The sequence below is a fragment of the Alcaligenes sp. NLF5-7 genome (genome assembly GCF_024266725.1).
GTDB classification, from domain to species: Bacteria; Pseudomonadota; Gammaproteobacteria; order Burkholderiales; family Burkholderiaceae_B; genus Alcaligenes; species Alcaligenes phenolicus.
Window position 1 is genome coordinate 1,724,958 of record NZ_CP100755.1, and the last position, 115,343, is coordinate 1,840,300.

99 protein-coding genes, 4 tRNA genes and 1 pseudogene (2 of these 104 cut by a window edge) are annotated in these 115,343 nt (G+C 55.2%); 76 read left to right on the plus strand and 28 right to left on the minus strand.

All coding sequences use genetic code 11. The features are described from left to right. On the plus strand, positions 1–233 hold the final stretch of the coding sequence (locus MID00_RS08055; RefSeq protein WP_254500149.1) for an autotransporter domain-containing protein. The gene continues 3,070 nt to the left of window position 1, outside the view; only the last 233 of its 3,303 coding nucleotides appear in the window; its start codon lies beyond the left edge, outside the window; the stop codon is at positions 231–233. 27 nt (positions 234–260) lie between these two features. On the opposite strand, the gene MID00_RS08060 is transcribed toward MID00_RS08055, so the two are convergent. From MID00_RS08060 to MID00_RS08075, 4 genes are all read right to left on the minus strand, one after another. After that, entirely contained in the window at positions 261–1,013 is a 753-nt protein-coding gene (locus MID00_RS08060) for a DUF4880 domain-containing protein (protein WP_250756353.1), read from the minus strand. A 280-nt stretch (positions 1,014–1,293) separates the two neighbouring features. Then, complete coding sequence (locus tag MID00_RS08065; RefSeq protein ID WP_254500150.1) at positions 1,294–2,319, minus strand: hypothetical protein; 1,026 nt, start codon at positions 2,317–2,319, stop codon at positions 1,294–1,296. A gap of 157 nt (positions 2,320–2,476) precedes the next feature. Continuing rightward, the gene (locus MID00_RS08070; protein ID WP_254500151.1) at positions 2,477–3,265 is read right to left on the minus strand and encodes a PhzF family phenazine biosynthesis protein; all 789 of its coding nucleotides are present in this window, start codon (positions 3,263–3,265) and stop codon (positions 2,477–2,479) included. Positions 3,266–3,535: 270 nt separating this feature from the next. After that, a complete protein-coding gene (locus MID00_RS08075) occupies positions 3,536–3,889 on the minus strand; it encodes a MarR family transcriptional regulator (RefSeq protein ID WP_021447165.1) in 354 nt (117 codons plus the stop codon). A gap of 562 nt (positions 3,890–4,451) precedes the next feature. Here MID00_RS08075 and MID00_RS08080 point away from each other — a divergent pair. Next, positions 4,452–5,369: a pyridoxal-phosphate dependent enzyme gene (locus tag MID00_RS08080; RefSeq protein ID WP_009458318.1), complete on the plus strand. Its 918-nt coding sequence runs from the start codon at positions 4,452–4,454 to the stop codon at positions 5,367–5,369. 217 nt (positions 5,370–5,586) lie between these two features. Here the strand turns inward: MID00_RS08080 and MID00_RS08085 are convergent, their stop codons facing one another. From MID00_RS08085 to MID00_RS08095, 3 genes are all read right to left on the minus strand, one after another. Further along, positions 5,587–6,588 carry a DUF4105 domain-containing protein gene (locus MID00_RS08085; RefSeq protein WP_247966230.1) on the minus strand — a complete coding sequence of 334 codons (1,002 nt, stop codon included), beginning with the start codon at positions 6,586–6,588 and terminating at the stop codon, positions 5,587–5,589. A 200-nt stretch (positions 6,589–6,788) separates the two neighbouring features. After that, the gene (gene asd / locus MID00_RS08090; RefSeq protein WP_009458320.1) at positions 6,789–7,637 is read right to left on the minus strand and encodes an archaetidylserine decarboxylase; all 849 of its coding nucleotides are present in this window, start codon (positions 7,635–7,637) and stop codon (positions 6,789–6,791) included. 220 nt (positions 7,638–7,857) lie between these two features. Beyond that, a complete protein-coding gene (locus tag MID00_RS08095) occupies positions 7,858–9,225 on the minus strand; it encodes a diguanylate cyclase (RefSeq protein WP_009458322.1) in 1,368 nt (455 codons plus the stop codon). A 1,546-nt stretch (positions 9,226–10,771) separates the two neighbouring features. Between MID00_RS08095 and MID00_RS08100 the strand changes: the two genes are divergently transcribed. Then, positions 10,772–11,830, plus strand: a complete 1,059-nt coding sequence (locus MID00_RS08100; RefSeq protein ID WP_254500152.1) for a metallophosphoesterase — start codon at positions 10,772–10,774, stop codon at positions 11,828–11,830. A 601-nt stretch (positions 11,831–12,431) separates the two neighbouring features. On the opposite strand, the gene MID00_RS08105 is transcribed toward MID00_RS08100, so the two are convergent. Both MID00_RS08105 and MID00_RS08110 read right to left on the minus strand, forming a co-directional pair. After that, on the minus strand, positions 12,432–12,860 hold the full coding sequence (locus tag MID00_RS08105) for a hypothetical protein (protein WP_254500153.1): 429 nt from the start codon (positions 12,858–12,860) through the stop codon (positions 12,432–12,434). A 139-nt stretch (positions 12,861–12,999) separates the two neighbouring features. Next, on the minus strand, positions 13,000–14,172 hold the full coding sequence (locus MID00_RS08110; protein ID WP_254500154.1) for a methionine aminotransferase: 1,173 nt from the start codon (positions 14,170–14,172) through the stop codon (positions 13,000–13,002). An 888-nt stretch (positions 14,173–15,060) separates the two neighbouring features. On the opposite strand from MID00_RS08110, the gene mnmG reads away from it, so the two are divergent. From mnmG to rpoC, 18 genes are all read left to right on the plus strand, one after another. Further along, positions 15,061–16,977 (plus strand): tRNA uridine-5-carboxymethylaminomethyl(34) synthesis enzyme MnmG, encoded by a 1,917-nt coding sequence (mnmG, locus tag MID00_RS08115; protein ID WP_250756341.1) that lies wholly within the window; start codon positions 15,061–15,063, stop codon positions 16,975–16,977. Continuing rightward, complete coding sequence (gene rsmG, locus MID00_RS08120; RefSeq protein WP_137431130.1) at positions 16,974–17,645, plus strand: 16S rRNA (guanine(527)-N(7))-methyltransferase RsmG; 672 nt, start codon at positions 16,974–16,976, stop codon at positions 17,643–17,645. The genes mnmG and rsmG overlap by 4 nt, the downstream gene beginning before the upstream one ends. 2 nt (positions 17,646–17,647) lie before the next feature. Next, on the plus strand, positions 17,648–18,463 hold the full coding sequence (locus MID00_RS08125) for a ParA family protein (RefSeq protein ID WP_254500155.1): 816 nt from the start codon (positions 17,648–17,650) through the stop codon (positions 18,461–18,463). A 29-nt stretch (positions 18,464–18,492) separates the two neighbouring features. Next, positions 18,493–19,431 (plus strand): ParB/RepB/Spo0J family partition protein, encoded by a 939-nt coding sequence (locus MID00_RS08130; protein WP_009462421.1) that lies wholly within the window; start codon positions 18,493–18,495, stop codon positions 19,429–19,431. A 156-nt stretch (positions 19,432–19,587) separates the two neighbouring features. Further along, positions 19,588–19,890, plus strand: coding sequence for a hypothetical protein (locus tag MID00_RS08135; RefSeq protein WP_128831707.1), 303 nt, complete (start codon positions 19,588–19,590; stop codon positions 19,888–19,890). Between the two features lie 132 nt (positions 19,891–20,022). Next, a tRNA-Tyr gene (locus MID00_RS08140) sits at positions 20,023–20,109 on the plus strand. Positions 20,110–20,165: 56 nt separating this feature from the next. Then, a tRNA-Gly gene (locus tag MID00_RS08145) sits at positions 20,166–20,239 on the plus strand. Positions 20,240–20,276: 37 nt separating this feature from the next. Then, positions 20,277–20,351: transfer RNA gene (locus MID00_RS08150), tRNA-Thr, on the plus strand. A gap of 43 nt (positions 20,352–20,394) precedes the next feature. After that, a complete protein-coding gene (gene tuf, locus MID00_RS08155) occupies positions 20,395–21,585 on the plus strand; it encodes an elongation factor Tu (protein ID WP_009462422.1) in 1,191 nt (396 codons plus the stop codon). Between the two features lie 95 nt (positions 21,586–21,680). Continuing rightward, positions 21,681–21,756: transfer RNA gene (locus MID00_RS08160), tRNA-Trp, on the plus strand. Between the two features lie 45 nt (positions 21,757–21,801). Next, positions 21,802–22,182, plus strand: coding sequence for a preprotein translocase subunit SecE (gene secE, locus MID00_RS08165; protein ID WP_009464327.1), 381 nt, complete (start codon positions 21,802–21,804; stop codon positions 22,180–22,182). 9 nt (positions 22,183–22,191) lie between these two features. Further along, entirely contained in the window at positions 22,192–22,725 is a 534-nt protein-coding gene (gene nusG / locus MID00_RS08170) for a transcription termination/antitermination protein NusG (protein WP_009464325.1), read from the plus strand. A 67-nt stretch (positions 22,726–22,792) separates the two neighbouring features. Further along, complete coding sequence (rplK, locus tag MID00_RS08175; RefSeq protein WP_009464323.1) at positions 22,793–23,227, plus strand: 50S ribosomal protein L11; 435 nt, start codon at positions 22,793–22,795, stop codon at positions 23,225–23,227. A gap of 3 nt (positions 23,228–23,230) precedes the next feature. Then, positions 23,231–23,926 carry a 50S ribosomal protein L1 gene (gene rplA / locus MID00_RS08180; RefSeq protein ID WP_009464321.1) on the plus strand — a complete coding sequence of 232 codons (696 nt, stop codon included), beginning with the start codon at positions 23,231–23,233 and terminating at the stop codon, positions 23,924–23,926. Positions 23,927–24,159: 233 nt separating this feature from the next. Then, a complete protein-coding gene (rplJ, locus tag MID00_RS08185) occupies positions 24,160–24,684 on the plus strand; it encodes a 50S ribosomal protein L10 (protein WP_009464320.1) in 525 nt (174 codons plus the stop codon). A gap of 79 nt (positions 24,685–24,763) precedes the next feature. Then, the gene (gene rplL, locus MID00_RS08190) at positions 24,764–25,141 is read left to right on the plus strand and encodes a 50S ribosomal protein L7/L12 (RefSeq protein ID WP_003800851.1); all 378 of its coding nucleotides are present in this window, start codon (positions 24,764–24,766) and stop codon (positions 25,139–25,141) included. Between the two features lie 162 nt (positions 25,142–25,303). Continuing rightward, positions 25,304–29,416, plus strand: coding sequence for a DNA-directed RNA polymerase subunit beta (rpoB, locus tag MID00_RS08195; protein ID WP_022983337.1), 4,113 nt, complete (start codon positions 25,304–25,306; stop codon positions 29,414–29,416). After that, positions 29,416–33,678, plus strand: coding sequence for a DNA-directed RNA polymerase subunit beta' (gene rpoC, locus MID00_RS08200; protein ID WP_022983338.1), 4,263 nt, complete (start codon positions 29,416–29,418; stop codon positions 33,676–33,678). The genes rpoB and rpoC overlap by 1 nt, the downstream gene beginning before the upstream one ends. A gap of 156 nt (positions 33,679–33,834) precedes the next feature. Here the strand turns inward: rpoC and azu are convergent, their stop codons facing one another. From azu to MID00_RS08230, 6 genes are all read right to left on the minus strand, one after another. Continuing rightward, entirely contained in the window at positions 33,835–34,281 is a 447-nt protein-coding gene (gene azu, locus MID00_RS08205) for an azurin (protein WP_009464188.1), read from the minus strand. Positions 34,282–34,536: 255 nt separating this feature from the next. Further along, positions 34,537–35,172, minus strand: coding sequence for a LysE family translocator (locus MID00_RS08210; protein WP_250756338.1), 636 nt, complete (start codon positions 35,170–35,172; stop codon positions 34,537–34,539). Between the two features lie 74 nt (positions 35,173–35,246). Further along, positions 35,247–36,032 (minus strand): AraC family transcriptional regulator, encoded by a 786-nt coding sequence (locus MID00_RS08215; RefSeq protein WP_368044565.1) that lies wholly within the window; start codon positions 36,030–36,032, stop codon positions 35,247–35,249. Continuing rightward, positions 36,033–38,000 (minus strand): CHASE2 and HATPase_c domain-containing protein, encoded by a 1,968-nt coding sequence (locus tag MID00_RS08220; protein WP_250756336.1) that lies wholly within the window; start codon positions 37,998–38,000, stop codon positions 36,033–36,035. A gap of 16 nt (positions 38,001–38,016) precedes the next feature. After that, positions 38,017–39,111, minus strand: coding sequence for a FecR domain-containing protein (locus tag MID00_RS08225; RefSeq protein ID WP_009464197.1), 1,095 nt, complete (start codon positions 39,109–39,111; stop codon positions 38,017–38,019). 5 nt (positions 39,112–39,116) lie between these two features. Next, positions 39,117–39,821, minus strand: a complete 705-nt coding sequence (locus MID00_RS08230; RefSeq protein ID WP_009464199.1) for a response regulator transcription factor — start codon at positions 39,819–39,821, stop codon at positions 39,117–39,119. A 420-nt stretch (positions 39,822–40,241) separates the two neighbouring features. On the opposite strand from MID00_RS08230, the gene rpsL reads away from it, so the two are divergent. From rpsL to rpsQ, 18 genes and pseudogenes are all read left to right on the plus strand, one after another. Next, positions 40,242–40,613, plus strand: a complete 372-nt coding sequence (gene rpsL, locus MID00_RS08235; RefSeq protein ID WP_003800872.1) for a 30S ribosomal protein S12 — start codon at positions 40,242–40,244, stop codon at positions 40,611–40,613. A gap of 139 nt (positions 40,614–40,752) precedes the next feature. Further along, entirely contained in the window at positions 40,753–41,223 is a 471-nt protein-coding gene (gene rpsG, locus MID00_RS08240) for a 30S ribosomal protein S7 (RefSeq protein ID WP_003800875.1), read from the plus strand. 17 nt (positions 41,224–41,240) lie between these two features. Beyond that, complete coding sequence (gene fusA / locus MID00_RS08245) at positions 41,241–43,343, plus strand: elongation factor G (protein WP_009464203.1); 2,103 nt, start codon at positions 41,241–41,243, stop codon at positions 43,341–43,343. A 77-nt stretch (positions 43,344–43,420) separates the two neighbouring features. Then, positions 43,421–44,611, plus strand: coding sequence for an elongation factor Tu (tuf, locus tag MID00_RS08250; RefSeq protein WP_009462422.1), 1,191 nt, complete (start codon positions 43,421–43,423; stop codon positions 44,609–44,611). A 146-nt stretch (positions 44,612–44,757) separates the two neighbouring features. After that, complete coding sequence (rpsJ, locus tag MID00_RS08255; RefSeq protein WP_003803053.1) at positions 44,758–45,069, plus strand: 30S ribosomal protein S10; 312 nt, start codon at positions 44,758–44,760, stop codon at positions 45,067–45,069. Between the two features lie 272 nt (positions 45,070–45,341). Beyond that, positions 45,342–46,250: pseudogene (locus tag MID00_RS20680) on the plus strand (glycine betaine ABC transporter substrate-binding protein); the annotation flags it as partial. Positions 46,251–46,457: 207 nt separating this feature from the next. Then, positions 46,458–47,276, plus strand: coding sequence for a proline/glycine betaine ABC transporter permease (locus MID00_RS20685; RefSeq protein WP_306459884.1), 819 nt, complete (start codon positions 46,458–46,460; stop codon positions 47,274–47,276). Beyond that, complete coding sequence (locus MID00_RS08265; RefSeq protein ID WP_254500157.1) at positions 47,273–48,115, plus strand: ATP-binding cassette domain-containing protein; 843 nt, start codon at positions 47,273–47,275, stop codon at positions 48,113–48,115. The genes MID00_RS20685 and MID00_RS08265 overlap by 4 nt, the downstream gene beginning before the upstream one ends. 240 nt (positions 48,116–48,355) lie before the next feature. Further along, complete coding sequence (gene rplC, locus MID00_RS08270) at positions 48,356–49,030, plus strand: 50S ribosomal protein L3 (RefSeq protein ID WP_003803046.1); 675 nt, start codon at positions 48,356–48,358, stop codon at positions 49,028–49,030. A gap of 3 nt (positions 49,031–49,033) precedes the next feature. Then, complete coding sequence (gene rplD / locus MID00_RS08275; RefSeq protein ID WP_009462425.1) at positions 49,034–49,654, plus strand: 50S ribosomal protein L4; 621 nt, start codon at positions 49,034–49,036, stop codon at positions 49,652–49,654. Continuing rightward, positions 49,651–49,947: a 50S ribosomal protein L23 gene (gene rplW / locus MID00_RS08280; RefSeq protein WP_003803043.1), complete on the plus strand. Its 297-nt coding sequence runs from the start codon at positions 49,651–49,653 to the stop codon at positions 49,945–49,947. Before rplD ends, rplW begins: the two co-directional genes overlap by 4 nt. A 1-nt stretch (position 49,948) precedes the next feature. Next, positions 49,949–50,776, plus strand: a complete 828-nt coding sequence (rplB, locus tag MID00_RS08285) for a 50S ribosomal protein L2 (RefSeq protein WP_003803041.1) — start codon at positions 49,949–49,951, stop codon at positions 50,774–50,776. A gap of 12 nt (positions 50,777–50,788) precedes the next feature. After that, entirely contained in the window at positions 50,789–51,064 is a 276-nt protein-coding gene (rpsS, locus tag MID00_RS08290; protein ID WP_003803039.1) for a 30S ribosomal protein S19, read from the plus strand. A 3-nt stretch (positions 51,065–51,067) separates the two neighbouring features. Then, the gene (rplV, locus tag MID00_RS08295) at positions 51,068–51,397 is read left to right on the plus strand and encodes a 50S ribosomal protein L22 (protein WP_009462426.1); all 330 of its coding nucleotides are present in this window, start codon (positions 51,068–51,070) and stop codon (positions 51,395–51,397) included. 9 nt (positions 51,398–51,406) lie between these two features. Beyond that, a complete protein-coding gene (gene rpsC / locus MID00_RS08300; RefSeq protein ID WP_003803035.1) occupies positions 51,407–52,180 on the plus strand; it encodes a 30S ribosomal protein S3 in 774 nt (257 codons plus the stop codon). A 3-nt stretch (positions 52,181–52,183) separates the two neighbouring features. After that, complete coding sequence (gene rplP, locus MID00_RS08305) at positions 52,184–52,600, plus strand: 50S ribosomal protein L16 (protein ID WP_003803033.1); 417 nt, start codon at positions 52,184–52,186, stop codon at positions 52,598–52,600. A 9-nt stretch (positions 52,601–52,609) separates the two neighbouring features. After that, positions 52,610–52,801, plus strand: a complete 192-nt coding sequence (rpmC, locus tag MID00_RS08310; RefSeq protein ID WP_003803032.1) for a 50S ribosomal protein L29 — start codon at positions 52,610–52,612, stop codon at positions 52,799–52,801. A gap of 1 nt (position 52,802) precedes the next feature. After that, positions 52,803–53,078, plus strand: coding sequence for a 30S ribosomal protein S17 (gene rpsQ / locus MID00_RS08315; RefSeq protein WP_009462428.1), 276 nt, complete (start codon positions 52,803–52,805; stop codon positions 53,076–53,078). 361 nt (positions 53,079–53,439) lie between these two features. On the opposite strand, the gene MID00_RS08320 is transcribed toward rpsQ, so the two are convergent. Continuing rightward, entirely contained in the window at positions 53,440–54,408 is a 969-nt protein-coding gene (locus tag MID00_RS08320) for an AraC family transcriptional regulator (protein WP_254500158.1), read from the minus strand. A gap of 129 nt (positions 54,409–54,537) precedes the next feature. On the opposite strand from MID00_RS08320, the gene MID00_RS08325 reads away from it, so the two are divergent. The 5 genes from MID00_RS08325 to MID00_RS08345 all read left to right on the plus strand — a co-directional run bounded on the left by MID00_RS08325 (position 54,538) and on the right by MID00_RS08345 (position 59,014). Continuing rightward, positions 54,538–55,098: a carboxymuconolactone decarboxylase family protein gene (locus tag MID00_RS08325; protein WP_009462432.1), complete on the plus strand. Its 561-nt coding sequence runs from the start codon at positions 54,538–54,540 to the stop codon at positions 55,096–55,098. Then, complete coding sequence (locus MID00_RS08330) at positions 55,083–56,174, plus strand: acyl-CoA dehydrogenase family protein (protein WP_254500159.1); 1,092 nt, start codon at positions 55,083–55,085, stop codon at positions 56,172–56,174. Before MID00_RS08325 ends, MID00_RS08330 begins: the two co-directional genes overlap by 16 nt. Then, complete coding sequence (locus MID00_RS08335) at positions 56,171–56,980, plus strand: ABC transporter ATP-binding protein (protein WP_254500160.1); 810 nt, start codon at positions 56,171–56,173, stop codon at positions 56,978–56,980. The genes MID00_RS08330 and MID00_RS08335 overlap by 4 nt, the downstream gene beginning before the upstream one ends. Before the next feature lie 10 nt (positions 56,981–56,990). Next, on the plus strand, positions 56,991–58,187 hold the full coding sequence (locus MID00_RS08340; RefSeq protein WP_254500161.1) for an ABC transporter substrate-binding protein: 1,197 nt from the start codon (positions 56,991–56,993) through the stop codon (positions 58,185–58,187). Between the two features lie 77 nt (positions 58,188–58,264). Then, positions 58,265–59,014 carry an ABC transporter permease gene (locus tag MID00_RS08345; protein ID WP_203145820.1) on the plus strand — a complete coding sequence of 250 codons (750 nt, stop codon included), beginning with the start codon at positions 58,265–58,267 and terminating at the stop codon, positions 59,012–59,014. Positions 59,015–59,341: 327 nt separating this feature from the next. Here the strand turns inward: MID00_RS08345 and cysG are convergent, their stop codons facing one another. The 12 genes from cysG to MID00_RS08405 all read right to left on the minus strand — a co-directional run bounded on the left by cysG (position 59,342) and on the right by MID00_RS08405 (position 76,739). Beyond that, positions 59,342–60,796 (minus strand): siroheme synthase CysG, encoded by a 1,455-nt coding sequence (gene cysG, locus MID00_RS08350; RefSeq protein WP_254500162.1) that lies wholly within the window; start codon positions 60,794–60,796, stop codon positions 59,342–59,344. A gap of 1 nt (position 60,797) precedes the next feature. After that, the gene (cysI, locus tag MID00_RS08355; RefSeq protein ID WP_254500163.1) at positions 60,798–62,507 is read right to left on the minus strand and encodes an assimilatory sulfite reductase (NADPH) hemoprotein subunit; all 1,710 of its coding nucleotides are present in this window, start codon (positions 62,505–62,507) and stop codon (positions 60,798–60,800) included. Positions 62,508–62,518: 11 nt separating this feature from the next. After that, the gene (locus MID00_RS08360; RefSeq protein ID WP_254500164.1) at positions 62,519–64,351 is read right to left on the minus strand and encodes an assimilatory sulfite reductase (NADPH) flavoprotein subunit; all 1,833 of its coding nucleotides are present in this window, start codon (positions 64,349–64,351) and stop codon (positions 62,519–62,521) included. A 154-nt stretch (positions 64,352–64,505) separates the two neighbouring features. Then, entirely contained in the window at positions 64,506–66,170 is a 1,665-nt protein-coding gene (locus MID00_RS08365; RefSeq protein ID WP_254500165.1) for an AMP-binding protein, read from the minus strand. A 23-nt stretch (positions 66,171–66,193) separates the two neighbouring features. Beyond that, positions 66,194–66,766, minus strand: coding sequence for a chalcone isomerase family protein (locus MID00_RS08370; RefSeq protein ID WP_026484838.1), 573 nt, complete (start codon positions 66,764–66,766; stop codon positions 66,194–66,196). Positions 66,767–66,785: 19 nt separating this feature from the next. Beyond that, the gene (locus MID00_RS08375; RefSeq protein ID WP_026484839.1) at positions 66,786–67,304 is read right to left on the minus strand and encodes a DUF4442 domain-containing protein; all 519 of its coding nucleotides are present in this window, start codon (positions 67,302–67,304) and stop codon (positions 66,786–66,788) included. A 9-nt stretch (positions 67,305–67,313) separates the two neighbouring features. Further along, positions 67,314–68,639: an OmpP1/FadL family transporter gene (locus MID00_RS08380; protein WP_137431141.1), complete on the minus strand. Its 1,326-nt coding sequence runs from the start codon at positions 68,637–68,639 to the stop codon at positions 67,314–67,316. Positions 68,640–68,764: 125 nt separating this feature from the next. Further along, the gene (locus MID00_RS08385; RefSeq protein ID WP_254500166.1) at positions 68,765–70,708 is read right to left on the minus strand and encodes a 3-hydroxyacyl-CoA dehydrogenase NAD-binding domain-containing protein; all 1,944 of its coding nucleotides are present in this window, start codon (positions 70,706–70,708) and stop codon (positions 68,765–68,767) included. Next, entirely contained in the window at positions 70,705–72,000 is a 1,296-nt protein-coding gene (locus MID00_RS08390) for an acetyl-CoA C-acetyltransferase (RefSeq protein ID WP_022983329.1), read from the minus strand. The genes MID00_RS08385 and MID00_RS08390 overlap by 4 nt, the downstream gene beginning before the upstream one ends. After that, the gene (locus MID00_RS08395; protein ID WP_022983328.1) at positions 71,997–74,342 is read right to left on the minus strand and encodes an acyl-CoA dehydrogenase; all 2,346 of its coding nucleotides are present in this window, start codon (positions 74,340–74,342) and stop codon (positions 71,997–71,999) included. Before MID00_RS08395 ends, MID00_RS08390 begins: the two co-directional genes overlap by 4 nt. 209 nt (positions 74,343–74,551) lie before the next feature. After that, positions 74,552–75,211 carry a TetR/AcrR family transcriptional regulator gene (locus MID00_RS08400; protein ID WP_164837990.1) on the minus strand — a complete coding sequence of 220 codons (660 nt, stop codon included), beginning with the start codon at positions 75,209–75,211 and terminating at the stop codon, positions 74,552–74,554. A gap of 100 nt (positions 75,212–75,311) precedes the next feature. Next, complete coding sequence (locus MID00_RS08405) at positions 75,312–76,739, minus strand: NAD-dependent succinate-semialdehyde dehydrogenase (RefSeq protein WP_254500167.1); 1,428 nt, start codon at positions 76,737–76,739, stop codon at positions 75,312–75,314. Positions 76,740–77,633: 894 nt separating this feature from the next. On the opposite strand from MID00_RS08405, the gene MID00_RS08410 reads away from it, so the two are divergent. From MID00_RS08410 to dsbD, 32 genes are all read left to right on the plus strand, one after another. Continuing rightward, on the plus strand, positions 77,634–79,106 hold the full coding sequence (locus MID00_RS08410; protein ID WP_254500168.1) for a TolC family outer membrane protein: 1,473 nt from the start codon (positions 77,634–77,636) through the stop codon (positions 79,104–79,106). Positions 79,107–79,149: 43 nt separating this feature from the next. Next, a complete protein-coding gene (locus MID00_RS08415; protein ID WP_022983326.1) occupies positions 79,150–79,371 on the plus strand; it encodes a hypothetical protein in 222 nt (73 codons plus the stop codon). Continuing rightward, on the plus strand, positions 79,349–81,538 hold the full coding sequence (locus MID00_RS08420) for a type I secretion system permease/ATPase (protein WP_026484846.1): 2,190 nt from the start codon (positions 79,349–79,351) through the stop codon (positions 81,536–81,538). Before MID00_RS08415 ends, MID00_RS08420 begins: the two co-directional genes overlap by 23 nt. A 71-nt stretch (positions 81,539–81,609) precedes the next feature. Then, entirely contained in the window at positions 81,610–82,896 is a 1,287-nt protein-coding gene (locus MID00_RS08425) for an HlyD family type I secretion periplasmic adaptor subunit (RefSeq protein WP_230940577.1), read from the plus strand. A gap of 108 nt (positions 82,897–83,004) precedes the next feature. Next, on the plus strand, positions 83,005–83,619 hold the full coding sequence (locus MID00_RS08430) for a response regulator transcription factor (protein WP_026484848.1): 615 nt from the start codon (positions 83,005–83,007) through the stop codon (positions 83,617–83,619). Between the two features lie 175 nt (positions 83,620–83,794). Next, positions 83,795–91,843, plus strand: coding sequence for an Ig-like domain-containing protein (locus MID00_RS08435; RefSeq protein WP_254500169.1), 8,049 nt, complete (start codon positions 83,795–83,797; stop codon positions 91,841–91,843). Beyond that, positions 91,788–98,633 carry an Ig-like domain-containing protein gene (locus MID00_RS08440; protein WP_254500170.1) on the plus strand — a complete coding sequence of 2,282 codons (6,846 nt, stop codon included), beginning with the start codon at positions 91,788–91,790 and terminating at the stop codon, positions 98,631–98,633. The genes MID00_RS08435 and MID00_RS08440 overlap by 56 nt, the downstream gene beginning before the upstream one ends. 426 nt (positions 98,634–99,059) lie before the next feature. Then, positions 99,060–99,692 carry a transglutaminase-like cysteine peptidase gene (locus tag MID00_RS08445; protein ID WP_026484825.1) on the plus strand — a complete coding sequence of 211 codons (633 nt, stop codon included), beginning with the start codon at positions 99,060–99,062 and terminating at the stop codon, positions 99,690–99,692. Positions 99,693–99,793: 101 nt separating this feature from the next. After that, positions 99,794–101,734 (plus strand): LapD/MoxY N-terminal periplasmic domain-containing protein, encoded by a 1,941-nt coding sequence (locus MID00_RS08450; protein ID WP_254500171.1) that lies wholly within the window; start codon positions 99,794–99,796, stop codon positions 101,732–101,734. A 278-nt stretch (positions 101,735–102,012) separates the two neighbouring features. Next, complete coding sequence (rplN, locus tag MID00_RS08455; protein WP_003805375.1) at positions 102,013–102,381, plus strand: 50S ribosomal protein L14; 369 nt, start codon at positions 102,013–102,015, stop codon at positions 102,379–102,381. A 13-nt stretch (positions 102,382–102,394) separates the two neighbouring features. Continuing rightward, entirely contained in the window at positions 102,395–102,715 is a 321-nt protein-coding gene (rplX, locus tag MID00_RS08460; protein WP_003805373.1) for a 50S ribosomal protein L24, read from the plus strand. Between the two features lie 12 nt (positions 102,716–102,727). Then, entirely contained in the window at positions 102,728–103,267 is a 540-nt protein-coding gene (rplE, locus tag MID00_RS08465) for a 50S ribosomal protein L5 (protein ID WP_009459981.1), read from the plus strand. Positions 103,268–103,277: 10 nt separating this feature from the next. Then, entirely contained in the window at positions 103,278–103,583 is a 306-nt protein-coding gene (gene rpsN, locus MID00_RS08470; RefSeq protein ID WP_003805371.1) for a 30S ribosomal protein S14, read from the plus strand. A gap of 11 nt (positions 103,584–103,594) precedes the next feature. After that, positions 103,595–103,990: a 30S ribosomal protein S8 gene (rpsH, locus tag MID00_RS08475; protein WP_009459979.1), complete on the plus strand. Its 396-nt coding sequence runs from the start codon at positions 103,595–103,597 to the stop codon at positions 103,988–103,990. 12 nt (positions 103,991–104,002) lie between these two features. After that, positions 104,003–104,536 (plus strand): 50S ribosomal protein L6, encoded by a 534-nt coding sequence (gene rplF / locus MID00_RS08480; protein ID WP_009459978.1) that lies wholly within the window; start codon positions 104,003–104,005, stop codon positions 104,534–104,536. A 21-nt stretch (positions 104,537–104,557) separates the two neighbouring features. After that, complete coding sequence (gene rplR / locus MID00_RS08485) at positions 104,558–104,911, plus strand: 50S ribosomal protein L18 (protein WP_009459977.1); 354 nt, start codon at positions 104,558–104,560, stop codon at positions 104,909–104,911. Positions 104,912–104,923: 12 nt separating this feature from the next. Continuing rightward, positions 104,924–105,445, plus strand: coding sequence for a 30S ribosomal protein S5 (gene rpsE, locus MID00_RS08490; RefSeq protein WP_003805367.1), 522 nt, complete (start codon positions 104,924–104,926; stop codon positions 105,443–105,445). 3 nt (positions 105,446–105,448) lie between these two features. After that, positions 105,449–105,634 carry a 50S ribosomal protein L30 gene (gene rpmD, locus MID00_RS08495; protein WP_003805366.1) on the plus strand — a complete coding sequence of 62 codons (186 nt, stop codon included), beginning with the start codon at positions 105,449–105,451 and terminating at the stop codon, positions 105,632–105,634. A gap of 11 nt (positions 105,635–105,645) precedes the next feature. After that, on the plus strand, positions 105,646–106,086 hold the full coding sequence (gene rplO, locus MID00_RS08500) for a 50S ribosomal protein L15 (protein WP_022983333.1): 441 nt from the start codon (positions 105,646–105,648) through the stop codon (positions 106,084–106,086). A 12-nt stretch (positions 106,087–106,098) separates the two neighbouring features. Next, positions 106,099–107,424, plus strand: coding sequence for a preprotein translocase subunit SecY (gene secY, locus MID00_RS08505; protein ID WP_003805363.1), 1,326 nt, complete (start codon positions 106,099–106,101; stop codon positions 107,422–107,424). Between the two features lie 9 nt (positions 107,425–107,433). After that, positions 107,434–107,652 (plus strand): translation initiation factor IF-1, encoded by a 219-nt coding sequence (infA, locus tag MID00_RS08510; RefSeq protein ID WP_003805361.1) that lies wholly within the window; start codon positions 107,434–107,436, stop codon positions 107,650–107,652. A gap of 32 nt (positions 107,653–107,684) precedes the next feature. Next, entirely contained in the window at positions 107,685–107,798 is a 114-nt protein-coding gene (rpmJ, locus tag MID00_RS08515) for a 50S ribosomal protein L36 (RefSeq protein WP_003805360.1), read from the plus strand. A 36-nt stretch (positions 107,799–107,834) separates the two neighbouring features. After that, positions 107,835–108,200, plus strand: coding sequence for a 30S ribosomal protein S13 (gene rpsM / locus MID00_RS08520; protein ID WP_003805346.1), 366 nt, complete (start codon positions 107,835–107,837; stop codon positions 108,198–108,200). Between the two features lie 14 nt (positions 108,201–108,214). Then, positions 108,215–108,613: a 30S ribosomal protein S11 gene (gene rpsK, locus MID00_RS08525; protein WP_003805343.1), complete on the plus strand. Its 399-nt coding sequence runs from the start codon at positions 108,215–108,217 to the stop codon at positions 108,611–108,613. Positions 108,614–108,624: 11 nt separating this feature from the next. Then, positions 108,625–109,248 carry a 30S ribosomal protein S4 gene (gene rpsD / locus MID00_RS08530; protein WP_009459976.1) on the plus strand — a complete coding sequence of 208 codons (624 nt, stop codon included), beginning with the start codon at positions 108,625–108,627 and terminating at the stop codon, positions 109,246–109,248. 153 nt (positions 109,249–109,401) lie between these two features. Beyond that, entirely contained in the window at positions 109,402–110,385 is a 984-nt protein-coding gene (rpoA, locus tag MID00_RS08535; RefSeq protein ID WP_003805337.1) for a DNA-directed RNA polymerase subunit alpha, read from the plus strand. A 202-nt stretch (positions 110,386–110,587) separates the two neighbouring features. Then, a complete protein-coding gene (gene rplQ / locus MID00_RS08540; RefSeq protein ID WP_003805334.1) occupies positions 110,588–110,974 on the plus strand; it encodes a 50S ribosomal protein L17 in 387 nt (128 codons plus the stop codon). Positions 110,975–111,468: 494 nt separating this feature from the next. Then, positions 111,469–112,554, plus strand: a complete 1,086-nt coding sequence (locus tag MID00_RS08545) for an LLM class flavin-dependent oxidoreductase (RefSeq protein WP_254500172.1) — start codon at positions 111,469–111,471, stop codon at positions 112,552–112,554. 123 nt (positions 112,555–112,677) lie between these two features. Then, entirely contained in the window at positions 112,678–113,223 is a 546-nt protein-coding gene (locus MID00_RS08550; RefSeq protein ID WP_254500173.1) for a flavin reductase family protein, read from the plus strand. Between the two features lie 123 nt (positions 113,224–113,346). Then, positions 113,347–114,321 (plus strand): AraC family transcriptional regulator, encoded by a 975-nt coding sequence (locus MID00_RS08555; RefSeq protein WP_254500174.1) that lies wholly within the window; start codon positions 113,347–113,349, stop codon positions 114,319–114,321. A 148-nt stretch (positions 114,322–114,469) separates the two neighbouring features. Next, a complete protein-coding gene (gene cutA, locus MID00_RS08560) occupies positions 114,470–114,754 on the plus strand; it encodes a divalent-cation tolerance protein CutA (RefSeq protein WP_045929767.1) in 285 nt (94 codons plus the stop codon). Between the two features lie 37 nt (positions 114,755–114,791). Next, a protein-coding gene (dsbD, locus tag MID00_RS08565) for a protein-disulfide reductase DsbD (RefSeq protein WP_254500175.1) crosses the window boundary here: on the plus strand, positions 114,792–115,343 show its beginning. 1,374 nt of this gene lie beyond the right edge of the window; the window shows 552 of its 1,926 coding nt (coding positions 1–552); it begins with the start codon at positions 114,792–114,794; its stop codon lies off the right edge, out of view.

Consider the following 115,343-nt stretch of genomic DNA (forward strand, 5'->3'; position numbering starts at 1 on the left):
AGCAGGCTTTGCTAAGCCGTAACCAGACCCAGGAAGCGGCCTTTGCCAGTGCCCAATCCGTGAGTTTTGATGGTCGTTACGCGCGGGTAGATAGCCATGCTTTGGCGCTGGGCACCAGCATCAGCTTGCAGCAATCCGAGCGTCTGCGTTTAGGTCTGTCGGCCAGTACCCGTTTATTAGGGGATAGCCGTGCCGATATAAACGGTAAATTATTCCTGAACTGGATGTTCTAAACGCTCTGAAACGTAAGAGGCCGACTGTTAGTCGGCCTCATTCGGAGATACAGGAGCGGGTTGAACCCGTTTCATTCCAGACCATCGATCCACATCAATATGTTGACCGGGAATCAAGACCCGAGTCTGTCGACGCCACCATGTCCCGCTAGATACTTCGACCGATCCAGTATCCACAGCAAATTTCATTTGATCGCTGTCCAGAAAAGCCGAAAACTGCCCCTTGTTACTGCGAGCCTGCGCAAAGCTGGAAAAGACCGTCACACTCTTTGGTGTGGGATCAGCCAGCAACAGCGTGACCTGTCCACGTAAAAGCTGCAGATTCAATCTGTCCTCGTATTCACGGATTTCAAGGGCTGAATCCGGGCCCAAGCGCAGCACGGCCCCATCAACAAACCGTTGCTCCAGCATTTGAGCCCCCGATACCAGGTGCTCTTCTCGCAATATCGGCTCGGGCCAGGAGAAAAACACGGTCAGCGCCAAGGCCAACACCAGTAAACCCGCCAGCAAACCACGGTGATAGGGCTTGAGCAACGCTGGCTTTTCCCCCGAGCCAGCCAATAAACGGCGTATCTCATGCTCGGGCGCATCCAGGCTGGCGTCACAAAAATAGCAAATATATCGATATGAACGTTCGTTTTCAGGATTGTCACGGCGCCAATCCTCAAATTCCCGTAATTCAGCTGCGGTAGCCTCGCCCGAGTTCAAGCGAGTAAACCAGTAAGCAGCCTGTGCGTGGGCCTGCGTATGCTCCAGCAGTTCCCCTTGATATGTCGTCATAGCGGCATCTAACCTTGTTCAGTTAAGCCAGCAATAGGGCGGTTTCAGTCCGACGGATTGTCCCTTCCGCTCAAGGCCAAAACCTTAAAAAACGAAACCAGCAGCCACCAACCCTCTAAATTCCACCTTTGAAAACGATACGTTTTTATTTTATACATTCGCTTCAAATGCTTACATTAACTCAAATTGACCCATTCCAAACAAATTCGCCTTATTTAATTACACTCACCACAGAAAAACTGCAGATTACAGGTAAAAAAAGCCGGAATCAGGTCGTTAACTAGTGAAAACCGTCCAAAACTTGGCCACTAAGCAGGTCATGAACCTGTTCTTTTCTTTGATCCGATTCGTCATCCGCAGGCAATACCATTCTCAATAAAAGTGGCCACTGCGGGTAAAAGCGATAGTTGGGCGTCGACACACGCGTACCGGCTGGATAACTAAATCCGCCGAATTGAAATTCTCGAGCCAATTGAGCATGCGAGAGATAAAGTAGATCTTTATTTTTATCGACTGAGAAATAAGCACGCTCCAAAGGCAGATTCCATGCCTGAACCTGTAAACCCTCTTCCTCTACACGTACCATCCAACGGTCCTGATCCCGCTCACCGTTGACATACAAAGTCCCATCCGGCCTTGCCTGAACCAAAGTGCCGGCAGGTAGATCCAGAACAAAATCCGGGGCTGTGTTCATATTGGAAGCCGCCGCATAGGGACTCCAGCCCCTGATCTGATTCCCTTTAGCCAAAAAGCAGCTGACAAAACGAAAACCGTGCTCTGCCATGGGATCTTGTTCCATTTCAAGCACTTGGCTGCCATCACATTGCCAGCCCTCCAATTCCGTATCGCCTGCCAGATGCAGCTTCCAGCTGGAGTTCTGCAAATCGGGCCGGAGGCGCTTGAAAGACAGGACTGGAGCATTGCCTACCATGACCGCCTCCGGGAAACGAGCCCAGGACACGCTGTCCGGGTCGCCCCACACACTCAACTCCAGCTCTGTTCCGGCTGGCATATCAATTCCGGCAAAACGGCCAGGCTCTTTTAAAACATGCTGCCGACTAGCCAGCTCCTGTGCCTGACGTTTATCGAACTGATAGACCTCCCATTGGAAATAACTGTAATAGAGCGCCAATACAAGCAAAGGAAGCAAAACAAGTACGCGTGGCCAGGGTTTTTTCTTAAAGTTTGCCCGGCTCTGTGGCTGTACTAAAAGCAAAACCACCCAGACCAGCACAATAATCAAGGCAAGCGGCCCGAGCGTAATAATCAGCAGAAACAGCAAAGAAAATGGAGCGACAGGAATCATAAGAGATCAAAAACCCATAAAAAGTCGCAATAAAGAAGGCCAAAAAAATGTACAGCCTGTCTTGCTGACTACTGCGCTGATCGGCCAAAAACAAGGGAAAGGCGTTACCAATACAGGCACGGCACCGCCATGCCCGTTTAAACCGCTTGGCATCGTCTCAGACGATCTGGATGTGTCCTTCCATATACAGGACGGCCTGGCCTTTCAAGAACACGCGGTCACCCGTTAAGGTGCAATCCAATACACCACCACGGGCAGAAGCCTGATACGCCAGCAAATGAGTTTTGCCCAGGATAGGAGCCCAGTACGGCAGCAAAGCACAATGGGCCGAGCCCGTAACCGGATCTTCCTCAATACCGTGACCAGGAGCAAAAAAGCGGCTGACAATATCAAACTGGCCCGAGCCCGGCGCTGTCACAATGCATCCGTCACAGCCACTGGCCAGCATGGCTGCCGCATCCACCTGCAGCTGTCGCACTTGCTCTTGCGTTTCCAATACAGCCAGATGGGTGAAGTCATTACGCCACAGTTGCGTAATCTTGGTGCCCAAGGCTTGCTCCAGCAAAGGATTGTCATCCACACGGCGAACCGGGCGCACAGGCAAATCCATGACATAGCTATCTTGGTCACGCCGCACCGTCAAAGCACCACTTAGCGTATGGAACACCACCTGGCTGTCCTGGGGACGCACATGCTGCAGCACAACGGCGGCGCTGGCCAATGTTGCGTGTCCACACAAGGGCACTTCTACCGTAGGGGTGAACCAGCGCAGGCGAAAGTCCTGGCCTTGTGGCACCAGAAAGGCGGTTTCGGCAAGATTGTTCTCCTGCGCAATCGACTGCATCAAGGCATCGTCAGGGAACTCGGGCAACAACACCACGGCGGCAGGATTGCCTGCAAACAAGGTGTCGGTAAAGGCATCAAGCTGATAGATGGGTAAGCGCATTCTGCCTCCAGGCATGGTATTCAAGGTGAGTCCCCAGTATAGAAAAATAGACTCTTTGAAGGCAGGTAAATCCGCTAAACAGGGGCATTGTTTTAATGCCGCCTATCTTTTCCGTTTTTTAAGCACCAGACACGCGAGCGCTTTTTGCAAACGCCTGTTTGCATTCCATTAGTTGGACCCGAGCGCTTCCCGCTTATTTACCTGATGCCACACGCTTCTTTTTGCGGATTCAGCAATTACATCGGGTGCAAGGCCGCGCCATTTGATCAATCAAACATTTGCCGCCTCTAAAAGACAGGCGGAAAGACGATCAAAATGCAGCAGGGCAGCCTGGCTCAAGTCCACTTGTTTGCGGCGAGTGTCCTCCGTATCACTAAGGACGATCCAGCCTTTCTCGCGCATGGATTTGAGGCGGGTATGAATAGTCGCGGGCGATCCCAGCCGTTCTACGGCCATGACATCGCGCACCGACAAACGCAAACAGTCTTTCGATGCCTTGGCAACCAGCACCAGGATCCGCTCTTCAAGAGGGTCCAGGCAAGGTAAGCAAGGCAGGGTATGCAGCGAATCAGCGAGCTGCAAAAAACGCATATAAATATCAGCAGGTCTGGTGGCAGTTTTCATAACAAAATCTTTATTCCTTTAAGAACCGCTACCACAGCGTCCTTTCTAGAAATAAGTTCTGGTTATTATTGTTTTTATTCCGCCCAGGTAAAGCAAAAAACAACACTGCTTTATGGCCCGAGTGATTGGAATGAGTTTCGGTGCTTATCATGCACTTAAAATTAAACGCTTAAGACCGGGCCTGAATTCCGTACGGAAAGGGGTCTTGAGTCGGGCGATTTATCTGGAATTTTATCAGATAAGCCCTTGATTTAGCTTGAACACTACAGTCCAGACGAAGCAAAATTGTAAGTAGGTGCAGACACGTAGTTAGTTAGTAAGCTGCCTCACATTAAACGCTAATAAAGGGACTTAGCGCAGAGAACAAGAACAGTTACAAAATCCAGGCCCGATGATATAAGCATCCTTTCCAAACAATTTTCCGCCCGCTTGTCCTGGTCGTCACAAAACCGTGCCCAGGATCTTTAGCCACACGTGTTTCAGACCGATAAAATGTGGTGAACAGCGCTCGGAGCGCCTAACGCGCCCCCTCAGATCACTATAAAATCTGGAACGATAAGAAATGATTCTTCACCTTGAGACACCGCTCATTTTTTCACACGCCTTGAGCGAGCAGCTTGGCAAACAAATCTGGTTAAAAATGGATGCGCTGCAACCTAGCGGATCATTCAAAATTCGCGGTATTGGCCACTTGTGTCAGCACCATGCCCAGCAAGGAAAGAAGCGCTTTATCATTTCTTCGGGAGGCAATGCCGGAATTGCCGTTGCCTATGCCGGACGCCGCCTGACCATGCCCACCCTTGTTGTCGTCCCCGAAACCACTAGCGAACACGCCAGACGCTTGATTCAACGGGAAAAAGCCGAGCTGCACGTAATCGGCAAGAACTGGCAGGAAGCTCATGAGTATGCGCTGACCCTGGTGCAAGAAGACGACGCCCTGATTCACCCATTTGATGACCCCTTGCTTTGGGAAGGCCACGCCAGCCTGATCGCAGAAGTGGCCCAAATGGGCGTACAGCCGGATGCCGTCTTGCTGGCTGTAGGCGGAGGTGGCTTGCTATGCGGGATGGCCCAAGGCCTGCGGGAGCAGGGTTGGGACAAAACCCCGATTATTGCGGTAGAAACCCAGGGCACCGCCAGCCTGGGCGAGTCGGTAAGGCAGCGCCAGCACATCACACTTGGCGAAGTCAGTGGGGTTGCCACCTCCTTGGCTGCACCACGCGTCTGCGATCAGGCCTACGCCATTAGCCAATCTCATCCCACCACCTGCGTTCAGGTCAGCGATGCTCAGGCCGTCAGCGCATGCCTGCGCTTTCTGACCGATCATCGCGTTCTGGTGGAACCCGCATGTGGCGCGGCTTTGTCGACTCTCTACCTGGATCATGAGGCCCTGGCTCCGTACAGCAACATTCTGGTCGTTGTGTGTGGTGGCAACACCACGACGCTGGAGCAGTTGGTGCAGTGGCGGGCCACTCCTTAAGCTGTCCATGAACGGCCCTGACGCATTTGGCAAAAATAATTATTTTCTATCGCATCTGCAATCTGAAAAACAGGGTACAGGGATTAAAAAACCCCATCACATGATTTTCATATGATGGGGTTTTTATTTATTATTTTTATTCCTGATACGCTCTAATTTTCAGAGCGTATAAAGTAAAACATATGTTTCACGTGGAACAAAAGCGCCTAAAGCAGCCTTAAAAAGGCTTTACGAGAGGCAAATCCTGTCGAATCAAAGCAGAAAAATCCTGCCCCTCCTGCTGCGACAAGGCTCTCGGGTTGATGTAGCCCAGTTGCTTCAGTTCCTGGAAACTATGGCCTGGCGCCAAAGCATTCAGACCATACACATACTCGGCCAAATAGCCCGAAGCCAGCACACGCCAGTCCCACGGTATGCCGTCCACGATCCTGGAGACCATGTCGTAAACAATGGTGGTGCAATTAGCCGTCAAGGTGTTGTAGAAACGGGGAGTAGTCTGCAATTGCTGGCCCTGCTCCACATAAGACAAGAACAAGGCCTGCATGGCAGGTTTTGCCAATTCAACGCTGTACATATACACGTCTTCGCCGCGCGCATTGCTACGGGTACGCACAATGTCCTGCTCTGTTGCCGCAATCAAGCTCAACTCAAACTCTTTGAAAAAACCGCCTATCGCAGAAAATGCCTCGTGCTTTTCCTTGCGTATTTCTACCGAAAACACCACATGGCGGCCATCCTCAAACCCGAAAGACACCAGGGTATGAGCGATCACCGGGCCCATCCAGTACGAAAGGAACATATCTACCGATTTGAGCGTCTGCAGATCGTAGTCCTGGCTAATCCAATGCTCATCAAAATCGGTCTCGCTGCGCCAGTTAAAGTCACGCACATTGTGCAGAGTCACCACGGAACCATTTACCTCGCCGTAACTCATTCTGGCCACATCAGGCGCCCATTCCCGGTCGTTGCTGGGCGCAATACTGCTCCACCAGACTACCAGCACCAGAAAGCCCAACGCCTGGGGTGCAAAGAGCCAGTTCTTGCCCTTGCTCAAGGCATACAGGCTCAATCCAGCCACCGCTACCCAGCCAGCCAATGCCAGCCAGCGCCCCAGACCTGCTGACAACTGAAACTGTAGTGCCAGCGCGCCCCAGGCCGCTACCGCCAAGACCAATAACAGGACCAAAATCTTGATCACTATCGCCCCCCACCTTTTCATACTCACTCCACAGACCTCTTGAATACAGATTACTTTTAAGCGCTGAACCGTCAAAAAAAGCCCCACACAACGCCTTCGGCTTGCTGCCCCCCAAAAAAAGGGGGAATTTTTGCCGGAGGCGCCGAGCCTTTAGGCGACCCGACGACAAAAAAAAACCTGTGTCCACTTGAACACAGGTTTTATTCATTAGAAAACAGGGTTTAGCCCTGATAGCCCATCGCTTGACCTTGGCGGATTACGCCTTGCGGCTGCCAGCTCGGATCAAAACGATAGGCGCTTTCTTTGGGGAACAGCATCACCACCGTGGAACCCAGCAGAAATCGGCCCATTTCCTGCCCCTTTTGCAAGGCGATATTCTGACCTTCGTAGTTCCACTCGTGGATCTTGCCGTCACGCGAGGCATTTACCACACCATGCCAAACCGTGACCATACTGCCCACCACCGTCGCCCCCACCAGCACCAACACGAACGGGCCTTGCTCGGAGTCAAAAAAGCAGACCACACGTTCATTACGGGCAAACAGGCCGGGAACACCGCGCGCCGTCGTCGGATTGACCGAGAATAAATCGCCCGGTACATGAATCATGCGCTTGAGCACACCCGCACAAGGCATATGTACCCGGTGATAGTCGCTAGGACTCAAGTACAGGGTCGCAAACAGCCCATCCTGATAGCGGGCAGCCTCCTGAGCGTCTCCGCCTACCAAAGCCGTCGTCGAGTAGCTATGCCCCTTCGCCTGGAACACCTCGGCACCCTGGATAGGCCCCAACTGGCTGATGGCACCATCAACCGGGCTGACCAAGGCCGTCTCCGCGATAGGGCGGGCCCCCGGACGCAAAGCTCGACCAAAAAACTCGTTAAAGGTAGCGTAGCTGGCTGGGTCGGAGTTTTCTGCCTCGCTCATATCGACCTGATAACGGTCGATAAAACGCTTGATAGCCCAGGTCGTGCGCCCGCCCATGGGCTTGGAGGCCAAACCGCCTAGAAACTGGGTCAGAGCCTGTTTAGGGAGCAGGTACTGGGGAAGAACAGCCAAACGGGGATGCATAAAATCAGCTCGCAAACAAATCCTGCTTCAGCCTGGGGCCAAAGCGTTTATGCCATTCAATGTAATTGTGTTTCACGCGCCACATCCGGCCGGGGCCGCCACTTCAAAGGCCGCGCAACCGTCAGGAATCAGGCACCAAACACTGGCAGGAACAAAACAATACGCACTTGTAGCACAGGTTGCCGCCATACGACATAAAAGGGCGGGCAAGCCCGTCCCATCAGACGTAGACAACCCGGTCGCGGCCTTCTTCTTTGGCCTGATACAAGGCGCGGTCAACCCGGCGCAGCGTACGCTCGTAATCCGGGTGACCGTCGTACAAGGCCACACCAATACTGGCGGTGATACTCATGCTTTCGCCATCCACAACCCGGAAGGTCTCCGCATGAATACGTAGACGCAAATTACGGGCGGCACGCATCGCACCATCCGCATCCACGTCGACCAAGACCAGAAGGAACTCTTCGCCCCCAAGGCGGAACACATAGTCACCGGCACGCGCGCTATTGCTGAGCAGTTCAGCAAACTGACGCAGGATACGATCACCGGCATCATGGCCATGGGTATCATTAACCCGCTTGAAGAAGTCTATATCCACGGCCAGCAGCGCAAAACGCGATCCCCGCTGCTGGGCATAGCCCACTTCACGGCTAAGCACGACAGGCAGGTATTTACGGCTTAACAGGCGGGTCAGCACGTCCCGGCCCGACTCCAGCTCGTTTTGCTGCTCGAACAAGCGATCCAGGTGCAAACCAATGGCTCGGGTTCGATCACGCAGCTCATGCAAGCGTAGAACCTGTCCTTTCGCGTCCCCTTGCTCGAAAGCCGGCATCAGCTCGGTATCAATCAGGTTCATCAAGTCCAGGATCTCACGACTCTCTACCGTGCCCTGAAAGGCATGCGCGCCCTTGTGCTTGAACCAGATACCGAAGTCCGAATCTCCGATTCGCGGGGCAGGCGTCACACCATTGTTGACCGCCATCGCAAACATGAAGAGATTTTCCCAATCCAGCAGCGCGGCTCGCTGTCGACCACGCTCGGCCGCTACGTTCTGCACAATGGCAAACAGGCGATAGGACTCTTCAGCACGGGATTTACGCTCACGCGAATTGGCATAGGCATGGCTCATCAGCTCCATCGCCAGATCAATGAAGTTCTGAATGTAGCGATAGCACTCCCAGGCCTGCTCGGAACTAATAGTCGAAGATTCAAACAGGAAGCGGGCGTAACGCCCCTTGAGCAAGCGTGCACCACGCAGCACCAGGTGAACCGGCACCCCAACCCGAGCATGGACCTCGCCAACCTGATTTTGCAGCTTGACCTGATCTTGCATATCACTGTGCTCATCCACCGAAAACAGCTGTACCAACCAACTGCGCAAGGAGCGATGCAAGCGCTTGTGTACCTGATCATGCGAGAGATACACCTGTGCGGCAGGGTGCTTGAGCATATGCGTATAAAAGTGGGTCGCAAGCTCGTCCTGATTATCTTGAGTGATAGTCAGCACATGAGCACGGACCGCCAGGGGCACTTTCTGGAGCAAGCCGTGCCAGTCCTGAGCGGCTTCTTCGATATTCGGTTGAGACATGAAGTACAGGGAGAGTAGCGAGACGATACTTAAGGATTAAACAGCCTTGGCGGCAATTGTTACATGAGGGGAGATTTCGCGCTATTTCTTATAGCGATACAAGCCACGGGCTAGCAGGAGAATACCCTTGCTGCCCACAAGGAAAAAACATACCCCTTGAAGATAAGTGGGTGATTCCACGGGCCAAGGCAGAATTACGTTGTCCATGTACTGGAGCAAGTGCCGGTTTCGCCTCACTTTGACAGCAGTTTGCGATTCAAACCCATGGCTTTGTCGACCTAAACGCCCCGAAAGTTCCACGGTGAGCAGATTGTCCTATCAAAGTCGATAGCTGACAAAACGAATTGCCCACTATCGCCAAAAAGCCACGTTTGGCATACGGACAGAGAACGATCAATAAAGCGTGCTAGTGCTTGGGCAGGGGAGGGAGTGCCGGGAAACAGGCACATAGGACTGGGTTTATATCCAATACTGAGCAAATACCCAGACTTCCATAAGACAGCCTGGCCGCCGCAGTCGGGTCGGGTCGGGTCGGGTCGGGTCGGGTCGGGTCGGGTCGGGTCGGGTCGGGTCGGGTCGGGTCGGGTCGGGTCGGGTCGGGTCGGGTCGGGTCGGCAGATAGGTTCCACCGCTAAACCCGATCATTCAATACTTATTACTCTGCTTGAAGTCATTTTTTATTAAAAATAAGCAAACTTTATCTAAAAAAACTCGGGAAGGAATCAAGAAACACTTAAATAAAGCGACTGGAGAATAGAGATAAACAGACTCAAATGATTGATTAGTTTCTGTTTTTTATAAGGAAGCCCATTAATAAAAAAAGAGGCCATTCCAAATAAAAGATAGATAAATAAGGAGAAAGCAATCCAGACAAAAATTAAAAATTCGGATTGATAATTTTTTATTTTTTGAAAAAAGAAATAAAAACTGAAATAAAAACAAAACCACGATATTGAATTACAAAAACAGGGTTTTGTTTAGATCGAGAAAGCAAATAACAATCGTGATAATCGAACTTATCCACAGGGTTTGGATAACAAAGAAATCCACAATTTTATTAACAAAATAGATTAAACCAGAAATGGAAATATAAAATCTGGTGAAATCAGCGGTTAATAAGAAAGTGAATAATTTGTGGATATTATAAGGGCTTAATTCGCACTTCAACATGATGTTGGTGCAAACACCGACATCCGCTCATCCAGATGCTCCAGGCGGGCGAGATCCGGCCAGAAAATCGGTCAGGGACTGGGCAAAAAAGCTATATTTGAGGCAGCTACTGGCTCTGGGCCCCTGTGGATAAGCTCCAAGAAGGCCTGCTGTGGACCTGCTGTGGATGAAAGGGGGATAAGTTGCCTGTCTGGCCAGGCCTCAAATCTTGTCCAGTTTCGGTCCACCGACTCCATCGGGGTGGTGCACAGGCAGAAGTAATCAATAAGTTGCTGAAATTAAAGGTTAATTTCTATCTATGCCACTTATCCACAGACACCCATTATCCATTACCAGTTATATATATAGTTATTATTAAATAAAGATCTCTTCACCCATGCCCAACTTTCTTGTACAGCCTTTACCTGCTGGTTCTTTAGACATCATCGGTGATGTACACGGAGAGCTCCAGGCCTTGCAACAACTGATCCAAAATTTGGGTTACCAGGAAGATGGCTCTCATCCAGAGAAACGTAGCCTGATATTTGTGGGAGATTATTGTGACCGAGGTCCTGATAGCCCTGCTGTAATTGAATACCTTAAGTACTTGATAAATAATAATAAAGCAAAAGGAATATTAGGTAATCATGAAATCAATCTACTGATAGACGATGCAAAAGATGGATCAGGTTGGTATTTTGATCAGCGATATCAATCAGATTTAAAGAATTACTCTCCATTTACGCGTTCAAAACCTCAAAATAGAGACAAAATCCGGAAGTTTTTAAGCTCACTACCCATTGCATTGGAAAGAAATGATCTGAGAATTGTGCATGCAGCCTGGAATAATCCTGCTATTGATGCAATTAGATCGGTTAAAAGCGAAGATTTTCTTGATTTTTTCTTTGAATGTGAGCGTAAAGCTGATACGTATGCAGAAAAAAAAGGAATTCTGAATAAATATCTAGCGGCAAAACAAGAATGGAAAGAAAAAATTGAAGACCCAAAGGCCTTGATGCCTTTGTTGCAGGCCTACATTGACTACGATTTGGTCAAAAATGACTTCAACCCCATCCGTTTGCTGACTTCCGGCACTGAAGGACCCGCAGATCGTCCGTTTTTTGCTGGCAATCGTTGGCGTTTTTCCGACCGAACTCCTTGGTGGAACAGCTACCAGGACGATATTCCTGTCGTTTTTGGCCACTATTGGCGCCAGCTTTTCCCTCAACCAACAGCGAAAATGTCTAAATATTCCTTATTATTCAAGGATATAGATCCATTTTCCTGGCATGGAGCAAAGAAAAACACGTTTTGCGTGGATTTTTCCGTAGGGGCTCGTTGGCGCGATCGCCGCAAGGACCAGGCACCTGAAGGCTCCGCTTTTCACCTGGCCGCTTTGCGTTGGCCAGAGAAAATCATCATGACAGACACCGGATTTACCCAAGCAACCCGATAAATTCACTTTATATTCCGCTGTTACAATTTTCTTTGCTGTGGATAAGCTCTAGGAAGAGCATTGTGAACAGGGTGTGGATACATAAGGCATAAGTAGGTACTTCTTTGTGAAGTCTAAAAGTTGTACCTAAACCATCCACCGGTAAGCGTTAGATCTATCCCCGGAAAAAAAAGCGCTAAGCTCTTGTTTTAACGCTGCTAAAGACACTTGTTCGACTTATCAACAGGGCTCCATCCAATAATTCCAATAAAAGATTTAAGTGCTTGTTATATAAGATAAGTTCAACTCTCTGCAGGCCAGCTCCATGCCCTTTGCAAGCTAAAAGTTCTCGACTAAGATGCAGTCCATGAACAAAAATCACGATCTCGCTCAAAGCTGGCTTATGCGGCTTTTGCATACAGAAATATGAGCGGTAAAGGCTGAAAATTTATTTTCAGAACCATACAAGATCGACTTTGTCGTCTGTTCCCAGAGCTTTCTTTCAACATGAGAAAAACTCAAACAAAGGAACGGGGTGGCAAAAGAGGGGTGTTCTACCTGGACGACATGTTTGGCCAAGAGTTTGCTATGGCTGCAGGGATTGTTGCGCCTGGAGCTTGTACTAGGTCAATCTTGTTTGAATTTTTGACTTATCCACATTTTGTGGGTAAAGCGTTGGTTTGTGCTTGCTCGTATCTTGTGGTGCTCGAAGAGGCTTGGTGACCTGTGTATTTTCACAGTTGCAAAGTCTGTTCGAAGCTTGTGATATTGAAATAAGTCCTTGTTTTATATCTATATTTTTTGTGGTTTTAACTTTGAGGCCTGTTTTTTTGCAAGCCACATGAACTGAAACAGGAAGGCCTGCGAGCTGGCTGATTTTTACTTTTCTTAAAGGAAAAGAAGCGATAACTGGGCAAAAAATCAGGTTTACCCCCAAAGTTATCAACAGGACAGCGCTGGAAGGCTGTATTGCCTGTTTCACGTTTGGTGTTCTATGGGGCACAAGATGCGGGTTTTGTGGTTTGCGGCAGATGGTTTGTGCTTCGGGCAATGCTTGCTGTTTTACGTCGCCGTTGCAGGGCTTGTGTGACAGATTTAGGCAAGATTGCGACGACTGCACTTGTCCACAAAAATCAGGACACAAAAAAAACCGCCTGACGGCGGTTTGATGAAGGTAGGGAAAAAAGCCTTTAGACCTTTTTCAGGCGTTCAATAGCCTGGTCCAGGGTGTTGAGCTGCTTGGCAAAGCAAAAACGCAGCAAACGATGGTTAGCCTGCTCAGAATTGGGATTCAGGTAGAAGGCAGAGACGGGGATCGCGCCTACGCCATAGTTCTGGTTCAGATGCTTGGCAAAATCCAGCTCGGACAGCTCCGAAATGTGTTCGTAGCTGGCTAGCAAGAAGAAAGTCCCTTCACTGGGCATAGGAGTGAAACGGGTGTTCTGCAGACCTTGATGCAAATGATCGCGTTTTTCCTGGTAGAACGCGGGCAGACTCTCCCAGGTGGCTGGATCCTGCATATAGGTGGCTAAACCAGCCTGTAAGGGGCTAGGAACGGTAAAGACGGTGTATTGGTGGACCTTGCGAATTTCCGTGCTGAGACTGGCAGGAGCACAGCAGTAGCCTACTTTCCAACCTGTGGCGTGGAAGGTTTTGCCAAAGGAAGAAACGATTACTGCTCGTTCTGCCAGGAGAGGGCGGGTAGCAAGGCTCAGATGCTCTTTCTGATCGAAGGTCAGGTGTTCATAGACCTCATCGGACAAGATGATCAAGGAAGGATGTTTTTCTACAATCTGCTCCAACGCGTCCAGATCCTGGGGCTGCAAGATGGTGCAGGTTGGGTTGTGTGGGAAATTGATCACCAGCATACGGGTCTTGCTGGTGATGGCTTGTTCCACACGGTCCCAGTCGACGCGGTAGTAGGGTACAGCCTCGCTAGGTGCTGTCATGGGGACAGCAACAGGGGTACCTCCGGCCAGCTCGATGGCGGGGATATACAGATCGTAGAAGGGCTCGATTACGACGACCTCATCGCCTGTGTGCACAAAGGCCTGGAAACTGGCCATTAAGGCCTCAGTAGCGCCACTGGTGACGGTGATTTCCGTATCCACGTTGTAAAGGTGGCCATACCGAGCCTGCGTCTTGCTTGCAATGGCGGCTCGCAGGGCAGGGTAACCAGCCATGGCAGGGTATTGGTTGATGCCATCCAGCATGGCCTGGTGCACAGCCTCAATCAGGGCTGGATCCGGATTGAAGTCTGGAAAGCCCTGTCCCAGGTTAATGGCCTTATGCTCCAGAGCCAGCTGGCTCATGGTTGTAAAGATGGTGGTGCCCACAGAAGGGAGCTTGGATGTGATCTGCATGGGTCTACTGATATGAATAATAAAAATGCACCCGCGCTTCAGATTTGAGTAAAAAGTTGGGTGGCGAAGTATCAGACAAATTCTTGTCGAAAATACCATAGATTCTGCGCGTATCTGTTGATCGTGGAACTGAGCACTCAGGATCGGTTTCTTACATTGATATAGCTATTGCCTATATAGGTTCCGAGCCCGGCTTCTCCTGCTGTTTTCCTTCCTCAGCTCTCGCGCTGCAGGTTCGTGTTGTAGCTGCGGGAGTTTTCTGGCTAGACCTGTGTCTTAACTTCGGCCTCTCGATTAAGTCCCAGGTTTTAAGCTAGGCGTTAAAGGTGCTGCTGTTGTTTCTTCAAAGTATCTGTCGTCTCAAGTAAATCCTGTTCTATCTGGGTAGCTGTCTTTTTGCGCATAGGACACTTTTTTCTTGTAGCCAAGGTAGTCGGATTACATAATCGACACCTTATATTCTCCGCAGGCCAGCGGAAATTTCCTTATCGCCACACCGTAGAACGGTGGATGTGGTCCTCGGGCAGTATTTCTTTTTATTGCTCTGTTATCCACAATTTTGCTGCCTGCTTGGGCTGCTTTTATCCACCTGTTGTGAGGTACTGGCTTAGATAGCCCCTTTTAGGGGATTTAAGAGTGATAAGCGCGCCTTTTATGGCTTCGCTCCCTAGGGATTTCTGGCTGAAGAAAATCTTTGCAAGCGCTGCCTGTGCTTCCCAAGGTGGCCTGGGGATAAAAAAGCGTCCCTTTCTCCACAAAGTTATCCACAGTGGTATTTACGCAAAAAACTGTGTTCCACGTGGAACAGATATTGGTTCCATGTGTTTCACGTGGAACATACTCCGCTGGTAATCGTATAATTGATTTTTATTTTTTAGCTGTTCTGACATGATTTATCCCGAAGAGTTTGACGTTATTGTCATAGGCGGCGGACATGCTGGTACCGAAGCGGCTTTAGCGGCAGCTCGAACCGGCGTGTCTACCTTATTGTTAACCCATAATATGGATACCTTGGGGCAGATGTCCTGCAACCCTTCTATTGGGGGGATTGGGAAGGGGCATTTGGTCAAGGAGGTGGATGCGCTGGGCGGGGCAATGGCGTTGGCTACCGACCACGCCGGTATTCAATTCCGTACTCTGAATAGCTCCAAAGGCCCGGCCGTGCGCGCCACTCGTGCTCAGGCGGACCGTTCTTTGTACCGCAAGGCTATTCGCGAGGTTCTACAAAACCAAGCCAACCTGATGGTGTTCCAGCAATCAGTCGAAGACTTGATTGTGGAAGGTGATCGGGTTGTGGGTGCTGTGACCAAGATTGGCTTGGAATTCAAAGCCAAATCTGTGGTTCTGACAGCAGGAACTTTTTTGAATGGTCTGGTCCATGTAGGCCTGAATAATTATTCTGCGGGCCGGGCAGGGGATCCACCGTCCATCAGTTTGGCGCATCGTTTGCGGGAACTGCAGTTACCGCAAGGGCGGTTGAAGACAGGAACCCCTCCGCGCATTGATGCCAACACCATCGATTTCTCCCGCCTGGAAGTCCAACCTGGCGATAGCGACCCGATTCCGGTGTTCTCTTATATGGGCGATGTTTCCATGCATCCTCAGCAGATGCCGTGCTGGATTACGCATACCAACGAGCGTACCCACGACATCATCCGTTCCGGGCTGGATCGCTCGCCCATGTATAGCGACCAAGGCACTATCGAGGGCATTGGTCCGCGTTACTGCCCGTCTATCGAAGACAAGATTCATCGCTTTGCGGACAAGAGCAGCCATCAAGTGTTTTTGGAGCCTGAAGGCTTGAGCACGACCGAGATCTACCCTAATGGTGTCTCGACCAGCTTGCCTTTCGATATCCAGTTGGCTATGGTGCGCAGCCTGCCTGGTTTGGAAAATGCCCGCATCATGCGTCCAGGTTACGCGATTGAATACGATTATTTCGACCCTCGATCCCTGTACCCCACGCTGGAGACCAAACAGATTCGTGGCTTGTTCTTTGCCGGTCAGATCAATGGCACGACAGGTTATGAAGAAGCCGCCGCTCAGGGCTTGTTGGCCGGGGTGAACGCAGCGCGTTTGGCACAAGAGAAAGAGCAGTGGTATCCACGTCGCAACGAAGCCTATCTTGGTGTGTTGGTAGACGATTTGATTACCCGTGGGGTGACCGAGCCTTACCGTATGTTCACGTCTCGTGCCGAATACCGTTTGAGTCTGCGGGAGGATAATGCCGACCAGCGATTGACTGAAATTGGCCGGGAGTTGGGCCTGGTGGATGATGCCCGTTGGGATCATTTCAATCGCAAACGCGATGCGGTTGCACGTGAAATTGAACGCTTGAAGGGCACTTGGGTGAACCCCCGCAATTTGCCTGCCGAACAAGCAAATGCACTGTTAGGTAAAAGTATCGAACGGGAGTACTCCTTCTTCGATTTGCTCAAACGTCCCGAAGTGGACTATGCCAAGTTGATGGCCGTGCTGAATGATCAAGGCATGCCTGTAGCAGGCCCAGGTCTGGAAGATCCGGTGCATGTTGAGCAGGTGGAAATTCAGGTGAAGTATGCGGGCTATGTGGCGCGTCAGCAGGATGAGGTGACTCGTCAGGCAGCACTGGAAGAGCAAGCCATTCCAGAGGACCTGGATTACGACGACATCAAGGGATTGTCGATTGAGGTGCGCCAACGCTTGAAGGCTGCCAAGCCTTTAACCATTGGCCAGGCCGGGCGTGTTCAAGGTGTGACACCTGCGGCGGTTTCTTTATTGTTGGTACACCTGAAGCGCAAGCAAAAGAACAAACAAACGGCATGAGCGATATTTTTTCAAAACGCCTGAATCAGGCCCTGCTGGATTTGGGTCTGGATCAGGACCCTGTCCTGGTACGCAAGCTACTGGATTATATAAATCAGTTGCAGCGTTGGAACCGTACCTATAATCTGACCGCCCTGCGTGACCCAGATCAAATGCTGGTGCAACACATTTTTGATAGCCTGTCGATTGTCCGTCCTTTTCAGAACTATCTGGCCGGCAACAATACACAGACACAAGAATCGGTAAAGATTGTAGATGTAGGTTCAGGGGCAGGTTTGCCGGGAGTTGTTTTGGCAGCATCATGTTCCACGTGGAACATTAGCTGTATTGATGCTGTCGAGAAAAAAATGGCATTTGTTCGACAAATGGTTGGTGCTTTGGCCTTGCCCAATTTGTCGGCGATGCATGTGCGTGTAGAGCAGCTGGAACCCATGCAGGCAGATATTGTGGTTTCCCGAGCTTTTTCTTCGCTGCTTGATTTCGTAAATTTGGCAGGCAGGCATGTTCGTCCAGGTGGACGCATTGCGGCTATGAAGGGTAAAGAACCTGATCAAGAAATAGCGGCATTGCAATCTGAAAGTAACTGGCGGGTCGAACGAATAGAATCATTAACCGTACCGGAGCTAGAGGCACAGCGTTGTCTAGTGTGGTTGGTGCAGCAAGGATAATCATGAGTAAAAAAGACGATAAATCTCCCCGTGCCTATGTGTTTTGTATTGCGAACCAAAAGGGCGGGGTTGGCAAGACGACCACAGCAATTAATTTGGCAGCTGCTCTTGCTGTGCTGAAGAAAAAGGTTTTATTGATTGACCTGGATCCTCAGGGCAATGCCACCATGGGTAGTGGTATTGATAAAAACAGCCTGTCTGGTAATTTGTACCAAGTGCTGATTGGCGACGAAAGCATTGCTAACGTAAAGATATATTCAGAAACAGGTGGCTATGACGTCTTGCCTTCCAATAGGGAGCTGTCGGGCGCAGAAATCGACCTGATCCAGATGCAAGAGCGTGAGCAACAACTTAAACAGGCTCTGGCTCAGGTGTTGGACGATTACGATTTTGTGCTGATCGACTGCCCGCCTACCTTGTCCTTACTGACGTTAAATGGTTTGGCCAGTGCTCACGGGGTCATCATCCCCATGCAGTGCGAGTACTTTGCGCTGGAAGGGCTGTCGGATCTGGTCAACACGGTTAAACGGGTCTATCGCAATATCAACCCGGATTTGGAGTTGATTGGTTTGCTGCGGGTGATGTTTGATGGCCGCGTAACTTTGCAGCAGCAAGTCTCCAATCAGATCGAGACACACTTTGGCGATAAGGTGTTCAAGACGGTGGTGCCACGTAACGTACGTTTGGCTGAAGCGCCAAGCCACGGTATGCCAGGTATTGTGTATGACAAGAACTCCCGGGGTGCCAAGGCCTATATGGACTTTGGTAAAGAGCTGATCAAGCGCTTGAAGAAAGAATCCCGCAGCGACAAGGCATAAGGCACACAAGAATCAATAGGAATGTAAGCATGGCTACACGAAAACCAAAAGGTCTAGGTCGAGGCTTGGATGCCTTGCTCGGCGCAGACGCAGGCGCTATCGCAACCATCGGGAAAAAGGGCGAAGCGACGGTGAGCGATGGCCCACCTTCCAACCTGCCCGTCAAACTGCTCAAGGCTGGGGTGTATCAGCCGCGTACTCGCATGGACGAGGGCGCCTTGAACGAGCTGGCCGAGTCCATTCGCGCACAAGGCGTGATGCAGCCTATTCTGGTGCGTCCTCTGTCTGGTAAGGACAAGGGCAAATACGAAATCATCGCCGGTGAACGTCGTTTCCGTGCGTCGCAAATTGCTGGTCTGGAAGAAGTGCCCGTTCTGGTGCGCGAGGTAGGCGACGAGAACGCCGCCATCATGGCACTGATCGAGAACATCCAGCGTGAAGATCTGAATCCGCTGGAAGAGGCGCAAGGTGTGAAGCGTTTACTGGACGAGTTCGGTCTGACTCATGAGCAGGCGGCTCAGGCGATTGGCCGCTCGCGTTCGACTACCAGCAACCTGCTGCGTCTGATCAACCTGGCAGAGCCTGTGCAGATCATGCTGCTGGCCGGCGACATCGATATGGGTCACGCTCGTGCCTTGCTGGCTGTGGACGCTGCCCGTCAGATCATGTTGGCCAACGAGGTGATTGCCCGCCGTCTGTCGGTGCGTGAAACCGAGAAGCTGGTCGCCCGTGCTTTGCACGAGGATGACGAGCCTGCCAGCAAGCAGGCCCAGAGCAAGGCGAACCGCAATGGCGACGTACAGCGCTTTGAAAAGGTGCTGTCTGACCACCTGGGTACCAAGGTGACCTTGAAGGTCGGTGCCAAGGACAAGGGCCAGTTGCAGATTGCTTTCCATGGCTGGGAGCATTTGAATGCTTTGCTGGAAAAGCAGGGGCTGTCGTCTTTGTTGGAGCAAACGGACGATTAAGTCAGGCCCGCGCCACGCTGAAAGCGATGCAGTTGATGTAGAAAGCCGACCTGAGGTCGGCTTTTTCTTTGCCATGCCCCGTGTTCTGCTACTGAGCAGTATTTGGCTGAAAAAAAAGAAGCAGTTGGTGGGAGCTGAACTGGAACAACTTCTGGAATGATGGATTGCTCCTTCCTAAGTAAAGTTCATCAGCAATCCAAGCTTCTTTCTGGAGGTAGTTCATGGCTGCATGGTGCTTGTGCCCCGGCCAGTGGAAAACAGCAAGAGGAACTCCAAGCAAGTCAGGGAACAGAGCAGGGAAGACGTCCGAGAGCCGGATTAAAAGTGAAAAATCCGGTTTCGTATCTTTTGCTTACAAAAATAAGCGCTGAAAACAGAAAAAAATCTATGTGTTTACCAGTATTTCACCGTGATTTCCCAGTTTTGAAAGCATTCAAAAGCGGCATGTCTGACGCCTGAAAACAGTGACAAAACCAGTAAGAAAAGCACCCAAAATCCAGTTTTTTTAAAAAATTCATCGAATTATTCAGTTTTCTTCCCAAAAGGCTTGACGACCTCTTAAAACATGTCCATAATTCGATTTTCGCTTCGGGTGGGATGTCCGAGTGGTTAAAGGAGGCAGACTGTAAATCTGTTGGCCCTGCGCCTACGTTGGTTCGAATCCAACTCCCACCACCAGCACTTTTCTAGAGTCAGCCAGCAAGGCGACTTTAGGAGAGGGTGAAGAAAAGTCTGCGGGTGTAGCTCAATGGTAGAGCAGAAGCCTTCCAAGCTTAAGACGAGGGTTCGATCCCCTTCACCCGCTCCAGGTAAAAATCTTTAGCCACTCTCGGCTGAAGTTGAATGCCCATGTGGCTCAGTGGTAGAGCACTCCCTTGGTAAGGGAGAGGTCACGCGTTCGATCCGCGTCATGGGCACCACATCTCTCTTCTCTATATCGTTCTATCCCTTCAGGAGTCTGCCATGGCTAAAGGCAAGTTTGAACGGACTAAACCGCACGTCAACGTCGGTACTATCGGTCACGTTGACCACGGTAAAACCACTCTGACCGCTGCAATCTGCACGGTTCTGTCCAAGGCATACGGCGGCGAAGCGCGCGATTACTCGCAGATCGACAACGCCCCTGAAGAAAAAGCACGTGGTATCACCATCAGCACGTCGCACGTTGAGTACGAAACGCCTAACCGTCACTACGCTCACGTTGACTGCCCCGGCCACGCTGACTACGTCAAGAACATGATTACCGGTGCTGCCCAGATGGACGGCGCTATTCTGGTTTGCTCGGCTGCTGACGGCCCAATGCCCCAGACTCGCGAGCACATCCTGCTGAGCCGTCAGGTTGGCGTTCCTTACATCATCGTGTTCCTGAACAAGGCCGACATGGTTGATGACGAAGAGCTGATCGAACTGGTTGAAATGGAAGTTCGTGAACTGTTGTCCAAGTACGACTTCCCTGGCGACGACACCCCGATCATCAAGGGTTCGGCCAAACTGGCTCTGGAAGGCGACGAAGGCCCACTGGGCAGCCAAGCCGTTCTGGCTCTGGCCGAAGCGCTGGACAGCTACATTCCTACGCCTGAGCGTGCCGTTGACGGTACGTTCCTGATGCCTGTTGAAGACGTGTTCTCGATCTCCGGCCGTGGTACGGTTGTGACCGGTCGTATTGAGCGCGGCATCATCAAAGTCGGCGAAGAAATCGAAATCGTGGGTATCAAAGACACGGTCAAGACCATTTGTACCGGCGTTGAAATGTTCCGCAAACTGCTGGACCAGGGCGAAGCTGGCGATAACGTCGGTCTGCTGCTGCGTGGTACCAAGCGTGAAGACGTGGAACGTGGTCAGGTTCTGGCCAAGCCAGGCTCGATCAAGCCACACACGGACTTCGACGCCGAGGTGTACATTCTGTCCAAAGAAGAGGGTGGTCGTCACACTCCTTTCTTCAAGGGCTACCGTCCTCAGTTCTACTTCCGTACAACTGACGTGACCGGCACCATCGAGCTGCCAGAAGACAAGGAAATGGTTCTGCCAGGCGACAACATTTCGATGAAAGTGTCCCTGATCGCTCCTATCGCCATGGAAGAAGGTCTGCGCTTCGCTATTCGCGAAGGCGGCCGTACCGTTGGCGCTGGCGTGGTTGCAAAAATCATCAAGTAAAAAAAGAGTAGTAATTTTGGGCGAAAGAGGTTAATATCCTCTTTTGCCTAAAAGCCAAACGTAGCAAAGTAGCGCGCTACGGTTTGTCAAGGTATAGGGGTATAGCTCAATTGGCAGAGCGTCGGTCTCCAAAACCGAAGGTTGAGGGTTCGATTCCTTCTGCCCCTGCCACCACAGTCACTCGCCACCACCTCGCGTGGCGTCACTCGTCGGAATATGTCGAATACCAACGTAGAAACCGTTAACCGAGGTTCCGAGCGCATCAAGCTGGGCCTAGCGGTCCTAGTCGTCGCCGCCGGTATTGTTGGCTATTCCGTTCTGGATGGCCAAAATTCACTGGTTCGCGCTGGGGTATTTGTTGCCAGCTTAATCGTCGCCGTATTGATCATCTGGTTTAGCGATACAGGCCGCCGCCTGGTCGCTTTTTCTCGTGATGCCTACACGGAAGTGCGTCGCGTTCACTGGCCATCCCGTAAAGAAGCAACGCAAATGACGGGTATCGTCTTTGTGTTTGTTGCCGTTATGGCCATCTTGTTGTGGCTGATTGACAAAGGGCTCGGCTGGATCATTTATGGCCTGTTGCTGGGCTGGAAATAAAGGGCACACATGAGCAAACGCTGGTATGTGGTTCACGTTTATTCCGGCATGGAAAAAAGCGTGCACAAGGCTCTGGTGGAGCGCATTGAACGCGCTGATCTCCAAGAAGCGTTTGGTCGCATTCTGGTTCCATCGGAAGAAGTCGTTGAAGTAAAGAACGGCAAGAAATCAATTACAGAGCGACGTATTTACCCTGGTTACGTTCTGGTCGAGATGGCCTTGACCGACGAAACCTGGCACTTGGTAAAAAGTACGCCGCGAGTCACCGGCTTTTTGGGCGGTTCCGGTAACCGTCCCGCTCCCATCTCCGAGCGCGAAGTGGAAAAAATCCTGTCGCAAATGGAAGAGGGCGTTGAGAAGCCACGGCACAAAGTGCTGTTCGAGGTTGGCGAACTGGTACGCGTCAAGGACGGTCCGTTTGCAGACTTTAACGGTAACGTCGAAGAAGTTAACTACGAGAAAAACAAGGTTCGTGTCACCGTTACTATTTTCGGTCGCGCCACCCCCGTTGAACTCGATTTCGATCAAGTCGAAAAGACCTGATTAATTACAACCCCCGGGAAGCCTGTCGCATCATGTGCCAGGCGTCATCACCCGCAAGGAGCTAAGCATGGCGAAGAAAATCGTCGGCTTTATCAAGCTGCAAGTCCCAGCTGGTAAGGCAAACCCATCCCCTCCAATCGGTCCAGCGCTGGGTCAGCGCGGTCTGAACATCATGGAATTCTGCAAGGCGTTCAACGCCCAGACACAGGGTCTGGAACCCGGTCTGCCAATTCCTGTGGTGATCACCGCTTTTGCTGACAAGAGCTTCACGTTCATCATGAAGACTCCTCCAGCAACCATCCTGATCAAAAAGGCTGCTGGTATCAAATCCGGTTCTGCACGTCCTAACGTGGATAAAGTCGGTACGCTGACCCGCGCTCAGGCTGAAGAAATCGCCAAGACCAAACAACCCGACCTGACCGCTGCCGATCTGGACGCCGCTGTGCGTACCATCGCTGGTAGCGCTCGCAGCATGGGCATCAACGTTGAAGGGGTGGTGTAAGTCATGGCTAAAGTAAGCAAACGCGCAGCCGCTATTGCTGCCAAGATCGACCGCAACAAGTTCTACCCTGTGGCCGAAGCTCTGGCCCTGGTGAAAGATACTGCCACTGCCAAGTTCGACGAATCCATCGATATCGCTGTTCAGCTGGGCATCGATCCTCGTAAGTCCGACCAACTGGTCCGTGGCTCCGTGGTTCTGCCTGCTGGTACCGGTAAAACCGTGCGTGTTGCCGTTTTCGCCCAAGGCGAAAAAGCCGACGCCGCTCGTGAAGCTGGTGCTGACATCGTTGGTCTGGACGACCTGGCTGAGCAAATCAAAGCCGGTCAAATGGACTTTGACGTTGTGATCGCTTCGCCTGACACCATGCGTGTCGTTGGTACCCTGGGTCAGGTTCTGGGTCCTCGCGGCCTGATGCCAAACCCCAAGGTTGGTACTGTGACTCCTGACGTTGCTACGGCTGTTAAGAACGCCAAGGCTGGTCAAGTTCAATACCGTACCGACAAGGCCGGTATCATTCACAGCACCATTGGCCGCGCTTCGTTCAACGTTGAACAGCTGCAGACCAACCTGGCTGCTTTGGTTGACGCCTTGAACAAGGCTCGTCCAGCCGCTGCCAAGGGTGTTTACCTGCGCAAGGTTGCCGTGTCCTCCACCATGGGTGGCGGTGCACGTGTTGAAATTGCATCTCTGACTGTTTAATCAACAGTTAGAAAAAAAGAACTTTGGGCTGTGATCCTGTTTACAGGGTCACTGCTGTCAAAGACCGTTGGAGCAGTTGGCTGACTTGTCATCTCACTGCTTAATCGGGGCAGAACGTCCCATCCAACGTAGACGGCGCCCGTGGAAGAATTCGTTATAGAACTCGTCCAGGTGCGCCGCATTCGGTTGATGTTGGGAAGCCTTCCCGACATCGTTTGAAGGAGTGTTCAACCGTGAGTCTCAATCGTGAAGAGAAAGCGGTAGTCATCGAAGAAGTCACTGCCGAACTGGCAAAGGCCCAATCGATCATTATCGCCGAGTACCGTGGTCTGGACGTCGCTTCTGCTACCGTATTGCGCAAAAAAGCGCGTGAGTCTGGCGTCTACCTGCGTGTGTTGAAAAACACCCTGGTTCGTCGTTCGTTGGCAGGTACCTCGTTTGACGGTATCTCCAGCCAGCTCGTGGGTCCTCTGATGTACGCCATCAGTGAAGATCCCGTTGCTGCGGCGAAAGTCGTTGCAGATTTTGCCAAGACCAATGACAAATTGGTCATCATGGGTGGTGCGCTGCCCAATAGCGTTCTGAATGCTGATGGTGTTAAGGCTCTGGCCACAATGCCCTCGCGCGAAGAATTGCTGGCGAAACTGCTGGGCACCATGCAAGCACCTATCGCTACTTTTGTGCGTACGCTTAACGAAGTTCCCACCAAGTTTGTTCGCGGCCTGGCGGCTGTGCGCGATCAGAAAGAAGCTGCGTAAGCAGTTTTCCTTCAGGAAACTTCGTCGTTGCGAACGACAACCAAACCTGGCATTTACCTAATATCTGGAGTTCTTAAAAATGGCTACTAAAGCTGAAATCCTTGACGCCATCGGCGCAATGTCCGTGCTCGAATTGTCCGAGCTGATCAAAGAAATGGAAGAAAAATTCGGTGTGTCGGCTGCTGCCGCCGCTGTTGCTGTTGCAGCTCCTGCTGCTGGTGGCGCTGCTGCTGCCGCTGAAGAGCAAACCGAATTCACCGTGTTCCTGGCTGACGTTGGCGCAAACAAAGTTAGCGTCATTAAAGTCGTGCGCGAAATCACCGGTCTGGGCCTGAAAGAAGCCAAAGACCTGGTTGACGGTGCTCCTAAGGCTGTTAAAGAAGGCTTGTCCAAAGCTGATGCTGAAGACGCTCAGAAGAAGCTGGAAGAAGCTGGCGCCAAGATCGAGCTCAAGTAAGAGTATCGATAGATGCCCGGGAATGCGTTTCAAGCCTTCCCGGGCTTTTGCGTTTCCAGAAAACCCATGATTTTTAATTAGTATTGTAGAAAGTCGGGTTTTTTAGAGTCGTAAACCAGGGCCGTGGTTGACGGTCCGTGTAACCCTTGAGTCGGAGTGCTCATGCCTTATTCGTACACCGAAAAAAAGCGCATACGCAAGAGCTTCGCCAAACGTGAAGACGTACAGCAGGTTCCTTACCTGTTGGCTACCCAGCTGCATTCTTTCAGAACCTTCTTGCAGAAGGACACGCTGCCTTCTCAGCGTAAGGTTGAAGGCTTGCAGGAAGCTTTCAGTTCCATATTTCCAATAGTAAGCCATAACCAAATGGCGCGGCTAGAGTTCGTGAGCTATACGCTCGGCGAGCCGGTGTTCGACGTCAAAGAGTGTCAACTTCGTGGTTTGACCTATGCTTCCCCCTTGCGGGCGAAGGTTCGTCTGGTCCTTATGGACCGCGAGGTGAGCAAGCCTACCGTCAAGGAAGTAAAAGAGCAAGAAGTCTACATGGGCGAAATGCCCTTGATGACTGATAACGGCTCTTTTGTGATCAACGGTACCGAACGAGTCATCGTTTCCCAGCTGCACCGTTCCCCCGGCGTGTTCTTTGAACACGACCGCGGTAAAACGCACAGCTCGGGCAAGTTGCTGTTCTCGGCTCGCGTGATTCCTTACCGTGGTTCCTGGCTGGACTTCGAGTTCGATCCCAAGGACATTCTGTTCTTCCGTATCGACCGTCGTCGCAAGATGCCTGTGACTATCTTGCTGAAGGCCATTGGCCTGACGCCAGAACAGATCCTGGCCCACTTCTTCGAGTTCGATCACATCGAACTGCACCAGGAAGGTGGCAAGCTGCAATTCGTTCCAGAACACTGGAAGGGCGAGGTTGCTCGTTTCGACATTACCGACCGTGATGGTCGCGTACTGGTTGAAAAGGACAAGCGTATCAATGCCAAGCATTTGCGCGACCTGCAAGCAGCCAAGATCGAATACATTTCCATCCCGGAAGATTTCCTTCTGGGTCGTGTGCTGGCCAAGAACATCATCAACGCCGAAACCGGCGAGGTGATTGCCAACGCCAACGACGAAATTACCGAATCCATTCTGGCTGAAATGCGCGCAGCCAATGTGCGTGATTTCGAGACCCTGTACGTCAACGAACTGGATCAGGGCGGCTTTATCTCCCTGACCCTGCGCACGGACGAAACAGCGGATTCCAATGCTGCCCGCATCGCGATCTATCGCATGATGCGTCCCGGCGAGCCACCAACCGAAGAAGCGGTTGAGGCTTTGTTCAACCGTCTGTTCTACAGCGAAGAGTCCTACGACTTGTCGCGCGTGGGTCGCATGAAGGTGAACAGCCGTCTGGGCCGTGGTGACAGCATTGAAGGTCCCATGACCCTGACCGACGAAGACATCCTGGACACCATTCAGGTGCTGGTGAATCTGCGTAACGGCCGCGGTCAGATCGACGATATCGATCACCTGGGTAACCGTCGTGTTCGTTGTGTGGGCGAATTGGCCGAAAACCAGTTCCGCGCCGGTCTGGTGCGTGTGGAACGTGCTGTCAAGGAACGTCTGGGCCAGGCCGAGACCGAAAACCTGATGCCGCACGATCTGATCAACTCCAAGCCCATCTCTGCGGCCGTCAAGGAGTTCTTCGGTTCCAGCCAGCTGTCGCAATTTATGGACCAAACCAACCCGCTGTCCGAGATCACGCACAAGCGTCGTGTTTCGGCACTGGGCCCTGGTGGTCTGACTCGTGAACGTGCTGGCTTTGAGGTGCGCGACGTGCACCCAACCCACTACGGTCGCGTGTGCCCGATTGAAACGCCTGAAGGTCCAAACATTGGTCTGATCAACTCCATGGCGCTGTACGCTCGTCTGAACGAGTACGGCTTCCTGGAAACGCCTTACCGCAAGATTGTTGACGGCAAGGTCAGTGAACAGATCGATTACCTGTCGGCTATTGAAGAAAGCAATTACGTCATCGCTCAGGCTAACGCCGAGTTGACCGAAGACGGTGCTTTTGCTGACGATCTGGTTGCCTGCCGTGAAGCTGGCGAAACCATGATGACTGCGCCAGAGAACATCCATTACATGGACGTGGCTCCTTCGCAGATCGTGTCTGTGGCTGCTTCGCTGATTCCGTTCCTGGAGCACGATGACGCTAACCGAGCACTGATGGGCGCCAACATGCAGCGTCAGGCAGTTCCTTGCCTGCGCCCTGAGAAGCCTTTGGTCGGTACCGGTATCGAACGTACTGTTGCTGTTGACTCGGGTACCACCGTACAGGCCCGTCGTGGCGGTGTGGTTGTAGACGTTGACGCACAGCGCGTGGTTATTCGCGTACACGATGACGAGAACGTGGCTGGCGAGGTCGGTGTAGATATCTACAACATGACCAAGTACACCCGTTCCAACCAGAACACCAACATCAACCAGCGTCCTATCGTCAAACGTGGCGATATCGTGGCTCGTGGTGACGTGCTGGCTGACGGCGCATCGACTGACCTGGGCGAATTGGCTCTGGGTCAGAACATGCTGATCGCCTTCATGCCCTGGAACGGCTACAACTTCGAGGACTCGATTCTGATCTCCGAGAAGGTCGTGGCTGACGATCGTTACACGTCGGTTCACATCGAAGAGTTGACGGTTGTTGCCCGTGACACGAAGCTGGGACCTGAGGATATCACCCGCGATATCAGCAACCTGTCCGAAATTCAGCTGAACCGTCTGGACGATTCCGGCATTGTGTACATCGGTGCCGAAGTGCGTGCCGACGACGTGCTGGTCGGTAAAGTGACACCCAAGGGTGAAACTCAGCTGACTCCGGAAGAAAAGCTGCTGCGCGCCATTTTTGGTGAAAAAGCCTCTGACGTTAAAGACACCTCCCTGCGCGTGCCTTCGGGCATGGTCGGTACGGTGATCGACGTTCAAGTCTTTACCCGTGAAGGTATCGAGCGTGACAAGCGTGCTCAGTCCATCATTGATGATGAACTGCGTCGCTACCGTCAGGACCTGAACGACCAGCTGCAAATCGTTGAAGACGACGCCTTTGACCGTGCCTTGAAGTTCCTGGTCGGCAAAACCGTCAACGGTGGTCCACGCAAGCTGCCCAAGGGCACCGAGCTGACCGCTGACTACCTGAACGATCTGGATCGCTGGCAGTGGTTCGACATTCGTCTGGCTGACGAGCAACACGCACTGGTGCTGGAGCACACCAAGGAATCCTTGGAGCAAAAGCGTCACCAGTTCGACTTGGCTTTTGAAGAAAAGCGCAAGAAGCTCACCCAAGGCGACGAGTTGCCTCCTGGCGTGCTGAAGATGGTCAAGGTTTACCTGGCTGTTAAGCGTCGTCTGCAGCCTGGTGACAAGATGGCTGGCCGTCACGGTAACAAGGGTGTGGTTTCCCGCATCGTTCCCGTGGAAGACATGCCGCACATGGCTGACGGTACCCCTGTGGACATCGTTCTGAACCCGCTGGGCGTGCCTTCGCGTATGAACGTGGGTCAGGTTCTGGAAGTTCACCTGGGTTGGGCTGCCAAGGGTATTGGCCACCGCATCAACGACATGATGCAAGAAGAAAAGAACGTGCAGGTTTCCGAACTGCGCGCGTTCCTGGACAAGGTCTACAACACTGCCGGCAAGAAGACTCGCATCAACGAGTTGACTGACGACGAAGTGATGAACATGGCCACCAACTTGCAGAAAGGTCTGCCATTGGCTACGCCAGTGTTCGACGGTGCAACCGAGCAGGAAATCGACCAGATGTTGCGTCTGGCCTACCCTGACGACATCGCCGAAAAACTGCAGCTGGCACCACACCGCACGCAGGTTCGCCTGTTTGACGGTCGTACCGGCGAAGCCTTTGAGCGTATGGTCACCGTAGGCTACATGCACTACCTGAAGCTGCATCACCTGGTCGATGACAAGATGCACGCTCGTTCGACAGGTCCGTACTCCCTGGTTACTCAGCAGCCGCTGGGTGGTAAGGCGCAGTTCGGTGGTCAGCGTTTCGGGGAGATGGAAGTCTGGGCGCTGGAAGCGTATGGCGCCGCCTACACCCTGCAGGAAATGCTCACGGTTAAATCCGACGACATCGCCGGCCGTACCAAGGTCTACGAGAATATTGTCAAGGGTGACCACGTGATCGACGCCGGTATGCCGGAGTCCTTTAACGTTCTGGTCAAGGAAATCCGTTCCTTGTCCCTGGACATGGATTTGGAGCGTAAATAATGAAAGCGCTACTCGATCTCTTTAAACAAGTCACTCAGGACGAGCAGTTCGATGCCATCAAGATCGGCATCGCCTCGCCCGAGAAAATCCGGTCCTGGTCTTTCGGTGAAGTCCGCAAGCCAGAGACCATCAACTATCGCACGTTCAAACCCGAGCGCGATGGTCTGTTCTGCGCCAAGATTTTTGGTCCCATCAAGGACTACGAATGTCTGTGCGGCAAGTACAAGCGCCTGAAGCACCGTGGCGTCATCTGCGAGAAGTGTGGCGTTGAAGTCACCGTCTCCAAGGTGCGTCGCGAGCGTATGGGTCACATTGAACTGGCCTGCCCGGTTGCTCACATCTGGTTCCTGAAGAGCCTGCCATCCCGTCTGGGCATGGTGCTGGACATGACACTGCGTGACATCGAGCGCGTGCTGTACTTTGAAGCATGGTGCGTAATCGAACCTGGCATGACCCCGCTCAAGCGCGGTCAGATCATGTCCGATGACGATTTCCTGGCCAAGACTGAAGAGTACGGTGACGACTTCCACGCCCTGATGGGCGCGGAAGCGGTGCGCGAACTGCTGCGTACGATCGACATCGATCGCGAAGTCGAGCGCCTGCGTGCCGAACTGAAAGCCACCGGCTCGGATGCCAAGATCAAGAAGATCTCCAAGCGTTTGAAAGTGCTGGAAGGCTTCCAGAAATCCGGCATCAAGCCAGACTGGATGATCATGGAAGTGCTGCCCGTGCTGCCACCGGACCTGCGTCCGCTGGTACCACTGGACGGCGGCCGCTTTGCGACTTCCGACCTGAACGATCTGTACCGCCGCGTTATCAACCGTAATAACCGTTTGAAGCGTCTGCTGGAACTGAAGGCACCGGACATCATCTTGCGCAACGAAAAACGTATGCTGCAAGAGTCCGTGGACTCCTTGCTGGATAACGGTCGTCGCGGTAAAGCCATGACCGGCGCCAACAAGCGTCAACTGAAGTCCCTGGCCGACATGATCAAGGGCAAGAGCGGTCGTTTCCGTCAGAACCTGCTGGGCAAGCGCGTGGACTACTCCGGTCGTTCCGTGATTGTAGTGGGTCCTCAGTTGAAGCTGCACCAGTGCGGTCTGCCCAAACTGATGGCGCTGGAACTGTTCAAGCCGTTCATCTTCAACCGTCTGGAATTGATGGGTCTGGCTACGACCATCAAGGCAGCCAAGAAGTTGGTGGAAAGCCAGGAACCGGTGGTGTGGGACATCCTCGAAGAGGTGATCCGCGAGCATCCCGTGATGCTGAACCGTGCGCCTACGCTGCACCGTTTGGGTATTCAGGCTTTTGAACCGGTCCTGATCGAAGGTAAAGCGATTCAGCTGCACCCTCTGGTGTGTGCCGCCTTTAACGCTGACTTTGACGGTGACCAGATGGCCGTTCACGTGCCGCTGTCGCTGGAAGCCCAGCTGGAAGCGCGCACTTTGATGCTGGCCTCCAACAACGTGCTGTTCCCCGCCAACGGCGAACCATCCATCGTTCCTTCCCAGGATATCGTGTTGGGTCTGTACTATGCGACCCGCGAACTGGTAAACGGCAAGGGCGAAGGCTTGTTCATGGCCGACGTGGCTGAAGTTCAGCGCGCTTACGACAACAAGGAAGTCGAGCTGCAAACTCGTCTGACCGTCCGTATCGAAGAATTCGAGAAGGGCGAAGACGGTGAGTGGGTCAAGACCATCAAGCGTTACGAAACGACTGCTGGCCGTGCCTTGCTGTCAGAAATTCTGCCCAAGGGCATGCCTTTCACCGCACTGAACCGTGCGTTGAAGAAGAAAGAAATTTCGCGTCTGATCAACCAGTCCTTCCGTCGCTGCGGCCTGCGTGCCACCGTGATTTTTGCCGACAAGTTGATGCAGTCCGGTTTCCGTCTGGCAACTCGTGGTGGTATTTCCATCGCCATGAATGACATGGTTGTGCCTGTCGTCAAGGAAAGCATCCTGGCTCAGGCTAGCAACGAAGTTAAAGAAATTGACAAGCAGTACTCTTCGGGTCTGGTGACCGCTCAGGAACGCTACAACAACGTAGTGGACATCTGGGGCAAAGCCGGTGACCGCGTGGGTAAGGCCATGATGGAACAGCTGGCTTCCGAGCCAGTGATCAACCGCTTTGGTGAAGAAGTACGTCAAGAGTCCTTCAACTCCATCTACATGATGGCGGACTCCGGTGCTCGTGGTTCGGCTGCACAGATTCGTCAGCTGGCTGGTATGCGTGGTCTGATGGCCAAGCCTGATGGCTCCATTATTGAAACGCCTATTACCGCGAACTTCCGTGAAGGTCTGAACGTACTGCAGTACTTTATTTCGACTCACGGTGCTCGTAAGGGTCTGGCCGACACGGCCTTGAAGACGGCTAACTCCGGTTACCTGACTCGTCGTCTGGTCGACGTGACTCAAGATCTGGTCATTACCGAAGACGATTGCGGTACCAAGGGCGGCTACACCATGAAAGCCATCCTGGATGGTGGTGAGGTTATCGAGCCCCTGCGCGATCTGATTCTGGGCCGTGTGGCCTCGACCGACATCGTCAACCCTGACAATCAGGAACTGGTTATCCCCGCCGGCACCTTGCTGAACGAGGACCTGGTCGACCTGATCGACAACCTGGGTATTGATGAAGTCAAGATCCGCACTCCGCTGACTTGCGAAACCCGTCACGGCTTGTGCGCAAGCTGCTACGGCCGCGATCTGGGCCGCGGTATGCTGGTTAACCGTGGTGAAGCCATCGGTGTTATCGCTGCGCAGTCCATCGGTGAACCGGGTACCCAGCTGACCATGCGTACGTTCCACATTGGTGGTGCGGCTTCGCGTGCAGCGCTGGCAAGCTCGGTGGAAACCAAGACGGCTGGTACGGTCGGTTTTGAAATTGGTCTGCGTTATGTGACCAACGCCAAGGGCGAACGCGTTGCGATCTCCCGTTCCGGTGAAATCGTTATTTTTGACGACAACCGTCGTGAACGTGAACGCCACAAAGTGCCTTACGGTGCCACCATTACGGTGGGCGATGGTGAAGCCATCAAGGCTGGCCAGCGTCTGGCAAGCTGGGATCCGCTGACCCGTCCTATCGTGTCCGAGTACACCGGTACCGTTCGCTTCGAGAACATCGAAGAAGGCGTGACCGTGGCTCGTCAGGTGGACGAAGTGACCGGTCTGTCGACTCTGGTTGTGATCACTCCCAAGACACGTGGTGGCAAGATCACCATGCGTCCTCAGATCAAGCTGCTGAACGAGCAAGGTCAGGAGATCAAGATCGCTGGTACCGATCACATGGTCAATATCTCCTTCCCGGTGGGCGCGTTGATTACCGTTCGCGACGGTCAGCAAGTGTCCGTGGGTGAGATTCTGGCGCGTATTCCCCAGGAATCGCAAAAGACTCGAGACATTACCGGTGGTCTGCCACGTGTGGCCGAACTGTTCGAAGCTCGTTCGCCCAAGGACGCCGGCCTGCTGGCCGAAGTTACGGGTACGGTTTCCTTCGGTAAGGACACCAAGGGCAAACAGCGTCTGGTCATTACCGACCTGGACGGCGTCAGCCACGAGTTCCTGATTCCGAAGGAAAAACAGGTTCTGGCTCACGACGGTCAAGTGGTGAACAAGGGCGAGATGATTGTGGACGGCCCAGCCGATCCGCACGACATCCTGCGCTTGAAGGGTATCGAGAAGCTGGCCAACTACATTGTTAACGAAGTGCAGGACGTTTACCGTCTGCAGGGTGTGAAGATCAACGACAAGCACATTGAAGTGATTGTTCGTCAGATGCTGCGCCGCGTGAACATTGTGGATGCCGGTGATACTAACTTCATCACGGGTGAACAGGTTGAACGCTCCGAACTGTTGAACGAGAACGATCGCGTTCTGGCCGAAAACGGTATTCCAGCTACGTACGAAAACGTGCTGCTGGGTATTACCAAGGCCTCGCTGTCGACCGACTCCTTCATCTCGGCGGCTTCCTTCCAGGAAACCACCCGCGTGTTGACTGAAGCGGCCATCATGGGCAAAACCGACGATCTGCGTGGTCTGAAAGAAAACGTGATCGTGGGTCGTCTGATTCCTGCTGGTACCGGTATGGCCTTCCATTCCGCCCGCAAGGAAAAAGAAGCCTTTGAAGTGGCAGAGCGCAAAGCAGCCCGTGAACTGGAAAACCCGTTTGCGTCGGCTCCTGAGCCTTCGGAAGACCCGGTCTTTGTGTCCGGCGCCTCCGAGCCCGAGCAGCAACCTGCAGCCCCAGAGGGCGATCAGGAATAAGCAAGACTTGGTGGTTCCCCACCCTGTTTATCCAGGGTGGGCCGCTACCTTCAGGTAGTCGGTTAAAACCAGATAGCTCGAGCTAAAAAAAATCCCCACATGGCCAGGCCACGTGGGGATTTTTTATGGCCGCCTGGCGGCTACAAGCGGATGCGCTTAGCTACCCAGCTTGATTTCGCCAGTCATGATGCTCCAGTGACCTGGGAAGGAGCAGAAGAATGCGTAGTCTTCGCCTTCTTTCAGCTTGGAGACGTCAAAGGTTACGGAGGTGCTTTCACCGCCGCCGATCACGTCAGTGTGAGCGATCACGCGCTCGTCACCGGCTTTAACGTAGTTGTTGTCCAGACCGGCTTTCATGCCATCGGTAGCAACAGCGCTTTCATCGGCTTTCTTCGAGATAACGACGTTGTGGCCCATGGCTGCTTTAGGCAGCTTGCCAGTATGTTTCAGGTTGATTGTGAATTCCTTGCATGTCTTGTCAACAACGATGCTCTTGGTGTTGAACTGCATGGAGTCATTGCCTTCGATGGTAACGTCGCAAGCAGCAAAAGCAGGCACGCTGGCCAATCCAAGAACGGCTGTGAAAGCGATTTTGGCAAACATTCTAGTAACTCCTTGAAAACTGACAAAAAAAGGAACGGGACACGGGGGTGTTGTTCCGGTCTTACAGCATAGACTGTAGCGCACTCAAGGTGCTTAACAAAACAAAGACCCGGACTATTTTACCGGCTTATATCGCCGCGTCCGAGACCGTAAATGATTTGTTTTCCCATCGTTTGATGTGGCTCTAACAGCCTCACTCTATCACCTTCAGAGAGCTTGACGGCGGTGCAGATCAGGTTTCACTTTTCGGAATGTTTAGTTTGTGACCAAGTGTTGAGCCACGTTGAAGAGGGCGGCAGCGGCGATCAGGCACAACAGCAGGCCACAGAGCTGTTCGATACGTGGCAAGTGCTTTTGTATACGCTGCTGCCAGAGCGGGTGCCCGATCAGAACGGTGATGAACAAGTCCCAGAGTAAAACAATTAAAAACATCCACAGACCCAGCAAGATATGCAGGCCCGTACCAGCGCGGCTACTGGCCAGTACAGAGGCCAGGCTGGCGTAAAACAAGGCGTTCTTGGGATTCAGCAGCCCCGAGAGCAGGCCAAGCAGAGCGTGATGCCACCAGCCGCCTGTAGAGGCTTCAGAGGCCTTGATCCATTGCCCAGTAGTGTGATGGGCCACCTGCAGGAATTTCACGCCCAAGTACAGTAAATACAGCCCTCCAGCGCCCTGTAGCAGCACAAAGAGAGGGCTGCCAGTGCTTATCCGGGCAAAGCCCGTTAGTGCCAGGCTGATGTACAGGCCATTGGCCAGGGCGACACCGGCACAGGCTCCGCTTGCGACCCAGCGTCCATGGGCCAGGGTGCTGCGGGCGATCAGGAAAAAATCGGGGCCGGGGGAAAGCAGGGCCAGGAAATGGGTGCTGGCGATCAGTAAGAACAAGGACACGGCGGTACGTCCAGAAGCAAAACTGCAGTGTGACCAGAAGCGTGGGTGCCGTATTGAATAAAAGTGCGCGCGCTTTAGCTGCGGTACTGGCCCGGAGTGACACCGGTGTAGTGCTTGAAGACACGCTGAAAATGACTTTGGTCGGCAAAGCCCAGGCGATAGGCAATATCAGCCAGTTCGTCGCCTTGGCGCAGGGCGTTTCGGGCCAGGTTGATACGTTGATTCAATTGCCAGCGCTGTGGAGTCAGGCCGGTATGGCGACGAAAGGCGCGAATCAGCTGGTAGCGGCTAAAACCGGTTTCTCGAGCAAGTTCTTGCAGGGGGATAGTGGCTAATTGGCCTTCAACCCAGCGATCCAGGGTTTTCTGCAAGATGGGGCTAGGTGGGGGAGCGGGTGCCAAAGGCTGGGATTGGGCTGAGCCGTGGTGCAGCAAAAAGTCGATCAGGGCTGCTTCTTTGCTCAGTAGAGGAGCGGCTGAAAACAAGAGCGAGTTCAAGTCACAGTAGGCTGCATAAAGCAGTGGCTCGTGACTAACGCGGATGGGCTCCTGGGCTTGAAGTCTGAACTCTGTACTTTCCTGCCAAAGTTGCTCCAGCCACCCCGCATCCAGATGCAGCATCTGATAGCTCCAGGACTGATCTGGCAACGGATTGCAGGCATGGCTGCGGTGCGCGGGGACAAAGACCACAGACCCAGGTGCAAGCTGGACCGGGCCGCCGGGTGCGCCCGTAAAGACGCTGCCACCGCCATCAACGGCGCCAATCGAGTAGGTGGGGGGTGGCTGTGCTCCTGATAGCAGATCCGGCTGTTGCAGGCACGTCGGCTTTCTACATAGGGCAGGGCGGCATCGCGCCAGAATTCAGTCTTCATCGGAGATAGCAATCGTGGCCAGGGAGACGATAAAGGTACAGCCTTGCTTACGCGTGCTGTCCAGGACAATATCCCCGCCGTGTTTGTTGATCACGGTTTTCACAAAGGCCAAACCTAGTCCGCTACCCGAAGGTGCACCTTCGGTATTTTCGTGGGCTCGATGATAAGGCTCAAAAATAGTCGCCTGATTTTCTGCCGGAATTCCCCAGCCCTGATCTTTGACGAATACCTGAACGCTGTTGTTGCCCAGCACAAGGTCTATATCAATCTGGTTGCCATCCGGTCCGTACTTGATGGCGTTTTGAATCAGGTTGGTAAAGGCGCGGCGCAGCATGGGCGCATTGCCGTTCACCCAGACCAGCTCCGAGTCGTTCAAGTTCAGGCTGATAGAGCGCTTGCTGGCGCTGGCCCAAGCGTCATCCAGACAGTCTGCCAACAGATCAAACAGGTTCAGCGGGCTCAGTACCATTTCCATGGCCTCGGCCCGTGCCAGACTAATGAAGTTGTCCACCAGTTCCAGCGTTTGTTCGGCATAGCCTTCCATCTTGTGCAGAAACTGATCTGGCGGCAGCTTGCTGTCATCCTGACGTTGCAAGCTCGTTAGTGCCAGGATGGAGTTCTGGGGCGCCCGCATATCATGCGAAATGAAGCGCAAGGTCTCTTCACGCTTGGTCTGGGCCTGGCGCAACAGATTGATGGATTTATGTAGCTGGGTCAGACGATGAGGCAGATTACGTGTACTTAAGCCCGATAGGCGCTCGTTCAGAGCAGTTCTGACATCCGGGTATTCCAGCTGCAGCTTGTTCAGTTCTTCGGTCACCTGATTCAGGGCAGCTTCCTGACTGCGCCAGTGCCATAGCGGGTAGGCCAACAGAACAGTAATCAGGCTGGCCAGTGGCGGAATCCACAGATTGAAGCCATGCATGGCGATCCAGTTCACCAGCAGGATCGCAAAGACCAGCCCGATCAGGCTGAGCAAGGTGGCGCGTGGCGACAGATAGATCAGAACCTGACATGCCAGCAGGACTGGCAGGCAACTGGCCAGCGCAATGAACCAGGCCGGTGGGGTGCGCACCCAATGATTGCTGCGTACGGCTTGCAAGGTATTGGCCAGGATCTCCACGCCCGACATGCTGCTCATGCCGGCTTTGGACAAAGGGGTAGGAAAGGTATCGCCCAGTCCACTGCCCCAGGCTCCTACCAGCACATACTTATCCTTGAAGAAAGAGGGCGGAATATCACCGTTCAGGACATTGAAGTAAGGCACGGTCCGAAAGTGGCCGCTGCGGCCCAGAAAGGGAATGTGGGGAATGTCTTTCTGACTGGAGTCCAGAGCTTGCAGGGCCAGATCCACATCTCCGCCTGTCATCAACATGGCAATCGTGAAGTGCGGCAGCACACGGCCCAAGGGGGTAGTCTGCTGCAGGGCGACACGTCGCACTACCCCATCTGAATCAGGTTCGATATTGATGTAGCCCGACGCCTGGGCTGCCTGGCTGAGCACGGGAATGGCGGTATGCACGGCCTGCCGCTGAGTGTCATAGATCATTGGCAGCACAACGCGTCCGTGATGATGTATGGCCTCGGATAGAGTCAGGTCATCATCGGGGTAAGCCGGGTTGGGTTCCTGAAAAACCAGATCGATGCCGACAGCACGAGCCTGTTCGAGACGGCCTAGCAGTTGGGCATGGTTGATGCGTCGCCAAGGCCAAAAGCCCAGGTTGGCGATGCTGTAGTCGTCGATGGCGACAATGACAATATCCGGGGGCGCAGCCTGTGGAAGAGCGGCTGCCATGGTGAAGTCGTAAATCAGGTTGTTCAGCTTGCCCAGCGCGAAGTCGTCACGCAGGGAGCTGAACAATAAGGTCAGCAGCATCAGCAAGCCCGAAACCAGATGCCACTCTTTCCGAATCCGGTCAGAGAGTAGCTTGCTGTTTCTGGGGGCCGGGCTGCTCATGCCGTACGCCGTTTAGCTACTCGAACTGAGACAGCAGGATTGGATCGCCAAAATTGCTGACCACGGCTTGGCCATCCGAGCTGGTCAGGCTGGCTGCGCCTTCAAAGCTTTCGATCGTGTCCGGGCCCATCAGACCATGGCGGTCAATGGCACGAACGGTAACGTAGTACGTGCCAGGGCGCGAGGCACCGAACTGAATATCCGTATCTGTCGTAATGTTACGCGACAGCAGCTTGGCACCTTGCGGGTCGGTAGAGGTCTGGACCAGATAGGCCTGGGCACCGGGCACGACCTGAATCGTGCTGTTCCATTGGCCACCGCGACGCTCGGGCGTGGAGATCTGCGGAGCGGGCAACAATGGCTCCAGCGCCATGATATTGCCATCTGTGCCTACAGCGGCCCCTTGATTCTGCTTCAGGGCGGTGGGGGTGCTGCGTTGCTGGGTTCCCAATTCAGCGCGGCCTTCCAGCACTTCGCTGTGAGCCACGCCTTGTTGAGTACGCACACGCAATTCGGTGCCACGGACACCGGTAATGCTGACAGGGGTGCGGACTTCAAAGCGACCTACGCCGGTTTTTTCCGGGGAAACGCGTGATTCCACGTCGCCATCGTCCAGAGCGATGATCGAGTCGGTCAGGCCGGTGCCTTCAAAGGCACGCATGCGGGCCACGCTCAAGGATGCCTGTGCGGGTACGCTCAGTTGGCTGCCGTCTTGCAACTCCAGCGTCAGGTAGCCATTGCTGCCTGTTCGGATCAGGTCGCCTTCTTGCAAATGAGTCGTTCCTGCACCCAGTGCTTGACCGTTCACAAGAATTTGGCCGGTCTGGTGAGTGATACGGGCGGGGGCGGGCACTTCCGGAATCATGCGAAATGGAATGTGCAGTTCTTTGCCGATAGGTAGACGGTAGGGATCGGCCACCGCGTTCAGTCGCTGAATTTCGGACCAGTTGCGGTCCTGGCGGGTATAGGTCTGGGAGATGCCCAGCAAGGTGTCACCGGCCAGCACTTTATAGACAAAATTTTCGCCGCGGGCGCCAGAAGGTTGGGCTGACACGACGCCACCCCAAATCAGGCCGCAAACGAGAGGCGCGGCGATACGCAAAGTAATCATAGAAATCAGCTAGGGTCGGTCAAAAGTTCAAGGCGATAGCCCAGGGCGTAAGACGCCGTCAGGCGTACCCCGTTCTCGGGTCGCAACTGGAGTTTACGGCGTATGTTGGACAGATGAGTGTCCAGCGTACGGGAGGTGGCCGGAATTTCCCGGTTCCAGACCGCGGAGCTTAAAACATCACGCGAGAACAGGCGGCCGGGGTTGCGAAACAGTAAAAGGGCCAACTCAAATTCTTTGGGCGCCAGGGTAACGGTTTCACCGTTCAGCACAATATGGCCTTGTTCAGGAAAGATGTCGTAGCCTGCAAACGAAAAGCGGCTGTCCTGAGTGGCCGAGGTGCTCAGATCCAGACGGCGCACAGCGGCATTGACGCGCGCAACCAGCTCTCCCTTGCGTACGGGCTTATTAATATAGTCGTCGGCTCCGGCCTGCAAACCCGTGACCAGATCCTCTTCCTGGGTACGGCTGGTCAGGAATATGACGGGCAGGGCATGGCCCAGTGTGGTGCGAACCCAACGCAACACATCCAGGCCGCTGACGTCCGGCAGTTCCCAGTCCAGTAGCAATAAACCGAAATTATGTGGCTTGGCCAGAGCGGCCAGCAGGTCCTTTCCTTGATGAAAGGAGCGACATTCATAGCCAGCCTCGGTCAGGATCCGGGCAATCAGTTCAGCCTGGACGAGGTCGTCTTCCAGGGAAGCGATGATCATGGGTATTGTCCTTGTCGCAGAAGTGCAATAGCCCTGCAGTATAACGATATGTAGATAGCGAGTGACCAAGTGCTTCCATGCGTGTGCCGTGACAACGGGAAACTGCCGGATTGGTGTCCAAATCGTTGACCTATAAGGGTTTACTGTGGTAAATTTTAGAGCTTACTTTAAGGATCCTTTGCCGGTACACCTTGCAGTAATTTGATGGCAGCCCTGAATTTAGGGGCTGCGGGCACTTTTTTAGTGCTTGAAATCAAGCCCAAGCCATGTGCAAGACCGCTCTTTTTCGTGTTTTATGGGGAGTGGTATTGCGCAATGCCGCTTCCGGTCCAGGGTTTCAACACCCGCCAACTGGACGGCGTTTTTCAAAACATATACGTCAACCAGTACGTAAAGTACGTTATAGGATACGTAAAGGTCATGCCAACCATTAGCCAGCTCGTGCGTAAACCGCGCGAAGTCAGCCGCGTTAGCAGCAAGAGCCCTGCGCTCGAGAACTGCCCACAACGCCGCGGTGTTTGCACCCGTGTATACACCACGACCCCCAAGAAGCCTAACTCCGCTCTGCGTAAAGTCGCCAAAGTGCGTCTGACCAACGGCTTCGAAGTCATTTCTTACATCGGTGGTGAAGGCCACAACCTGCAAGAGCACTCGGTCGTTCTCGTCCGTGGTGGTCGTGTTAAAGACTTGCCAGGTGTGCGTTACCACATTGTTCGCGGTGCTCTTGACCTGCAAGGCGTCAAGGATCGTAAACAAGCCCGCTCCAAGTACGGCGCCAAGCGTCCCAAGTAATCCATGTATCCATTGATCAGTTCCCTGGTCTGGATCCGTGCAACCGTGGCCTGAGTGCCATGGTAGGTAAGTGGTCATTTGTCATGAATGACCGAGACCGCGAAAAGCGGTTCAACTGAATAGTCACAAGGAAATAAAAATGCCTCGCCGTCGCGAAGTACCCAAACGTGAAATCCTACCTGACCCGAAATTTGGCAGCGTTGAGCTGGCCAAGTTCATGAACGTGGTCATGCTGTCCGGCAAGAAAGCTGTTGCCGAACGTATTGTTTATGGCGCGCTGGAACAAATTGCGCAGAAAACCGGCAAAGATCCGCTCGAAGTGTTTAATGCTGCCATCAATAATGTAAAACCTGTTGTTGAAGTGAAGAGCCGCCGTGTTGGTGGCGCTAACTACCAGGTACCTGTCGAAGTGCGTCCCGTGCGTCGTTTGGCTCTGGCCATGCGCTGGGTGCGTGAAGCCGCTAAAAAGCGCGGTGAAAAATCGATGGACTTGCGCCTGGCCGGCGAATTGTCCGATGCGGCTGAAGGCCGTGGCGGTGCAATGAAAAAGCGTGAAGACACGCACAAGATGGCCGATGCTAACAAAGCATTCAGCCATTTCCGTTGGTAATCTGAGGACATATAACCATGGCCCGCAAAACCCCTATTCAGCGCTATCGCAACATCGGTATCTCGGCTCACATCGACGCCGGGAAAACGACCACTACCGAGCGCATCCTGTTCTACACCGGTGTGAACCACAAACTGGGCGAAACCCACGAAGGTTCGGCCACCATGGACTGGATGGAGCAAGAGCAAGAGCGCGGGATCACCATTACCTCGGCTGCTACCACTGCTTTCTGGCGTGGTATGGCGGGCAATTACCCAGAACACCGTATCAACATCATTGATACCCCCGGCCACGTTGACTTCACTATTGAAGTTGAGCGTTCCATGCGCGTGCTGGACGGCGCTTGCATGGTGTACTGCGCGGTGGGTGGTGTTCAGCCTCAGTCGGAAACCGTATGGCGTCAAGCCAACAAATACGGTGTGCCTCGTCTGGCTTTCATCAACAAGATGGACCGTACTGGCGCTAACTTCTTCAAGGTTTACGACCAGCTCAAGCTGCGTCTGAAAGCCCACCCCGTGCCTGTCGTTATCCCGATCGGCGCTGAAGAAGATTTCCAAGGCGTGGTTGACCTGATCAAGATGAAAGCAATCATCTGGGATCAAGCCAGCAACGGCGTGAAGTTTGAATACACCGACATTCCTGCCGAGCTGCAAGCTTCGGCTGAAGAATGGCGTGAAAAAATGGTCGAGTCGGCTGCTGAAGCCAGCGAAGACCTGATGAACAAGTACCTGGAAAACGGTGACCTCTCCGAAGAGGACATCAACCTGGGTCTGCGTACACGTACCATTGCCTGCGAAATTCAGCCAATGCTGTGCGGTACCGCGTTCAAGAACAAGGGTGTACAGCGCATGCTGGACGCCGTGATCGATTACCTGCCATCGCCAGTGGATATTCCACCTGTCGAAGGTACGGACGATGACGGTGAAGTCATTCATCGTAAAGCCAGCGACGAAGAGCCAATGTCCGCTCTGGCGTTCAAGCTGATGACTGACCCCTTTGTTGGTCAATTGACTTTCGTACGCGTTTACTCGGGCGTTCTGCGTTCGGGCGACACGGTCTACAACCCTATCAAGGGCAAGAAAGAGCGTATCGGCCGTATCTTGCAGATGCACGCAAACAACCGTGCCGAGCTGAAAGAACTGGTTGCTGGTGACATCGCTTCCGTGGTGGGTCTGAAAGACGTGACCACAGGTGAAACCCTGTGTGACGCCGGTCAGCACATCATTCTGGAACGCATGGAGTTCCCAGAGCCCGTGATTTCGCAGGCTGTGGAACCAAAAACCAAGTCCGACCAGGAAAAAATGGGCGTGGCCTTGTCCCGTCTGGCTCAGGAAGATCCTTCTTTCCGCGTCAGCAGCGACGAAGAATCCGGCCAGACCATTATTTCCGGTATGGGCGAGCTGCACCTGGAAGTTCTGGTAGACCGCATGCGCCGTGAATTCGGCGTGGAAGCCAACGTGGGTAAACCACAAGTGGCTTACCGCGAAACCATCCGCAAGACTTGCGACGAAATCGAAGGTAAATTCGTCAAACAGTCCGGTGGTCGTGGTCAGTACGGTCACGTTGTCCTCAAGCTGGAGCCCCTGGAAGCAGGCGGTGGCTTTGAGTTCGTTGACGCCATCAAGGGCGGTGTGGTTCCTCGCGAATTCATTCCTGCCGTTGAAAAAGGTATTCGCGAAACCCTGTCCGCAGGTGTGGTCGCTGGCTACCCAGTGGTTGACGTCAAGGCTACGCTGTTCTTCGGTTCGTACCACGATGTGGACTCGAACGAAAACGCCTTCCGTATGGCCGCTTCGATGGCCTTCAAGGATGGTATGCGCAAGGCTGCCCCAGTTCTGCTGGAGCCCACCATGGCTGTAGAAGTTGAAACCCCTGAGGAATACGCCGGTACAGTGATGGGTGACTTGTCCTCCCGTCGCGGTATGGTTCAGGGTATGGACGATATGGTTGGTGGTGGCAAGGTCATCAAGGCCGAGGTTCCTCTGGCCGAGATGTTCGGTTACTCGACCAGCCTGCGTTCGCAAACACAAGGTCGCGCTACGTACACGATGGAATTCAAGCAATATGCTGAAGCTCCAAAGAACGTGGCTGACGAAGTGATCAGCGCTCGCGGTAAGTAATAGCAATATCAGCCCGCCCTATGGCGGGCTGCTCAACAATTTTTTTGTTTTCCTGTAAAACATAATTGGGATAAATCATGGCAAAAGGTAAGTTTGAACGGACTAAACCGCACGTCAACGTCGGTACTATCGGTCACGTTGACCACGGTAAAACCACTCTGACCGCTGCAATCTGCACGGTTCTGTCCAAGGCATACGGCGGCGAAGCGCGCGATTACTCGCAGATCGACAACGCCCCTGAAGAAAAAGCACGTGGTATCACCATCAGCACGTCGCACGTTGAGTACGAAACGCCTAACCGTCACTACGCTCACGTTGACTGCCCCGGCCACGCTGACTACGTCAAGAACATGATTACCGGTGCTGCCCAGATGGACGGCGCTATTCTGGTTTGCTCGGCTGCTGACGGCCCAATGCCCCAGACTCGCGAGCACATCCTGCTGAGCCGTCAGGTTGGCGTTCCTTACATCATCGTGTTCCTGAACAAGGCCGACATGGTTGATGACGAAGAGCTGATCGAACTGGTTGAAATGGAAGTTCGTGAACTGTTGTCCAAGTACGACTTCCCTGGCGACGACACCCCGATCATCAAGGGTTCGGCCAAACTGGCTCTGGAAGGCGACGAAGGCCCACTGGGCAGCCAAGCCGTTCTGGCTCTGGCCGAAGCGCTGGACAGCTACATTCCTACGCCTGAGCGTGCCGTTGACGGTACGTTCCTGATGCCTGTTGAAGACGTGTTCTCGATCTCCGGCCGTGGTACGGTTGTGACCGGTCGTATTGAGCGCGGCATCATCAAAGTCGGCGAAGAAATCGAAATCGTGGGTATCAAAGACACGGTCAAGACCATTTGTACCGGCGTTGAAATGTTCCGCAAACTGCTGGACCAGGGCGAAGCTGGCGATAACGTCGGTCTGCTGCTGCGTGGTACCAAGCGTGAAGACGTGGAACGTGGTCAGGTTCTGGCCAAGCCAGGCTCGATCAAGCCACACACGGACTTCGACGCCGAGGTGTACATTCTGTCCAAAGAAGAGGGTGGTCGTCACACTCCTTTCTTCAAGGGCTACCGTCCTCAGTTCTACTTCCGTACAACTGACGTGACCGGCACCATCGAGCTGCCAGAAGACAAGGAAATGGTTCTGCCAGGCGACAACATTTCGATGAAAGTGTCCCTGATCGCTCCTATCGCCATGGAAGAAGGTCTGCGCTTCGCTATTCGCGAAGGCGGCCGTACCGTTGGCGCTGGCGTGGTTGCAAAAATCATCAAGTAATAAGCCTTGATCGCGGTGTGAAGGTGCAAACCTTCCCGCCGCGTCTTTGCTACCCCCAAAAGGGGTGCTTTTTAGTCAGCGTTTCTTCGAGTAATCGATAAACCCGGTCAAAAAGGCCCCACTTATATCGTTCTTTAGGATTACCCATGAAAAACCAGAAAATCCGCATCCGTCTGAAGGCTTACGATTACAAGTTGATCGATCAGTCTGCTGCTGAGATCGTAGAAACCGCCAAGCGCACCGGCGCTGTTGTTCGTGGTCCAGTACCACTGCCAACACGTATCCGTCGCTACGACATTCTGCGTTCGCCGCACGTCAACAAGACATCGCGCGATCAGTTTGAAATGCGTACCCACCAGCGCTTGATGGACATTGTCGATCCTACCGACAAGACCGTCGACGCTCTGATGCGTCTGGATTTGCCAGCCGGTGTTGACGTCGAAATCGCTCTGCAGTAATTCTGCCTAGCTGTTCGAGTTACATCGAAAGAAACGCCATGCAACCGCATGGCGTTTTTTTTCGTCTGCACGTTTCCTTCTGGCGCTGCAGGAGCAATGGCGACTGTCCGTTTATCCTGAACAGAACAAGAGCTTTGCTCTCAGGTGGTTCATGGCTAGTTCATCATGGTGTTGTTATTGGGAAAAAGCGGGTTTTGGTCTACTTTTTACGACCGGACACACTTTGCCAGGGCTACAAATGCGACGATGGGCAGGGTTGAAGGAGGACAAGAATGATAAATCGGAGAAGAAAGCCGTTCCTGGTCCTGTGGTATTTCCTGGCGCTCTGGCTATGTCTGTGGGGAAGCAGCGCATCAGCGCAAGCGTGTGCGGACGACAAACCCATACGGCTGGCGGACCTGAGCTGGGAGAGCGCAGCATTTAGCACCGAGCTGTATCAGCAGATTCTGGAGAAGGCCTACGGTTGCAAGACCGAACGGGTTCCAGGCTCCTCGGCGGCTTTGGAAAGTGCGCTGGCGCAAAATGATATTCAAGTAATTGGCGAGATCTGGTCGGGACGTACCGAGATCATTGAAAAAGCCATTGAAGCCGGCCAGGTGCAGGTACTTGGTAATACCCTGAAGGGTGGGGCAGAACAGGGCTGGTATGTGCCGGATTATGTCATCGATGGCGACCCGGACAAGGGAATCAAGCCAACTGCACCCGATCTACAGAAAGTTGAGGATTTAGGGCGCTACGCCACTGTTTTTAGTGACCCGGAACAGCCCAATAAAGGCCGCTTCTATAACTGCCCCTCCGGCTGGGTATGTGAAACCTTCAATAGTCGCCTGTTCAATCTCTATGGTTTGGGCGAGCACTATCAAAACTTTCGGCCCGGTACGGGTGCGGCTCTGGATGCGGCAATCAGCGCCGCCTATGACAGACGTGAACCCATCCTGTTCTATTACTGGCAGCCTGCGGGTCTGATGGCTAAATATTCCTTCAAGAAGTTAGCTAGCGCGCCTTTCAATGAAAGCTGTTGGGAAGCCGCTGTGTCGGGCAAGGGCAAGATCTGCCCGACGGACTTTATCCTGGCGCATATAGGCGTAGCGGCTTCTACTCCTTTCGTGGAGTCTTATCCCGAGCTGGTGGCCTTGTTTGAAAAGATCCAGCTGGAGCCCGAGCAGATGAACAAGATCATTTTGGGCATGACCGAAGGCGGGCAGAACGCCAGTACGCAGGTACAGAAGTTCCTGAAAGAAAACGAAGAGCAATGGCGTCAGTGGATGCCAGTGGCTCAGGCAGATCGCTTGCAGGCTGCTTTGGAGCCTCAAGCAACAAAACCAGTAGCCACAGCGCAGTCCCGTTTCTTCCCGGAGTGGTCGGCTGCTGATTGGGTGAACCGTCAGTTGCTGGTTGCCGTACAGGATTGGGGAACAGGATTTCGTCAGATCAGTGCCTGGATTCTGACGCATGCCATCTTGCCGGTAGAGCGTGTGTTGCAGCAGGTGCCTGCCTGGGCGATTCTGGCGTTGACCGGTTTGCTGGCCTGGTGGGGACAACGGCGCTTTTTGCCTGTTCTGCTCTATGTAGCGGGCCTGTACTTGATAGGCGCCATGGGTCTGTGGGACAAGCTGATGCAAACCTTCACCTTGGTGCTGGTGGCCACAGTCTTTTCTGTGCTGATTGGCGTCCCGGTTGGCATTCTTAGTGCTCGTAGCCGTCTGCTTAGAAAAGTGCTGACGCCCGTACTGGATGTGATGCAAACCATGCCCAGTTTTGTGTATCTGATCCCGGTACTGATGCTGTTCGGTCTGGGTAAGGTTCCCGCCGTTTTGGCCACTGTTGTCTATGCCGTCCCTCCCTTGATTCGCCTGACCAGCCTGGGCTTGCGACAGGTGGACAAACATGTGATGGAAGCAGCCCAGGCGTACGGGGTTACACGCTGGCAAATGCTGACCAAGGTCACCTTGCCGCTGGCGCGGCCCAGCATCATGGCCGGTATTAATCAAACCACCATGATGGCCTTGTCCATGGTGGTAGTTGCTTCCATGATTGGAGCCCAGGGTTTGGGTGAAGACGTGCTGGCTGGTATTCAGACACTGGATATAGGACGTGGTTTGCAGGCGGGGGTGGCGATTGTGATCCTGGCCATTGTTATTGACCGAATCTCTCAATCCTTTGGTCGTTCTCAGCGTCACCGTCGCAAGGTCAGGAGGCAAGCATGAATACCATTCCTACCCCCTCGGGTGAGCAGGCCTGCAAGATAGAACTGCGAGACGTTTATAAGGTCTTTGGGAGCCGGGCGACCGAAGCCGTAGAGCTGTTAAAGCAGGGGGCCGACAAGCAGGCCGTGCAAAAGCAGACGGATTGCATCGTAGGCCTGGCAGGGGTCGATGCCTGCTTTCCCGCGCAGCAGATATCCTGCGTCATGGGTTTATCCGGTTCGGGCAAATCCACGCTGGTGCGTCACATCAACCGTTTGATCGACCCCAGTGCCGGGCAGGTGTTGGTGGATGGGCAGGACATATTGCAGCTGGACATGGCCAGCTTGCGACAATTTCGTCGCTATGGAATCAGCATGGTCTTTCAGGCCTTTGGCTTGCTGCCCCATTTGACGGTGGTGGAGAACGTCGCCTTCGGTCTGGAGGTCCGAGGAGACAAGCGTTCACAGGCCAGAGAGCAGGCTCGGCAATGGCTGGAGCGCGTGGGTCTGCATGATTATGCCGATAACTATCCGGACGAATTGTCAGGCGGGATGCAGCAACGAGTAGGACTTGCCCGAGCCTTGGCCGTTGATGCAGACATTCTTTTGATGGACGAAGCCTTCTCGGCCCTGGATCCCTTGATTCGCTACGAGATGCAGGACGAGCTTTTACGCCTCCAAAGCAGCCTGAACAAAACCATCATCTTTATTACTCACGATATTGATGAGGCATTACGGCTGGGCCAGCATATTGTGGTGCTACGTGAGGGCAGGGTGGAACAAAGCGGCACGCCCGTTCAAATCCGCGATGAACCGGTGAACGAATACGTGGCTCGTTTTGTCAATAAGGCGCACCAATAGAAAATGCGCAGCAGATCAATTTTTCTGGTTCAGACTGCATAGCCAAGCACCCCGAATTCAAAAAAACTGTTGTCAATCAAGCAGTTTAGGGCGGAATTTTGCAGTAAATCTTGCTTGGCTTTACAGCCGCGTGCTATATTTACTAGCTTAGCCAAAAAGTTTTGGCTATGGTCGTCGCGCAAATTATTGCGTGTACTCTCAGTTAGCCCTGACCAATCGTAGTCAGGAATGGAGAAAACGATGTCGAACTCGACACCTACGCCTGCCGCGTGGCGGCTGGGCCTTGTTGGGCGTAAAGTTGGCATGACCCGTGTGTTTACAGAGGAAGGCGAGTCCATCCCTGTGACCGTGCTGGACGTGTCCAACAACCGCATCACCCAGGTCAAGACGCCCGCAGTTGACGGTTACGCTGCTGTACAGGTTGCCTTTGGCACCCGTCGTGCAACACGCGTTACCAAGCCCCAGGCAGGGCACTATGCAAAAGCTGGCGTTGAAGCTGGCAGCATCCTGAAAGAATTCCGCCTCGACCCCGCTGCTATCGCCGAGCTTTCCGCCGGTTCCGTAGTTGCTGTGGAAAGCATTTTCGAAGCGGGTCAGAAGGTTGACGTTACGGGCACCACGATCGGTAAAGGCTTTGCCGGTACCATCAAACGCCACAATTTTGGCGGCCAGCGTAACAGCCACGGTAACTCGCGCTCGCACCGCGTACCCGGTTCCATTGGTCAAGCCCAGGATCCAGGCCGTGTGTTCAAAGGTAAAAAAATGTCGGGCCATATGGGTGACGTTACCCGTACGGTTCAGAATCTTGACGTGATCCGCGTCGACGCCGAGCGTGGCTTGTTGCTGGTCCGGGGCGCTGTCCCAGGCCACAAGAATGCCAATATCGTTGTGCGCCCTGCTGTGAAAGGAGCCTAATCCATGGAACTGAAGCTCCTGAACGAACAAGGCCAAGCTGCATCCACATTGCAGGCCAACGAAACCGTTTTCGGTCGTGAATTCAACGAAGCACTGGTTCACCAGATCGTTGTTGCATACCAAGCCAATGCTCGCAGCGGTAACAGCAAGCAATTGACTCGTGCCGAAGTCAACCACAGCACCAAGAAGCCATGGCGCCAGAAAGGCACCGGCCGCGCTCGTGCTGGTATGACATCCTCGCCCGTGTGGCGTGGAGGCGGTCGTGCATTCCCCAACACCGGTGAAGAAAACTACGCACACAAGGTCAACAAGAAGATGTACCGCGCCGGTATCAGCGCGATTCTGTCTCAGTTGGTCCGTGACGAGCGTCTGTTGGTTGTTGATTCCTTCACTCTGGAAGCACCCAAGACCCGTCTGGCAGCCAACAAGCTGAAAGACCTGGGCCTGGAATCCGTGCTGATCATCACCGACGCGCTGGACGAGAACGTGTACCTGGCTACGCGTAACCTGCCTCACGTTGCTGTGGTTGAACCACGCTACGCCGACCCGCTGTCCCTGATCCACTACAAAAAAGTGTTGGTCACCAAAGCGGCTGTCGCTCAGTTTGAGGAGATGTTGGGATGAACGCCGAACGTCTATTGCAAGTAATTCTGGCTCCTGTCGTGACTGAAAAAGCCACGTACGTTGCCGAAAAAAATCAGCAAATCGCTTTCCGCGTCGCTCCTGATGCTACCAAGCCTGAAATCAAAGCTGCTATTGAACTGCTGTTCAAAGTAGAAGTTGAGTCGGTGCAGGTGCTCAATCAGAAGGGCAAGGAAAAGCGCTTTGGCCGTTTCATGGGTCGCCGCCGCAGTGTGCGCAAGGCATATGTCTCGCTCAAGCCCGGTCAGGAACTCGACTTTTCTGAGGTGAACTAATATGGCATTGGTAAAAGTAAAACCAACGTCGCCAGGTCGCCGTGGCATGATCAAAGTGGTTCACCCTGAACTGCACAAAGGCGCTCCTTACGCGGCTTTGCTGGAAAAGAAATCCAGCAGTGCTGGCCGTAACAACAACGGCCACATCACGGTTCGTCACCGTGGCGGCGGTCACAAGCAGCATTACCGTATTGTCGACTTCCGTCGCAACAAGGACGGTATTCCTGCGAAAGTAGAACGTCTGGAATACGACCCTAACCGCAGCGCTCACATCGCATTGGTGTGCTACGCAGACGGCGAGCGTCGTTACATCATCGCCCCTCGTGGTCTGGAAGTGGGTGCAACGGTTGTGTCTGGCGCGGAAGCTCCTATCCGTTCCGGCAACACTTTGCCTATCCGCAACATTCCTGTGGGTCAAACCATTCACTGCATCGAGATGCTGCCTGGTAAGGGTGCTCAAATCGCTCGTTCCGCTGGTGGTTCCGCTGTGTTGCTGGCTCGTGAAGGCACGTACGCTCAAGTGCGTCTGCGTTCCGGTGAGGTTCGCCGCATTCACATCGACTGCCGCGCCACGATTGGCGAAGTCAGCAACCACGATCACAGCCTGCGTCAAATCGGTAAAGCCGGTGCTGTTCGCTGGCGTGGTATTCGTCCTACCGTTCGCGGTGTGGCGATGAACCCAGTCGATCACCCGCACGGTGGTGGTGAAGGTCGTACGGGTGAAGGCCGTGAGCCAGTCAGCCCATGGGGTACTCCTGCCAAGGGCTACCGCACCCGTCGTAACAAGCGCACAGACAACATGATTGTTTCGCGCCGTAAGCGCAAGTAAGGGGCGAACACTATGTCACGTTCGATCAAAAAAGGCCCATTCGTTGATGCTCACCTGATCAAAAAGGTTGACGCAGCCGTTGTGGGTAACGACAAGCGACCAATCAAAACCTGGTCGCGCCGCTCTACCATCCTGCCCGAGTTCATTGGGCTGACGATTGCCGTTCACAATGGCCGTCAACACATTCCCGTTTATATCAACGAGAACATGGTTGGCCACAAGCTCGGCGAGTTCGCCTTGACCCGTACTTTCAAGGGTCACGCTGCGGACAAAAAGGCCCGGAGATAAGTGATGGAAACTACAGCAATTATTCGTGGAGTCCATATTTCGGCGCAAAAAGCACGTCTGGTTGCGGACATGGTCCGCGGCAAGTCCGTCGCTCACGCTCTGAATACGCTGACTTTCACTCCCAAGAAAGCCGCTGGCATCATCAAGAAAGCTCTGGAATCGGCTATTGCCAACGCTGAGCACAATGACGGCGCCGACATCGACGAACTGAAAGTCACCTCCATTTACGTGGACAAGGCTCAGTCGTTGAAGCGTTTTTCTGCACGAGCCAAAGGCCGCGGTAACCGTATTGAGAAGCAGACTTGCCACATTGTGGTCAAAGTCGGCGCTTAAGGAGTCACAATGGGACAGAAAATCCACCCAATTGGGTTCCGCCTGGCTGTTAACCGTAACTGGAGCTCGCGTTGGTACGCTGACGGTGCTGAGTTCGGTACGATGTTGGCTGACGACATCCGTGTGCGCGAATACCTGAAACGCAAGCTGAAAAGTGCGTCCGTTGGCCGTGTGGTCATCGAGCGTCCTGCCAAGAATGCTCGCATCACTATTTACTCGGCTCGTCCTGGTGTAGTGATCGGCAAGCGCGGCGAGGATATCGAAAGCCTGAAGGCTGACCTGCAGCGCCTGTTGGGCGTGCCAGTGCACGTTAACATCGAAGAAATTCGCAAACCTGAAACCGACGCTCAACTGATCGCCGACTCCATTGCTCAGCAATTGGAAAAGCGCATCATGTTCCGTCGTGCGATGAAGCGTTCCATGCAAAACGCCATGCGTCTGGGTGCCCAAGGCATCAAGATCATGAGCTCGGGTCGCTTGAACGGCATCGAAATCGCTCGTACCGAATGGTACCGCGAAGGCCGTGTGCCTCTGCACACCCTGCGCGCTAACATCGATTACGGTACTTCCGAAGCGCACACGACGTACGGGATCATCGGTATCAAGGTCTGGGTCTACAAGGGCGACATGCTGCCTAACGGCGAAATGCCTGTTGACACCGTAGCCCCTGAAGAGCGCCGCCCACGTCGTCCACGTGGTGACCGCCCTGAAAACCGCCGTCCAGGTGGTCGTGGCCGCGGTCCTCGTAAAGACGCTGCTCCTGCTGCGTCCGAAGGAGAATAAAACATGCTGCAACCTTCTCGCAGAAAGTATCGCAAAGAGCACAAAGGCCGTAACACCGGTCTGGCTACTCGCGGTGCGCAAGTTTCGTTTGGCGAATTTGGTCTGAAAGCCACTGACCGTGGCCGTCTGACTGCTCGCCAGATCGAAGCAGCACGTCGTGCAATTAACCGTCACATCAAACGTGGTGGCCGCATCTGGATCCGCATCTTCCCCGATAAGCCAATTTCGCAGAAACCTGCCGAAGTTCGTATGGGTAACGGTAAGGGTAATCCAGAGTTCTGGGTCGCTGAGATTCAACCAGGCAAGGTCCTGTACGAAATGGAAGGTGTTAGCGAAGAGCTGGCACGCGAAGCATTCCGTCTGGCCGCTGCCAAGCTGCCTATCTCGACGACGTTCGTAACGCGTCAGATCGGTGCTTAAGGAGACGTCATGAAAGCCAGCGAACTCCGTACTAAAGATGCCGCCGAGCTCCAAAAAGAGCTCGAGAGCCTGTTGAAAGCACAATTTAACCTGCGCATGCAGCGTGCTACTCAACAGCTTTCCAACACCAGCCAATTGGGCAAAGTACGTCGCGACATCGCTCGCGTCCGTACCGTCATGGCTGAGACCGCAGGAAAGTAAGATGAGCGAAACTCAAACTACCGCAAAACGTCAACGTACCCTGATCGGTCAAGTTGTCAGCAACAAGATGGACAAAACTGTCGTCGTTCTGGTTGAACGCCGCGTTAAACATCCCTTGTATGGCAAGATCATCGTCCGCTCCAATAAATACAAAGCGCACGACGAGACCAACCAGTACAACGAAGGCGATACCGTTGAGATTACCGAAGGCCGTCCTATCAGCCGCAGCAAGTCCTGGACTGTTGTGCGTCTGATCGAAGCAGCCCGCGTGATCTAAACGCTTGCTCAGATGTCCAGGCTTCGGCCTGGCTCTGGTAGGTCAAAAACCCCGATCTGTTTACAGATTGGGGTTTTTTTATGCTTGTCCACTTTGCTGTTGCTCATAGACAGGAGCAATGTTCGTATTTCGTCTTGTTGCCCGTCATGGCGCTTAAACCCGCAGCTGAACTGAATGATCAAGCTTGGGGCTTAGCGGCTTGTATGCGTAAGCCGGAAGCCTTCACAAAAAAGCGGGAACAGCTTGTTCTATTCTGTGCGGTGGCAACTATGGGGCGAGGGCTATATCGTGCCAGCTACCCTGCATACGTGCTCGGGGTAGGACGACAATCTGGGGGTCAGAGTTGTAGCAGCTTGCTGACTTATGGACGCGCGTCTTGCTTGCGCCATTGCGCCGGGCTGAGACCCACACTGCGTCTGAACGCGGCGCTGAATGCGGCCGCAGAGCTATAACCGATACGCTCGGCAATCTGCTCCATGGTCAGACCTTGCTCCAGCTGACGCTTGGCCAGCTGCATACGTAGTTGCAACAGTACTTGGGCTGGCGCCATCCCGCACAGCAAGGTAAAGCGGCGGTGAAAGGCAGCGCGTGACATGTTCAAGTAGGCGGCCATATCGTCCACCGACCAGGCTTTGGCGGGTTCACGCAGCAGCTGCTCGATCAGGCCACCAAAGGCAGGGTCACTTGCCAGATGAATCAAGCCGGCGGGCAGGGCACCTTCGGTGGGTGTCTGTCCTATTTGCTGGCGCAAGGTATAGAACAACAACAGCTCCACCAACTTTTCCAGCAGGCTGGAGTTGGCTTGCGGCTGGCGTCGCATTTCGGCCTGGATCAAGTCCAGCAAAGGGCGTCCTGAATCTGCATCTGTCTGAGAACCATCAATCAACAAAACATCAGGCACGGTCGCCAGCAGCAATTCGCTCAAACCACGGCCCAGATCCAGAAAGCCACAGAGCAAGCCCGTACTGTGTGGCACTTGTGGCTCCAGGCTCTGCATGGTTTGTCGCCGCATGGTCGTATTCCAGTCTGGCGGCGTGGGCGATGAGCTTAGGCGATGGGGCACATCCCGCAAGAAGAACACCGCATCACCCGCCTGCAAGGCCAAGGCTTCCTGATGCTGAATATGCAGCCAGCACGGCCCATGCAAGACCACATGAAAGCCTGCGCGTTGGTGCCCGTGCAGGCTGCTTTCCCATTGATTGCAGTATTGCCCCAAGTGAAACAGGCTGGCCGAGATCTCCAGCCCGGACAAGAGCAGTTCCTCCACAGGGTGTCCTGTGTCTTTGGAGTCGACAGCGCAATGGCTGTCAGGAAAGGCAGAGTCGCTCATGCAGAAAATATGCTTATTTCTTTTCGTGGATATTTTTAATATGAATACCGCTATGTTCGCACATGGAGATAAGGCGCCAGTCAATCGACAATGAAACCTTCTCGGATTAACTAAGGAATTGTCGCCATCATGACTCGCTTAACTTTGCATACTGTGGACTCCGCACCAGAGGCGGTCAAACCAGCCCTTGAAAAAGCTGTGCGTGGTAGCGGCTTTTTGTCCAATTTGCTGGCTATTTTGGCTAATGCGCCCGTTGCCCTGCAAGCCTATCAGGATATGTCTGCCTTGAACGCTACCGCCAGCCTGTCGCTGGTCGAGCGTGAAGTCGTGCAACTGGTTGCCGGTACCACTCACGGTTGCCGTTTCTGCGTGGCCGGTCACACCGCCATTGCGACCAATAAAGCCAAGCTGGACCCGGAAATTCTGGCCGCTTTGCGTGCGCGTGGCTTTGACCAGATCAACGACGAGCGCCTGCAGGCTCTGGCTCTGTTCAGTCGCGCCGTGATTGATACCCGTGGTCAGGTGTCGGATCAGGCTCTGGCCGATTTCCGTGCTGCCGGTTACGGCGACCAGCAGGCTCTGGAAGTGATTACCGGTATTGGCTTGGCGACGATCTGCAACTTTGCCAATAATCTGGCTCGTACGCCGCTCAATAGCCAGCTGGAGGCCTACGCATGGGAAACGCCTTAAAGCGCGCTGAGCAGCCTGTGCTGGTCTCAGAACGCCCTGTTTTGTCGCCTGGCTTGGCCCAGTGGCTGGAAGAGCATGCCCTGTCGCTGGATAGCGATGCATCCCAGGCGCAGACCTTGTTGCCTCGCCTGGCGCAAGACGGTTTGTTGAGCCTGGGCCTGAAAGCGGATTTTTCCGACTTCGGTGATGCGGTTCAATCCATCGTGGAAGTGGCCGAACATTCGCTGACGGCAGGTTTTGTCCTGTGGAGCCAGCGTACCTTTATTGAATACCTGCGTGACGTTCAGGACCCCGCCATGCGCGAGCGCTATTTGCCCGGTTTGCTGGATGGCAGTGTTGCCGGTGCGACGGGTCTGTCCAATGCCATCAAGTTTTTGGGTGGCATTGAAGAGCTGCAAGTGCGTGCCCAGCCTGAACAAGGACATTGGCAGTTTGAGGGCCGTTTGCCCTGGATTACCAATCTGCGTCCCGGCAGCTGCCTGGTCGCCATTGTGGCCGCCATGCCTGAAGAGCAAGCCGGTATTTGGGTGGCAGAACTGGGCGATCCAGGCTTGGAGCGTTCCGCAGATCTGGATCTGGTCGGACTGCGTGGCAGCAATACCGCCGCTTTGAAGTTCAATGCTGTGCGTCTGGGACAAGAGCGTTTGCTGCATCCCGATGCAGGCCACTTTGTGCGCTCGGTACGCCCCCGTTTCATGGCGCTGCAATGCGGGATGACCATGGGCTTGGCACGTCGTTCCTTGAAGCAAGTGCTGGATGCGCCACGCTGCCAATGGGTACAGGAGCAGCCCGCCCGCCGCCTGCTGGATCGTGTGCAGGAATTGTCGGATGTGCTGGTTGATGCCGTACGTAAGCCCGGCTCGGCCACGCCGCCTGATTTGTTCAAAGTCCGTATCGAGCTAAGTAGTTTGGCGTCGCAGGCTGTGGCCCTGGAAAGCTCCGCGATCGGCGGGGCGACCTATATGCAGGGCAAGCATCCGCAACTGCTGCGCCGTTATCGCGAAGCCATGCTGGTGCCTTTGATTTCACCCACGGTGGCGCAACTGAAAGCCGAACTTGGGCAGGATGCAGTATGAGTTCCGCCGCCCCCTCGCATACCGATTCTGAAGGGACCGGACTCTTGTCCGCTCGGGGGATCAATCTGGCCTACGGTGGCCAGACGATCTTGCAGAACCTGAACTTGAGCGTGCGCGCGGGCGAGATCGTGGCGCTGCTGGGCCCCAGCGGAGTGGGTAAATCCTCTTTGTTGCGGGTACTGGCAGGCCTCCAAACGCCCACCCAGGGAGAGGTGTCCTTTCTGGGGCAGCCCGTGCGTGGGGTTCACCCCGCTTTGGCCATGGCGTTTCAAGAAGCCATTCTCTTGCCGTGGCTGAATGTGCAGGCCAATACCGGTTTTGGTCTGGGCTTTGCGCGCCAACCTTCCGTATCCGCTGCAGAGCGTCGCCTGCGGGTTGAACAGGCGCTGCGTCAGGTTGGTTTGTATGAAAGCCGTCATCAGCGTCCTGGTGCCTTGTCGGGGGGTATGGCACAGCGTGTTGCCATTGCACGTTGTCTGGCTCGACGTCCACAAGTCTTGTTGATGGACGAACCTTTTGGCGCGCTGGACGAAGTAACCCGTCGCCAGATGCAGGAGCTGATTCTGTCGATACGCGATCAGACCGGCTGCGCCATTGTGCTGGTCACTCACGATATTGATGAAGCCCTCTTGCTGGCGGACCGCGCCCTGCTTCTAGGTGGCCGTCCTGCCGGCTTGCAGCGTGAATGGAGCTGCCCGGCCCACCCCCGATCTCATCTGGATAACTGGCTTCAGGCCATACGCCTGGAAATTGTGGCCAGCCTGGAGCAAAGCCTCTCCCAGGCGGTTCACGCTGCTGTTTTGTAAGGTGCACCTCATGATTGAATCTCCTACGTCTCGTACCCGTCGCGACTTGCTGAAACTGGCGTCTTTGCTGACCGTTGCGGGTGCTGCGCCCTTGCTGGCCCAAGGGACTGCCCGTGCACAAAGTGAGTCAAATGCGCCTTTGCGTATCGGCTATTTGCCGATTACCGATGCCACCGCCATGTTGGTGGCGCATCACAATGGGTATTTTGAAGAAGCGGGTATTGCGGTTGAAAAGCCCGTGATGGTGCGCAGTTGGGCTCAGTTGATCGAGGCTTTTATTTCCGGTCAGGTCAATCTGGTGCACTTGCTCTCGCCCATGACGGTGTGGGCGCGCTACGGCAGCAAAGTCCCTGCAAAAGTGGTGGCATGGAATCACATGAGTGGCTCTGCTATCACGGTGGCGCAGAACATCAGCTCGGCCGAGCAATTGGGCGGGCAGACGGTGGCGATTCCTTTCTGGTATTCGATTCACAACGTGGTACTGCAGCATGTGCTCAAAGCACATGGCCTGACGCCTGTCGTGAAAAACGCCGGTGCGCTGGCACCCAATGAGGTCAATCTGGTGGTGATGGCGCCTGCTGATATGCCGCCGGCCTTGGCCTCGGGGCGAATTGCTGGTTTTACGGTGGCCGAACCTTTCAATGCCTTAGCCGAAACTCAGGGCATGGGCCGCATCTTGCGCTTTACTGGCGACGTCTGGCGCGATCACGCCTGTTGCGTGGCCTTCATGCACGAGCAGGATTTGCAGACTCGCCCCCAATGGTCGCAAGCCGTGGTGGATGGTCTGGTCAAGGCACAGATCTGGATACGCAGTCACCGCGCCGAGGCGGCCCAGATCCTGTCGCGTGAAGGCGGGAACCGCTATACCCCGCACACTCAAGAAAACCTGTTGAAAGTGCTGTCCCCGGACCCGGCGGATCGTGCGCAATACGTGAAGTCTGGCGTGATTCGTCATCCGGACTGGGACGACCAGCGTATCGATTTTCAACCTTATCCTTTCCCCAGCTACATCGAGTCCTTGGTGCAAATGCTGCAAGGGACCTTGATTCAGGGCGAGCGTGGTTTCCTGGAAGGGCTGTCTCCTGAACACGTAGCCAGCGATCTGGTGGATGACCGCTTTGTCCGTGCCGCGTTGGAAAAGCAGGGGGGCCTGGCGCAGTTTGGCTTGTCCGAGCAATACACCCGCAACGAGAGCATTGTTGTATGAGTTTGAGTGCGTCTGCTTCTTCTCCGTCATTGGCGCAGTCTGATCCGCGATCGGCTGCGTCTTTGCGACGCCCCAAAATGAATGCCTGGATTGCCAGCACCCTGTGGGGCTTGGGCGGTTTGTTGGCGGGAGTCGTGCTGTGGTACTTGGCCACAGCCTGGTCCAGCAGCCCTCTGATGCAGCAATTCGGACCAGCAGCTGCCTTTCATAGCTTGCTGGAGATACTGGGCTGGTCCGAGACCTGGATGCACGTAGGTGCCAGTTTGCAACGTATTTTTGTAGGGCTGGCGATCTCATTGGGTGTCGGCGTGCCCGCCGGTTTGCTGCTGGGCTTGTCAGCGCGAGCTCACGCCGCATTGACTCCCTTGTTCCAGTTCCTGCGCATGATCTCGCCCCTGTCCTGGATGCCTATTGCCGTCATGGCCTTTGGCATTGGGGATGCACCGATTTATTTTCTATTGGGTGTGGCCGGTGTCTGGCCTGTCTTGCTGAATACAGCCTCGGGCGTACGGCATCTGAATCCGCGCTGGCTGATGCTGGGTCGCAGTCTGGCGGCCACCAAGCTGGAAACGCTGTTGTACTTGATTCTGCCCGGCATTGTAGGCTCGGTGCTGACGGGTAGCCGACTGGCTATTGGTGTCTTGTGGATTGTGTTGGTGCCTTGCGAAATGCTGGGGGTATCCGCCGGTTTGGGCTATCTGATTCTGGATACGCGTGATCGCATGGCATATTCCGAACTGATGGCCGTAATTGTCTTGATTGGTCTGATTGGCTATCTGCTGGATAGCGCTTTGCGAGCCTTATTTGCGGCCTTGGGACAGCGCTAAATAATCAGCCCTTGGGCCGACAGGCGAAGAGCTTTGACTGTTTTGTATTTCCAGGAAAGACAAGTGACAGAGCATGCTCAGGCTATCTGCCGCTGCCAGTTTTGTTCTTGTAGGCGCTGGCAGTTTTACCTGGTGCTTAGTGGTTTTTCAGAAGCTGCAGAAAGATAAAAAAGGCCCTCAACATTTGAGATGTTGAGGGCCTTTTTAGATTCAGTTTGAAGCGGTATTCAAGGATGCTAATCCCGCACTGACTGGAGCCTTAGTGGGTATGTACGTATAGAAAAGTGATCTTGAGACGAGACTCTAGCTAGGCCTTGATCACTGCCTTCATGCAGCGACCAGGGTATTGTCCGCATCCTGCGTACTTGCTGTACGTGGACTGAGCTGGTCGATTAGCTCGCCATACCAGGACAAGGTACTGCCCAAGGTAGCTACCTGACCGATCACCAGAATGCACGGGCTGGCAAACTGATGTTGCTGCGCATCCTGGGCAATATTTTCCAGTGTGGATAGCAAGGTGCGCTGTTCGGGGCGCGAGCCATTTTCAATCAAGGCGCAGGGCGTGGTGGCACTGCGGCCACGCTGCACCAGTTCATGGCTAAAGCCCAGGATTTGCTGCAAACCCATGTACACAGCTACCGTCTGGCTGGTGTCCAGTAGCGGGTTCCAGTCCTCAATACCATGACCGCTTTTACGATGTGCCGTCACGAATTGCACGGACTGCGCGTGGTCACGATGGGTCAGAGGAATACCGCTATAAGCCGCACATGCGATGGCAGCCGTGATGCCGGGTACCACTTCAAATGCGATGCCATGCTCGGCCAGATATTCCAGTTCTTCACCGCCACGGCCAAAAATAAAGCCATCGCCGCCTTTCAGGCGCACCACGGTTTGACCTGCTCTGGCGTGTTCAATCATCAACTGATGAATGCGGTTTTGGGTCTGGTGATGATCTTCGCCCAATTGCTTGCCTACAAAAATACGGTGGGCATCGCGACGAGCCAGCTCCATCACCTGATCGGATACAAGACGATCGTACAGAATCACATCAGCACGATTCAGTGCACGCAGGGCATGCAGGGTCAGCAGACCTGGATCGCCTGGACCGGCGCCCACCAGAATCACGCGGCCTTGTGTGGCGCGGGGTGACTCAGGCTGTTGCAGTGCGCTCTCCAGGCTCAAGCGGGCTTGCTCGGCTTGCTGACTGCGCAGGGCGGCACCTACCGGGCCATCCAGCAGCCAGTCGTAGAAACGGCGGCGCGCACCCAGCTCGGGGCGGGCGCGCCGAATGGCGCTGCGGTATTCCTGCGCCAGACGGCTGATCGCACCCAGGCTGTGGTCCAACATGGTTTCCAATTGCTCCCGTACTCGCCGTGCCAACATGGGGGCCGACCCTGCAGAGGAAATGGCAATAATCAGCGGTGAACGATCCACAATGGCAGGCACCTGAAAACTGGACAATTCGGGGTCGTCCACCACATTGACCAGAATGCGGGCTTCTTGTGCGTCCTGGGCAATGACCTGGTTCACGTCACGCTTGTCAGTGGCGGCAATAATCAGCCAGGCCCCTTGCAGATGCTGGGCCTGATAGCGCTCCCGAATCAGGGTGATGCGCCCTTGATTCGCCAGCTTTTCCAGACTGTCCACCACATAGGGGGCGACCAGCGTGACCTGGGCACCGGCGGCCAGGACCAGACGCACTTTGCGCTCGGCGATTTCTCCACCGCCGATCACCAATACCGCGCGCTGCTTCAAGTTGGCGAATAAAGGAAAGAGGTTCATGTCAGGCTGGCTGTAAAACTAAAGGAATCAAGCGGCTTGTAGGCTCGGCAACCACGCCAGCGCGAACCAGAAAATCGCCAAAGTGCTCGCCTTCCAGACGCTCGGCAGCGAAGCGGCCAAACAGCTCATCCAGAATGCTCAGAATTTCTGGTTCGGCAATATTTTGACGATAGATTACGTTCAGGCGCTCGCCGCTGAAGTTCGCACCCAGACGCAAGTCATAGCGACCCAGAGCACGGCCAACCAGGGCAATTTCACCCAGATAAGGACGGGCGCAGCCATTGGGGCAACCGGAGATACGCAGCACAATGCGTTCGTCACGCAACTGGTATTTGTCCAGCAAGGCTTCCAGCTTGGGCAGCAAGATGGGGGCGTAGCGTTCGCTCTCGGCCATGGCCAAACCGCAAGTGGGCAGAGAGACACAGGCAATCGTGCTGCTGCGTATGCCGCTTTGTGTCTGGTACACATCCAGCTTGTGATCTGCGACCAGCTTGTCGATCTTGGCCTTATCTTCTTCAGGCACATCGGCAATGATCAGGTTCTGGTTGCAGGTCAGGCGGAACTGTCCCTGGTGGATCTTCGCGATCTCACGCATACCCGTCAGCCAGGGGCCGACTTCGGTATCCATGATGCGGCCCGAATCGATACGCAGGCTCAGGTGCCAGCGGCCATTGCTGCCTTGGGTCCAGCCGAAGCGGTCGCCATTGTGGTCAAAATGGTAGGGGCGTGACGGCTCCAGCGTTTGACCACTGCGGTTTTGCACTTCTTCCAGGAACCAGTCGGCCCCTAGCTTATCCACGGTGTATTTCAGGCGGGCATGACGGCGCTCGTCGCGGTTGCCGTGGTCACGTTGTGTGGTGATCACGGCTTCGCAAACGGCCAGCAGTTGCTCGGGGCGTACAAAGCCGATCACGCTGCCCAGTCGTGGGTAGGTGGTGTCGTCGCCATGTGTGGCACCCATGCCACCACCAATGGCGACGTTAAAGCCCAGCAACTGATTGTTGTCGATAATCGCGATCAGGCCGATATCCTGCGCAAACACGTCCACATCATTCAAGGGAGGCACGGCAATGCCGATCTTGAATTTGCGGGGCAGGTAAGTCTTGCCGTAAATCGGTTCAAAGTCTTCGCCGTCAATGGCGTCTTCGACTTTTCTGCCGTCCAGCCAGATCTCGGCATAGGCGCGGGTTTTGGGCAGGAAGGTTTCGGAAATCTTGTCAGCCCACTCCTGAACCAAGCCATGTTGCTCCGACAGCAAGGGATTGGTGGCGCTGACCACCTGACGGTTCACATCACCGCAAGTAGCCAATGTCGTGGACATGGCCTTGTTGATGGCTTGCAGTGTGGGTTTTAAAAAGGGCTTGCGTACGCCATGCCATTGAAAGGTCTGACGGGTGGTGATGCGCAGGCCAAACTGGGCCCAGTCACAGGCGATCTGGTCAAAGGCCAGCCACTGGGCGGGCGTGACCACGCCACCAGGCAGGCGGGCGCGAATCATGAAGCTGAAAGCCGGTTCCAGCTTTTGCTTGCGACGCTCTTCACGCTGGTCGCGGTCGTCTTGCTGATAGCTGCCGTGAAATTTCAGCAGCTTGTTGTCGTCTTCGCTGATGGCGCCCGTGATTGGGTCTGCCAGACCCTCGGTAATGCCACCGCGCAGATAGCGGCTATCAATTTTTACTTGTTCGATAGCGGCGATTTTCTTTTCTGTCATGTCCTTGCTTCTCAGTAAACGTCGCGGGCGTAGCGGCCCTGCGCCGAGAGTTCTTCCAACCAGCTGCGAGCCTGGTCTGCGTCCAATCCACCTTCCTGGCGGGCAATTTCCTGCAGGGTCTGGTGTACGTCCTTGGCCATCTGATTGGCATCACCGCACACATAAATGTGGGCGCCGCCCTGAATCCAGGCATAGACCTCGGCTGCTTTTTCCAGCAAGCGGTGCTGGACGTAAACCTTGTTTTCCTGATCGCGCGAGAAGGCCAGATCCAGGTGTTGCAACTGACCGTCCTGCAAGGCACGTTGCCATTCGGTCTGGTAGAGGAAATCGGAGTGAAAGTGCGGGTTGCCAAAGAACAGCCAGTTGCGGCCTTCACCACCCTGCACGCTGCGCTCCTGCACAAAGGCACGGAAAGGGGCAACGCCGGTGCCGGGACCAATCATGATCACGTCACGACTGGTATCTTCAGGCAGGCGGAAGCGTGTATTGGGGTCGATAAAGACAGGCACGGTATCGCCTTCGTTCAGGCGGGCCAGATAGTCGGAAGCCACGCCCCAACGATCCTGCTCGTTGAACTGGTAGTGCACATTGGCCACGGTCAGATGTACTTCTTCGTCCACCTCGGACTGGCTGGAGGCGATGGAGTACATGCGGGGTGCCAGAGGGCGCAAGGCTTGTACCAGCTCGGCAGCGCTCCAGGTGGCCGGGAAGCGTTCCAGTACGTCCAGCACTTGATGGGTTTTCAGCAGCTCTTGCAAAGTGCTCAAACCCTCTGGGCTTACGGCTGTCTGTAGCACGGCATCGCTATTGCGCTTGGCCAGTTCCACCAGGAAAGGTTTGGTCAGTTGCGTCAGCTCGCGGTAGTGGCTAAGCCATTCTTGCAGCGTGTGCGACTTGTCCTGAATGGTGACGGTCTCTTGCGGGTCCAGCTTCAACGTCTGGATAACCGCTTCGACCAGTTTGGCGTTTTGTGTAGGCCAGACACCCAATGCATCACCGGGTTGGTACTTCAGGCCACTGCCTTCCAGCGACAACTCGTAGTGATAGATGTTGCGGGTGCTGTCGCGGCCCGTAATGCTTTGGCTTTGCAGCACGGTGGCCCGGAATGGATTGTCGCGGGTGAAGCTGCTGCGGGTCTGGGTTTCCAGCACCGTAACGTTGCTGGATTGGGCGGCAGGAACGGCCGCAGCGGCGTGGGCCTGGTGATCTGTTTCCAGAAAACCAAAGGCTTTGTCCTGCCAGGGGGCGGCAACCGTATCAATATCCAGATCAGCCAGCCCCGCGTCCAGAATGCGTTCCGCACCCAGAGCCAGCAGGCGTTGATTAATCTTTTCCGCGATCCCACAGAACAGGGGATAGCTGGAATCTCCCAGGCCCAGCACACCGAATTTCAGTGCGGGCAGCTTGGGGGCACGGGCACCGGACAGGAACTCGAAAAACGCGATGGAATCGTCTGGCGGATCGCCTTCACCCTGGGTGCTGATAATGACGTAGAGCAGACGTTCTTCTTTCAGCTCGCGCGTGGGGTAGCGGTCGGCGCGCAGCAGGCGCACGGGGATGCCGGCCGCTTCACAACGCTGGGCAAAGGCTTCGGCGACGCGTTGGGCATTGCCTGTCTGACTGCCAAACACAATGGTGGCAGGTCGTTGGGCGGGCGCAGCGGCGGCGGGCACCAACGACAGTTCAGGAGAAACAGGCGCTTGAGCGGGAAGGCCGGTGTGGCGCACTTGCGCGACACCCGCGAGATAGCCGGACAGCCAGTTCAGGGACAGCGGATCGAGCTCGTCGGTAATTTGAGCAATCGCCGTGCGATTGGACTCCGAGAGGCGGGACAGGGCGTGCATTCTGACACTCGCTTATATAAATAGTTTGTCCCATTCTAAAGAGCGGTATCAGGGCTACGAACGATCCGATTCTTATTTGTTTATGAATACTCCGGTTAATGAAAAAGGGGCATAAGCCCCTTTCATCTTGGTCTAAGCGCGTGCGAAATACGTGTTATGGACGCAGTTCCCGACGCAGGATTTTGCCTACGTTGGTACGTGGCAAGTCGTCGCGGAACTCGACAATGCGCGGGGCCTTGTAGCCGGTCAGGTTCTTGCGGCAGAAGGCTATTACGTCTTTTTCCGTCAAATCGGGATTGCGGCTGATGACGTAGAGCTTGACGATTTCGCCTGCTTTTTCATCCGGTACACCGACGGCAGCGGCCTCGACAATATCCGGGTGCTGGGCGGCGACGGCTTCCACCTCATTGGGGTAGACGTTAAAGCCCGAGACCAGAATCATGTCTTTCTTGCGATCCAGCAGGAAGACATAACCTTGCTCGTCCATATAGCCAATGTCGCCCGTGCGTAAAAAGCCGTCGCGATCAAAGACCTTGGCGGTTTCATCGGGACGTTGCCAGTAGCCGGGAGTAACTTGCGGCCCGCGAATGCATAGCTCGCCCGTTTTGCCCAACGGCAGGTCGTTCTGGTTTTCGTCGCGTATGCGTATGTCGGTAGAAGGAACGGGCAGCCCGATTGAGCCAGTGAACTCTTTTTTATCCAGCGGATTGATCGTGGCTGCTGGTGAAGTTTCAGTCAGTCCATAAGCCTGGGCCAGAGGTTTGCCGGTTGCTTCCAGCCAGCGCTTGGCGACCACTTCCTGCACTGCCATACCGCCACCCAATGTAAAACGTAGCGAGGAGAAATCCAGCTTGCGGAACTCGGCATTGTTCAGCATGGCATTAAAGAGCGTGTTCACCCCCGTAATGGCAGTAAAACGCAGCTTGGACATGTCCTTGATCATGGAGGGAATGTCGCGTGCGTTAATGATCAACAGGTTCTCCGCACCCAGACGCAGAAACACCAGCAGGTTCGCGGTGAAAGCGAAGATATGGTAGAGCGGCAGGGCAGTAACAACGCAGTCGATCTGGCCTTCTCTCAAATACGGGCGAATCCAGGACAGGGCCTGGCTCAGGTTTGAAACCAGATTGCCGTGGGTCAGGATGGCTCCTTTTGCAACGCCCGTCGTGCCCCCGGTGTATTGCAGGCAGGCAATATCATCGTGGGTCAGCTTGACCGGGGCCGGTGTGCGGCCTCGGCCTTGAGCCAGTACGGCTTTGAAAGAGACGGAGCCAGGCAAGGACCAGGCAGGCACACCTTTTTTAATGTGGCGCACCACTTGATTGACCAGCCAGCCCTTGAAGCCGCCCAGACAATCCCCCACGCTGGTCACAATGACTCGCTTGATGGGTGTTTCGTGCAGGATTTCCTGCAGCACGTGGGCAAAATTCTCCGCAATGATGATGGTTTCCGCGCCGCTGTCTTGCAGCTGGTGGCGCAGTTCACGGGCCGTATACAGCGGGTTGGTATTGATAATGGTGGCCCCGCTGCGCAACACCCCATACAGACTGATGGGGTACTGCAGCATATTGGGCATCATCAGGGCGACACGGTCGCCTTTTTTCACGCCTTGGCTTTGCAGCCAGCTGGCCAGTGCCAGGGCATTGGTCGACAGTTCGCGGTAGCTCATGCGTTTGCCCATGCTGATATAGGCAGTGCGCTGCGCGAACTCGGTACAACTTTGTTCAAATACATCCAGCAAGGACGAGTACTGCTGGGCCTGATCTTCGATAGTGGCAGGAATACCGGCGGGGTAGTTCTGCAGCCAGACTTTATCCATGAAGCGCTCCGAGGCGTGTAGGTTCAAGACAATCCCAGCAGGGCCTTTTTGAGCGATTCTTGGGCAGGCTTCTTGCCTAGCCAGATTTTCAACAAAGCAGGGGTCAGATCAGGGTGAGAGAGCTCGCCCAGCGTCTTGTCGTTGAACAGGATCTTGACCTGAGGGGTGTGCATGTCCAGCACCACAACGTCGCCTTCCTTGGCTTCACCCACCTGGCGCATCAAGTCTTCAAATTGCTTGATGACGGGGTCCAGTTCTTGTTTTTCAGGATCAGTCAGGTTGCTGTGAATGCCGTCTTTCAGGGCATCGATCAGGGTTTGGGCATCCAGGTCGCGTTTGAGGACCAGTCGGATTTGATGCGGTCCGGGGGATTGAATAATGGCTTCAGCATCCTGGGAAGGTGAAGCGGTATACAGGGCGGCAACGTACACATCAAAAACAACTTTCTTGCGCAGGCCTGCCCCATTCAGTTTCAGGCTTTGCTGCTCGACGGTGACCGTGTCTGGCACGGTGACATTCGCAACAGTAGCGGCCTGGGCGGCGGGTAGCCCCAGGGACAGACTTAAAATCAGGGCGGCACAGCGGGGGGTAAACATGAAGCGGTCCTCCGGCAAATTAGCGTGATTGTGATTTCTGCTTGTAGAAGTGGGCGTCGGCGATATAGATGGTGCGTTCCACCGTGGTGTAGATCTGGCCTTCGGGGTCCTGGATCTGCACGGTAAATGTGGCTTCAGCCTCGTGGTATTGGTCTAGCTGTCCTCGTATTGCGTCCAGTTCATCTGGATTGATTTGAAAATTGGCGTACAGAGTTTGGTAGCCGGGGCGGCGATACTGAATCTCTGCATTCTTGTCCCAGACAATCACATGGCGTTGCAGCCCAGCCAGAAGCATGGTGGCGTGCACGCCGTCTGTAATGGCAAACAGGGAGCCGCCAAATAAAGAGCCATTGATGTTGCGAGTGCGACGACGCAATGGCAGGCGTACGACGATGTGTTGCAAGTTCGCTGAAACTTTGTGGACCCGCCCGCCGGTTGCCCGGAAGGCGGGGTGCCAGTTAAAGCCCAGCTGCAAAAAGCGCGCACGCCATGTGGGGGGTAGGCGTGCGAGCAGCTCCATGCGGCGACTGCGGGCCATAGTGCATCCTTAGAAGCGATAGCTGAACTGCACGCCCAGGATGTCGCCACTGTTTTTGTAGGTACCGCGTGTCAGACCACGACCTTTCAGATCCGTGTTGTTGTTCATGTCGGTATTTTTCAGGAACAAGTGGGTGTAGCCGATATCCCAGGTGGCGTTCTTGCTGGCACGATACTGAGCACCCAGGGACACCCAGTAACGATCGCTGTCAGGCAGGGCGGTTGGGCGGTAGTTCTTGTCGCGAACGGGGGATTGGTCCCAAGCAATACCACCCTTGAAGGTCCACTGCTCGTTGTAGTGGTAGTTCGCACCCAGGGCGACGCGCCATGCGTCCTTGAACTTCAGTTCCAGACCGGAATCCTTGGCACCGGGGCCGCTGTTTTCAATGGTCAGACGCGGGATGCTGCTCCAGCCTGTCCAGGACACATCGGCCAGCAATTGCCAGCGCGAGTTCAGGTCGTGCACCAAGCTGACAATGGCGGTGTCAGGCAGCTTGATGGTGGCTTCTGCGTCCCAATTGATGTTGGGGGCAGGAATGCCAGCCGGCACGTTGCGGTTACGCAGTTTGGTGTCGCCATCAGCCGTGATCTTGATTTGCGAGCGATAGGAAACGCCCAAACGAGTGCTGGGGGTAATTTGGTACAGCAAACCGGCATTCCAGCCCCAGGCGTCGCCCTTCATCTTGACGCGGGTGTCCATGTCCAGTGGACCCAAAGCCGGGTGATAACCAACCGGGGTAGCCAGACGGTAGTCCGCATCAATGTGCAGCCAGTTCACACCCACACCGAAGGACAACTGATCGTTGACTTTGTAAGCCACCGACGGGTTGACGTTGATGGTTTCAATGGCAAATTTTTCAGAGTGGTAACGGCCAACCCAGCCTTCGTCATATTCAGTTGTCAGACCAAACGGGACACCAATACCCAGGCCCACCCACCACTTGGGCGAGAGCTGATGGGACAGATAAATATTGGGAACGGCGGCGACTTTACCGGCATCACCACCTGAGCCGCCAGTAGCGGGACGGCTGGCGCCACCTGTCAGGGCCAGGGGGTCGGTACTGCCTTTATCGGAGAACTTGAAGGTAGGTTTAATCGCGTTAAAACCTGCCGAGAAGTTGGTCTCGGGCAACAAGGTCATGCCGGCCGGGTTGAAGTAGATCGTGCTGGCATTGTCACCAATGGCGGCCGAGCCTGCGTAGGCATTGCCCAGGCCGCTCGCATTCTGTTCGAGCAAGTTAAAACCAGCCGCATGGGCTTGACCCATTCCCATGCTCATTCCTAGAGGAATCAGCAAGGCGGGGATGGTACGCAAAGCTACAACCGTCTTTTTCATGTCTCTTCTCCAAGGTATAGGTGCGACGTCTGACAGAGGCTTATGACAAGTTTTAAAACACCTGTTTGTTTTCTATGGTGCATGACCTAGGCCAATCGGCGTATAGGTATTTGTGCCAATCCGAACTAATTGCGTTGTTTTTGTGTTGCTTTGTAATGCAGAGGGCCCCCTCTGAATGGGGCAAAGCCGGTACCGAAAATCACGCCTGCATCGGCCAGATCGTCGTTCTCCACAACACCGATGCGAACCTGGTGTTCGGTCTGTTCGATCAGCGGTTTAATCAAGCGATCTGCCAGACCGCTTGGGACTGTTCCCGCAGGAGATTTCTGGGCTTTGCCATCTTTCCACGTGTAAAAACCCTGGCCGGTTTTACGGCCCAGTTCCTGACGATCCAGATGGGTTTTCAGGCAGGCTGGCATGGCGGTTTGCTGGCTTAATTGGGCACCTGCATCACGCGCAATATCCAGGCCTACGGTATCGGCCAATTCCAGTGGTCCCATCGGCATGCCGAACTGCACCATGGCTTTGTCCACGGTGGACGGGTCAAGCCCCTCGTCCACGCAGCGCATGGCTTCCAACATATAGGGAGCCAGGACGGCATTGACCAGAAAGCCGGGGCTGTCTTTAACGGGCAAGGGCAGCTTGCCAATCTGGTTCACAAAGGCGTAGGCAACGCTGCGCACTTCCGGGGCCAGCAGTTCGCTTTCCACCACTTCAACCAAGGGCATGCGAGAGACCGGGTTAAAGAAGTGAATGCCTACCAGTCGTTCCGGATTGATCAGGTTCAGGCTGAGCTCGGATAAAGGCAGGCTGGAGGTGTTTGTCGCCAGCACAGCACCGGGCTTTAGCAAGGGCTCAATGGTGGCGTACAGGCTGCGCTTGGCATCGGCGTTCTCGAAGATGGCCTCCAGAACCAGATCTGCCGACGGGATGCCGTGGCCGTCCGGGTCCGGGATCAATCGGTCCAAGGCGGCTTGTACCAGCCTGCGGTCTTTGAGACGGCGCTGGAACAGCTTGGCGGCACGACCTTGTGCCTGGGCGATACGCTTGCGGTCCTGATCCTGCAGCGTCACACGCATGCCTTTCAGCGCACATACGGCGGCAATATCGCCCCCCATGACACCAGCACCGACCACGTGAATATGCTTGATCTCCTGAGTCGACGAATGCTTGCCTACGCTTTTCAGACGCTCTTGCAAATGGAAGACACGCAGCAGATTGGCTGCGGTGTTGGAGCGGGTGATTTGTTCGATCAGCTCGGGAGCCTTCAAGGCATTGCCGTTGTGCTTTTCCCAGATCTCCAGGATGGCACGGGGCGCCTGATAGTGCTGATAGGGATCGCGCTTTGCCAACTGCTTGCGTACCTGATTAGCAACCAGGGGGCGTAGCAGCTTGGTATTCATCAGGCGTGACAGACCCTTGGCGCGACGCGGCTTCTTGCCACTGAGCACCTGTTTGATAGCAGCTTGCTTGGCCAGACGGACAGGAACGCAGGCATCGACCATACCCAGACGGGCGGCCTTGCGAGCATCCACGCTTTTGCCGCTCAGCATCAAGTCCATGGCGGCGGCAGGGCCTATATATTCAGGCAAGCGCAACATGCCGCCCCAACCGGGGAAAATACCCAGCATCACTTCAGGCAGAGCCAGGCGTGTATCGTCCTGATCTACGGCCAGGCAATAACGGCATGCCAGGGCCAGCTCCAGACCACCGCCCAGGCAGTGGCCTTGTACCAGCGCCAACGTGGGGTAGCTCTGCTTGGCCAGCTTGTTGAAGACGGTCCAGCCGCGTGTGACCAGTGCCAAGCCCTTTTCAGGGTTGTTGTTGTGTTCGGAAAACTCGTCAATGTCCGCACCGGCTATAAAACCGGCAGCTTTGCCGGAGTAAATGATCAGTGCTTTAGGAGGATGGCTGCTCAGGTAGTCCAGCGCCTGGTTCAGCTCCTGTAGAACGGCTGCCGAGAGTCGATTGACCGAGCTGCCCACACAATCGATTTTCAGCCAGGCAATTTGCTGATCGTCCGTGTACAGCGTGAAGTTTTGCAAATCCAGGGTAGCGACGGGCATCATGATTCAGTTCCTTGCAGCGATTCGATCAGCATGGCGCCGCCTTGTCCGCCGCCAATACAAATAGCGGCCATGCCCAGGCGCAAGTTGCGACGACGCAGGGCATTCAAGCAATGCAGCACAATTCGCGCTCCGGAGGCACCCACCGGGTGGCCGATCGCAATGGCGCCGCCGTCCACATTGAGCTTGTCCATATCCAGCAGACCCAAAGCATCACGACCCAGATGCTTTTGGCACCACTCCTGGTTGTCCCATGCAGCACGACATGCTAGTACCTGTGCTGCAAAAGCCTCGTTGATTTCCCACAAGTCCGGACCATTTAGGGCCAGACGGTTGCGCTCCAAAATAGGCGTCGCGGCGAAAACAGGGCCCAGGCCCATGGTGGCTGGGTCCAGGCCAGCCCATTGCGCATCTACAATGCGGCCAATGGGTTTGAGCTGATGTTCCTTGACGGCGGCTTCGCTGGCCAGAATCAGCAGGGCAGCGCCATCGGTCACCTGGGAGCTATTGCCGGCCGTGATATTGCCCCAAGGTGGATCAAAGACCGGACGCAGCTTGGCCAGCTTCTCGGGCGTGGAGTCTTCGCGTACGCCATCGTCTTGCGGGTAGTTATTACCGCGCGTGTCGCTTAACGGCACGATTTCTTCAAAAGCGTTTTCTTGTTGAGCACGCAAAGCCAGACGGTGACTGCGGGCCGCAAACTCGTCCATATCCTGACGGCTGATACCAAACTCGTGCGCCAGAATTTCAGCGGTCTGCCCCATGGACAGGCCAACGACGGGATCAGTCAGCCCTTTAAGCAGGCCGATCACTGGTTTCAGATAGGACAGACGCAGACTGCGCAGCGCTTTCAGGCGTGCGCCCAGGCTACGCGCTTTGCCCCAGGTGGCCAGCCAGCGCACCATGTCGTCGCTGAACAGGATGGGGGCGTGAGACAGCGCATCCACGCCACCGGCCAGCACCAGATCCGAGCGGCCGGTTTGAATGGCCTGTACGCCCGAGTCCAGTGCCTGCATACCCGAGGCGCAGTTACGCATCACGGTCCAGCCCGGCACTTTGTGACCTGTGCCCAGACGCAGACCCAGAACCCGGCCGATATTGGTTTCATCGGGCGAGGGGGCGGCGCAACCCAGGATGACCTCGCTTAGCTGCGGGGCCTCAAAGGGTTGGCGCAGCAACAGCTCGCGACCCGTTTGCACGGCCAGATCTCCAGCAGAGAAGGGGCCGGGCGCATTGCGCGCTTTCAGAAACGGGCTGCGTGCGCCGTCAATAATATAGACCGGTTGAAAACTCATGCTTGGCTCCCACTGGCGGCTTCAGCGGCAGGATTTTCCCGACGCAAATCGAAGGGAAAATCATCAACGGCAATAACCCGATCGCGCACGATGTCGCGGGCCTGGATTTGCTCGTATTCCTGGGCCGTGATGCCACCGGCCTGAAAGACGGCTTCGGCCAGATCGCGTACGTTGGCTTTGGGGTTGTCCTGCAATTGACCGCTTTTCTCGAACTGACGGATTTTGGCGTCAATATCGCGGGTGTTCAGCGAAGCCAGCAGGGCCGCTTCAATCGCACCGACGGGTTCCATATCGTCGTCAGGCAAGTAGGTGTCGTAAGTCAGACGATCACGAGTGGCGCCGGGCTTGGTCAAAAGTTTGGCAACGGTGTGGTCCAATTTGTCATCAGGGCCCAGACGGCGCAGACCCAGAGGGAAGACCAGGAAGCGCAGCACGGCCGCCAAAGGACGGTTCGGGAAGTTCTCCAGTACTTTGTCCAGAGCGTGTTGAGCGCGCATCAAGGCGTCTTGAGCCGCCCAGTGGGCCAAAGGTGCATCTTCCTGATGACGACCTTCGTCTTGGTAACGCTTGAGCACGGCGCTTAGCATGTACAGCTCGGACAGCACATCCCCCAGACGCGAGGACAGGCGCTCGCGCATTTTCAGGGAACCACCCAGAACCAGCATGGAGGCATCGGCCAGCAGGGAGAAAGCAGCACTGTAACGGCTGGCCTGGCTGTAGTAGGTGTGCATGGCCTTGGAGGTGCCAGTAGGGCCACTTAGCAAGCGCCAGCCACCCAGGCCCAGCCAGAAGGAGCGGCCTGTATTGGCCAGTGTGTAGCGGATGTGCGCCCAGAAAGCCTGGTCAAATTTACGCAAACCGGCTTCGCGGTCAGGGTTCAGGGCGGCTGTCATCTCTTCAAGGATGAAAGGATGGCAACGGATCGCGCCTTGACCGAAGATGATCAGGCTGCGCGTCAGAATATTGGCGCCTTCCACCGTAATACCGACGGGGATCTGTTGGTAAGCACGGCCCAGGAAGTTTGATGGGCCAAGGCAAATACCTTTACCACCAATGACATCCATACCGTCATTCACCACAATACGACCACGCTCGGTCACATGGTATTTGACGATGGCCGAGACCACGGAAGGTTTCTCGCCCAGGTCCACGGCGGCTGCCGTCATGGTGCGCGCCGCATCCATGGCGTAGGTGTGTCCTGCGATACGGGCCAGAGCCTCTTCCACGCCTTCAAACTTGCTGATGGCGCTGCGAAATTGGGTACGGACGGCGGAGTAACCGCCCACGGCGCGGCTGGTTAGCTTGGCCATGCCAGTAAAGGAGGAGGGTAGAGAGATGGAGCGGCCAGCAGCCAGACATTCCATCAACATGCGCCAGCCCTGGCCAGCCATGGCGGGGCCACCAATGATGAACTCCAGCGGCATGAACACGTCTTTGCCACGGGTGGGGCCGTTCATGAACATGGCGTTCAAGGGGAAGTGACGACGGCCAGTGTCCACGCCGGGGTGGTCGCTTGGAACCAGGGCGCAGGTAATGCCAATGTCTTTTTCGCCACCCAGCAAACCGTCCGGGTCATATAGGCGGAAGGCCAGACCCAGCAAGGTGCAAACCGGAGCCAGGGTGATGTAGCGTTTGTCCCAGGTGACGCGCATGCCCAGCACTTCCTGACCTTCCCATTCGCCTTTGCAGACAATCCCTACGTCAGGAATGGAGGCGGCGTCCGAACCGGCCCAAGGGCTGGTCAGTGCGAAAGCGGGGATGTCACGGCCATCAGCCAGGCGGGGCAGATAGTGTTGTTTCTGCTCGTCGGTACCGTAGTGCAGCAGCAGTTCTGCCGGGCCCAGCGAGTTGGGCACCATGACCGAGACGGACAAGGCCGAGTTACGGGTGGAGAGCTTGGCGACAACCGCCGAGTGCGCTTGCGCCGAAAAACCGCGACCGCCGTATTCCTTGGGAATAATCAGGCTGAAGAAGCGGTTTTCTTTCAGGTAGTTCCAGACCTCGGCAGGCATGTCGAAGTCCTCCTGGCTGACTTGCCAGTCGTCAATCATGGCGCAAGCCACATTGACTTCATTGTCCATGAACTGGCGCTCTTCATCGGTGAGCCGGTAGGCCGGATAAGAGCTCAGGGTATTCCAGTTGGGTTTGCCGCGAAACAGCTCACTTTCCCACCAGACCGTACCTGCTTCCAGCGCATCGCGCTCGGTTTGGGACATGGCAGGCAGAACGCTGGAAAAGGCGCGGTAGATTGGGCGGCTTAGCCACTTGGTGCGTAGATTCCGGTTTTTGAGAACGTAGACGCAGCCAAGCACTAGCACTATCAATAGCAAGGTCACAAACATAGCAACTCCGGACTAGCTCAGAAAAAAAAGAAGAAGGCCCCCACGCTGCGCCTTCGGCTTGTTGCCCCCGAGGGGGCACTTTTTACCGGGGGCGCCGAGCCTTGGTAGCGGCCCGGCGGTAAAACCCCCTCATGCTGCACCTTCGACTTGCTGCCCCTAAGAGAGGGGCGCTTCACCTTGGGGTAGCTTGTTGGTCAGGGCCGTTCAGCTCAGGTGCTGGCGGGTAAAGGAGCTCGTAATCCACCCAGCAGGAAACTCATCAAGCGCTGTTGCAGTTGTTGCTCACTTTCCGGGCTGTCGCTAAGGGGTAATTGCAAAGCCCGACGCAGTGATTGGGTGCCCATCAAGGCATAAGAGGTGGCACCCAGCATGAAATGGAATCGCCAGATGATTTCTTCTTCAGGCACGGTAGGCAGAGCTTCATGCAAAGCCTGCTTGAAGGGCAGGAAGATGGCGACTTGTTCGTCCCAACAGATGGACTGAATGAAATCCTGCGGCGCCGGGCGGTCCTGCCCCGGCAAAGGAATAAACGAGCGTGGGGCGCCGTTGCCTGAACCCGCCAGGCGGATCAGTGGGCCAAAAAAGGCATCCACCACCTGGGATGCTTTCAAAGGACCTTCACCGGCTTGCTGGCGATAAAACGCCAGCTTTTCCAGGCGCTCTTGATTGATGCTGTTCAGGCGGCGCTGGAACACGGCCTGTGTCAGTCCGTCTTTACTGCCAAAGTGATAATTGACAGCCGACAGGTTCACCTTGGCTTGCGCCGTAATCTGGCGCATGGAGGTATTTTCGTGGCCATACAGCGCGAAAAGATGTTCGGCTGCATCGAGAATGGCGGACTGTGTCCGATCAGAGCGTTTCACCGTTATTTCCTAATTTCAAACGAGTGTTTGAATAATGTAACGGGAATGCGCAGTTAGTACAGTAGGGGTTCACCCTAGCCCCGCAAAGCGGGGCCAGGAGCCAGTCTTAGATCTGGGTTACAAATTTGGTGACTAAGTATCCGTCAAAAGTTTCTGCACCGCCTTCGCTGCCAATGCCACTGTCCTTGACGCCGCCAAACGGAGTCTCGGGCAGGGAACTGCCGAAGTGATTGATATTGACCATACCGGATTCCAGTTCGGTGCCCAGTCGATGTGCGTCTTGCAAGGATTGCGTAAAGGCATAGGCCGACAAACCGTAGGGCAGACTGTTGGCACGGGCGATGGCATCGTCCAGATCGCTGTAGCGCGTCAAGGGGGCGATGGGGCCAAATGGCTCCTCGGTCATGACCAGTGCATCGTCGGGCAAATCCGTCAGCACCGTGGGCGAGAAAAAGAAACCATCGCGCTTGATCTGTTCACCTCCAAGCAACACTTTGCCACCCAGAGAACGGGCGTTGTCAACAAACTTTTGCATCATGGGCAGGCGGCGCTCGTGAGCTAAGGGCCCCATTTGCGTATCCGGGTCCAGACCATCGCCCACTTTTACATTGGCCAGTTCTTCGGTGAAACGGTCCACAAATGCAGTGTAGATATCGTCGTGGATATAAAAACGCGTGGGCGAAATGCACACCTGACCAGCATTGCGAATTTTGAAACGAGCCAGCTGACGAGCAGCGCGGGCTACATCGGCATCAGGCAGGACCAGCACAGGCGAGTGACCGCCCAATTCCATGGTGATGCGTTTCATATGGGCACCGGCCAGTGCAGCCAGTTGCTTGCCTACAGGTACAGATCCGGTAAAGGAGACTTTACGCACGATGGGCGAGCGGATCAGGTAGTCCGACACCTCCTGTGGCACACCCCAGACAATATTCAGCACACCCGGAGGCAGGCCCGCATCATGAAAGGCTTGGGCAATAGCCATGACCGCACTGGGAGAGTCCTCGGGGCCTTTCAGAATAATCGTGCACCCAGCACCGATAGCCGCGCAGATTTTGCGAATGGCCTGGTTGTAGGGAAAGTTCCATGGCGTAAAGGCGGCGCAGACCCCGATGGGCTCGCGCAGAACCATTTGCTGCACTTTGGGGTTGCGGGCGGGGATGACGCGGCCATAAATACGGCGGCACTCCTCGGCGTGCCAATCCGCATGGTCCGCGCAGGACATGACTTCGCCTACCGCCTCGGCCAAGGGCTTGCCTTGATCCAGTGTCAGATTGCGGCCAATTTCCTGGGCGCGCTCACGCGACAGTTCCGCGACCTTGCGCAGGATCGCGCTGCGATCCATGGGCGAGCTGTGACGCCAGCTTTTGAACGCGTCCTGGGCGGCGTTCAGAGCCGCGTCCAGATCCGCCAGAGATGCCAGCGGCAGTTGGCCCAAGGTGCTGCCATTGGCAGGATTGATGACGGCCTGGGTCTGGCGACCTTGTCCATCCAGAAATTGACCATTGATATACAGGGCCAGGTGTTGATACATGAACGGCCTCCAAGTTGTCTGTGTTGCTAACTAAATACGTACCGTTCGATGGTATCGGGCGAGCAGAAACGGGACAAGCGTGGGCGGTGGATATTGCAGCAACGGATTGTTCAGAGAAGCAACAAACGGGCGCGAAACAGGGAGCTCTTCAAGCAATCGTTATAAGTTTTTGATTTCAGACCTCTTTTTGAAGGCCTGAAAAAGAGATGGAAGCCGACATCAAGCTGCAATAAGAAATCGTTACAAGTGCAGCATTCTGCATGTGAGTGATTGTTATATTTTTAACAATGAAAATAATTTTATCCCCTGTTGATAACCTGGTTTCATCTTGATGTAACCTAAATGCTTATTAAGGTGAAAGTTTTTTGTAGATTATTACCAACGATCGCGCCACGTGGGATAAGCGCAACAGTTATTGGTTAAGCGCCTAATCGCCCGAAATCGTTTAATTTCAGTGTATTGTTGCCTTTTTTATCACAGGCTATTTATCATTTTTAACATTGTCGTCCACGAAGCCCCTTGTAATCTAAGATACAATTTGTCCCGTGATCTACGTGATGAGTTTCACTATGCGTCACGTAAACAGTCACAATCAGACACAAGGTTATGCTCCAAGAATACAGGTCAGAAGCCTGTAGCTCCGCCTTGTCTTGCCCCGGTCCATTATGAACATACTGCTGCGGCTGGCGATGTACTTACCAGTCTTAGGTGTAAAGCCCATGTGCAATACATAGGTGTTGGGCCCTCGGGTGGTGTTTCTTTCGCTTTGTTTGAGCGACACACCGAACCCATTCTTCTTTCATTTTTGTACTTAAATTTGATCTGGCAATGCGTTGCAACGCTGACGTAATGACGTCTGTTGCGAACGCGGCACAGGATCTTACGGAGGCCGACGTGCGTGGTAAGAAAACTCTAACGGTAAGTGCGCTGCTGACAGCGCTACTGCTGGCGCAACCAGCGCTTGCCCAGCAGGAAAACAGCTTGAGCTTCAAGGACAGCATTGAGCGGGCAATTATGTCCAATCCTGAACTTGGTGCTCGCTTCCAGGATTTCCAGTCTGCGCTTGAAGGTCAGAACGTTGGCCGTGGCGCCCTGTTGCCCGAGGTCAATGCCCAGGGTTGGGTTGGCAAAGAGTGGCGTGGCAGCACCTCTGGTGCTCCGTCTACCGACTGGTCCCGCAGCGGCTACAGCCTGCAACTGCGTCAGTTGATTTTTGATGGTTTCTCCTCGATCAACCAGGTTCGTCAGTTGGGTTACGAAAAACTGGCTACCTACTACGAGCTGCTGGCTTCGGTAGATTCCCTGGCTCTGGAAGCGGCCAACGCCCACATCGATGTGCTGCGTTACCGCGAAATGGAAAAGCTGGCCCGTGAAAACTACGGCATGCACATGAACATCCTGAGCCAGATTCAGGAACGTTCGGCATCCGGCGTGGGCCGTGGTGTGGACCTGGAACAAGCTTATGGCCGCCAGTCCCTGGCTCAAAGCAACATGATGACCGAGGCTGGCAACCTGAACGACGTGCTGCAACGCTACCGTCGCATTGTGGGTGTGGCTGCTCCTGAAGTCATGCAGGCAGCCCCTAGCCTGAGCGAGTCGATTCCTGCCAATACCACCGACTTCTTGCCATCCTTGCGCACCAGCCCTGTGATTTTGGCCAAGCAGGCCTTGTATCAAGCTGCTGAGTCGGGCAAACACGTGGCTCAAGGCCGCATGTCGCCTACGCTTGAACTGCGTGCAGCTACCGGTAAGGACAAAAGCGATCCGCCAGGTTCCGCTTACCGCGATTCGCAAAGCAGCAACGTGCAGTTGATGCTGTCGTACAACCTGTTCCGTGGTGGTGCCGATGCTGCGCGCATCCGTCAAACCACGGCTCAGCAATACGCTGCCCGCGACGTGCGCGATTACACCTGCCGTAACGTACAGCAGGATCTGGCCGTGGCCTGGAACAATATCGAGCGCCTGCGTGCTCAGCTGCCATTCCTGAAACAACACGAACTGGCTACGTCCAAGGTCCGCGTTGCTTACATGCAGCAATTCCAGATCGGTCAGCGCTCCTTGCTGGATTTGCTGGATACGGAGAACGAACTGTTTGATGCGCGTCGTGCTCTGGCCAATGCCACTTACGACCTGCAACAAGCCGAATACCGTTGGCTGACCTTGTCGCACCGTCTGGTGTCGGCAGTTGGCCTGTCCCAGCCTTACTCGGAGCAGCCTGAAGAAGCCGCCAAGCTGGACTTCCCCGAAGAGGCATTCAAGGCATGCATGACGCCTGTTCCAGATACCAGCAACCTGACCCCGGTTTCTGTTGATTACCGCGACGGGATGGCTCCGCCAGTCCTGCGCGAGAAACCAGCCGGGCTGTAAGTAGCTGCTTCTTGGCGTTATTGGATAGTGAAGGGAGGCACGTATGAGTCAGAACGAAGATGACTACAAACAAGAGCTCTCAGTCTCGGATGCCAGTTTTATCCGAGTGCTGGAGGATTTGATTGATGCACTGGTTGCTAACGGTGTGCTTCGTATGACTGATCTGCCTCCCCAGGCCTTGGCCAAATTGAACGAGCGCAAACGTACCCGTCAACGCCTGCGGGATTCGCTGGATTTGATTAATGACGATGAACCACTCATCTGACAGCACGACACAAGCAAGCGGGCAATACAGTATCCCGCCTCATCTGACGCATGATGATCCTCTTCTGACCTGCCTGGCAGAGATTACCCGTATCCACGGTAATCCTTGCACGCCGCAGCACTTGTCTGCAGGCTTGCCTTTGCAGCGTGGGCGTTTGACGCCTGCCTTGCTCAGTCGAGCGGCCGCGCGTGGTCATTGCACGGCCCGAGTGTGGCGCCGCGCCTTTACCGAACTCGACACCAATCTGTTCCCGGTTATTTTGTTGCTGAACAATAACCGGGCATGTGTCTTGTTGGGCCTGGAAGAAGAACGTGCCCGGGTGCATTTCCCGGAAAGTGGTAGCCCCAGCGAAATCAGCCTGGAAGATCTGCAAGCGCAGTACTCCGGGCTGTTGGCCGTGGTGCAGCCGGATTTCCGCGTCGAAGCGCGTGCCAAAGATGGTGTGGCCCCCATGAAGGGCAAGCACTGGTTCTGGACAGCTGTGGTGCAAAACTGGCGTCTGTATCGCGACGCCATTGGCGCTGCCTTGCTGATCAACCTGTTTGCGCTGGCCATTCCGCTCTACACCATGAACGTGTACGACCGGGTGGTTCCCAATAAAGCGATTGAAACTCTGTGGGTGCTGTCGATCGGGATCGGGCTGGTGCTGGTCATGAACATGGTGCTCTCCAGTGTGCGGGCCTATGTGGTTGATGCCGCTAGTAAACGGGTAGATATTCAGTTGTCCGCACGGATTATGGAGCGGGTGCTGGACTTGCGCATGGAGAACCGACCGCCGTCGGTGGGCTCTTTTGCTGCCAATCTGCGCTCCTTTGAATCGGTGCGCGACTTTATCGCTTCGGCCAGTTTGACGACACTGGTCGATTTGCCATTTGTGCTGCTGTTTTTGGCTGTGCTGGCCTGGATCTCGCCCTGGATGCTGATCCCGCCCGTTGTGGCCATTGTGATCATTCTGGGTATTTCCTGGTTTGCTCAGGCACGTATGGAACGCCTGACCAAACAGACCTTCCAGGCTGCTGCCCAGCGTAACGCCGGCCTGGTCGAATCCCTGGCTGGTATGGAAACCTTGAAGGTCCTGAATGCGCAAAGCAATGCGCAGCGCGACTGGGAGCAGTCCACCGAATACCTGGCTCGTCAGGGTGCGCGCATCAAGATGACTTCCACCCTGACCGTGAACACGGTGCAGATGCTGCAGCAGATGGTCACCATCAGCGTGGTGATCATCGGGGTGTATCTGGTTCAGGAAACCAAATTGTCCATGGGGGGCATTATTGCTTCCTCCATGATTGCAGGCCGTTGCCTGGCTCCTTTGGGGCAAGTGGCTGGCTTGATGATGCAGTATCAGAATGCACGTACCTCCTTGGGTTCGGTGGATTCGTACATGAATATGCCGGTAGAGCATCCTGAAGAGCGTCACTTTGTGCCGCGTCCTTATCTGGAAGGCTCTATCGAGTTCCGTAACGTCAGTTTCAGCTATCCCGGCACCAATCAGAACGTGCTGGATAAGGTCAGTTTTTCCTTGAAGGCTGGCGAGAAGATAGGGATTATCGGCCGTATTGGCTCCGGCAAAACCACCTTATCCAAGCTGATCCTGGGTCTGTACAAACCGACGGGCGGCACCGTTGTGCTGGACGGAATTGATAGCCAGCAGATTGACCCGGCAGACGTGCGTCGATCCATGGGCTATGTCTCGCAGGACCCCACGCTGTTCTATGGCACTTTGAAACACAATTTGCTGATGGGCACGCCTTATGCAACTGACGATCAAATGTTGGCAGCGGCTCGTCAGGCCGGGGTGGATGATTTCGCACGACGCCATCCTGATGGCTACGACATGATGATTGGCGAACGCGGCGAATCCCTCTCGGGTGGTCAGCGTCAGGCTATCGCTGTGGCTCGTGCCTTGATCGGTAACCCGTCCATTCTGTTGCTGGATGAACCCAGCAGCAATATGGATAACCAGAGCGAATCGGCCTTGCGTCGCAGCCTGCATAAAGAATGTGAGGGCAAGACAGTTGTGCTTGTGACCCACCGCACCGCCTTGCTGGAGCTGGTGGATCGCCTGATCGTGATGGATATGGGGCGTATTGTGGCGGATGGTCCTAAGGATCAGGTCATTGCCGCTTTGCGTAGTGGGCAGATTGGTAAGGCCCGGAGTGCAGCATGAAGATAAAGAACCTGACCAATTGGGTGCGTGCACAACTCCAGGACACCAATTCTCCGCCTCCTGGTAGCAATATGCTCAAAAACGCATCGTGGACGGCTCGTTACCAAGATGTACGGGGCTCCACGCTGCTGATCTGGTTGACCTTGCTGGCCATCAGCCTGCTGATTGTCTGGGCCAGTTTTGCCAGTATTGATGAAGTGGTGCGTGGCGAGGGCAAGGTTGTGCCATCTCGCCAGGTCCAGATTGTGCAAAGTCTGGACGGTGGTGTGGTGGAAGAAATTCTGGTGCGGCCAGGCCAGTCCGTGGAAGCGGGCGAAGTGCTGTTGCGTATCGATCCTACCCGTGCCTCGTCCTCCTTGGGCGAGAACGAAGCCGAGTCCTTGTCCTTGATGGCCAAGGCAGCTCGACTGGAAGCGATTGCTGCCGATCAGCCCTTTGATATGCCCAGTGAAGTGCTGGAAAAAGCCCCTGATCTGGCAGAAATGGAACGCCGCGTCTGGCAGGCTCGTACCGAAGAGCTGCGCTCCAATATTTCAGTGGCTCAGGAACAGTTGAACCAGCGTCAACAAGAATTGCGTGAGACGCAGGCCAATCGTGATCAGGCCGCGTCCAGTTGCGGGCTGACCTCGCAAGAACTGCAAATGACACGTCCTTTGCTCAAAAGCGGGGCGGTGTCCGAAGTGGATTTGCTGCGTCTGCAGCGTGATGTGGCTCGTTATTGCGGTGAGCAGAAAGCGGCCACGGCACAGATCAGCCGTATTCAGGCCTCGATTCAGGAAGCCCAGAACCGGATTGGCGAGGTGGAAATTACCTTCCGCAATCAGGCCCGTACCGAACTGGCTGAAACACGTGCCAAGCTGGCTTCCCTGGAGCAAGGCCAACGTGCCCTGGCCGACCGTGTGCGCCTGGCTGAAGTGCGCTCGCCCGTGCGCGGCACCATCAAGACCCTGTCCGCCAATACGGTCGGCGGTGTGGTGCAGCCCGGTAAAGACATTCTGGAAATCGTGCCCACTGACGACACCCTGCTGTTGGAAGTGCGCATCAATCCGCGCGATATCGGGTTTCTGCACTCGGGCCAGACTGCCGAGGTCAAATTCACCGCCTATGACTTTGCTGTTTATGGCGGCTTGCCCGGCGTGCTGGAACAGACCAGTGCCGACACCATTACCGATGAAAAAGGCAATTCATTCTATATAGCTAAAGTACGTACGGACACGGTGTATGTCGGTGACGATAACCGTCCAATCTTGCCCGGTATGGTGGCCGAAGTGCACATCATGACCGGCAAGCGGACTGTTATGCAGTACTTACTCAAACCTATTCTCAGGGCCAGATCCAACGCATTCAGAGAGCGTTAAGGCTGATTGGTCCGTTGGGGGAGTAGCGCTGACGATAGAGGTGTAACACCCGAGTCAGACCAAGAGCTGATGGCATATAGCTCGTGTTACCAGTAAGGGAAAAGCGGTATGCGACAAGTAAATTCGGTTTTATTTCTGACTGCCGATGAGGCGTTGTGGCAGCATTGGCGTCATCTGGATTCGGTCACCTGGCTGCCCGCCAGAGGGCAGGGCATGGACGATTTATTGCGTTGGAAACAACAGCAGCGTGATCTGGTGGTGGTCGATAGTGCCCTGGCTTTGTGGAATCATCCCCAATGGTCCAAGGCTGTGCAGGGCATGAAGATTATTGTCGCTAGCCCACGTCCTTTGGATAGCGAAGGTCAGGCCGTACTGGCCCTGGGGGCTCGCGGTTACATTCACGCCTACAGCTCGTCGCCTTTGCTGGTGCAGGCGCTGGACCACGTGGCTAGCGGGCAGGTTTGGGTTGGGGAGTCCTTGCTGAGCCGTTTGCTCAGCGACGTTACCCGTCGCCTGGAACCCAAGGTGGGCTGGGAAAGCACCCTGACCAGCCGTGAAGTCGAGGTTGCGCAACGCGCCTCGCTGGGCCACTCCAATCAGCTGATTGCAAAAGACCTGGGCATCACCGAGAGAACGGTTCGCGCCCATCTTCAGGCTGTTTTTGAAAAGCTGGATGTAACAGATCGTTTGATGTTGGCGCTAAAAGTACACGGCATAGCCTGAACCCCTGCTCGCCGTCCCGTTCGTATTGTTAAGTAAGGTCAATAACAATAAATAAAACAGCGAACTGGCGGCGACGCCAATATCGACTAGCGGGCCAACTCGCTATTCTCTGATCAAAGAAAGTCCATTTCTGACTGCTGCTTGGCGGCAGTCTTTTTTTAGGAATCAGACAGTCATGGCACTGGATACTGTTTTAGTGACACGAGTTGAAGGTACGGCATGGATCCGTACCGCCGATGGCTCCAAAGTAGCTGTCAAAGAAGGGATGCGCGTCCCTGTTAATGCCGAGATCATCACCGAGACCGGCGCCAGCGTCGAGCTTGAGATCCCTGGCAGCCCATCGATGACCATTTCCGATAATCGCTCCTTTCTGGTCAGCGGCGATATCGCAGAAACCGATGTGGACCCAGTAGCCGCTGCTCTGGCCAACCCGAACGACCCAGCCATTACGGCTGTGTTGGCCGCACTGGAAGCTGGTGATGACCCATTCTCCCAACTTGACCCAACCGCTGCCGTATTGACCGGTGGTGGCGAAGGCGGTGGCAGCAGCTTCACCCGCCTGGTCAGCATTGTGGAAACCACTCGCCCTCTGGCCCTGGAATACCCACGTCCTGGCGTGCCTACCGTTGAAAACGTGCGTCTGGGTGGCTACAGCGGTACTGGCGAAGAAGAGGCCGGTCCTCTGGTTCCTCCCTCCGTTACTGTCAAGATCAATGACGACGGCACCGTTACCTTCACATTTACTGAAGTGCCATTTGGCTTTGATATCGAAGATATCGTGGTCACCGGCGGCGGTCGCATCGAAGGTCTGACACCAGACAACAAAGATCCCAAGACCTGGACCGGTACGCTGGTTCCCCCACCGAACTACGAAGGTGAAATTACCGTCAAAGTACCCGACGGCAGTTACACCAACGAAGTCGGTACCCCAGGTAACGGCGGCGAAGACACGACCACGGTCGACACGCTGCCTCCAGAAGCTGAAATCACTATCGATTCCATTACTGAAGACGGCGTCATCAATAAGGAAGAATCCGAAGGTGATGTAACGATTACTGGTACCGTCGGCAAAGACGTCAAACCTGGTGACAAGGTCACCGTGACCGTTGGTGGTAAAGAATACGAAACCACCGTTAATCCGGACGGCAAGACCTGGAGCGTGGACGTTCCTGGCTCCGAGCTGGTCAACAACGACAAGGTTGAAGCCAAGGTCACCACGACTGACGACGCTGGCAACACCACGACCGCTACCGACGAGAAGCCATACGACGTAGACGTAACGCCTCCCGAGGCCGAGATCACGATTGATGTGATTGCCGGTGACGATGTGGTTAACAAGGAAGAGTCCGAGGGCACCGTGACCTTGACCGGTACGTTGACCGTGAAGGCGGATGCGGCCGACAGTGTGACCGTGAAGGTGACGATTGGCGACAAGACCTACGATGCGTTGGTGAACGCCGATCGTACGGGCTGGACGCTGGATGTGGCTGGCTCGGAGTTGGCTGCCCACAGCAAGGTGGATGCGACGGTGACGGTTGAGGATGCGGCTGGTAACAGTGCAACCGACACGGCCAACCGTCCTTACGGTGTTGACACGACAGCGCCTGAAGCCGAGATCACGATTGATGTGATTGCCGGTGACGATGTGGTTAACAAGGAAGAGTCCGAGGGCACCGTGACCTTGACCGGTACGTTGACCGTGAAGGCGGATGCGGCCGACAGCGTGACCGTGAAGGTGACGATTGGCGACAAGACCTACGATGCGTTGGTGAACGCCGATCGTACGGGCTGGACGCTGGATGTGGCTGGCTCGGAGTTGGCTGCCCACAGCAAGGTGGATGCGACGGTGACGGTTGAGGATGCGGCTGGTAACAGTGCAACCGACACGGCCAACCGTCCTTACGGTGTTGACACGACAGCGCCTGAAGCCGAGATCACGATTGATGTGATTGCCGGTGACGATGTGGTTAACAAGGAAGAGTCCGAGGGCACCGTGACCTTGACCGGTACGTTGACCGTGAAGGCGGATGCGGCCGACAGCGTGACCGTGAAGGTGACGATTGGCGACAAGACCTACGATGCGTTGGTGAACGCCGATCGTACGGGCTGGACGCTGGATGTGGCTGGCTCGGAGTTGGCTGCCCACAGCAAGGTGGATGCGACGGTGACGGTTGAGGATGCGGCTGGTAACAGTGCAACCGACACGGCCAACCGTCCTTACGGTGTTGACACGACAGCGCCTGAAGCCGAGATCACGATTGATGTGATTGCCGGTGACGATGTGGTTAACAAGGAAGAGTCCGAGGGCACCGTGACCTTGACCGGTACGTTGACCGTGAAGGCGGATGCGGCCGACAGCGTGACCGTGAAGGTGACGATTGGCGACAAGACCTACGATGCGTTGGTGAACGCCGATCGTACGGGCTGGACGCTGGATGTGGCTGGCTCGGAGTTGGCTGCCCACAGCAAGGTGGATGCGACGGTGACGGTTGAGGATGCGGCTGGTAACAGTGCAACCGACACGGCCAACCGTCCTTACGGTGTTGACACGACAGCGCCTGAAGCCGAGATCACGATTGATGTGATTGCCGGTGACGATGTGGTTAACAAGGAAGAGTCCGAGGGCACCGTGACCTTGACCGGTACGTTGACCGTGAAGGCGGATGCGGCCGACAGCGTGACCGTGAAGGTGACGATTGGCGACAAGACCTACGATGCGTTGGTGAACGCCGATCGTACGGGCTGGACGCTGGATGTGGCTGGCTCGGAGTTGGCTGCCCACAGCAAGGTGGATGCGACGGTGACGGTTGAGGATGCGGCTGGTAACAGTGCAACCGACACGGCCAACCGTCCTTACGGTGTTAACACGACAGCGCCTGAAGCCGAGATCACGATTGATGTGATTGCCGGTGATGATGTGGTTAACAAGGAAGAGTCCGAGGGCACCGTGACCTTGACCGGTACGTTGACCGTGAAGGCGGATGCGGCCGACAGCGTGACCGTGAAGGTGACGATTGGCGACAAGACCTACGATGCGTTGGTGAACGCCGATCGTACGGGCTGGACGCTGGATGTGGCTGGCTCGGAGTTGGCTGCCCACAGCAAGGTGGATGCGACGGTGACGGTTGAGGATGCGGCTGGTAACAGTGCAACCGACACGGCCAACCGTCCTTACGGTGTTGACACGACAGCGCCTGAAGCCGAGATCACGATTGATGTGATTGCCGGTGACGATGTGGTTAACAAGGAAGAGTCCGAGGGCACCGTGACCTTGACCGGTACGTTGACCGTGAAGGCGGATGCGGCCGACAGTGTGACCGTGAAGGTGACGATTGGCGACAAGACCTACGATGCGTTGGTGAACGCCGATCGTACGGGCTGGACGCTGGATGTGGCTGGCTCGGAGTTGGCTGCCCACAGCAAGGTGGATGCGACGGTGACGGTTGAGGATGCGGCTGGTAACAGTGCAACCGACACGGCCAACCGTCCTTACGGTGTTGACACGACAGCGCCTGAAGCCGAGATCACGATTGATGTGATTGCCGGTGACGATGTGGTTAACAAGGAAGAGTCCGAGGGCACCGTGACCTTGACCGGTACGTTGACCGTGAAGGCGGATGCGGCCGACAGCGTGACCGTGAAGGTGACGATTGGCGACAAGACCTACGATGCGTTGGTGAACGCCGATCGTACGGGCTGGACGCTGGATGTGGCTGGCTCGGAGTTGGCTGCCCACAGCAAGGTGGATGCGACGGTGACGGTTGAGGATGCGGCTGGCAACAGTGCAACCGACACGGCCAACCGTCCTTACGGTGTTGACACGACAGCGCCTGAAGCCGAGATCACGATTGATGTGATTGCCGGTGACGATGTGGTTAACAAGGAAGAGTCCGAGGGCACCGTGACCTTGACCGGTACGTTGACCGTGAAGGCGGATGCGGCCGACAGCGTGACCGTGAAGGTGACGATTGGCGACAAGACCTACGATGCGTTGGTGAACGCCGATCGTACGGGCTGGACGCTGGATGTGGCTGGCTCGGAGTTGGCTGCCCACAGCAAGGTGGATGCGACGGTGACGGTTGAGGATGCGGCTGGCAACAGTGCAACCGACACGGCCAACCGTCCTTACGGTGTTGACACGACAGCGCCTGAAGCCGAGATCACGATTGATGTGATTGCCGGTGACGATGTGGTTAACAAGGAAGAGTCCGAGGGCACCGTGACCTTGACCGGTACGTTGACCGTGAAGGCGGATGCGGCCGACAGTGTGACCGTGAAGGTGACGATTGGCGACAAGACCTACGATGCGTTGGTGAACGCCGATCGTACGGGCTGGACGCTGGATGTGGCTGGCTCGGAGTTGGCTGCCCACAGCAAGGTGGATGCGACGGTGACGGTTGAGGATGCGGCTGGCAACAGTGCAACCGACACGGCCAACCGTCCTTACGGTGTTGACACGACAGCGCCTGAAGCCGAGATCACGATTGATGTGATTGCCGGTGATGATGTGGTTAACAAGGAAGAGTCCGAGGGCACCGTGACCTTGACCGGTACGTTGACCGTGAAGGCGGATGCGGCCGACAGCGTGACCGTGAAGGTGACGATTGGCGACAAGACCTACGATGCGTTGGTGAACGCCGATCGTACGGGCTGGACGTTGGATGTGGCTGGCTCGGAGTTGGCTGCCCACAGCAAGGTGGATGCGACGGTGACGGTTGAGGATGCGGCTGGCAACAGTGCAACCGACACGGCCAACCGTCCTTACGGTGTTGACACGACAGCGCCTGAAGCCGAGATCACGATTGATGTGATTGCCGGTGATGATGTGGTTAACAAGGAAGAGTCCGAGGGCACCGTGACCTTGACCGGTACGTTGACCGTGAAGGCGGATGCGGCCGACAGCGTGACCGTGAAGGTGACGATTGGCGACAAGACCTACGATGCGTTGGTGAACGCCGATCGTACGGGCTGGACGCTGGATGTGGCTGGCTCGGAGTTGGCTGCCCACAGCAAGGTGGATGCGACGGTGACGGTTGAGGATGCGGCTGGTAACAGTGCAACCGACACGGCCAACCGTCCTTACGGTGTTGACACGACAGCGCCTGAAGCCGAGATCACGATTGATGTGATTGCCGGTGATGATGTGGTTAACAAGGAAGAGTCCGAGGGCACCGTGACCTTGACCGGTACGTTGACCGTGAAGGCGGATGCGGCCGACAGCGTGACCGTGAAGGTGACGATTGGCGACAAGACCTACGATGCGTTGGTGAACGCCGATCGTACGGGCTGGACGCTGGATGTGGCTGGCTCGGAGTTGGCTGCCCACAGCAAGGTGGATGCGACGGTGACGGTTGAGGATGCGGCTGGTAACAGTGCAACCGACACGGCCAACCGTCCTTACGGTGTTGACACGACAGCGCCTGAAGCCGAGATCACGATTGATGTGATTGCCGGTGACGATGTGGTTAACAAGGAAGAGTCCGAGGGCACCGTGACCTTGACCGGTACGTTGACCGTGAAGGCGGATGCGGCCGACAGTGTGACCGTGAAGGTGACGATTGGCGACAAGACCTACGATGCGTTGGTGAACGCCGATCGTACGGGCTGGACGCTGGATGTGGCTGGCTCGGAGTTGGCTGCCCACAGCAAGGTGGATGCGACGGTGACGGTTGAGGATGCGGCTGGTAACAGTGCAACCGACACGGCCAACCGTCCTTACGGTGTTGACACGACAGCGCCTGAAGCCGAGATCACGATTGATGTGATTGCCGGTGACGATGTGGTTAACAAGGAAGAGTCCGAGGGCACCGTGACCTTGACCGGTACGTTGACCGTGAAGGCGGATGCGGCCGACAGTGTGACCGTGAAGGTGACGATTGGCGACAAGACCTACGATGCGTTGGTGAACGCCGATCGTACGGGCTGGACGCTGGATGTGGCTGGCTCGGAGTTGGCTGCCCACAGCAAGGTGGATGCGACGGTGACGGTTGAGGATGCGGCTGGTAACAGTGCAACCGACACGGCCAACCGTCCTTACGGTGTTGACACGACAGCGCCTGAAGCCGAGATCACGATTGATGTGATTGCCGGTGACGATGTGGTTAACAAGGAAGAGTCCGAGGGCACCGTGACCTTGACCGGTACGTTGACCGTGAAGGCGGATGCGGCCGACAGCGTGACCGTGAAGGTGACGATTGGCGACAAGACCTACGATGCGTTGGTGAACGCCGATCGTACGGGCTGGACGCTGGATGTGGCTGGCTCGGAGTTGGCTGCCCACAGCAAGGTGGATGCGACGGTGACGGTTGAGGATGCGGCTGGCAACAGTGCAACCGACACGGCCAACCGTCCTTACGGTGTTGACACGACAGCGCCTGAAGCCGAGATCACGATTGATGTGATTGCCGGTGACGATGTGGTTAACAAGGAAGAGTCCGAGGGCACCGTGACCTTGACCGGTACGTTGACCGTGAAGGCGGATGCGGCCGACAGCGTGACCGTGAAGGTGACGATTGGCGACAAGACCTACGATGCGTTGGTGAACGCCGATCGTACGGGCTGGACGCTGGATGTGGCTGGCTCGGAGTTGGCTGCCCACAGCAAGGTGGATGCGACGGTGACGGTTGAGGATGCGGCTGGCAACAGTGCAACCGACACGGCCAACCGTCCTTACGGTGTTGACACGACAGCGCCTGAAGCCGAGATCACGATTGATGTGATTGCCGGTGACGATGTGGTTAACAAGGAAGAGTCCGAGGGCACCGTGACCTTGACCGGTACGTTGACCGTGAAGGCGGATGCGGCCGACAGTGTGACCGTGAAGGTGACGATTGGCGACAAGACCTACGATGCGTTGGTGAACGCCGATCGTACGGGCTGGACGCTGGATGTGGCTGGCTCGGAGTTGGCTGCCCACAGCAAGGTGGATGCGACGGTGACGGTTGAGGATGCGGCTGGTAACAGTGCAACCGACACGGCCAACCGTCCTTACGGTGTTGACACGACAGCGCCTGAAGCCGAGATCACGATTGATGTGATTGCCGGTGATGATGTGGTTAACAAGGAAGAGTCCGAGGGCACCGTGACCTTGACCGGTACGTTGACCGTGAAGGCGGATGCGGCCGACAGCGTGACCGTGAAGGTGACGATTGGCGACAAGACCTACGATGCGTTGGTGAACGCCGATCGTACGGGCTGGACGCTGGATGTGGCTGGCTCGGAGTTGGCTGCCCACAGCAAGGTGGATGCGACGGTGACGGTTGAGGATGCGGCTGGCAACAGTGCAACCGACACGGCCAACCGTCCTTACGGTGTTGACACGACAGCGCCTGAAGCCGAGATCACGATTGATGTGATTGCCGGTGATGATGTGGTTAACAAGGAAGAGTCCGAGGGCACCGTGACCTTGACCGGTACGTTGACCGTGAAGGCGGATGCGGCCGACAGTGTGACCGTGAAGGTGACGATTGGCGACAAGACCTACGATGCGTTGGTGAACGCCGATCGTACGGGCTGGACGCTGGATGTGGCTGGCTCGGAGTTGGCTGCCCACAGCAAGGTGGATGCGACGGTGACGGTTGAGGATGCGGCTGGTAACAGTGCAACCGACACGGCCAACCGTCCTTACGGTGTTGACACGACAGCGCCTGAAGCCGAGATCACGATTGATGTGATTGCCGGTGACGATGTGGTTAACAAGGAAGAGTCCGAGGGCACCGTGACCTTGACCGGTACGTTGACCGTGAAGGCGGATGCGGCCGACAGCGTGACCGTGAAGGTGACGATTGGCGACAAGACCTACGATGCGTTGGTGAACGCCGATCGTACGGGCTGGACGCTGGATGTGGCTGGCTCGGAGTTGGCTGCCCACAGCAAGGTGGATGCGACGGTGACGGTTGAGGATGCGGCTGGTAACAGTGCAACCGACACGGCCAACCGTCCTTACGGTGTTGACACGACAGCGCCTGAAGCCGAGATCACGATTGATGTGATTGCCGGTGACGATGTGGTTAACAAGGAAGAGTCCGAGGGCACCGTGACCTTGACCGGTACGTTGACCGTGAAGGCGGATGCGGCCGACAGTGTGACCGTGAAGGTGACGATTGGCGACAAGACCTACGATGCGTTGGTGAACGCCGATCGTACGGGCTGGACGCTGGACGCTGGATGTGGCTGGCTCGGAGTTGGCTGCCCACAGCAAGGTGGATGCGACGGTGACGGTTGAGGATGCGGCTGGTAACAGTGCAACCGACACGGCCAACCGTCCTTACGGTGTTGACACGACAGCGCCTGAAGCCGAGATCACGATTGATGTGATTGCCGGTGACGATGTGGTTAACAAGGAAGAGTCCGAGGGCACCGTGACCTTGACCGGTACGTTGACCGTGAAGGCGGATGCGGCCGACAGCGTGACCGTGAAGGTGACGATTGGCGACAAGACCTACGATGCGTTGGTGAACGCCGATCGTACGGGCTGGACGCTGGATGTGGCTGGCTCGGAGTTGGCTGCCCACAGCAAGGTGGATGCGACGGTGACGGTTGAGGATGCGGCTGGTAACAGTGCAACCGACACGGCCAACCGTCCTTACGGTGTTGACACGACAGCGCCTGAAGCCGAGATCACGATTGATGTGATTGCCGGTGACGATGTGGTTAACAAGGAAGAGTCCGAGGGCACCGTGACCTTGACCGGTACGTTGACCGTGAAGGCGGATGCGGCCGACAGTGTGACCGTGAAGGTGACGATTGGCGACAAGACCTACGATGCGTTGGTGAACGCCGATCGTACGGGCTGGACGCTGGATGTGGCTGGCTCGGAGTTGGCTGCCCACAGCAAGGTGGATGCGACGGTGACGGTTGAGGATGCGGCTGGTAACAGTGCAACCGACACGGCCAACCGTCCTTACGGTGTTGACACGACAGCGCCTGAAGCCGAGATCACGATTGATGTGATTGCCGGTGACGATGTGGTTAACAAGGAAGAGTCCGAGGGCACCGTGACCTTGACCGGTACGTTGACCGTGAAGGCGGATGCGGCCGACAGCGTGACCGTGAAGGTGACGATTGGCGACAAGACCTACGATGCGTTGGTGAACGCCGATCGTACGGGCTGGACGCTGGATGTGGCTGGCTCGGAGTTGGCTGCCCACAGCAAGGTGGATGCGACGGTGACGGTTGAGGATGCGGCTGGCAACAGTGCAACCGACACGGCCAACCGTCCTTACGGTGTTGACACGACAGCGCCTGAAGCCGAGATCACGATTGATGTGATTGCCGGTGACGATGTGGTTAACAAGGAAGAGTCCGAGGGCACCGTGACCTTGACCGGTACGTTGACCGTGAAGGCGGATGCGGCCGACAGCGTGACCGTGAAGGTGACGATTGGCGACAAGACCTACGATGCGTTGGTGAACGCCGATCGTACGGGCTGGACGCTGGATGTGGCTGGCTCGGAGTTGGCTGCCCACAGCAAGGTGGATGCGACGGTGACGGTTGAGGATGCGGCTGGTAACAGTGCAACCGACACGGCCAACCGTCCTTACGGTGTTGACACGACAGCGCCTGAAGCCGAGATCACGATTGATGTGATTGCCGGTGACGATGTGGTTAACAAGGAAGAGTCCGAGGGCACCGTGACCTTGACCGGTACGTTGACCGTGAAGGCGGATGCGGCCGACAGCGTGACCGTGAAGGTGACGATTGGCGACAAGACCTACGATGCGTTGGTGAACGCCGATCGTACGGGCTGGACGTTGGATGTGGCTGGCTCGGAGTTGGCTGCCCACAGCAAGGTGGATGCGACGGTGACGGTTGAGGATGCGGCTGGCAACAGTGCAACCGACACGGCCAACCGTCCTTACGGTGTTGACACGACAGCGCCTGAAGCCGAGATCACGATTGATGTGATTGCCGGTGATGATGTGGTTAACAAGGAAGAGTCCGAGGGCACCGTGACCTTGACCGGTACGTTGACCGTGAAGGCGGATGCGGCCGACAGCGTGACCGTGAAGGTGACGATTGGCGACAAGACCTACGATGCGTTGGTGAACGCCGATCGTACGGGCTGGACGCTGGATGTGGCTGGCTCGGAGTTGGCTGCCCACAGCAAGGTGGATGCGACGGTGACGGTTGAGGATGCGGCTGGTAACAGTGCAACCGACACGGCCAACCGTCCTTACGGTGTTGACACGACAGCGCCTGAAGCCGAGATCACGATTGATGTGATTGCCGGTGATGATGTGGTTAACAAGGAAGAGTCCGAGGGCACCGTGACCTTGACCGGTACGTTGACCGTGAAGGCGGATGCGGCCGACAGCGTGACCGTGAAGGTGACGATTGGCGACAAGACCTACGATGCGTTGGTGAACGCCGATCGTACGGGCTGGACGCTGGATGTGGCTGGCTCGGAGTTGGCTGCCCACAGCAAGGTGGATGCGACGGTGACGGTTGAGGATGCGGCTGGTAACAGTGCAACCGACACGGCCAACCGTCCTTACGGTGTTGACACGACAGCGCCTGAAGCCGAGATCACGATTGATGTGATTGCCGGTGACGATGTGGTTAACAAGGAAGAGTCCGAGGGCACCGTGACCTTGACCGGTACGTTGACCGTGAAGGCGGATGCGGCCGACAGTGTGACCGTGAAGGTGACGATTGGCGACAAGACCTACGATGCGTTGGTGAACGCCGATCGTACGGGCTGGACGCTGGATGTGGCTGGCTCGGAGTTGGCTGCCCACAGCAAGGTGGATGCGACGGTGACGGTTGAGGATGCGGCTGGTAACAGTGCAACCGACACGGCCAACCGTCCTTACGGTGTTGACACGACAGCGCCTGAAGCCGAGATCACGATTGATGTGATTGCCGGTGACGATGTGGTTAACAAGGAAGAGTCCGAGGGCACCGTGACCTTGACCGGTACGTTGACCGTGAAGGCGGATGCGGCCGACAGCGTGACCGTGAAGGTGACGATTGGCGACAAGACCTACGATGCGTTGGTGAACGCCGATCGTACGGGCTGGACGCTGGATGTGGCTGGCTCGGAGTTGGCTGCCCACAGCAAGGTGGATGCGACGGTGACGGTTGAGGATGCGGCTGGCAACAGTGCAACCGACACGGCCAACCGTCCTTACGGTGTTGACACGACAGCGCCTGAAGCCGAGATCACGATTGATGTGATTGCCGGTGACGATGTGGTTAACAAGGAAGAGTCCGAGGGCACCGTGACCTTGACCGGTACGTTGACCGTGAAGGCGGATGCGGCCGACAGTGTGACCGTGAAGGTGACGATTGGCGACAAGACCTACGATGCGTTGGTGAACGCCGATCGTACGGGCTGGACGCTGGATGTGGCTGGCTCGGAGTTGGCTGCCCACAGCAAGGTGGATGCGACGGTGACGGTTGAGGATGCGGCTGGTAACAGTGCAACCGACACGGCCAACCGTCCTTACGGTGTTGACACGACAGCGCCTGAAGCCGAGATCACGATTGATGTGATTGCCGGTGACGATGTGGTTAACAAGGAAGAGTCCGAGGGCACCGTGACCTTGACCGGTACGTTGACCGTGAAGGCGGATGCGGCCGACAGCGTGACCGTGAAGGTGACGATTGGCGACAAGACCTACGATGCGTTGGTGAACGCCGATCGTACGGGCTGGACGCTGGATGTGGCTGGCTCGGAGTTGGCTGCCCACAGCAAGGTGGATGCGACGGTGACGGTTGAGGATGCGGCTGGTAACAGTGCAACCGACACGGCCAACCGTCCTTACGGTGTTGACACGACAGCGCCTGAAGCCGAGATCACGATTGATGTGATTGCCGGTGACGATGTGGTTAACAAGGAAGAGTCCGAGGGCACCGTGACCTTGACCGGTACGTTGACCGTGAAGGCGGATGCGGCCGACAGTGTGACCGTGAAGGTGACGATTGGCGACAAGACCTACGATGCGTTGGTGAACGCCGATCGTACGGGCTGGACGCTGGATGTGGCTGGCTCGGAGTTGGCTGCCCACAGCAAGGTGGATGCGACGGTGACGGTTGAGGATGCGGCTGGTAACAGTGCAACCGACACGGCCAACCGTCCTTACGGTGTTGACACGACAGCGCCTGAAGCCGAGATCACGATTGATGTGATTGCCGGTGACGATGTGGTTAACAAGGAAGAGTCCGAGGGCACCGTGACCTTGACCGGTACGTTGACCGTGAAGGCGGATGCGGCCGACAGCGTGACCGTGAAGGTGACGATTGGCGACAAGACCTACGATGCGTTGGTGAACGCCGATCGTACGGGCTGGACGCTGGATGTGGCTGGCTCGGAGTTGGCTGCCCACAGCAAGGTGGATGCGACGGTGACGGTTGAGGATGCGGCTGGCAACAGTGCAACCGACACGGCCAACCGTCCTTACGGTGTTGACACGACAGCGCCTGAAGCCGAGATCACGATTGATGTGATTGCCGGTGACGATGTGGTTAACAAGGAAGAGTCCGAGGGCACCGTGACCTTGACCGGTACGTTGACCGTGAAGGCGGATGCGGCCGACAGTGTGACCGTGAAGGTGACGATTGGCGACAAGACCTACGATGCGTTGGTGAACGCCGATCGTACGGGCTGGACGCTGGATGTGGCTGGCTCGGAGTTGGCTGCCCACAGCAAGGTGGATGCGACGGTGACGGTTGAGGATGCGGCTGGTAACAGTGCAACCGACACGGCCAACCGTCCTTACGGTGTTGACACGACAGCGCCTGAAGCCGAGATCACTCTGGATCCGATCGCCGGTGACGGTGTGCTGGATCACCAAGAAGCTGGCGACGGCAAGGGCACGATTGACGTGACCGGTACGGTTGGCAAGGATGTACAGCCTGGCGATACCGTGACTCTGACGATCGGTGGCAAGGAATACACCGGTACCGTTGGCAATGATCTGACCTTCAAGATCCCAGTACCTGTACAGGATCTGTTGAAGAACGATACGGTTGATGCCAAGGTAACGACGACAGACTCGGCTGGTAACAGCGCTTCTGCCAACGATTCTGGCCCATACACGCTGGATGTGGATCAGTTGATCGTTGATGGTAACGGTGGTGGCAATCCGAGTGGTGGCGTGGGCGACGACGTCATTATTGGTGACCGCGGTGGTGTACAAGAGAACATCGTGCACGGCCAGAGCTACAACATTGCCATCCTGGTTGACCGTTCCAACAGCATGAAAGCAGCTTCTGGTACGGACAATATGAACCGTATGCAGTTGCTGAAGGCCGCGCTGACGACCTTGGCTGAAAGCTTGGCCAACCACGAAGGCGGCACGGTGAACCTGAGCATTATTGGCTTTGGTACCAACGCTGATAAGCCTATGGTCTTCAAAGATTTGACGCATGCTGATCTGGTCAAGTTGCTGAACTCGATCGACACCTTGAATGGCTATAACTCCAACTGGAACTCCAACGTTGGTGGTACCAACTATGAAGCAGCCTTCAAGGCCGCTGAAGCATGGTTCAAGACTGGCGATGCACCTGCAGTCGACAAGAACGGCAACGCTTATGAAAACGTTACGTACTTCCTGACTGACGGTAACCCAACGCAGTACGGTAATGGACAGGGTGCGGGTAGTGGCTATGACGCTACTGCTGACTCGCGTGGTCAGAGTGCTTACAACAGCCTGGTTACTTCTTCGGGTAGCAAGGTGTACGCGGTGGGTATTGGTAACGACGTCAGCGTGGATGTTCTACGCAAGTACGACAACACCGGTACTGAAGTTATTGATGTTGTGCGTGGTACCAAGGACGTTACTGACTTTGAAAACGGTCGTCACGACGGCTGGACGAAGGTCGGTGGGGGCACTATCGGTGTTAACAATGACTGGTGGTACGGATCGCGTCTGGAAATCACGGATACCTATAGCAATAGGAACGATACATCCACGACAGTTCGTGGCCCCGGTATGGCAGTGGCCGCTGGTAGCTATGGCAAGCTTAGCTTTACCTATGCTGAAAGCGGTCGCAATAGCCAGGACGTGTTCAAGTGGCAACTGCAGAAGTACAACGAGAAAACAGGTAATTGGGAAGTTGTGCAGGAAGGTGGTCGCCCAGGTAGCTCCGGCACCATCACGACCAAACCAGTAGGCGAAGGCCAGTACCGCTTCGAGTTCCTGGTGGATGATCGTTCCAGCAGCAGCAACTACAAGGTCTACATTGATGACGTCACGCTGTTGTCCTCTGGTAACCCAAGTGATTGGAGAGAGGAGAACAAGGTCGACATCGTCAACACCAAGGAAGACCTGGATGCAGCCTTGAAGGGTGGTTCGGTAACGAACGATCCAGCGCCGGTTGGTAACGACCACATCATTGGTGGTGACGGCAACGACATCATCTTTGGTGATACTGTCAATACCGATGGCGATGTGTTGCCATGGCATGAAGTAGGTGGTCGTCCAGACAACCTGCCTGACGGCTCGGGCTTGAAGGCGCTGGAAGTGTTCTTGCAAATGAAGAACGGCGGTACTCCAGCAACAGGTAATGATCTGTACGAGTACATCAAGGAAAACCACGCTGACTTCAATGTTGACGGTGACAAGCGCGGTGGTAACGACATCCTTGATGGTGGTGCTGGTAACGACATCCTGTACGGTCAAGGCGGAAACGATACCCTGATCGGCGGTGCTGGCGACGACATCATGTTCGGCGGCGAGGGTGATGACACCTTCGTATGGAACAAGGGTGATGAAGGTACCAGCAGCAAACCGGCTGTGGATTACGTGATGGACTTTGGTGATTCGGGTACCGACACCTTGGATATCACTGATTTGCTGTCGGGCCACGACATCAACGACGGTAACCTGAGCCAGTACCTGACGGTAGGCAGCTCGGATAACGGCAAGATGGAAATCGGTATCAGCTCTCAAGGTAATGGCCAGATCGATCAGAAGATCATTCTGGACAACATCGACTTTGACGCAGAGAAGGCAGCCCAGATCGCCAACTCGCTCAAAGACGGTACTTTGAAGTCTTCTGATTTCTAAGCTGTTCACCGGATAGGCACTATCTGCGGGTAGTGCCCAAGCCCCACAAGCCTTTTCGGGTTTGTGGGGTTTTTTTATGTCTGCAGCTTGTCGTCAGCGCCAATAGTGGGTGCTTGGCATTTGTGACTATGATCCCTGATGTGGCTGCAGGAAAGAGGGTGCATGCAGCAGAACGGCTGGCCAGTCTGAGCTGGTAGGCGTTGGCTCTGCGGTTTTGTAGACCAGCTGCTTCTTTTCGCAGGGGTAGTTCATGACCGTTTAACAGCCTGCTCTATATGTAGAGGGTTCAGACGCTTTGTCGATTGCCAAGCGTTCACTAAATAGGCAAGCTATAACGCCGTTATAAGGGTTTGCTTATTTGGGATTGACGTGCTCTTGTCTCTTGCCTGGCTACGCCTTTTTCTTCGATCTAGGATTGCGCTGTTTGTGCTGGTCGCACTGCTGGTTGTGGTGTGGCTGCCTTTGTCGGCGCCTGCCTTGCAGTTCGAAGTCAGCAAGATTCGCCAGACCGCCGTCTCTCGCTTTGGCGCCCGTGCCGGGACTGCCGTGGATCGGTGGATGGCCAATCTGGAGTCCGCCCGTGGTTTAAGCGAGCGTCGCCAGCTGGATGCCGTCAATGATTTCTGGAATATGAATGTGATGGCTGGCGAGGACATTCATATTTGGGGCCAGTTGGACTACTGGGCCACGCCCATCGAGACGTTGGGCAAAGCGGCGGGTGACTGTGAGGACTTTGTCATCGGCAAGTATTTTTCCTTGTTGCACTTGGGTGTGCCCAATGAAAAGCTTCGTTTGATTTACGTACGAGCCCAGGTAGGTGGCCAGAGTATTGCGCACATGGTGCTGGGCTACTATCCCACGCCGCAGTCCGAGCCTCTATTGCTGGATAATTTAAGCGGTTCGATTCGCCCCGCCAGCCAGCGCCCTGATTTGACCCCTGTGTTCAGCTTCAACTCCCAAGGGGTGTATGTTGGTAACGCCCAGAAAGGTTCGGTGGACAGTATCAGCCGGTGGCGTGGTTTGCTGGAAAAAATGCGTAAGGAAGGTTTTGTTCCTTGATGATGTGCCGGTCCTTGGGCTGGAGCACCACATGGAAACAGACCTCAGGACACCCTTGTCGGGTGGGCTAGACCAGAATTTATGGAATATACGGAAGCGCTATGTCTTTACTTAAACAGCTCCTGCTAAGTGTCTCGTGCGCGATTCTTGCTATTTTGATTGGCACGCTGTGGTTCAGCGTCGACTCGGCAAGGCAGTATTTGAGCAGTCAGTTGCAGGCTCAGGGTGAGTCGGCCGCGACTTCGCTGGCCTTGACCTTGTCCCAGCCCAGCAACCAGGACCCGGTGACGCAGGGGCTTTTGATTGCCGCCTTGTACGATACCGGGCAGTTTGAGCGTATCCGCTTTATTGACACCGCCGATACGGTCCTGGTGGAGCGTAGTGCTCAGCAAGAAACGCAGATCAGCGGATCTTCGCCGGCGTGGTTCGCCAACTCTTTGCCGATTGATGTACCCGTGGCCTCGGCCCATGTCAGTAATGGCTGGAATCAGATTGGCACGATCGAAGTAAAACCTGCCGACGAGTACGCCCGCGCCAGTTTGTGGAAAAGTTTTGTGCGCGTTACCTTGTTGGTGCTGGGCGCCGGGGTTGCCTGGGGTGTGTTTGTATTGATGGTCATGGCCTGGTTGCGCCGGGCTTTGCGTGAACACGTCCAGTTCGAGCTGCAACGGATGGACCAAAGCGAGTCTGTACCCAGCCGCAAGAAAGTGCGCACGATCCCCGAGCTGGAAGCCGTCACACATACCTTAAGCACGGTGCAAAAACGTATTCGTGTCAGCAGCCAGGAGCAAAATGCCCGAATCGAGCAGTTACAGCTGGAGTTGAACTGCGATCCGGTCACGGGCCTGGCCAATCGCAAGTACTTCGTAAATATGTTCCGTCAGGTGCTGCAACAGGAAGAGGGCGGCCATGTGCTGTTATTCCGTCAGCGGGACTTGTTGCCATTGAATACCTCCCTGTCTCGTGACGCGGTGGATGCCTGGCTGAAGCTGGTGACTCAGCGTTGTACGGAGCTATTGCAGAAAAATGGCATGGACGCGGGCAATCTGGCGCGCTTGAATGGTTCTGATTTTATTGTGCTGCTCAAGGGCCAGACGGGTCCTCAAGTGATGGGCTTTGCCCAGGAACTGCGTACTGCCTTGCAGGAATTGCGCCAGCCTCTACCCGATGGCAGTTTGTGCCGCTGGTCCATGGCGATGACGAACTATGAAGGTCAGGACTCGCTCAGCGCCGTGATGACGCGTTTGGACAATGCCTTGATGCGCGCCGAAGGGGCAGGGCATCAGGAAGTGGAATACCGTCCGTCTGAAGGCGCTCACACCGAGGCGAGCTCTTCCATTGGTGAGCAGGAATGGCATTCACGTATTGAGCGTGGTCTAGAGCAAGGCCGGATTGAATTGAGTGTGAAGCCGGGCGTTGAGGTCTGGGGGCAAGCGGGCCAGATTCACGATGCAACCCTGAATTTGTTGCCCGAGCAACCGGGGCAGGCCAGTTTGCCTGCCTATTTGTTCATTCCGGTGGCGGTGCGTCTGGGTCTGTCGTGGCAGTGTGACTTGCGTACGATGGAGCTGGCAAGCGACTGGTTAGCCGATAACGAGGGCAGCTTGAGTGTCCGTGTCTCCTGGGCATCGGTGATCAAGCCTGGATTTGCAGATCAGGTGGTTGAGGTTCTGACCAGGGCCGGTGACAGGGCCCGGCGTCTGATTATCGAACTGGATGCTTATTGCCTGAGTGAGCACGATGTGGAAACGGTCGCTTTCGTGGATAAATTGCGGCCCTTGGGTGTGCAATTCGGTCTGCGTCGTGTTCTGGAGCAGCCCGAATCGATTCTGTGGTTGCACATGATGGCACTCAAATATATTGTCCTGGACGATGAGCGCGCCCAGACGCTGCAGGCCGAGGTGGGTGGCCGACATTTGCTGACAGCGTTCCTGCAGAGCCTGCAGGAATTGGGGATAGGTTTGCGCCGGGTGACCCGAGGCAGCAATAGTGCCCAGCTGGACGAGTTGTTGCGTGAAAACGCCGTCGTGCCAAGGCCTTAGCAAATAAATCCTTGTTTTTCTGGGGCTTATTTGCTAGTATATGTGGCTTACCTCTTTATTTTGACCGGAGAGGCTTAGTCGCCTATCCGGATTGAAGTTGGTAATACAACGTTTTGTCTCTCGCAAGATTTCAACCTAGGGTTCGGCTTGCCGGACCAGATCGAGATCGGGTTTACGGTATCGAACTGGCTGGATCCGAATCTGACGGGACCAAAACTGGTTGTGTGACCCAGTCATTTTGACTGGATCGTTGCAATTAAGTTGGAACAGGAAAAATCATGATTCAAATGCAGACCACGCTGGACGTGGCCGACAACACAGGTGCGCGTTCCGTAATGTGCATCAAGGTGCTGGGCGGCTCGAAGCGCCGTTATGCCGCAATTGGTGACATCATCAAAGTTACCGTTAAAGAAGCGGCCCCGCGCGGACGCGTCAAAAAAGGCGAAATCTACAACGCTGTAGTGGTTCGTACCGCTAAGGGCGTGCGCCGTAAAGACGGTTCGCTGATTCGTTTCGGTGGCAATGCCGCCGTATTGCTCAATGCCAAGCTGGAACCCATCGGCACCCGTATCTTCGGACCCGTTACGCGTGAACTGCGTACCGAGAAGTTCATGAAGATCGTGTCCTTGGCTCCCGAAGTGCTGTAAGGAGCGCGAAAAAATGCAAAAAATTCGTAAAGGCGACGAAGTTATTGTGCTGACCGGCCGTGATAAAAAACGCCGTGGCACAGTACTGCAACGCGTCGATGCAGACCACGTCATCGTGGAAGGCATCAACGTAGTCAAAAAACACGTTAAAGCCAATCCCATGGCTGGCACGCAGGGTGGTATCGTCGACAAGACCATGCCTATCCACATCTCGAACGTTGCACTGTTCAACCCGGAAACCGGCAAGGGCGACCGCGTTGGTATCCAGGTGATCGACGGTCAGAAGACGCGTGTTTATCGTTCCAGCGGCAAAGCCGTTGGCGCCAAGGCTTAAGGGGCGGATAACATGGCACGTTTACAAGAGTTCTACCGCGAAAAAGTGGTTGCCGATCTGCAAAAGCAGTTCGAGTACAAGAGCATTATGGAAGTACCCCGCATCACCAAGATCACCCTGAACATGGGTGTCTCGGAAGCGGTTGCTGACAAGAAGATTATCGAGAACGCGGTATCGGACATGACCAAAATTGCTGGTCAGAAGCCCGTTATCACGAAAACCCGCAAAGCTATTGCCGGTTTCAAGATTCGCGAAGATTACCCGATCGGTTGTATGGTGACCCTGCGCGGTCAACGCATGTACGAATTCCTGGATCGTCTGGTCGCTGTGGCTCTGCCACGCGTTCGTGACTTCCGTGGTGTGTCGGGTCGTGCGTTTGACGGCCGTGGCAACTACAACATGGGGGTTAAAGAGCAAATCATTTTCCCCGAAATCGAGTACGACAAAATCGACGCAGTGCGTGGTCTGAACATCAGCATCACTACTTCTGCCAAGACGGACGAAGAGGCCAAGGCGCTGCTTAGCGCGTTCAGCTTCCCGTTCCGCAACTAAGGGGCGCAACGTGGCTAAACTTTCCCTCATCAATCGCGACATCAAGCGCGCCAAGCTGGCTGAGAAATTCGCCGCCAAGCGTGCAGCACTGAAAGCGATCATTGACGACCAGTCCAAGTCTGACGAAGAGCGCTACGAAGCTCGTTTGCAGTTGCAACAATTGCCACGCAACGCGAACCCGACCCGTCAACGCAACCGCTGCGTTATCACCGGTCGCCCTCGTGGTGTTTTCAAGAAATTCGGTTTGACTCGCCATAAAGTGCGCGAAATGGCAATGCGCGGCGAGATCCCCGGTATGACCAAGGCCAGCTGGTAGGAGAAATACACATGAGCATGAGCGATCCAATCGCCGATATGTTGACCCGCGTGCGTAACGCGCAAATGGTCAACAAGACATCGGTCAGCATGCCCTCCTCGAAGCTGAAAGCAGCTATTGCTGCTGTGCTGAAAGACGAAGGCTACATCGAAGATTTCCGTATCGTTGGCGAAAAAGCCAAGCCAGAACTGGAAGTCACCCTGAAATACTATGCCGGCCAGCCAGTCATCGAGCGCATCGACCGCGTTTCGCGTCCTGGACTGCGCATCTACAAAGGCAGCACACACATCCCTCAAGTCATGAACGGCTTGGGTGTTGCTATCGTGTCCACGTCTCGCGGCGTGATGACCGATCGCAAAGCACGTGCAGCTGGCGTCGGTGGCGAAGTGCTGTGCTACGTGGCATAAGGAGAACATCATATGTCACGTATCGCTAAGTATCCCGTTTCCCTGCCTAAAGGCGTAGAAACGACCATTGCCGCTGATCAGATCACGGTCAAAGGCCCTCTGGGCACTTTGGTTCAAACTCTGACTGGCGACGTCACTATTGAACTTCAAGACGGTCAGCTGTCTTTTGTGCCTGCGAACGAAACTCGTCACGCAAACGCAATGTCCGGCACCGTGCGCCAACTGGTCAACAACATGGTTGTTGGCGTGAGCGCCGGTTTCGAACGCAAGCTGAGTCTGGTTGGCGTGGGCTTCCGTGCCTCCGTCCAGGGTAATGCCTTGAAGTTGCAACTGGGTTTCTCGCACGACATCGTGCACGACCTGCCTGAAGGCATCAAAGCCGAGTGCCCAACTCCGACGGAAGTCGTGATCAAGGGCTCGAACAAGCAGGTGGTTGGTCAGGTTGCCGCAGAAATTCGTGGCTATCGTCCACCAGAGCCTTACAAAGGCAAAGGTGTACGTTACGTCGGCGAACGCGTCATCCTCAAGGAAACCAAGAAGAAATAAGCCCGCAGGCAAGGACGAATCATGGACAAGAAACAATCCCGTATGCGTCGTGCAGTGGCTACTCGCCGCAAGATCGCCGAGCTGCGCGTACACCGCCTGTCGGTGCATCGCACGAATACGCATATTTACGCGAGCATCATCTCGCCCGAAGGCGACCGCGTTCTGGTCAGTGCTTCCACTGTCGAGACCGAAGTTCGCAAAGAATTGGCCGTTGGCAGCAACGTAGCGGCAGCCAGCCTGGTTGGCAAGCGCGTCGCCGAAAAGGCGAAGGCTGCGGGCATCGAGACGGTTGCTTTTGACCGCTCGGGCTTCCGTTACCATGGCCGCGTGAAAGCGCTGGCCGAGGCCGCGCGTGAAGCCGGCTTGAAATTCTAAAGGAATTATCAAATGGCTAAAGCACAAGGCAGACAGGCTCCAGAGCAAGAGCGCGATGACGGCCTGAAAGAAAAGATGATTGCGGTCAACCGCGTCAGCAAAGTCGTTAAAGGTGGTCGCACCATGAGCTTTGCTTCGCTGGCCGTGGTCGGTGATGGCGATGGTCGCATCGGCATGGGTAAGGGCAAGGCCCGCGAAGTACCCGTTGCTGTTCAGAAGGCAATGGAACAGGCCCGTCGTGGTCTGATCAAAGTGCCTCTGAAGAACGGCACCTTGCATCACACCGTAGTTGGTAAGCACGGTGCAGCCACCGTTCTGATCTCTCCCGCAGCTGAAGGTACTGGCGTTATCGCCGGTGGCCCAATGCGCGCTATCTTCGAAGTGATGGGCGTGCGCAACGTCGTAGCCAAGAGCCTGGGTTCCAGCAACCCATACAACATGGTTCGCGCTACATTGAACGGTTTGCGTGCTTGCTCGACACCTGCTGACATTGCTGCCAAGCGCGGCAAGACAGTTGAAGAAATTCTGGGGTAAGTCATGGCACAGAAACAAATCAAAGTTACGTTGGTGCGTTCGGTCATCGGCACAAAGCAAAGCCATCGCGACACCGTTCGCGGCCTGGGTCTGCGCCGAGTCAACACCAGCCGTGTATTGGTTGATACTCCTGAGGTTCGTGGGATGATCCGCAAGGTGGATTATCTGGTTACGGTCTCGGAAGCCTGAAAGGAATCGGGATGTCTGAATTGCAATTGAACAATCTCAAGCCCGCCGCTGGCGCCAAACACGCAGCACGTCGTGTTGGTCGCGGTGTCGGTTCCGGCTTGGGCAAAACCGGCGGACGTGGTCATAAAGGCCAGAAATCCCGCTCGGGTGGTTTTCATAAAGTCGGTTTCGAAGGCGGTCAAATGCCTTTGCAACGTCGTTTGCCCAAGCGTGGTTTTACCACCCTGGACGACCACCTGTACGCAGAAGTACGTCTGTCCGAACTGCAAAAAATGGATGCCGAAGTTATCGACGTCCAGGCACTGAAGCAGGCTGGCGTGGTTGGCCAAATGGTGCGTTACGCTAAAGTCATCAAGTCCGGTGAACTTTCCCGTAAAGTTGCGCTGAAAGGCATTAATGCAACGGCCGGCGCTCGCGCCGCGATCGAAGCAGCCGGCGGCTCGCTGGAATAAAAAGGGGTCACGGTGGCAAAAGCTCAGGCACAGAGTAAGTCGGGTCCGCGCTACGGCGATTTGAAACGTCGTCTCGTTTTCCTGTTGCTCGCCCTGATTGTCTACCGCTTGGGTACGCACATTCCGGTACCAGGCATCAATCCTGATGCCTTGTCCGAACTGTTTACTCAAAACCAGAGTGGTATTCTGGGTTTGTTTAATATGTTCTCCGGTGGTGCTTTAGAGCGATTCTCAGTGTTCGCACTGGGAATCATGCCCTACATCTCTGCGTCCATCATCATGCAATTGATGACCGCTGTGGTGCCCACGCTGGAAGCAATCAAGAAAGAGGGTGAGTCGGGTCGTCGCAAGATCACGCAATACACCCGTTACGGAACGGTCTTTTTGGCTTTGTTCCAGGGAGTTGGGATTTCCATCGCTCTAGAATCGCAGCCCGGTCTGGTTATCGACCCAGGGATGCTGTTTCGCTTCACGACAGTGGTAACACTGGTCACTGGCACCATGTTCGTCATGTGGCTGGGTGAACAAATCACTGAACGTGGATTGGGTAATGGTATTTCCATTCTGATCTTCGCCGGTATCGTAGCGGGTCTGCCTAATGCTTTGGGCGGTATGCTTGATCTGGTGCGTACGGATTCCATGTCGATTCTATCGGCACTGTTTATCCTCGTTTTAGTAGCCGCCGTCACGTACTTCGTCGTCTTTGTCGAGCGTGGTCAGCGTCGTATCACGGTCAACTACGCCAAACGGCAAGTAGGTAACCGTATCTATGGTGGTCAAAGCTCGCATTTGCCGCTGAAACTGAACATGGCTGGCGTGATCCCTCCGATCTTCGCTTCGTCCATCATTCTGTTGCCAGCGACAATTGCTAATTGGTTCTCCAGCACACCCGGTCTGGGTTGGTTGCGTGAAATCGAGGCTGCTTTGTCGCCGCGTCAGCCGCTTTACATTACTTTGTTCTCCGCGCTGATCATTTTGTTCTGCTTTTTCTACACGGCCCTGGTGTTCAACAGCCGCGAAACTGCAGACAACCTGAAAAAGAGTGGAGCTTTCGTACCAGGTATTCGTCCCGGTGATCAGACAGCGCGTTATATCGACAAGATCTTGATGCGTCTGACTTTGGCCGGTGCGATCTACATTACCTTGGTGTGTCTGGTGCCAGAGTTCTTGCAAATGCGCTGGAATGTACCGTTCTATTTTGGCGGCACATCCTTGCTGATTATTGTTGTAGTAACCATGGACTTCATGGCGCAGGCCCAGGCCTATGTCATGTCACAACAATACGACTCGCTGCTCAAGAAGGCTAACTTCAAAGGCTCGAGCTTGCCGATGCGGTAATTCACGAAAATGGCAAAGGACGACGTCATTCAAATGCAGGGACAGGTTCTTGAGAACCTTCCCAACGCAACTTTTCGCGTCAAGCTGGAAAATGGTCACGTAGTGCTCGGATACATTTCAGGCAAAATGCGTATGCACTATATCCGGATTCTGCCGGGCGATAAGGTCACTGTGGAGCTCACGCCCTATGATCTATCCCGAGCACGAATTGTGTTCCGCTCCAAATAAGCGGCCGGTTACAGGAAACTAGGAGTCAAACCATGAAGGTAATGGCATCAGTAAAGCGGATCTGCCGCAACTGCAAAATCATTAAACGTCATGGCGTGGTGCGTGTCATCTGCACCGATCCACGTCATAAGCAGCGTCAAGGCTAAGTTGCCGAAACGCAACCGATTTAACAAGGAATAACCATGGCCCGTATTGCCGGCATTAACATCCCGCCGCATCAACACGCCGAAATCGGTCTTACCGCGATTTTCGGCATCGGTCGCACCCGCGCTCGCAAGATTTGCGAAGCATCGGGTATTGAATACTCCAAGAAGGTCAAAGATCTGACCGACGCGGAACTCGAGCGCATTCGCGAACAGATCGGCCTGTTCACCGTAGAAGGTGACCTGCGTCGTGAAGTTCAGCTCTCGATCAAGCGTTTGGCTGACTTGGGAACTTACCGTGGCATGCGTCATCGTCGCGGTCTGCCAGTGCGCGGCCAACGTACACGCACTAACGCTCGCACCCGTAAAGGTCCGCGTCGCGCCGCCGCGTCCCTGAAGAAATAATCGAGGAATAGAAGATGGCCAAAGCTTCTAGCAGCGCTTCACGCGCACGCAAGAAAGTCAAAAAAAGCGTGTCGGACGGGATTGCTCACGTCCACGCTTCTTTTAACAACACGATCATCACCATTACTGACCGTCAGGGCAACGCATTGTCCTGGGCTACGTCGGGTGGCGCGGGCTTTAAAGGCTCTCGTAAATCCACGCCGTTTGCCGCGCAGGTTGCCGCTGAAACAGCCGGCCGTACTGCCATGGAATACGGTATTAAAAATCTTGAAGTTCGCATCAAGGGCCCCGGTCCAGGCCGTGAATCGTCTGTGCGTGCTCTGAATGCTCTGGGTATCAAGATCACCAGCATTGCAGACATCACACCGGTTCCGCATAACGGCTGCCGTCCGCCCAAGCGTCGTCGCATCTAAGGGGAAGCGAAGTGGCTCGTTATATTGGACCAAAATGCAAACTCTCGCGTCGCGAGGGTACCGATCTGTTTTTGAAGAGCGCCCGTCGCTCGCTGGATTCCAAGTGCAAACTGGAATCGCGTCCTGGTCAGCACGGCCGCACCTCCGGTGCTCGTACGTCTGACTTCGGTCTGCAGCTGCGCGAAAAGCAAAAGCTCAAGCGTATGTACGGCGTGCTGGAAAAGCAGTTCCGCAAGTACTACGTTGAAGCTGACCGCCGTCGTGGCAACACCGGTGAAACGCTGATTCAATTGCTGGAATCGCGTCTGGACAACGTGGTTTACCGCATGGGCTTTGGCTCTACACGTGCAGAAGCACGTCAGCTGGTGAACCACCGTGCAATCGAAGTCAACGGTCACACCGCTGACATCGCTTCCATGCTGATCAAGGCTGGTGACGTTGTTTCCGTGCGCGAAAAAGCTAAATCCCAAGGCCGTATCAAGGAATCCCTGGATCTGGCTACGGGCATTGGCTTGCCTCAGTGGGTAGAAGTTGACACCGCCAAGCTGTCCGGCGTGTTCAAGCAAGCTCCTGATCGCGCTGATGTCGCTCAAGACATCAACGAATCGCTGGTTGTTGAGTTGTACTCGCGTTAATTTTGTACGCGAAGACCTCTTACGCAATGCAGTAATCGCAGGCCCACTTCCCGATTTTCGGCAAGTGGGCTTTGCGATACTATCCCGCTGGCTTTGCCAGTTTCCGTCAGCCTTATCGGTGTAACGAGCCGAGGGTATTGAAAAGGAAATCGAATGTCTCAAGGTTTTTTGAAACCCCGTTCCATCGAAGTTGAACCGATCAGCAAAAATCACGCCAAGGTGATCATGGAGCCTTTCGAGCGCGGCTACGGCCACACTCTGGGCAACGCACTGCGTCGTATCTTGCTGTCCTCCATGACCGGCTATGCACCCACTGAAGTGCAGATTACCGGTGTGGTGCACGAGTACTCCACGCTGCCAGGCGTGGGCGAGGACGTGGTTGATATCTTGATGAACCTGAAGGGCGTGGTCTTCAAGCTGCACAGCCGTGAAGAAGTTACCCTGATCCTGCGCAAGGAAGGCGCCGGCCAAGTTCTGGCCAGCGACATCGAATTGCCGCACGACGTTGAAATCATCAACCCCAATCATGTGATTGCCACCTTGACCGACGACGGCAAGCTGGAAATGCAAATCAAGGTTGAGCAAGGCCGTGGCTACGTTCCTGGTAACGTGCGCGCCCTGGCTGATGATCGCACCCACACGATCGGTCGTATCGTGCTGGATGCCTCCTACAGCCCAGTGCGTCGTGTTAGCTACGCGGTCGAAAACGCCCGTGTGGAACAGCGTACTGACCTGGACAAGCTGGTTCTGGACATTGAAACCAACGGCGTGATCTCGCCCGAGGAAGCCGTGCGCCAGTCCGCTCGCATCCTGATGGATCAAATCTCTGTGTTTGCTGCTCTGGAAGGTGTGGGCGATGCCTACGAAGCTCCAGTGCGTGGCGCTCCACAGATCGATCCTGTGTTGCTGCGTCCTGTCGACGATCTGGAACTGACGGTTCGTTCCGCAAACTGCCTGAAAGCCGAAAATATCTACTACATCGGCGATCTGATCCAGCGTACCGAAAACGAACTGTTGAAGACTCCAAACCTGGGTCGCAAGTCCTTGAACGAAATCAAGGAAGTGTTGGCTGCACGTGGCCTGACTTTGGGCATGAAGCTCGAAAACTGGCCACCACTGGGTCTTGAGCGTCCATAAGTAGTAAGCAAGACAGACGTACTTAGACGCCGCTTACACTTTTTCTGGTGTTGTACACCTGCAAAAAGTGTAGGTGGCGTCTGAAAATGTGCTATTGTTTTGCGCTGTCCATCTGGTCCGCAGCTTAGCTGATAGAAGAACCGGATTTACGCATGTCGCATAAGCGGCATGCCAATTAGATTCATTATTTAGGAAAATCATCATGCGTCACCGTCACGGTCTACGTAAACTGAATCGTACCAGCAGCCACCGTTTGGCCATGTTCCGCAACATGTCCGTGTCCCTGCTGACTCACGAAGCCATCAAAACCACCCTGCCTAAAGCTAAAGAGCTGCGCCGCGTGGTTGAGCCTCTGATCACTTTGGCTAAAAACCCAACCTTGGCAAACCGTCGTCTGGCTTTCGCCCGTCTGCGCGACCGCGATGCAGTGACCAAGCTGTTTGAAGTTTTCGGCCCACGTTACCAAGAGCGTAACGGCGGCTACACCCGCATCCTGAAAATGGGTTTCCGTCAGGGTGACAATGCTCCTATGGCATTCATGGAGCTGGTGGATCGTCCAGAAGTTCAGGAAGAAGCCGCTGCTGAATAAGCGCCGCTTGTTTCTACAGTAGTATTGAAAACGGACTCTCAGGAGTCCGTTTTTTTATTGGCGGCGCGGGGTTTTGTTCATCACGGGCTGGGCGTTTTTGGGAAGGCCTTAACCCTGTCGCTGCTGTTGCTGCTGGCCTTGTTTCCCACCTTCGTTTTGCTTTTGCCTCAGGCTTAGTGCCAAGCTTACCCCTCTTATAAGTTCAAGCGTGGGCTTGAGCCAGAGCGTGGACTCCGTTTCAGTACAGTGTGAAGGTGTAAAGCAGGGTTCATTGACCGAAAAACAGTTTTGAAAACTCGATAAGTCGCTGTTATATAAGGGCTTTTGCTAGGTTTGGTGGCCTGTAGAGCTTTAAAGTTCAAATAATTGCAGGCAATTGATAAAACCGGCAGTGATCCGATAGTGGGCCGTAAAGCCAATCCCTAAAATCTGCGCTATGTCAGCTTCGCCATGGTGGTGAGCTGTAAAGAACAACGATTTTCAGGAGACTGGCGATGGCACAGAATACATTGCTCACACACGATAAGTTTCTGCTGGGAACCTTTGCTACCAACTGCGGTGGTGGCATGACGGTATCGACCTTGCCCGATCGCTGGCAGGCTACGTGGGAAAACAATCTGAAGTTGGGCAAGCTGCTGGACGATGCTGGCATCGACTTCATGCTGCCTATCGCCCGTTGGATTGGTTACGGTGGCGAAACCGATTTCCACGGCTATGTACTGGAAACTGTCACCTGGGCGACGGCCTTGCTGGCCAATACTCGCAATATCAGCGTGTTTGCCACTGTGCACACCGTTGCGAACCACCCCGTTGTGATCGCCAAGCAGATCGCCACTATGGCGCAGATGAGCGGCAACCGTGTCGGTCTGAATATTGTGGCTGGCTGGAACAAGCCCGAGTACGACGCTTTGGGTGTGAAGTTGCCTGATGATCACGAAACCCGCTATGGCTATGCACAAGAGTGGTTCGATTTGATCAAGAAGATCTGGCACCACGACGGTCGCTTCGATTGGGATGGCAAGTACTTTCAGGCCAAAGGCGTCTACGGCAACCCCCGCACTGAATTTGATCCACCTATCTTTAACGCGGCTGGTTCCGGTCAGGGCCGTGAGTTTGCCAGCCGCAACGCGAACTTCCTGTTCACGCCTGCCATGGAGTTGGAGCGCTCCATAAAGGAAGTGGCTGAACTCAAGGCACAAGGCCAAGCGCAAGGCCGCAAGGTTGATGTGATGACCTTCTCGCACGTGGTGTGCCGCCCGACGCAAGCCGAGGCCAAGGCCGAATGGGAACGCATCATGGCCAATATCGACAATGGTGCCGTGGATAACCTGATGAATTTGCAGTTTGCCCACGCCCATTCCTTCCCGCACGAGCTGCTGGAGCAGATTCGCGAGCGTATGGCCGCGGGCCATGGTGGCTTCCCGCTGGTGGGTACGCCCGAGCAAGTGGCTGACGGTTTGTGTGCGTTGCACGAAGCCGGTTTCCGGGGAACAACCTTGTCCTTTGTGGACTATGTAAAGGAATTCCCTTATTTCCGTGATACTGTGCTGCCTTTGTTGCAGCAGCGTGGCATTCGCTAAGAGCGATTTTCTGGCTATCGGGCAGGCTTGGGTTTGCTCCGGGGGATAGCCAGTTCACGTACGCTACGCAGGCAGCACCGTCCTGATGACTGTGCTGCCCATAAGATAAAAAAAGGGTGAATCATGCCTGTGGAATTGGCTTCCTTGCCGACAGACCGAGCGCTGCACGCGCCTGGAGTTTCTGCCGAGCAGTTCAAACTTGCTATGCGCCATCTGGGTGGCACGGCTAATGTGATTACGGTCGAACACCAGGGCCAGCGTAGCGGCCTGACGGCAACGTCGGTCACCTCGGTAGCCGCAGATCCGGCAGAGGTACTGGTCTGTGTGAATCAAAGCTCCTCGTCCTGGCCTTTAATGCGTGACAGTGGCCTGTTCGGTGTGAATATTCTGGGTGTCGAGCAGGCAGGCATGGCCTTGCAGTTTGCCGGTTTCAAAGGCGAGCAAGGCGATGCGCGTTATGCCGGACATGATTGGCTGCGTACCGAGCACGGTATCTGGTTGGCACGACAAGCTCCTGCCGCTTTGGCCTGCCAGATCGTGGAAGTAATTGAACGTCATAGCCATGCTCTGGTATTGGGCCGTGTCTTGCAGGTGCACCATGCCGAGCAGGCACAGGATTCGCCTTTGCTGTATTGGCAGGGACGTTTTGGCCGTTTTCAGGGCCAGTAAATCGTCGGGATCGCTGTCTCTGTCTTGGCACCTTAGCCGGGCCTAGGGATAGTCTCGATGTTGCAGTGCGAGAGGCTGTGCCACACTAAGGCACAGCTTTTTTTATCGCTTGTTGCGACGCTCATGACCACCATACTGAATCGCTATGCCCAGCTGCATTCGCAGGATGTGGACTGCGTTCAGCACTATATCTCCCAGGTTTTCTGCCCGCATAGTCTGACCCTGGCGGATACGCGTCAGCGTCTGAATGCACGCTTGTATCTACGCCAAGGCCAGGATGTGGCCTATGGCCGTTTGCGCTATGGCGCGCAGGTGCAGATTCAGCCCCAGCCACTGGATGACTTCTATCTCTTGCAAATCCCTCTGTCGGGACAAGAGCAGATTCATACGGCGCACGGACGTTTCGCGTCTACCTCTCGCCTGGCTTCCATCATCAGCCCGACTCAAGACTTCAGCATGGAACATAGTCTGGAGGCCGATAAGCTGTTTGTGCGTATTGGACGCCAAGGGCTGGAGCGTCACTATCAGGATTATTTTGCGCAGCCTGTACGCGGCCCCTTGGAGTTTCAGCCTTCCATTCCTTTGGATGCGCCTGGCGGAGCCAGTTTGCGCCGCTTGCTGGATTGGCAGTTTGCCGAAGTGTCGGACGGCACTTTGTTTGATCAGCCCCGACAGGTACGCCAATTCGAGCAGACCCTGATTTATGCCTTGTTCGAGCTGCACCAGCACAATCAGCCCGCCCATAAGACCGCGGCAGCCTTGCCGCATGTTTTGCGACGTGCCCTGGATTTCATGGAAAGTCAGACCGGCCAGCCCATCACTATTGGCGATATAGCCCAAGCGGCGGGTGTTAGTGTGCGCGGTCTGTATGCGGGGTTCCGGGAGCATTTGGGCATCGCACCGATGGCGCGTCTAAAGCAGATGCGTCTGGAAGCGGCCCGCCGATATTTGCAGGAAGGTGGCATGTCAGTCACCGAGGTGGCCCTGGCCTGTGGCTTTACCCACCTGGGACAGTTCTCTGCTGATTATCGCTATCGCTATGGCGAGCGCCCCTCTGAAACATTAAGCGGCCTGACTCGACCTCGGTCCAGCATCTAAGCGCCGGCATCCGGCGCTACACTAAGGGCTTGATTAGGAGCCCTGCATGTCCTCTGAGAATTCCTCCAGTTCCAAACCTAAACTGGCCTTGACCTTGCCCGATCTGGATGCACAGCAATTGGTGCTGGTGCAGACGACGGTGCCCGATATGATGCTGGCCAAATACCTGGCTCATCACCTGGTTGAAGATGGAATTGCCGCTTGTGCGAACCTTGCGCCCGCCAGTTTGTCTATGTACATGTGGCAAGGGGAGTTACAGGGTGATGAGGAAATCACGCTGACTTTCAAAACCACAGTGGCCCGGCTACCGGAACTGGCAGATCGCTTGCGAGAGCAGCATCCTTACGAACTGCCTGAATTGATTGTGCTTCCGGTTGTTGGTGGTTTCACCGCTTATCTGGATTGGGTCCGCACCCAGACGCGTCCAGCGTGATCTCAGATAGCCCAGCCTAAAAAACCGGAATAGATTTGTGCCTTTGTCTTTGAAGCGTTCTCCGTTTTCTGCCCAGCGTCTTGGCGCGTGGTTTGCTGTTTTCTTTGTCCTGATGCTGGCCTGGCTGGCAACGCCATTGACGGCGCAGGCAGAAGAAGAGTTTCTGGACCCGGAACAGGCTTTTGTACTGACCGCGGCCATGAGCCAGCCCGATCAGCTGGATATCCATTTCCAGATTGCGCCTGAATACTATATGTATCGCAAGCGCTTCGGGATCTCGACCGAGAAGGCCGAGCATTTGGGTACTCCCCAGCTTCCCGATGGCGAAAAGGTGTACGACCCTACCTTTGACGAAGTCATGGAGGTCTACCGCAACTCGGTCACTCTGCGAGTGCCTGTTCTGGCCGATAGCGGTACGGGCCAGGATCTGAAAATTGATGTAGTCAGCCAGGGTTGTGCCGATGCTGGCCTGTGCTATTCCCCCTCTACGCAAACCTTGACCCTGATCCCCACCGGACAGGGCTGGGAAGTGGCAGGCCCCTTCGGTGTGGTGTCGGTGCCTGCGCCGGGTGAAGGCTCGGGTCAGAAA

What these genes read in the sequence shown, in the direction of transcription:
- MID00_RS08060 (WP_250756353.1), bottom strand. Translation starts at nt 1,013, where the DNA reads ATGACGACATATCAAGGGGAACTGCTGGAGCATACGCAGGCCCACGCA.
- MID00_RS08065 (WP_254500150.1), bottom strand. Translation starts at nt 2,319, where the DNA reads ATGATTCCTGTCGCTCCATTTTCTTTGCTGTTTCTGCTGATTATTACG.
- MID00_RS08070 (WP_254500151.1), bottom strand. Translation starts at nt 3,265, where the DNA reads ATGCGCTTACCCATCTATCAGCTTGATGCCTTTACCGACACCTTGTTT.
- MID00_RS08075 (WP_021447165.1), bottom strand. Translation starts at nt 3,889, where the DNA reads ATGAAAACTGCCACCAGACCTGCTGATATTTATATGCGTTTTTTGCAG.
- MID00_RS08080 (WP_009458318.1), top strand. Translation starts at nt 4,452, where the DNA reads ATGATTCTTCACCTTGAGACACCGCTCATTTTTTCACACGCCTTGAGC.
- MID00_RS08085 (WP_247966230.1), bottom strand. Translation starts at nt 6,588, where the DNA reads ATGAAAAGGTGGGGGGCGATAGTGATCAAGATTTTGGTCCTGTTATTG.
- asd (WP_009458320.1), bottom strand. Translation starts at nt 7,637, where the DNA reads ATGCATCCCCGTTTGGCTGTTCTTCCCCAGTACCTGCTCCCTAAACAG.
- MID00_RS08095 (WP_009458322.1), bottom strand. Translation starts at nt 9,225, where the DNA reads ATGTCTCAACCGAATATCGAAGAAGCCGCTCAGGACTGGCACGGCTTG.
- MID00_RS08100 (WP_254500152.1), top strand. Translation starts at nt 10,772, where the DNA reads ATGCCCAACTTTCTTGTACAGCCTTTACCTGCTGGTTCTTTAGACATC.
- MID00_RS08110 (WP_254500154.1), bottom strand. Translation starts at nt 14,172, where the DNA reads ATGCAGATCACATCCAAGCTCCCTTCTGTGGGCACCACCATCTTTACA.
- mnmG (WP_250756341.1), top strand. Translation starts at nt 15,061, where the DNA reads ATGATTTATCCCGAAGAGTTTGACGTTATTGTCATAGGCGGCGGACAT.
- rsmG (WP_137431130.1), top strand. Translation starts at nt 16,974, where the DNA reads ATGAGCGATATTTTTTCAAAACGCCTGAATCAGGCCCTGCTGGATTTG.
- MID00_RS08125 (WP_254500155.1), top strand. Translation starts at nt 17,648, where the DNA reads ATGAGTAAAAAAGACGATAAATCTCCCCGTGCCTATGTGTTTTGTATT.
- MID00_RS08130 (WP_009462421.1), top strand. Translation starts at nt 18,493, where the DNA reads ATGGCTACACGAAAACCAAAAGGTCTAGGTCGAGGCTTGGATGCCTTG.
- MID00_RS08135 (WP_128831707.1), top strand. Translation starts at nt 19,588, where the DNA reads ATGATGGATTGCTCCTTCCTAAGTAAAGTTCATCAGCAATCCAAGCTT.
- tuf (WP_009462422.1), top strand. Translation starts at nt 20,395, where the DNA reads ATGGCTAAAGGCAAGTTTGAACGGACTAAACCGCACGTCAACGTCGGT.
- secE (WP_009464327.1), top strand. Translation starts at nt 21,802, where the DNA reads ATGTCGAATACCAACGTAGAAACCGTTAACCGAGGTTCCGAGCGCATC.
- nusG (WP_009464325.1), top strand. Translation starts at nt 22,192, where the DNA reads ATGAGCAAACGCTGGTATGTGGTTCACGTTTATTCCGGCATGGAAAAA.
- rplK (WP_009464323.1), top strand. Translation starts at nt 22,793, where the DNA reads ATGGCGAAGAAAATCGTCGGCTTTATCAAGCTGCAAGTCCCAGCTGGT.
- rplA (WP_009464321.1), top strand. Translation starts at nt 23,231, where the DNA reads ATGGCTAAAGTAAGCAAACGCGCAGCCGCTATTGCTGCCAAGATCGAC.
- rplL (WP_003800851.1), top strand. Translation starts at nt 24,764, where the DNA reads ATGGCTACTAAAGCTGAAATCCTTGACGCCATCGGCGCAATGTCCGTG.
- rpoB (WP_022983337.1), top strand. Translation starts at nt 25,304, where the DNA reads ATGCCTTATTCGTACACCGAAAAAAAGCGCATACGCAAGAGCTTCGCC.
- rpoC (WP_022983338.1), top strand. Translation starts at nt 29,416, where the DNA reads ATGAAAGCGCTACTCGATCTCTTTAAACAAGTCACTCAGGACGAGCAG.
- azu (WP_009464188.1), bottom strand. Translation starts at nt 34,281, where the DNA reads ATGTTTGCCAAAATCGCTTTCACAGCCGTTCTTGGATTGGCCAGCGTG.
- MID00_RS08220 (WP_250756336.1), bottom strand. Translation starts at nt 38,000, where the DNA reads ATGAGCAGCCCGGCCCCCAGAAACAGCAAGCTACTCTCTGACCGGATT.
- MID00_RS08225 (WP_009464197.1), bottom strand. Translation starts at nt 39,111, where the DNA reads ATGATTACTTTGCGTATCGCCGCGCCTCTCGTTTGCGGCCTGATTTGG.
- MID00_RS08230 (WP_009464199.1), bottom strand. Translation starts at nt 39,821, where the DNA reads ATGATCATCGCTTCCCTGGAAGACGACCTCGTCCAGGCTGAACTGATT.
- rpsL (WP_003800872.1), top strand. Translation starts at nt 40,242, where the DNA reads ATGCCAACCATTAGCCAGCTCGTGCGTAAACCGCGCGAAGTCAGCCGC.
- rpsG (WP_003800875.1), top strand. Translation starts at nt 40,753, where the DNA reads ATGCCTCGCCGTCGCGAAGTACCCAAACGTGAAATCCTACCTGACCCG.
- fusA (WP_009464203.1), top strand. Translation starts at nt 41,241, where the DNA reads ATGGCCCGCAAAACCCCTATTCAGCGCTATCGCAACATCGGTATCTCG.
- tuf (WP_009462422.1), top strand. Translation starts at nt 43,421, where the DNA reads ATGGCAAAAGGTAAGTTTGAACGGACTAAACCGCACGTCAACGTCGGT.
- rpsJ (WP_003803053.1), top strand. Translation starts at nt 44,758, where the DNA reads ATGAAAAACCAGAAAATCCGCATCCGTCTGAAGGCTTACGATTACAAG.
- MID00_RS08265 (WP_254500157.1), top strand. Translation starts at nt 47,273, where the DNA reads ATGAATACCATTCCTACCCCCTCGGGTGAGCAGGCCTGCAAGATAGAA.
- rplC (WP_003803046.1), top strand. Translation starts at nt 48,356, where the DNA reads ATGTCGAACTCGACACCTACGCCTGCCGCGTGGCGGCTGGGCCTTGTT.
- rplD (WP_009462425.1), top strand. Translation starts at nt 49,034, where the DNA reads ATGGAACTGAAGCTCCTGAACGAACAAGGCCAAGCTGCATCCACATTG.
- rplW (WP_003803043.1), top strand. Translation starts at nt 49,651, where the DNA reads ATGAACGCCGAACGTCTATTGCAAGTAATTCTGGCTCCTGTCGTGACT.
- rplB (WP_003803041.1), top strand. Translation starts at nt 49,949, where the DNA reads ATGGCATTGGTAAAAGTAAAACCAACGTCGCCAGGTCGCCGTGGCATG.
- rpsS (WP_003803039.1), top strand. Translation starts at nt 50,789, where the DNA reads ATGTCACGTTCGATCAAAAAAGGCCCATTCGTTGATGCTCACCTGATC.
- rplV (WP_009462426.1), top strand. Translation starts at nt 51,068, where the DNA reads ATGGAAACTACAGCAATTATTCGTGGAGTCCATATTTCGGCGCAAAAA.
- rpsC (WP_003803035.1), top strand. Translation starts at nt 51,407, where the DNA reads ATGGGACAGAAAATCCACCCAATTGGGTTCCGCCTGGCTGTTAACCGT.
- rplP (WP_003803033.1), top strand. Translation starts at nt 52,184, where the DNA reads ATGCTGCAACCTTCTCGCAGAAAGTATCGCAAAGAGCACAAAGGCCGT.
- rpmC (WP_003803032.1), top strand. Translation starts at nt 52,610, where the DNA reads ATGAAAGCCAGCGAACTCCGTACTAAAGATGCCGCCGAGCTCCAAAAA.
- rpsQ (WP_009462428.1), top strand. Translation starts at nt 52,803, where the DNA reads ATGAGCGAAACTCAAACTACCGCAAAACGTCAACGTACCCTGATCGGT.
- MID00_RS08320 (WP_254500158.1), bottom strand. Translation starts at nt 54,408, where the DNA reads ATGAGCGACTCTGCCTTTCCTGACAGCCATTGCGCTGTCGACTCCAAA.
- MID00_RS08325 (WP_009462432.1), top strand. Translation starts at nt 54,538, where the DNA reads ATGACTCGCTTAACTTTGCATACTGTGGACTCCGCACCAGAGGCGGTC.
- MID00_RS08330 (WP_254500159.1), top strand. Translation starts at nt 55,083, where the DNA reads ATGGGAAACGCCTTAAAGCGCGCTGAGCAGCCTGTGCTGGTCTCAGAA.
- MID00_RS08335 (WP_254500160.1), top strand. Translation starts at nt 56,171, where the DNA reads ATGAGTTCCGCCGCCCCCTCGCATACCGATTCTGAAGGGACCGGACTC.
- MID00_RS08340 (WP_254500161.1), top strand. Translation starts at nt 56,991, where the DNA reads ATGATTGAATCTCCTACGTCTCGTACCCGTCGCGACTTGCTGAAACTG.
- MID00_RS08345 (WP_203145820.1), top strand. Translation starts at nt 58,265, where the DNA reads ATGAATGCCTGGATTGCCAGCACCCTGTGGGGCTTGGGCGGTTTGTTG.
- cysG (WP_254500162.1), bottom strand. Translation starts at nt 60,796, where the DNA reads ATGAACCTCTTTCCTTTATTCGCCAACTTGAAGCAGCGCGCGGTATTG.
- cysI (WP_254500163.1), bottom strand. Translation starts at nt 62,507, where the DNA reads ATGACAGAAAAGAAAATCGCCGCTATCGAACAAGTAAAAATTGATAGC.
- MID00_RS08360 (WP_254500164.1), bottom strand. Translation starts at nt 64,351, where the DNA reads ATGCACGCCCTGTCCCGCCTCTCGGAGTCCAATCGCACGGCGATTGCT.
- MID00_RS08365 (WP_254500165.1), bottom strand. Translation starts at nt 66,170, where the DNA reads ATGGATAAAGTCTGGCTGCAGAACTACCCCGCCGGTATTCCTGCCACT.
- MID00_RS08370 (WP_026484838.1), bottom strand. Translation starts at nt 66,766, where the DNA reads ATGTTTACCCCCCGCTGTGCCGCCCTGATTTTAAGTCTGTCCCTGGGG.
- MID00_RS08375 (WP_026484839.1), bottom strand. Translation starts at nt 67,304, where the DNA reads ATGGCCCGCAGTCGCCGCATGGAGCTGCTCGCACGCCTACCCCCCACA.
- MID00_RS08380 (WP_137431141.1), bottom strand. Translation starts at nt 68,639, where the DNA reads ATGAAAAAGACGGTTGTAGCTTTGCGTACCATCCCCGCCTTGCTGATT.
- MID00_RS08385 (WP_254500166.1), bottom strand. Translation starts at nt 70,708, where the DNA reads ATGATGCCCGTCGCTACCCTGGATTTGCAAAACTTCACGCTGTACACG.
- MID00_RS08390 (WP_022983329.1), bottom strand. Translation starts at nt 72,000, where the DNA reads ATGAGTTTTCAACCGGTCTATATTATTGACGGCGCACGCAGCCCGTTT.
- MID00_RS08395 (WP_022983328.1), bottom strand. Translation starts at nt 74,342, where the DNA reads ATGTTTGTGACCTTGCTATTGATAGTGCTAGTGCTTGGCTGCGTCTAC.
- MID00_RS08405 (WP_254500167.1), bottom strand. Translation starts at nt 76,739, where the DNA reads ATGTATCAACACCTGGCCCTGTATATCAATGGTCAATTTCTGGATGGA.
- MID00_RS08415 (WP_022983326.1), top strand. Translation starts at nt 79,150, where the DNA reads ATGAGTCAGAACGAAGATGACTACAAACAAGAGCTCTCAGTCTCGGAT.
- MID00_RS08420 (WP_026484846.1), top strand. Translation starts at nt 79,349, where the DNA reads ATGACGATGAACCACTCATCTGACAGCACGACACAAGCAAGCGGGCAA.
- MID00_RS08425 (WP_230940577.1), top strand. Translation starts at nt 81,610, where the DNA reads ATGCTCAAAAACGCATCGTGGACGGCTCGTTACCAAGATGTACGGGGC.
- MID00_RS08430 (WP_026484848.1), top strand. Translation starts at nt 83,005, where the DNA reads ATGCGACAAGTAAATTCGGTTTTATTTCTGACTGCCGATGAGGCGTTG.
- MID00_RS08435 (WP_254500169.1), top strand. Translation starts at nt 83,795, where the DNA reads ATGGCACTGGATACTGTTTTAGTGACACGAGTTGAAGGTACGGCATGG.
- MID00_RS08450 (WP_254500171.1), top strand. Translation starts at nt 99,794, where the DNA reads ATGTCTTTACTTAAACAGCTCCTGCTAAGTGTCTCGTGCGCGATTCTT.
- rplN (WP_003805375.1), top strand. Translation starts at nt 102,013, where the DNA reads ATGATTCAAATGCAGACCACGCTGGACGTGGCCGACAACACAGGTGCG.
- rplX (WP_003805373.1), top strand. Translation starts at nt 102,395, where the DNA reads ATGCAAAAAATTCGTAAAGGCGACGAAGTTATTGTGCTGACCGGCCGT.
- rplE (WP_009459981.1), top strand. Translation starts at nt 102,728, where the DNA reads ATGGCACGTTTACAAGAGTTCTACCGCGAAAAAGTGGTTGCCGATCTG.
- rpsH (WP_009459979.1), top strand. Translation starts at nt 103,595, where the DNA reads ATGAGCATGAGCGATCCAATCGCCGATATGTTGACCCGCGTGCGTAAC.
- rplF (WP_009459978.1), top strand. Translation starts at nt 104,003, where the DNA reads ATGTCACGTATCGCTAAGTATCCCGTTTCCCTGCCTAAAGGCGTAGAA.
- rplR (WP_009459977.1), top strand. Translation starts at nt 104,558, where the DNA reads ATGGACAAGAAACAATCCCGTATGCGTCGTGCAGTGGCTACTCGCCGC.
- rpsE (WP_003805367.1), top strand. Translation starts at nt 104,924, where the DNA reads ATGGCTAAAGCACAAGGCAGACAGGCTCCAGAGCAAGAGCGCGATGAC.
- rpmD (WP_003805366.1), top strand. Translation starts at nt 105,449, where the DNA reads ATGGCACAGAAACAAATCAAAGTTACGTTGGTGCGTTCGGTCATCGGC.
- rplO (WP_022983333.1), top strand. Translation starts at nt 105,646, where the DNA reads ATGTCTGAATTGCAATTGAACAATCTCAAGCCCGCCGCTGGCGCCAAA.
- infA (WP_003805361.1), top strand. Translation starts at nt 107,434, where the DNA reads ATGGCAAAGGACGACGTCATTCAAATGCAGGGACAGGTTCTTGAGAAC.
- rpmJ (WP_003805360.1), top strand. Translation starts at nt 107,685, where the DNA reads ATGAAGGTAATGGCATCAGTAAAGCGGATCTGCCGCAACTGCAAAATC.
- rpsM (WP_003805346.1), top strand. Translation starts at nt 107,835, where the DNA reads ATGGCCCGTATTGCCGGCATTAACATCCCGCCGCATCAACACGCCGAA.
- rpsK (WP_003805343.1), top strand. Translation starts at nt 108,215, where the DNA reads ATGGCCAAAGCTTCTAGCAGCGCTTCACGCGCACGCAAGAAAGTCAAA.
- rpoA (WP_003805337.1), top strand. Translation starts at nt 109,402, where the DNA reads ATGTCTCAAGGTTTTTTGAAACCCCGTTCCATCGAAGTTGAACCGATC.
- rplQ (WP_003805334.1), top strand. Translation starts at nt 110,588, where the DNA reads ATGCGTCACCGTCACGGTCTACGTAAACTGAATCGTACCAGCAGCCAC.
- MID00_RS08545 (WP_254500172.1), top strand. Translation starts at nt 111,469, where the DNA reads ATGGCACAGAATACATTGCTCACACACGATAAGTTTCTGCTGGGAACC.
- MID00_RS08550 (WP_254500173.1), top strand. Translation starts at nt 112,678, where the DNA reads ATGCCTGTGGAATTGGCTTCCTTGCCGACAGACCGAGCGCTGCACGCG.
- MID00_RS08555 (WP_254500174.1), top strand. Translation starts at nt 113,347, where the DNA reads ATGACCACCATACTGAATCGCTATGCCCAGCTGCATTCGCAGGATGTG.
- cutA (WP_045929767.1), top strand. Translation starts at nt 114,470, where the DNA reads ATGATGCTGGCCAAATACCTGGCTCATCACCTGGTTGAAGATGGAATT.